General features: G+C 48.5%; 95 protein-coding genes and 1 pseudogene (1 of these 96 running past the window's edge). 72 read left to right on the forward strand and 24 right to left on the reverse strand.

Going from position 1 to position 115,343, the window contains the following annotated elements; all coding sequences use genetic code 11:
- From tnpA to V2546_RS08450, 5 genes are all read right to left on the reverse strand, one after another.
- A partial coding sequence (gene tnpA / locus V2546_RS08430) for an IS200/IS605 family transposase (protein WP_329752053.1) occupies positions 1-190 on the reverse strand: 190 nt, incomplete at its 3' end.
- A gap of 413 nt (positions 191-603) precedes the next feature.
- Positions 604-1,230, reverse strand: a complete 627-nt coding sequence (locus V2546_RS08435; RefSeq protein ID WP_215703208.1) for a hypothetical protein — start codon at positions 1,228-1,230, stop codon at positions 604-606.
- A gap of 331 nt (positions 1,231-1,561) precedes the next feature.
- Positions 1,562-2,947: a cell wall-binding protein gene (locus V2546_RS08440; RefSeq protein WP_329752054.1), complete on the reverse strand. Its 1,386-nt coding sequence runs from the start codon at positions 2,945-2,947 to the stop codon at positions 1,562-1,564.
- 237 nt (positions 2,948-3,184) lie between these two features.
- Complete coding sequence (locus V2546_RS08445) at positions 3,185-4,711, reverse strand: BCCT family transporter (RefSeq protein WP_329752055.1); 1,527 nt, start codon at positions 4,709-4,711, stop codon at positions 3,185-3,187.
- A 179-nt stretch (positions 4,712-4,890) separates the two neighbouring features.
- Positions 4,891-6,246 (reverse strand): MATE family efflux transporter, encoded by a 1,356-nt coding sequence (locus V2546_RS08450; protein WP_329752056.1) that lies wholly within the window; start codon positions 6,244-6,246, stop codon positions 4,891-4,893.
- 244 nt (positions 6,247-6,490) lie between these two features.
- Here V2546_RS08450 and V2546_RS08455 point away from each other — a divergent pair, with 244 nt between their 5' ends.
- Positions 6,491-7,381: a LysR family transcriptional regulator gene (locus tag V2546_RS08455; protein WP_118650875.1), complete on the forward strand. Its 891-nt coding sequence runs from the start codon at positions 6,491-6,493 to the stop codon at positions 7,379-7,381.
- 136 nt (positions 7,382-7,517) lie between these two features.
- Here V2546_RS08455 and gltS read toward each other — a convergent pair whose 3' ends face one another.
- From gltS to V2546_RS08470, 3 genes are all read right to left on the reverse strand, one after another.
- Positions 7,518-8,708, reverse strand: a complete 1,191-nt coding sequence (gene gltS, locus V2546_RS08460) for a sodium/glutamate symporter (protein WP_215703213.1) — start codon at positions 8,706-8,708, stop codon at positions 7,518-7,520.
- Between the two features lie 289 nt (positions 8,709-8,997).
- Positions 8,998-9,840: a response regulator gene (locus V2546_RS08465; protein ID WP_329752057.1), complete on the reverse strand. Its 843-nt coding sequence runs from the start codon at positions 9,838-9,840 to the stop codon at positions 8,998-9,000.
- Entirely contained in the window at positions 9,837-11,132 is a 1,296-nt protein-coding gene (locus tag V2546_RS08470) for an ATP-binding protein (RefSeq protein ID WP_118530418.1), read from the reverse strand. Before V2546_RS08470 ends, V2546_RS08465 begins: the two co-directional genes overlap by 4 nt.
- A gap of 331 nt (positions 11,133-11,463) precedes the next feature.
- Here V2546_RS08470 and V2546_RS08475 point away from each other — a divergent pair, with 331 nt between their 5' ends.
- From V2546_RS08475 to argH, 4 genes are all read left to right on the forward strand, one after another.
- Entirely contained in the window at positions 11,464-12,744 is a 1,281-nt protein-coding gene (locus V2546_RS08475; protein ID WP_329752058.1) for an aspartate aminotransferase type Ic, read from the forward strand.
- A gap of 411 nt (positions 12,745-13,155) precedes the next feature.
- Positions 13,156-13,611, forward strand: a complete 456-nt coding sequence (locus tag V2546_RS08480; protein ID WP_118298769.1) for a GtrA family protein — start codon at positions 13,156-13,158, stop codon at positions 13,609-13,611.
- An 85-nt stretch (positions 13,612-13,696) separates the two neighbouring features.
- Complete coding sequence (locus V2546_RS08485) at positions 13,697-16,387, forward strand: YfhO family protein (protein WP_329752059.1); 2,691 nt, start codon at positions 13,697-13,699, stop codon at positions 16,385-16,387.
- Positions 16,384-17,763, forward strand: coding sequence for an argininosuccinate lyase (argH, locus tag V2546_RS08490; protein ID WP_118298767.1), 1,380 nt, complete (start codon positions 16,384-16,386; stop codon positions 17,761-17,763). The genes V2546_RS08485 and argH overlap by 4 nt, the downstream gene beginning before the upstream one ends.
- Positions 17,764-18,474: 711 nt before the next feature.
- Here argH and V2546_RS08495 read toward each other — a convergent pair.
- Entirely contained in the window at positions 18,475-19,668 is a 1,194-nt protein-coding gene (locus V2546_RS08495) for a pyridoxal phosphate-dependent aminotransferase (RefSeq protein ID WP_329752060.1), read from the reverse strand.
- Positions 19,669-20,028: 360 nt separating this feature from the next.
- Here V2546_RS08495 and V2546_RS08500 point away from each other — a divergent pair, with 360 nt between their 5' ends.
- Together V2546_RS08500 and V2546_RS08505 are read left to right on the forward strand one after the other, a co-directional pair.
- On the forward strand, positions 20,029-20,934 hold the full coding sequence (locus tag V2546_RS08500) for a LysR family transcriptional regulator (RefSeq protein WP_329752061.1): 906 nt from the start codon (positions 20,029-20,031) through the stop codon (positions 20,932-20,934).
- A 361-nt stretch (positions 20,935-21,295) separates the two neighbouring features.
- Positions 21,296-21,397 carry a hypothetical protein gene (locus V2546_RS08505; RefSeq protein WP_243022268.1) on the forward strand — a complete coding sequence of 34 codons (102 nt, stop codon included), beginning with the start codon at positions 21,296-21,298 and terminating at the stop codon, positions 21,395-21,397.
- A gap of 32 nt (positions 21,398-21,429) precedes the next feature.
- Here V2546_RS08505 and V2546_RS08510 read toward each other — a convergent pair whose 3' ends face one another.
- On the reverse strand, positions 21,430-22,773 hold the full coding sequence (locus V2546_RS08510; protein ID WP_118530428.1) for a butyryl-CoA:acetate CoA-transferase: 1,344 nt from the start codon (positions 22,771-22,773) through the stop codon (positions 21,430-21,432).
- Positions 22,774-23,155: 382 nt separating this feature from the next.
- On the opposite strand from V2546_RS08510, the gene V2546_RS08515 reads away from it, so the two are divergent.
- The 11 genes and pseudogenes from V2546_RS08515 (at position 23,156) to V2546_RS08565 (ending at position 37,647) form a co-directional block, all read left to right on the forward strand.
- Complete coding sequence (locus V2546_RS08515) at positions 23,156-24,340, forward strand: acetyl-CoA C-acetyltransferase (RefSeq protein ID WP_329752062.1); 1,185 nt, start codon at positions 23,156-23,158, stop codon at positions 24,338-24,340.
- Positions 24,341-24,375: 35 nt separating this feature from the next.
- Positions 24,376-25,152: an enoyl-CoA hydratase-related protein gene (locus tag V2546_RS08520; RefSeq protein ID WP_118530430.1), complete on the forward strand. Its 777-nt coding sequence runs from the start codon at positions 24,376-24,378 to the stop codon at positions 25,150-25,152.
- 69 nt (positions 25,153-25,221) lie between these two features.
- A complete protein-coding gene (locus V2546_RS08525) occupies positions 25,222-26,061 on the forward strand; it encodes a 3-hydroxyacyl-CoA dehydrogenase NAD-binding domain-containing protein (RefSeq protein WP_118530432.1) in 840 nt (279 codons plus the stop codon).
- 218 nt (positions 26,062-26,279) lie between these two features.
- On the forward strand, positions 26,280-27,431 hold the full coding sequence (locus tag V2546_RS08530) for an acyl-CoA dehydrogenase (protein ID WP_117470188.1): 1,152 nt from the start codon (positions 26,280-26,282) through the stop codon (positions 27,429-27,431).
- 54 nt (positions 27,432-27,485) lie between these two features.
- Positions 27,486-28,271, forward strand: a complete 786-nt coding sequence (locus V2546_RS08535; RefSeq protein WP_117470189.1) for an electron transfer flavoprotein subunit beta/FixA family protein — start codon at positions 27,486-27,488, stop codon at positions 28,269-28,271.
- Between the two features lie 30 nt (positions 28,272-28,301).
- Complete coding sequence (locus V2546_RS08540; RefSeq protein WP_118530434.1) at positions 28,302-29,351, forward strand: electron transfer flavoprotein subunit alpha/FixB family protein; 1,050 nt, start codon at positions 28,302-28,304, stop codon at positions 29,349-29,351.
- 175 nt (positions 29,352-29,526) lie between these two features.
- A complete protein-coding gene (locus V2546_RS08545; protein WP_215703219.1) occupies positions 29,527-30,387 on the forward strand; it encodes a tyrosine-type recombinase/integrase in 861 nt (286 codons plus the stop codon).
- Positions 30,388-30,704: 317 nt separating this feature from the next.
- Positions 30,705-31,499, forward strand: coding sequence for an AP2/ERF family transcription factor (locus tag V2546_RS08550; RefSeq protein ID WP_118530438.1), 795 nt, complete (start codon positions 30,705-30,707; stop codon positions 31,497-31,499).
- A gap of 80 nt (positions 31,500-31,579) precedes the next feature.
- A complete protein-coding gene (locus V2546_RS08555; RefSeq protein ID WP_329752063.1) occupies positions 31,580-34,975 on the forward strand; it encodes a leucine-rich repeat protein in 3,396 nt (1,131 codons plus the stop codon).
- A 330-nt stretch (positions 34,976-35,305) separates the two neighbouring features.
- Positions 35,306-36,424, forward strand: a pseudogene (locus V2546_RS08560) (AAA family ATPase).
- A 305-nt stretch (positions 36,425-36,729) separates the two neighbouring features.
- Positions 36,730-37,647 carry an AEC family transporter gene (locus V2546_RS08565; RefSeq protein ID WP_215703221.1) on the forward strand — a complete coding sequence of 306 codons (918 nt, stop codon included), beginning with the start codon at positions 36,730-36,732 and terminating at the stop codon, positions 37,645-37,647.
- Between the two features lie 98 nt (positions 37,648-37,745).
- Here the strand turns inward: V2546_RS08565 and V2546_RS08570 are convergent, their stop codons facing one another.
- Positions 37,746-38,810 (reverse strand): LysR family transcriptional regulator, encoded by a 1,065-nt coding sequence (locus V2546_RS08570; RefSeq protein ID WP_215703222.1) that lies wholly within the window; start codon positions 38,808-38,810, stop codon positions 37,746-37,748.
- 441 nt (positions 38,811-39,251) lie between these two features.
- Between V2546_RS08570 and V2546_RS08575 the strand changes: the two genes are divergently transcribed.
- Entirely contained in the window at positions 39,252-40,559 is a 1,308-nt protein-coding gene (locus V2546_RS08575) for a Na+/H+ antiporter NhaC family protein (RefSeq protein ID WP_215703223.1), read from the forward strand.
- A 151-nt stretch (positions 40,560-40,710) separates the two neighbouring features.
- Here V2546_RS08575 and V2546_RS08580 read toward each other — a convergent pair whose 3' ends face one another.
- Complete coding sequence (locus V2546_RS08580; protein WP_215703224.1) at positions 40,711-41,187, reverse strand: hypothetical protein; 477 nt, start codon at positions 41,185-41,187, stop codon at positions 40,711-40,713.
- Between the two features lie 500 nt (positions 41,188-41,687).
- Entirely contained in the window at positions 41,688-42,386 is a 699-nt protein-coding gene (locus V2546_RS08585; RefSeq protein WP_329752064.1) for a GntR family transcriptional regulator, read from the reverse strand.
- Between the two features lie 459 nt (positions 42,387-42,845).
- On the opposite strand from V2546_RS08585, the gene V2546_RS08590 reads away from it, so the two are divergent.
- Together V2546_RS08590 and ggt are read left to right on the forward strand one after the other, a co-directional pair.
- On the forward strand, positions 42,846-44,216 hold the full coding sequence (locus tag V2546_RS08590) for a sodium:solute symporter family protein (RefSeq protein WP_329752065.1): 1,371 nt from the start codon (positions 42,846-42,848) through the stop codon (positions 44,214-44,216).
- 18 nt (positions 44,217-44,234) lie between these two features.
- The gene (ggt, locus tag V2546_RS08595; protein WP_329752066.1) at positions 44,235-45,959 is read left to right on the forward strand and encodes a gamma-glutamyltransferase; all 1,725 of its coding nucleotides are present in this window, start codon (positions 44,235-44,237) and stop codon (positions 45,957-45,959) included.
- 190 nt (positions 45,960-46,149) lie between these two features.
- Here the strand turns inward: ggt and V2546_RS08600 are convergent, their stop codons facing one another.
- On the reverse strand, positions 46,150-47,373 hold the full coding sequence (locus V2546_RS08600) for an argininosuccinate synthase (protein ID WP_182426766.1): 1,224 nt from the start codon (positions 47,371-47,373) through the stop codon (positions 46,150-46,152).
- A gap of 522 nt (positions 47,374-47,895) precedes the next feature.
- On the opposite strand from V2546_RS08600, the gene V2546_RS08605 reads away from it, so the two are divergent.
- The 7 genes from V2546_RS08605 (at position 47,896) to V2546_RS08635 (ending at position 56,138) form a co-directional block, all read left to right on the forward strand.
- Entirely contained in the window at positions 47,896-48,516 is a 621-nt protein-coding gene (locus V2546_RS08605) for a cyclodeaminase/cyclohydrolase family protein (protein ID WP_118530456.1), read from the forward strand.
- Positions 48,513-49,355, forward strand: a complete 843-nt coding sequence (locus V2546_RS08610) for a bifunctional 5,10-methylenetetrahydrofolate dehydrogenase/5,10-methenyltetrahydrofolate cyclohydrolase (protein ID WP_329752067.1) — start codon at positions 48,513-48,515, stop codon at positions 49,353-49,355. The genes V2546_RS08605 and V2546_RS08610 overlap by 4 nt, the downstream gene beginning before the upstream one ends.
- 463 nt (positions 49,356-49,818) lie before the next feature.
- Entirely contained in the window at positions 49,819-52,599 is a 2,781-nt protein-coding gene (locus tag V2546_RS08615) for a hemoblobin-interacting domain-containing protein (protein ID WP_329752068.1), read from the forward strand.
- A gap of 80 nt (positions 52,600-52,679) precedes the next feature.
- Complete coding sequence (locus V2546_RS08620; protein WP_142412276.1) at positions 52,680-53,108, forward strand: DMT family transporter; 429 nt, start codon at positions 52,680-52,682, stop codon at positions 53,106-53,108.
- A gap of 410 nt (positions 53,109-53,518) precedes the next feature.
- Positions 53,519-54,544: a methionine ABC transporter ATP-binding protein gene (locus tag V2546_RS08625; protein WP_215703231.1), complete on the forward strand. Its 1,026-nt coding sequence runs from the start codon at positions 53,519-53,521 to the stop codon at positions 54,542-54,544.
- 1 nt (position 54,545) lies between these two features.
- Entirely contained in the window at positions 54,546-55,226 is a 681-nt protein-coding gene (locus V2546_RS08630) for a methionine ABC transporter permease (protein WP_182426564.1), read from the forward strand.
- 21 nt (positions 55,227-55,247) lie between these two features.
- Positions 55,248-56,138 carry a MetQ/NlpA family ABC transporter substrate-binding protein gene (locus V2546_RS08635; protein ID WP_329752069.1) on the forward strand — a complete coding sequence of 297 codons (891 nt, stop codon included), beginning with the start codon at positions 55,248-55,250 and terminating at the stop codon, positions 56,136-56,138.
- Positions 56,139-56,492: 354 nt separating this feature from the next.
- Here the strand turns inward: V2546_RS08635 and V2546_RS08640 are convergent, their stop codons facing one another.
- Positions 56,493-57,845 carry an MATE family efflux transporter gene (locus V2546_RS08640; RefSeq protein ID WP_329752070.1) on the reverse strand — a complete coding sequence of 451 codons (1,353 nt, stop codon included), beginning with the start codon at positions 57,843-57,845 and terminating at the stop codon, positions 56,493-56,495.
- A gap of 441 nt (positions 57,846-58,286) precedes the next feature.
- Between V2546_RS08640 and bioB the strand changes: the two genes are divergently transcribed.
- Positions 58,287-59,264, forward strand: coding sequence for a biotin synthase BioB (gene bioB, locus V2546_RS08645; protein WP_329752071.1), 978 nt, complete (start codon positions 58,287-58,289; stop codon positions 59,262-59,264).
- A 73-nt stretch (positions 59,265-59,337) separates the two neighbouring features.
- On the opposite strand, the gene V2546_RS08650 is transcribed toward bioB, so the two are convergent.
- Together V2546_RS08650 and V2546_RS08655 are read right to left on the reverse strand one after the other, a co-directional pair.
- Positions 59,338-59,910: a GNAT family N-acetyltransferase gene (locus V2546_RS08650; RefSeq protein ID WP_329752072.1), complete on the reverse strand. Its 573-nt coding sequence runs from the start codon at positions 59,908-59,910 to the stop codon at positions 59,338-59,340.
- A 13-nt stretch (positions 59,911-59,923) separates the two neighbouring features.
- Positions 59,924-60,688 (reverse strand): sulfite exporter TauE/SafE family protein, encoded by a 765-nt coding sequence (locus V2546_RS08655; RefSeq protein WP_185911951.1) that lies wholly within the window; start codon positions 60,686-60,688, stop codon positions 59,924-59,926.
- Between the two features lie 177 nt (positions 60,689-60,865).
- Between V2546_RS08655 and V2546_RS08660 the strand changes: the two genes are divergently transcribed.
- The 15 genes from V2546_RS08660 (at position 60,866) to V2546_RS08730 (ending at position 72,910) form a co-directional block, all read left to right on the forward strand.
- Complete coding sequence (locus tag V2546_RS08660) at positions 60,866-61,657, forward strand: helix-hairpin-helix domain-containing protein (protein WP_329752073.1); 792 nt, start codon at positions 60,866-60,868, stop codon at positions 61,655-61,657.
- Between the two features lie 145 nt (positions 61,658-61,802).
- Complete coding sequence (locus tag V2546_RS08665) at positions 61,803-62,501, forward strand: response regulator transcription factor (protein WP_329752074.1); 699 nt, start codon at positions 61,803-61,805, stop codon at positions 62,499-62,501.
- Between the two features lie 149 nt (positions 62,502-62,650).
- The gene (locus V2546_RS08670) at positions 62,651-63,154 is read left to right on the forward strand and encodes a GNAT family N-acetyltransferase (RefSeq protein ID WP_329752075.1); all 504 of its coding nucleotides are present in this window, start codon (positions 62,651-62,653) and stop codon (positions 63,152-63,154) included.
- Positions 63,151-63,630, forward strand: a complete 480-nt coding sequence (rlmH, locus tag V2546_RS08675) for a 23S rRNA (pseudouridine(1915)-N(3))-methyltransferase RlmH (RefSeq protein WP_329752076.1) — start codon at positions 63,151-63,153, stop codon at positions 63,628-63,630. The genes V2546_RS08670 and rlmH overlap by 4 nt, the downstream gene beginning before the upstream one ends.
- Before the next feature lie 96 nt (positions 63,631-63,726).
- A complete protein-coding gene (locus tag V2546_RS08680) occupies positions 63,727-64,974 on the forward strand; it encodes a DUF4272 domain-containing protein (protein WP_329752077.1) in 1,248 nt (415 codons plus the stop codon).
- Positions 64,975-65,410: 436 nt separating this feature from the next.
- Entirely contained in the window at positions 65,411-66,703 is a 1,293-nt protein-coding gene (locus tag V2546_RS08685; protein WP_118298739.1) for a homoserine dehydrogenase, read from the forward strand.
- A 235-nt stretch (positions 66,704-66,938) separates the two neighbouring features.
- Positions 66,939-67,988 (forward strand): stage III sporulation protein AA, encoded by a 1,050-nt coding sequence (spoIIIAA, locus tag V2546_RS08690; protein WP_252197485.1) that lies wholly within the window; start codon positions 66,939-66,941, stop codon positions 67,986-67,988.
- Positions 67,985-68,521: a stage III sporulation protein AB gene (locus tag V2546_RS08695; protein ID WP_142412268.1), complete on the forward strand. Its 537-nt coding sequence runs from the start codon at positions 67,985-67,987 to the stop codon at positions 68,519-68,521. Before spoIIIAA ends, V2546_RS08695 begins: the two co-directional genes overlap by 4 nt.
- Before the next feature lie 12 nt (positions 68,522-68,533).
- Positions 68,534-68,728: a stage III sporulation protein AC gene (spoIIIAC, locus tag V2546_RS08700; RefSeq protein ID WP_118298737.1), complete on the forward strand. Its 195-nt coding sequence runs from the start codon at positions 68,534-68,536 to the stop codon at positions 68,726-68,728.
- A gap of 12 nt (positions 68,729-68,740) precedes the next feature.
- A complete protein-coding gene (locus V2546_RS08705) occupies positions 68,741-69,127 on the forward strand; it encodes a SpoIIIAC/SpoIIIAD family protein (RefSeq protein ID WP_329752078.1) in 387 nt (128 codons plus the stop codon).
- The gene (locus tag V2546_RS08710) at positions 69,124-70,335 is read left to right on the forward strand and encodes a stage III sporulation protein AE (RefSeq protein WP_329752079.1); all 1,212 of its coding nucleotides are present in this window, start codon (positions 69,124-69,126) and stop codon (positions 70,333-70,335) included. The genes V2546_RS08705 and V2546_RS08710 overlap by 4 nt, the downstream gene beginning before the upstream one ends.
- 112 nt (positions 70,336-70,447) lie before the next feature.
- A complete protein-coding gene (locus tag V2546_RS08715; protein WP_329752080.1) occupies positions 70,448-70,960 on the forward strand; it encodes a stage III sporulation protein AF in 513 nt (170 codons plus the stop codon).
- Positions 70,914-71,543, forward strand: a complete 630-nt coding sequence (locus V2546_RS08720) for a stage III sporulation protein AG (RefSeq protein WP_118530492.1) — start codon at positions 70,914-70,916, stop codon at positions 71,541-71,543. The genes V2546_RS08715 and V2546_RS08720 overlap by 47 nt, the downstream gene beginning before the upstream one ends.
- 161 nt (positions 71,544-71,704) lie before the next feature.
- Positions 71,705-72,433, forward strand: coding sequence for a SpoIIIAH-like family protein (locus V2546_RS08725; RefSeq protein ID WP_215703239.1), 729 nt, complete (start codon positions 71,705-71,707; stop codon positions 72,431-72,433).
- 93 nt (positions 72,434-72,526) lie between these two features.
- Positions 72,527-72,910, forward strand: coding sequence for an Asp23/Gls24 family envelope stress response protein (locus V2546_RS08730; RefSeq protein ID WP_142412262.1), 384 nt, complete (start codon positions 72,527-72,529; stop codon positions 72,908-72,910).
- Between the two features lie 63 nt (positions 72,911-72,973).
- On the opposite strand, the gene V2546_RS08735 is transcribed toward V2546_RS08730, so the two are convergent.
- On the reverse strand, positions 72,974-73,909 hold the full coding sequence (locus V2546_RS08735; RefSeq protein WP_329752081.1) for a hypothetical protein: 936 nt from the start codon (positions 73,907-73,909) through the stop codon (positions 72,974-72,976).
- 292 nt (positions 73,910-74,201) lie between these two features.
- Here V2546_RS08735 and nusB point away from each other — a divergent pair, with 292 nt between their 5' ends.
- The 10 genes from nusB (at position 74,202) to spoIVB (ending at position 84,821) form a co-directional block, all read left to right on the forward strand.
- Positions 74,202-74,657 (forward strand): transcription antitermination factor NusB, encoded by a 456-nt coding sequence (gene nusB, locus V2546_RS08740; protein WP_118599212.1) that lies wholly within the window; start codon positions 74,202-74,204, stop codon positions 74,655-74,657.
- Between the two features lie 3 nt (positions 74,658-74,660).
- Complete coding sequence (gene xseA, locus V2546_RS08745; RefSeq protein ID WP_329752082.1) at positions 74,661-75,962, forward strand: exodeoxyribonuclease VII large subunit; 1,302 nt, start codon at positions 74,661-74,663, stop codon at positions 75,960-75,962.
- Positions 75,963-75,971: 9 nt separating this feature from the next.
- Positions 75,972-76,205 (forward strand): exodeoxyribonuclease VII small subunit, encoded by a 234-nt coding sequence (gene xseB / locus V2546_RS08750; RefSeq protein ID WP_118298728.1) that lies wholly within the window; start codon positions 75,972-75,974, stop codon positions 76,203-76,205.
- Positions 76,189-77,082, forward strand: coding sequence for a polyprenyl synthetase family protein (locus V2546_RS08755; protein ID WP_118298727.1), 894 nt, complete (start codon positions 76,189-76,191; stop codon positions 77,080-77,082). The genes xseB and V2546_RS08755 overlap by 17 nt, the downstream gene beginning before the upstream one ends.
- A gap of 34 nt (positions 77,083-77,116) precedes the next feature.
- Positions 77,117-78,985: a 1-deoxy-D-xylulose-5-phosphate synthase gene (dxs, locus tag V2546_RS08760; protein ID WP_329752083.1), complete on the forward strand. Its 1,869-nt coding sequence runs from the start codon at positions 77,117-77,119 to the stop codon at positions 78,983-78,985.
- A gap of 43 nt (positions 78,986-79,028) precedes the next feature.
- The gene (locus V2546_RS08765) at positions 79,029-79,838 is read left to right on the forward strand and encodes a TlyA family RNA methyltransferase (protein ID WP_118530514.1); all 810 of its coding nucleotides are present in this window, start codon (positions 79,029-79,031) and stop codon (positions 79,836-79,838) included.
- Positions 79,839-79,848: 10 nt separating this feature from the next.
- Positions 79,849-80,697, forward strand: coding sequence for an NAD(+)/NADH kinase (locus tag V2546_RS08770; protein ID WP_329752084.1), 849 nt, complete (start codon positions 79,849-79,851; stop codon positions 80,695-80,697).
- Positions 80,698-80,804: 107 nt separating this feature from the next.
- Positions 80,805-81,257: an arginine repressor gene (gene argR, locus V2546_RS08775; RefSeq protein ID WP_021905435.1), complete on the forward strand. Its 453-nt coding sequence runs from the start codon at positions 80,805-80,807 to the stop codon at positions 81,255-81,257.
- Between the two features lie 368 nt (positions 81,258-81,625).
- Positions 81,626-83,317 carry a DNA repair protein RecN gene (gene recN, locus V2546_RS08780; protein ID WP_329752085.1) on the forward strand — a complete coding sequence of 564 codons (1,692 nt, stop codon included), beginning with the start codon at positions 81,626-81,628 and terminating at the stop codon, positions 83,315-83,317.
- A 226-nt stretch (positions 83,318-83,543) separates the two neighbouring features.
- Positions 83,544-84,821, forward strand: a complete 1,278-nt coding sequence (spoIVB, locus tag V2546_RS08785) for a SpoIVB peptidase (protein WP_329752086.1) — start codon at positions 83,544-83,546, stop codon at positions 84,819-84,821.
- 79 nt (positions 84,822-84,900) lie between these two features.
- On the opposite strand, the gene V2546_RS08790 is transcribed toward spoIVB, so the two are convergent.
- Positions 84,901-85,830, reverse strand: a complete 930-nt coding sequence (locus tag V2546_RS08790) for a hydroxymethylglutaryl-CoA lyase (RefSeq protein ID WP_329752087.1) — start codon at positions 85,828-85,830, stop codon at positions 84,901-84,903.
- Positions 85,831-85,930: 100 nt separating this feature from the next.
- On the reverse strand, positions 85,931-87,244 hold the full coding sequence (locus V2546_RS08795; RefSeq protein WP_329752088.1) for a sodium/glutamate symporter: 1,314 nt from the start codon (positions 87,242-87,244) through the stop codon (positions 85,931-85,933).
- A gap of 542 nt (positions 87,245-87,786) precedes the next feature.
- Here V2546_RS08795 and V2546_RS08800 point away from each other — a divergent pair.
- Positions 87,787-88,638 carry an isocitrate lyase/PEP mutase family protein gene (locus V2546_RS08800; protein WP_329752089.1) on the forward strand — a complete coding sequence of 284 codons (852 nt, stop codon included), beginning with the start codon at positions 87,787-87,789 and terminating at the stop codon, positions 88,636-88,638.
- A 260-nt stretch (positions 88,639-88,898) separates the two neighbouring features.
- Here the strand turns inward: V2546_RS08800 and V2546_RS08805 are convergent, their stop codons facing one another.
- The gene (locus V2546_RS08805) at positions 88,899-89,792 is read right to left on the reverse strand and encodes a LysR family transcriptional regulator (protein WP_329752090.1); all 894 of its coding nucleotides are present in this window, start codon (positions 89,790-89,792) and stop codon (positions 88,899-88,901) included.
- A gap of 363 nt (positions 89,793-90,155) precedes the next feature.
- Here V2546_RS08805 and V2546_RS08810 point away from each other — a divergent pair, with 363 nt between their 5' ends.
- The 8 genes from V2546_RS08810 to V2546_RS08845 all read left to right on the forward strand — a co-directional run bounded on the left by V2546_RS08810 (position 90,156) and on the right by V2546_RS08845 (position 99,957).
- Complete coding sequence (locus V2546_RS08810; RefSeq protein WP_329752091.1) at positions 90,156-91,595, forward strand: aldehyde dehydrogenase family protein; 1,440 nt, start codon at positions 90,156-90,158, stop codon at positions 91,593-91,595.
- 253 nt (positions 91,596-91,848) lie between these two features.
- Positions 91,849-92,661, forward strand: a complete 813-nt coding sequence (locus tag V2546_RS08815) for a MoxR family ATPase (RefSeq protein ID WP_329752092.1) — start codon at positions 91,849-91,851, stop codon at positions 92,659-92,661.
- The gene (locus V2546_RS08820) at positions 92,651-93,856 is read left to right on the forward strand and encodes a VWA containing CoxE family protein (RefSeq protein WP_329752093.1); all 1,206 of its coding nucleotides are present in this window, start codon (positions 92,651-92,653) and stop codon (positions 93,854-93,856) included. The genes V2546_RS08815 and V2546_RS08820 overlap by 11 nt, the downstream gene beginning before the upstream one ends.
- 388 nt (positions 93,857-94,244) lie before the next feature.
- Positions 94,245-95,072 carry a sugar phosphate isomerase/epimerase gene (locus V2546_RS08825; protein ID WP_329752094.1) on the forward strand — a complete coding sequence of 276 codons (828 nt, stop codon included), beginning with the start codon at positions 94,245-94,247 and terminating at the stop codon, positions 95,070-95,072.
- A gap of 118 nt (positions 95,073-95,190) precedes the next feature.
- Positions 95,191-96,048: a shikimate dehydrogenase gene (locus tag V2546_RS08830; RefSeq protein ID WP_329752095.1), complete on the forward strand. Its 858-nt coding sequence runs from the start codon at positions 95,191-95,193 to the stop codon at positions 96,046-96,048.
- Positions 96,049-96,095: 47 nt separating this feature from the next.
- The gene (locus V2546_RS08835) at positions 96,096-96,983 is read left to right on the forward strand and encodes a DMT family transporter (protein ID WP_329752096.1); all 888 of its coding nucleotides are present in this window, start codon (positions 96,096-96,098) and stop codon (positions 96,981-96,983) included.
- Between the two features lie 125 nt (positions 96,984-97,108).
- Positions 97,109-98,023, forward strand: coding sequence for a LysR family transcriptional regulator (locus V2546_RS08840; protein WP_329752097.1), 915 nt, complete (start codon positions 97,109-97,111; stop codon positions 98,021-98,023).
- Between the two features lie 98 nt (positions 98,024-98,121).
- Positions 98,122-99,957 (forward strand): thiamine pyrophosphate-binding protein, encoded by a 1,836-nt coding sequence (locus V2546_RS08845; protein WP_329752098.1) that lies wholly within the window; start codon positions 98,122-98,124, stop codon positions 99,955-99,957.
- A 377-nt stretch (positions 99,958-100,334) separates the two neighbouring features.
- Here the strand turns inward: V2546_RS08845 and aroD are convergent, their stop codons facing one another.
- Complete coding sequence (aroD, locus tag V2546_RS08850) at positions 100,335-101,090, reverse strand: type I 3-dehydroquinate dehydratase (protein ID WP_329752099.1); 756 nt, start codon at positions 101,088-101,090, stop codon at positions 100,335-100,337.
- 531 nt (positions 101,091-101,621) lie between these two features.
- On the opposite strand from aroD, the gene V2546_RS08855 reads away from it, so the two are divergent.
- The 6 genes from V2546_RS08855 (at position 101,622) to V2546_RS08880 (ending at position 109,262) form a co-directional block, all read left to right on the forward strand.
- Complete coding sequence (locus V2546_RS08855; protein ID WP_242990658.1) at positions 101,622-102,701, forward strand: TAXI family TRAP transporter solute-binding subunit; 1,080 nt, start codon at positions 101,622-101,624, stop codon at positions 102,699-102,701.
- Positions 102,682-103,173: a DUF1850 domain-containing protein gene (locus V2546_RS08860; protein ID WP_117503214.1), complete on the forward strand. Its 492-nt coding sequence runs from the start codon at positions 102,682-102,684 to the stop codon at positions 103,171-103,173. The genes V2546_RS08855 and V2546_RS08860 overlap by 20 nt, the downstream gene beginning before the upstream one ends.
- 63 nt (positions 103,174-103,236) lie before the next feature.
- Entirely contained in the window at positions 103,237-105,237 is a 2,001-nt protein-coding gene (locus tag V2546_RS08865) for a TRAP transporter permease (protein WP_117513078.1), read from the forward strand.
- Positions 105,238-105,435: 198 nt separating this feature from the next.
- Positions 105,436-107,199 (forward strand): LytS/YhcK type 5TM receptor domain-containing protein, encoded by a 1,764-nt coding sequence (locus V2546_RS08870; protein WP_117503216.1) that lies wholly within the window; start codon positions 105,436-105,438, stop codon positions 107,197-107,199.
- Between the two features lie 80 nt (positions 107,200-107,279).
- Positions 107,280-108,002 carry a LytR/AlgR family response regulator transcription factor gene (locus tag V2546_RS08875; RefSeq protein ID WP_117503217.1) on the forward strand — a complete coding sequence of 241 codons (723 nt, stop codon included), beginning with the start codon at positions 107,280-107,282 and terminating at the stop codon, positions 108,000-108,002.
- A gap of 183 nt (positions 108,003-108,185) precedes the next feature.
- Entirely contained in the window at positions 108,186-109,262 is a 1,077-nt protein-coding gene (locus V2546_RS08880; protein ID WP_329752100.1) for a DnaJ C-terminal domain-containing protein, read from the forward strand.
- A 261-nt stretch (positions 109,263-109,523) separates the two neighbouring features.
- Here V2546_RS08880 and V2546_RS08885 read toward each other — a convergent pair whose 3' ends face one another.
- Positions 109,524-110,549 (reverse strand): branched-chain amino acid aminotransferase, encoded by a 1,026-nt coding sequence (locus tag V2546_RS08885; protein ID WP_142412250.1) that lies wholly within the window; start codon positions 110,547-110,549, stop codon positions 109,524-109,526.
- A gap of 393 nt (positions 110,550-110,942) precedes the next feature.
- Between V2546_RS08885 and V2546_RS08890 the strand changes: the two genes are divergently transcribed.
- Positions 110,943-112,217 (forward strand): MFS transporter, encoded by a 1,275-nt coding sequence (locus V2546_RS08890; RefSeq protein WP_329752101.1) that lies wholly within the window; start codon positions 110,943-110,945, stop codon positions 112,215-112,217.
- On the opposite strand, the gene V2546_RS08895 is transcribed toward V2546_RS08890, so the two are convergent.
- Positions 112,153-113,070 carry a LysR family transcriptional regulator gene (locus tag V2546_RS08895; protein WP_329752102.1) on the reverse strand — a complete coding sequence of 306 codons (918 nt, stop codon included), beginning with the start codon at positions 113,068-113,070 and terminating at the stop codon, positions 112,153-112,155. The two genes, V2546_RS08890 and V2546_RS08895, sit on opposite strands and share 65 nt — an antisense overlap.
- A gap of 216 nt (positions 113,071-113,286) precedes the next feature.
- Here V2546_RS08895 and V2546_RS08900 point away from each other — a divergent pair, with 216 nt between their 5' ends.
- Positions 113,287-114,564: an L-serine ammonia-lyase, iron-sulfur-dependent, subunit alpha gene (locus V2546_RS08900; RefSeq protein WP_329752103.1), complete on the forward strand. Its 1,278-nt coding sequence runs from the start codon at positions 113,287-113,289 to the stop codon at positions 114,562-114,564.
- Between the two features lie 287 nt (positions 114,565-114,851).
- Positions 114,852-115,343 carry the 5' portion of a LysR family transcriptional regulator gene (locus V2546_RS08905; RefSeq protein ID WP_117515799.1) on the forward strand. Its footprint extends 453 nt past the window's final position, so only the first 492 of its 945 coding nucleotides appear in the window; it begins with the start codon at positions 114,852-114,854; its stop codon lies beyond the right edge, outside the window.

Raw genomic sequence — 115,343 nt, forward strand, 5'->3', positions numbered from 1 at the left:
TATGGACATGGTCCTCATCGTGATTCCACTCTTCCAGGGTGATATGATATTTGGGCGCGATATATTCAAAGATTTCTCGTGCGCGACCCGAGATCGGATCATTCAGGACCTTTTTCCGGTACTTTACAACCAGGATCAGATGATAACAGAGTAAAAATACTGAATGTGCATTATTGTCGAGTTCTCTCATATTTATCAGCCTTTCTTTCTATTTCGACTGATTTAATTATATCACAAATGAGATCATTTGTCTATTACATTTCAGAACATTTGTTCTGCTTGATCTGCAATCTATTTTTCCTTCAGGCTTATTCATTGTATGCAGGATTGATGATATAGCACGACTACAAAAATCAATATATGAGAAGTTTACAATACACAGCACAGCTATGTGCAATAATCTGATATTTACATGCCAACTATGGCACTATGCAAGAGATAGCAATTCATCTCACCACCTATAGAGGTGGGAGAATTCTTGTTGATTATTGTTAAAAAAGGCACTTATAGGAGAAACATAAAACGTAAAAATCCGGCTCAGGATCTGAACCGGATTTTTGGGAGTATGAAATTTTTATGAAGGTATCACAAATAGTGGTAGGATTATTCTCTGATGTAGGTCTTATCGTTTACAATAATAGTATCGTAGTCCACAATCGTCATATTGCGGGAATTGGAGGAGTCACGATATTTTGTATCACTGGATTTCGCAAAATTGTAGATATGGGTGTCACCGTCGTTGTCATAGTAGAAAGCTGCGATGGAATCTCCTGCACCGACCATGAGCTCGAAGTAATCTTCTCTGTTCTCGTCATTTGTCATGAAGGTTCCGACCATATCCTCGTTTGTGTAGACGGTGGAATCGTCGGAGGAAGTGCTCTGGTTGTTATCAGAAGCGTTGCCGGAGTTATTCTGGCTGTCCATATCTTTCTGGTACTTTAACTGTACAGAGTTGCCGATCATCCAGGCACCGTCCGCATTGACGGTGTAGCCATCCGGAGTTGTTGTATTTGTATAGATATATCCGTTGGAATCGAAGGCATAGCACTCGTAGATCCCGTCCTTATTTCCGTCAAGCCATTTCCACTGGGATACCGGGTAGGAACCATTGTCTTCCTGCCACCACCAGCCGGTCGTGTTCTGAACCCACTGTCCTGCAAAAGCGGTCATTCCCATGGAAGCAGCCATAGCTGCGGTAAGTGCGAGAGTCATAAATTTCTTTTTCATCATGAAACCTCCTGTATTTGATGATTTTGATCCGGTAGAACTGCGGTACCCGTGAATATTACGGACAGTTACAAAATGTGAATGTGAGTATTTTAAAGAGTGCCGGTCAGTTTTCCGTTGGTTTTTATTTCCTTTTGACATATTAAGTATATCAGGGAAATGTGATTAACATGTGAAGACTTTGCGGTGAAACGTGAGGAAAGTGTGGCAGAGGTGAGTCAAAAGAATGGTTTATTTTATGAAAATATAATCAAAAACAGGTGATGCAATTACCGGATCGTAATCGCATCACCTGTGCTTTTTTTGTTATGAAGGACTAGGAAAAATCAGAAGATCATGATTTCTTATCTGCTTCCGGTCCGTAGGTTACGATACCGGATTTATCGGTGCAGTAGTAGTTGTCATCTGCGTCTTTGATGTTTTTCTTGTTCTTCTGGATCGTACCTTTTTCATTGACGAGGTACTGGGCATCTTTGTAAGTTACAACTCCATATTTAGAATCTTCATCAGCAGTCAGACGGAGACCATTTACATAAATGTATCCATCGGAAATACCTGTTTCGCCGACGCCTCTCGGAGAACCGTTGGATCTGAAGCTGAAGGTGTAGGAAGTACCATCAAGGGAGATCGTGGTTGTTCCTGTCTTTGCAGCACCACTGGATTCGAAGTAAACAAGCTTCTGAGTGTTGGAATTCATATTCTTAATAGTATCAACAGAATCTACTTCACCGGAGTAGGAAGTATATTTACCATCTTCATAGTATAAGATCCTGAGACCGGTTACCATCTCACCTTCATTATTGAAGAGGTAGGATTTTCCGTCGATCGTCTTGCACTCTTTTCTTGTAATCTCGCCTTTGGAGTTTGCATAGTACCAATGTGTGGTGTCGCTTTCATGATCACTACTGTTTAAATCCTTCGGCGGAACTGCTTCGAACCAACCAGTATGAAGCTTCGGTTCGTCTTCGTTGCCGTAGTATTTCCAGGTGTCTTTATTGCTGTCATGTACCCAGGAATCCTGAGCGACACCTCTGTCATCGAAGGTGTATTTTACATTGCCGATGGTCTTCTCTGTGCTGACAGTCTTCTTACCGTTGGAAGCGAAGTAGAAGTGGTAAGTCGGCTCGTTATCGTCCTCGTTGTCATCGTCCTTAACGCTGATGTATACCCATGCGTTTGTAACGAGGCTTCCGTCGCCTTCTGCGTCACCGTAGTATGTAGCCGTTGCCCAGTCGGAATCATCGGAGATATTCTCACCTGCAGCTGTGATCCAGCCTGTGAGCATTCTTCCATACATATCAAACGCATACTTCTTTCCGCCGATATCAGCGATCTTTACGCTGTCACCGGTCGTGCGGAGCGCACGTCCATTGTTATCGAAGTAGTACCAGCTTGCGTCGCCGACTTTATCGTCGCCCTGCCAGCTCGGGTTCTCAAGGAAGCGCCAGCCGTTCTTTAACATCTGGCCGCCGTTTCTTAAGTAGTAGTAGTTTCCGTTGTCCTCAAGAAGAGTGTTGCGGATCATATAGCCGTCCTCACCGAGGTAATAGGATTCGCCGTTGTCGGTTCTCCATGCGCTTGTCACGTTGTTGCCGTTATTGTCCGTATAGACCCATTCACTGTTTACGGACTTCCAGGCAGCAAAAGAACTGAATGAAGCACCGAGAGCGAGAACTGCGGATGCGGAAAGTACTGCCAGGCAGAAATTTTTCTTTCTCATTTAATTTTCCTCCTCATGGAAATTGTAACAGCAGCCAGATCGTTGTTTTCACGGCTGCTGAAAATTTTTAAATTGTTTACATATTCTATTATATCAGAATTCCGATTTATGACAATGGTATTTTCCCTTCAACTTGTGGTAAATGTGTGGCAGGGGAATTACAAATTGTTTAAGAAAAAAGTACGGATCAAACTTTATGATGAAAGTGATCGATCCGTACGTTTCGTAGTTCTTATTTTATGATTTCAGGTAATCCGACGCGTCCTTTAAGAAGCTGGCGATGATCAGCAGGATCACGAACGCTACCGGAAACGCTGCAATGATGGAGACACTCTGCAGGTTTGCCATGGAGCTGTCGGAAAATACAAGTGCCATGGGCAGCAGGATCAACAGGATCGCCCAGAAGGCTTTTACTGCATTGTGCGGCTCCTCGTCACCGGTGATCTGGCGGTATGTGTAGGAGGAGGCTACAAGGGCGATGGAGTCAAAGCTGGTAGCATAGAAGGCCACCATGGCAACGATTAAAAGCACAAGGACAAACGGTGCAAGCGGCAGTGTCTGGATAATGGCGATGATCGTTGTGTAGAGATCGCTGCCGGCGGCATAGATCGCCATAACGTCAAGCTTTCCGCTTACCTGGAGTCCGAGACTGTAGTTTCCTAAAATGATAAAGCTTAAGAATGTAGCGCTGACGCTGCAGGCATATCCGCCGAGGATCGTCTGCCGCACCGTTCTTCCGCGGGAGATGGATCCGATAAAGAACGGAGATGCCACGCACCACACCATCCAGTAGGCCCAGTAGAAGATCGTCCATGTCTGCGGAAAGGAAGTGGTCCGCTGCGGATCTGTGAAGGTTGCGAGGCCGAGGAAATTCTGAGCAAGATTTCCGACAGCCGCAAAGCCTGTCTCCAGAATATACCGTGTCTCTCCGCCGAGGAACAGCACATATGCGAGCAGGGCAAAGAACAGATACATGCAGGACTTTGCAAGCAGGGAGATCCCCTTCATGCCGTGCAGCAGGGCGTATGTATAAAAGACGCAGGTGACGGCCAGGATCGCGATCGTGATCCATTTCGAGGACGGAAGATGGAACAGGGTCGTGAGGACCTGGGACATTAACGGAGTTGCCAGTGCGAAGGTCGTCGTTGTCCCCGCGAGCAGGGCGAAGAGGGCGAGGAGATCGATCAGTTTTCCCGGGAGTCCATCGACTTTGTTTCCGAGAAGTGCGCGGCATGCCTCAGAGTATTTCTGCTTATGGCATCCGCGGACATGAAGCATGAAGCCGAAGCACACGGCGAGCACCAGGTAGAACGCCCACGGGATCGGACCCCAGTGGAAGAGCGGGTAGGTGCTGGACCAGGTCTGCATAGAGCCCATCTCGGAGATATGCGGGTCGTTGGCGTAGAGGATCCACTCACAGAAGGAGTAGAACAGGATGTCAGCGGCGAGGCCGGAGGTGAACATCATGCTGGCCCACACGAAGAGCGGGTATTTCGGCTTCTCATCCGGCTTTCCGAGGCGGATATTTCCAAACCTGGAGAAAGCCAGAAACAGGGAGAGCAGGAAGACGAAGAGGCCGACTGCCAGGTAGAACAGGCCGAAGGTGTCGCCTAGGATAAAGCGGATCGTGTCGAGAACGCTCTTTGACGCGTCCGGCATCAGGATGAAGCAGACGCAGAGCGCCAGGATCGCAAGAAACGGTACGATCACAGTGATCCAGTCGATCCGATCTTTTAATGGTGTTTCGGAATTTTTGGAACTCATAATTTGAAACCTCCTATGATGTTCAAAAATTAAATATTTATCAAGATATTGAACATTATAGCACTGCAGGAGAGAGAATGCAAGGGGGAAATGATATGATTCTGCCACGGCCACTGTATTATACAACATTTTCAGTTCAGAACTTGCCTGCCTCCCTGCACGGGAACAAGGACTCAGCGTCAGTTCGGATCATGGGAGGATGGAATGTTTGAGTTTTGCCCTGCGATCCGGATAAAATTGACCGTCAGGAATGTCACACAGAGTATCCAGCCGAGACCGGAAAAGAGAGCAACCGCGGTGAGCCCCATCTTTCCGATCATGATGGCGGAACAGATCGCACGGAAAATAATGTGTAGGGTTGTTCCGCAGAAGGCGATGACCATGTAGCCCTGTCCTTTAAAGTATCCCATGTAAGCACTTCCTGTAAAGCAGAATATATAGAAAACAGAGATCAGCCTTATATAACTATTTCCGTAATAGAGAGCCAGTTCGTCTGAAGAACTCAAAAACAGCCGGAGTGCAGGATCGGAACCAAAGAACATGAAAAGGGAGATTACCACACAGACCGTCCAGTTTAACATCAGCCCCCAAAATAGACTTTTTTTCACCCGGTCATGATTTCCGGCCCCAAGATTCTGGGAGACCATGACGGAGACCGCATTTCCTCCGCTGTCACCGAAGGAATTCGCGAACCCCTCAATGCGGGTCGCTGCCGTATAGGCGGCGATTCCCGGTGTTCCGAGTGTATTGACACTGCCCTGAACGAGAATCTTTCCGATATACAGGCTGGAGGCCTGAAGCGCTGAGATGAGACCGTAGCGCAGAGTGTGGATCATAAGATCCTTATGAGCTCCAATATCTTCTCTGCGGCAGAGCAGTCCCGGATAAGTATCCCGCAGATACAGAAAACAGCAGATTGCGGAGAAAAACTGTGACAGGATCGTGGCCGCGGCAGCACCGCCGGTTCCAAGTCTCAGAATGCCGATAAAGAGAAAGTCCAGAGCAATGTTCATTGTGATGGCGGCAGCGAGAAAAGACAGGGCAACTCTGGTGTTGCCGATAGACCGCAGGATTCCGGATAAAAGGTTATAAAGACAGGTAAAAGGAAGCCCTGCGAGGATAATGAAAAGGTAGGATTCAGCGTAAGGAATGAGTTCGTCCGGGGTGTGGATCAGGTTTAAGATCGGATTCAGAAAGACGGTACACACACCGCTGATGATAAGGGCGATAATCATGCCGAGAAGAAGGGCGGTGAAGACTTCCTCGCGGTATTTTTTTCTGTCACCGCTTCCGTAGAACTGACCGAGGATTACCGTGATCCCGGCGCAGAAGCCGTCGAGAATGAAGATAAAAAGGTTCATAAGACTGCCGGATATTCCCACAGAGGCAAAGGCGTTGGTGCCGAGAAATCTGCCCACGATCAGCGAGTCGGCAGTGTTGTAAAGCTGTTGTAAAATGTTTCCAAGCAGCAGTGGAACGGCGAGGGTTAAGATCTGCTGCCGGATATTGCCGGAAAGCAAAGAGGTCTGGTTCATGGTTATGTACTCCTGAAATATAATCTTCTGATACCGGATTGTTCCGCACTGCGTACTCCAAATTCTGTGCGTTGCTCCGGCTGGTGCCAAATCTGATGGTTCAGTACCTTCACAGAAATCAGTGTATCACAGAAAATATTAATTGAAAAATGAATAATTAAAAAGTAAAATATAATTAAAATGATATATTTTGAACAGGATAAAATATTTGCAGTAAAGAAAATCGGAGAAAACGGAGATCATTATGACAAAAACAGAGTTGGAGGCATTCCTGGCAGTTCTCCAGTATGGCAGTATCTCAGCAGCGGCAGAACGGCTTTTTATCACACAGCCGGCTATGAGCCGCAGAATGAAATCGATGGAAGAGGAACTGGGATACAGCCTTTTTGAACGTGGACGCGGTCAGAGAAGTGTGGAACTTACAGAGAATGGAAAAGAATTCGTTCCGGTCGCGGAACGCCTGTTGACACTTTACAGGGAGGCGGAGGAGATACCGAGAAGAAAGAAAAGTCCGCTTCTGCGAGTCAGCACAGTGAACAGCATTGCTTTTTATCTGATGCCGGCTGTATTGAAAGAAATGATGTCCGCTCGGGACACCTGCAGCATTGAATTTAAGACGGGGCGTTCTTCTGATATTTATGGGTATGTGGAAAATGGAAATGTTGATGTGGCTCTGGTCTCGGATTTTTTAAATTCCAGAAGAATAGTTCCGTTTCCTGTGTTTAGGGAGCCGTTCGTGTTTGCCGGTGGTGAGAGCTGGAGAGAAACGGGGCGAGTGACTCCGGATATGCTGGATCCGGAAGAACAGATCCGGCTGCCGTGGAATCCGGAATATGATATCTGGCACAGCCGATGGTTTCCGCCGGATGCAAATCCGAGTCTCACAGCGGATAAGATGGAATTTCTGGAATATTTTCTGAATGGAAAAAAATGGGCGGTGATCCCGCTTCTTGTTGCAAGGCGATTCAAGAGACAAGACGTGTGGATCTGTCCGATGGAAGGCGGACCGGAGGACATGACGATCTATGGACTCACAAAAGAGAACCGGATGGATGATCAGATTCGAAGATTTTTTCAGTGTGTGAGAGAAGAACTGCAGATGATCGATGGGATAGAGTTGTTTTCAGGAAGATAAGAAGAGATCCTGGTCTCTCAGAAAAATTTATAATTAAATTTCAGACAGGAAAAAGGGCCCAGCCATCGGAACATACCCCAGGATTCCGGTGCGGGCCCTTTTTCAAGAGTTACAATTTATAATCCAAAATTGGATCTTACAGGAAGTTCATAAATGTCGTAATAATAAGTGCATTGAAGAAATCGATGAACAGACTTCCTACTAACGGCACTACGAAGTATGCGGTCGGAGCCGGACCATACTTTGCGGTGATCGCCTGCATGTTTGCCATAGCGTTCGGTGTAGCACCCATACCAAATCCACAGAAGCCGGATGTCATAACGGCTGCGTCGTAGCTCTTTCCGAGAAGGTTGAATACTACGAAGTAAGCGAAGAATGCCATGAGAACTGTCTGTGCCGCAAGCATTACGATCATCGGAAGTGCAAGCTCTGCAAGCTGCCATAACTTTAATCCCATCATTGCGAGACCAAGGAATAAGGAAAGAGAGAAGCTTCCGATCGTGCTGATCTCTTCCATCGGCATATCTTTGTGGGTTGCGTCAACAACGTTACGGATGATAGCAGCAACAACCATTGCTCCGATGTAGCTCGGGAATGTCATTAACTTGTTAAGGAATAAAGAAACGATCGTGCCGGCACCGATTGCGATTGCAAGGTATAATGCGCCGTCCAGGAATCTTCTGGAATCGATCGCGCCGGTAACTTCGTTCTTATCAACTTTAACCTCATCACTGCCGGTAGCAGTCTCTGTGGACTTTAAGTTCAGGGAATGGATACGACGGTAAGCGAGCGGTCCGCCGATCACACAGCCGGCAACAAGACCGAAGGTTGCGGATGCGATCGCAACCGCGTTAGCGCCTACGACACCGGCTTCCTCAAGAACCGGTCCGAATGCGCCTGCGGTACCATGTCCGCCGACCATCGGGATGGAACCAACCGCAAGACCAAGTCTCGGGTCGAGATGGAAAGCACCGGCAAGTACAGCGCCAAGACCATTCTGAAGAGCAACCATGATAATGGAAACTAACAGGAATAAGAGTACCTGAACGCCGCCCTTCTTTAAGAGACGGAAACATGCGGTGTAACCAACGCTACAGAAGAATACAGTCATGAAGAAGGACTGTAATGTGTTGTCGAAAGAGATTTCGAGGATCCCTGCGGATCTTAAAATCAGGTGAACAACAGCGTAAACAACGCCGCCGACAACCGGTTCAGGAATACAGTATTTTGTTAAGAATGGGATCTTGCTTACAAGGAAACGTCCAAGAAGCAGAACCAGTGCAGCAACTGCAACTGCTTGATACATGTTGAGCTCGATTTGTAACATAGTTTTTATACCTCCATACCTTTTATGTACAGAGTATAAGCATGTCCCTTCAAAAAACTTCACAAAGTTACAAAAAGTTACAAAAATTACTTAACAAAATTTGTAATTCCTTAACAATATTTTTATACACAACAAGGTAAAATATGTGAAAAATTCCAATATAAGGAATGTGAAGATGGAAAGGGAATTGTTCCGGATGTGGATTTCCGAGGAATGAAGAGACGCATCAGAAATAGAAAAAACCAGGTACGATCCGTTTTTGCGGAAGATGTACCTGGATCATGAAAAACTATCGTTCGGCTTCCAGCATCAGCCCGTCGATGAATTTTTTGATGCTGACCTTGCCGCCGGATGTGCGTTTTCCCCGGAGATAGTCCATCTCCGCTTTTACGTCCTCGAAGGAGAATAAAGTTCCGGAGTAGAGAGTGTAGGTCTCGTTCATGAAATCCTCGATCCCCATGTGGGCAATGTTGGACATTCCGGCCGCGATCGTCCTGCGGACGCGCTGCTCCATGTTTTTCGGCGAGTCGCTGACAGCCTCACACATCTGGGCAACGCTCAGGTTGGAGACTGGAATGTGGTTGTCGTGGAGATATTCGCAGATCTTTATGATATCCGGGCATCCTTTTTCGCCGGACATGCCGATGCGGTTTAAGATGTACTTTAATTTCCGGCCGTAGTTGTCGGCTTTCGGCTTGTCATCTTTGGTAGGATGTTCGATCTCGTTCATGAACATGCGGCGGATGTTTGCGAGTGTACGTTCGTTGGTGATCTGCTGTTCTACATTTTTTAAGACGGAACGGACTTCAATGAGATTGATCGGTTTGCTGATAAAGAAGTCGACTCCCGCGCTGTAGGCTTTGCTGATCAGCTCTTTGGCAGATACCTGGGAGATCATGATGCACTTGATCGAGGTGTTGACGGCGCGCAGTTCCTTTACGAATTCTACACCGTCCTTAACGGGCATGAAAAAGTCAACGAGGATGACATCCGGCTTGGCGCGCAGCACGTCTGCGAGATTTGCCGGTTCCTCGCCGCAGTCTCCGCAGATTTCCCCGAGATCCTGTGTCTCGATGATGTCCTCTAAAATATTGATGACAGACAGGTCATCCTCTACAATATAGATTTTCATAATGTTTCCTCCACAAGGGAAGTGGCCGGAATCGTGATGGTGAAGGTGGTTCCGATCCCCTGCTCCGATTCAACGTCGATGCTTCCTTTAAATTGTTCTTCCACGGTCATTTTTACGCCATAGAGGCCGACACCGCGGAAAATGTTTCCTGTTTTCTGGTCAAATTTTGTCGAGTAGCCCATCTTGAAGATGTTCGGAAGATGACGGGGGGAGATTCCCGGACCATCATCGGTGACGCGGAAAACATAATTTCCGTCGGTCAGATGTTCCTCAATGTAGATCATTCCGAATTTCCGGTCAGATTCGATCGCCTCGATGGCGTTATTCACGAGATTTTTGAGAACGGCCATCAGCTCATAGTGTTCTTCGGTCATAAAATTATCGGAACACTGGAATTCCAGCTGAATATGGACATTCTTATTTTCCAGAATATGATAAGTTGTGTCTTCAAGGATCTTTAAGATATCCTGAAAGCTCATCTGCTTTTCGTCATATTCTTCGGAAATTTCTTCCTCGATGCCCTGGATGATGCGGATATAATCCTTTTTGATCTCGTGGACATCGCGGGCGATAGCAAGAGACATATGTTTCATGTCTTCCGGCACATCCATTTCATTTAATTTCTCATACAATTTATATGCGTTTGCCATGACGGATTCGATCTCTTCAGAATTTTTCCGCATGAAGTAGATCTCATTTTTCAGTCCTGTTGTCATAAGGAAAAGACGGCGGTAACGGTTCTCGTGCTCTTCGTTTTTTAAGAGTGTCCGGTAGTGACCTTCCGCCATCAGGATCAGACCGGCAAGAAAGGTACGGAACAGTGCGATCAGGAAGAGATATCCTGCCTTGTCCGGAGTCATGGAGTGTGACATACTCTCGGAAATGCACAGTTCTACCAGGTTGGAACCGAAATCAGCAAAAAAAACGGCCGGAAACAGGCGGCTGTAGGAGACGGTATGTTTTCCCGGGACCATGGCTGCGAAAATAATGCCGTAGCAGAAATAGAAGATCGCATTCGGAAAAACACTTTTCGCTGAGACGAGGAGACTGGTCCCGCTGTGGAGCGCCGGAAACAGGCGGAAGAAGAACACGATGACTGCGGTCACAGCGCAGGTGAGCGGTGTGGAAAGACTTTTTCCAAGTGTCATCAGGAGAACGGGCAGTATGATCACGGAAGAAGAGATCCGGAAATTATTTATAAAGATATTCCAGTAAAGCTGGGACACGAGAGCAACGATCAGTCCGATCAGGATCATTCGCCGGATATCGCGCGTCCGCATATTATTTGTCATAAAGCCATTCTCCTTTTCAGAATTCGAAGCAGATGGAATCATCATCCTATATCTTATTATAATACGTTATTGTTAAAGAAAAGTCAATGAGACGGTCAGGAGTTGCTTCGCGGAGCGCGGACCGAAGCACGGAAAGAGCTGAAAACGGGGGACAGGGAGCTGCTGCAGGCGGCAATGACTAAGATTTTTATGGGGTCAGGTTCAAAAAAATAAAAAAACAGAAGCAAAACTTTATTTTATAAGTTGAAATATTGGTTTTAATGAATTATAATAAGTGCTCAGGGGAAAGATAATCTGAAATATATCGTTGAATCATGAGGAGGAAACTGACATGAAACCATATCGCGAAATGTCAAAACAGGAACTTGCGTCTTTAAAGGAGCAGCTGGAAGCGCTGTATAAGGAGTATCAGGGAAAAAATCTCAGCCTGAATATGGCGCGGGGAAAGCCATGCAAAGAGCAGCTGGACCTTTCTCTTCCTATGATGGACGTTTTAAACAGCAGCAGTGATTATATGACATCGGCCGGTGATGTGAGAAACTACGGAGTCCTGACCGGGATCCAGGAGGCGAAAGAGCTCATGGGTGCGATGATGGACTCGCCGGCCGAGAATATCGTGATGTACGGAAACGCGAGTCTGACACTGATGTTCGATACCGTGAGCCGTTCCTGGACGCACGGGGTATGCGGAAGTACGCCGTGGTGCAGACTTGACAAGGTGAAATTCCTCTGCCCGGTCCCGGGATATGACAGACATTTCGCGATCACGGAATACTTCGGGATCGAGATGATCAACATTCCGATGACAGGTGAAGGTCCGGATATGGATCTTGTTGAAAAATATGTAAATAATGACGAGAGTGTGAAGGGAATCTGGTGCGTTCCGCTCTATGCGAACCCGAGCGGTGAGTCTTACTCAGATGAGACTGTGAGAAGATTTGCAAACCTGAAACCGGCTGCGAAAGATTTCCGTATCTACTGGGACAACGCATACTGTGTTCATCATCTGCACCCGGATCACCCGGATCATGTCCTCGACATTCTTTCTGAGTGTGAAAAAGCAGGAAATCCGGACATGGTATATAAATTCGGTTCGACTTCAAAGATCAGCTTCCCAGGTTCCGGAATCTCCGCGATCGCTACTTCAAAGGCAAATATCGATGCGCTGAAGAAGCAGATGAATGTCCAGATGATCAGCCATGACAAGATCAACCAGCTCCGTCATGTCCGCTTCTTTAAAAATATCGATGGTTTAAAAGCGCAGATGGCTAAGCACGCTGAGATCCTCAGACCAAAATTTGAGGCAGTCGATGAGATCTTAAATAAGGAACTTGGCGGTCTGGAGATCGGGAAGTGGACAAAACCGAACGGCGGATATTTTGTCTCCTTCGACTCTCTTGACGGATGCGCGAAAGCGATCGTTGCGAAGTGCAAAGAGGCCGGTGTTGTGATGACCGGTGCCGGAGCGACTTACCCATACGGAAAAGATCAGCACGACTCCAATATCAGGATCGCGCCGTCCTTCCCATCCCTGGATGACCTCAGACAGGCGGCAGAGATCTTCTGCGTGTGCGTAAAACTTGTGAGTGTTGAGAAGCTGCTCGCAGAATAAAACGTCGTAACTGTTCAGCAGCCGGATACCTACAGGAACCTCCCACGGAGCTTCCATTCGGATGCATGGCAAGTTACGAGCAAAATCCATTCCAAATCGCTTTAAAAGAAGGTTACAGTACACGGGCACTCCATGCCCGCGCCCTGTAACAGGATTTTGCCGATGCTTCGCATTCCGAATCGGCAAAATTCGCAACCATAACGGTATCATACGGAATTTTCAGTTCAGAAAATTCCTACCCGTGAAAAGTAACAAAAGAAGGACTGACAGCTAGAAATTCGGCTGTCAGTCCTTTACTTTTTTGCGTTGGTATACTAAAATGAAAAAGACTATCGAATATGATAGGGAAATCCTGAAAAAATCGGAGGAACGTTTTGAAAACGATGATTCCGGAAAAGGACGGAAATATTTATGAATGAAAAAAATGAGAAGCCGGAGAGCGGACAGGAAACGGGGACAAAAAAGTCCGGTCTCGCCAGGGAAGGGATCGCTTATCTGATCTTCGGAGTCCTGACGACGGTGATCGACTACGCGATCTCGAATCTTCTATATTATATGTGGAAGATGGATCCGGTCCCGGCCCAGACGATCGCCTGGGTGGCAGCCGTATTGTTCGCATTTGTGACGAACAAATGGTGGGTGTTTGAAAGCCACACCTTAAACCCGGCGAAGGTATGGAAGGAATTTGTCTCGTTCATTTTATGCCGGATCGCGACATTTTTATTTAACCTGGCAGCGCTGTTTATCATGGTGGATCTCATGAAGATGGAGTTTTTCATCTGCAAGCTGCTGATCTCCGTGGTGGTCGTTGTTCTGAATTATGTGTTCAGCAAGATCCTGATCTTTACAGGAGATAAAAAGAAATGATCTACGATGTCTGCCCGGCGGATGTTGGGAGTATGAAAAAGCAAAAATGATTACAGGCTGATGAAGCCGGAGGAGTTTTTACTTTATGACAGAAATAAAAGAAATCGATACGATCCCGGATGAGCCAACTGCGGATCGTCCGGAAAATCGAAGGAAAAAGCGGCAGACAACGCCGTTTTTAAAGCCGAGGGATGGTCTTCTGATCGCCTTCTTTGTCCCGGTGCTCGTCATGATCTGCATTTTCGTTCAGAGGGGGATCTTTCCATTCGGGGAGAGGTGCTTTCTGAGAACAGATATGTATCACCAGTACGCCCCGTTCTTTTCGGAGTTCCAGTATAAGCTGCGGACCGGCGGAAGTCTCCTTTACAGCTGGGATGTGGGAATGGGCGTCAATTTCGCGGCGCTGTATGCCTACTACCTGGCCAGCCCGTTAAACTGGCTGATCCTGCTCTGCCCGAAGAAGTTTATCATCGAATTTATGACGATCATGATTGTTCTGAAGATCGGACTTTCGGGGCTGAGTTTTGCCTGGTATTTAAAGAAACACAGCCAGAACTGTATCCTGGGGGTTGGGTTCTTCGGGATCTTTTATGCCCTGTCCGGATACATGGCGGCGTACAGCTGGAACATCATGTGGCTGGACTGCATTCTTCTGTTCCCACTGATCGTATACGGCCTTGAGAGACTCGTGAAAGAGCAGAAAGGCATGCTTTACTGTGTGACGCTCGGACTTTCGATCCTCTCAAACTACTATATCTCGATCATGACCTGCCTGTTCCTGGTGCTTTATTTTATCGCGCTGCTGATCATGGAAAAGCCGGGGCCGGTGAGAAAATACGTGGACAGCTGCGTCCGGTTTGGAATTTACTCGCTGCTCTCAGGCGGACTGGCAGCAGGAATCCTGCTTCCGGAGATCTATGCGCTGCAGAGCACGGCGTCCGGTGATTTTGACTTCCCGAAGGCGTGGAGCTCGTATTTCCCGATCTTTGACATGATCGCCCGTCACATCGGAAATGTGGAGACGGAGATCGGTCTTGACCACTGGCCGAATATCTACTGCGGTGTCGCGGTATTCCTCTTCTTTTTGATGTATCTCGCATGTAAGAAGATCGCAGTGAAGGAGAAAGCCGTCTACTGCGGACTGCTCCTGATCTTTTTTGCGAGCTTTTCCATCAATGCGCTGAACTTTATCTGGCATGGATTCCACTATCCGAACAGCCTTCCATGCAGACAGTCCTTCATCTACATCTTCCTGATGCTGTTCATCTGCTTCCGGGCGTATATGTATCTGGATGAGACGCCGAAAAAGCATATCGCGATCGCCTTCTGGGGGAGCGCGTGCTTTGTCCTGCTGGCGGAAAAGCTGGTGACACAGGAACATTTCCACTTTATCGTCTACTATGTGGCAATCATCTTCCTGGCGGCTTATGCCGGACTGATGTATCTCTATAAGGACGGAAAGCGGACGGTGTGCGGATTCCTGGCACTGACGCTGGTCGCAGTTGAGGCTTCGATCAACATGTCGGTGACGAGTGTGACGACAACGAGCCGTGAGTCCTACACCAGCGACAATGAGGAGGTACGGATCTTAAAGGATTCCCTGCAGCCGGCATCGGATTTCTACCGGGTGGAGAAAAAGACGAGAAAGACGAAGAATGACGGGGCATGGATGAACTTTCCGTCGGTATCCCTGTTTTCCTCAACGGCGAACGCGGATCTCTCGAAGTTCTTTAAGAAGCTTGGATGTGAATCGTCCACAAATGCTTACAGCATCACTGGAAGCACGCCGCTTGTCGACAGCATTTTTTCTGTGAAATATGCACTCTGTTCCGAGGCAGTCTCCAACACGGAGCTCATGATGTATCTGAGGGAGAGCGGCGGAACATATCTCTATGAAAATCTCTACACACTGCCGCTCGGCTTTGTCCTTCCTTCAGATATCGAGGAAAACTGGCAGTATGAGATGGATAATCCTGCGGAGGTCCAGAATGATCTCTGCCTGGTTTCCGGGGCGGATGAAGTTCTGGTGGATGCCGGCGGAACGGTGAATAAAAACACCTTCACATTCACACCGGATGAGACGGGCGAATATTATGTGTTCGTCATGAACAAGAAGGTAAAGACTGTGAAGGCGGAACTGCCGACCGGACAGAAATCCTTCAGCAACGTGGACCGCGGATATCTTCTGGAGCTTGGAACTCTGGCTCCGGGCGCAGAAGTGAAGCTCACGGCGGATGAGGCCGGCGAACAGTTAAATGCGATCGTCTACCGGTTCTCAGAGGACGCGATGATCCAGGTCTATGACCGGCTGAACCAGTCCCCGATGCATCTGACGAGCTGGAAAGATACGAAACTTTCCGGAACCGTGAGTGCGGCGAAAGCGGGAATGCTTTTCACCTCGATCCCGTTTGATAAGGGATGGACCGTAAAAGTGGATGGTGAGAAGGTGGAGACGAGAAAGGCGTTCGGTGCATTCCTGGCTATCGATGTGAGCGCCGGCGATCATGTGATCGACTTCTCCTATTTCCCGGAGGGCTTAAAGACCGGCGGTCTGATCTCAGGCGGATCCATCGTGATCCTGATCCTTCTGTGGTTTTTGCGCAGGGAGATGGATCGCCGGGAAGCGAGAAAGAGAATGAAACAGATCCGGAACATGCAGCAGGAAGAGGAAGAAGATCCTGATGAAGAACCGGAATTTGAAGAGATTCCGGATCTCGATGATGAAGATCTGACAGACACTATAAATAGAAAAGAGACAACGGAGGAACAGCTATGAAACTTTGGGGCGGAAGATTTACGAAGGAAGAAAACCAGTTAGTACATAACTTTAATGAGTCCATCTCCTTCGATCAGAAATTTTACAGACAGGATATCGCGGGCAGCATCGCGCATGTGACGATGCTCGCAAAACAGGGGATCCTCACAGAAGAGGACCGTGACGCGATCATCGCAGGCTTAAAGAGCATCCGCGAGGACATCGACAACGGAACCTTAAAGATCACAACGGAGTCCGAGGATATCCACTCTTTCGTTGAGGCGAACCTGATCGAGCGGATCGGGGATGCAGGAAAGAGACTCCACACCGGCCGCAGCAGAAACGACCAGGTTGCTCTCGATATGAAGCTCTACACGCGAGACGAGATCGACGAGATGGACGGACTTTTAAAGGGACTTCTTGAGGTCCTCTTAAAGCTCATGGAGGACAATCTTCATACTTACATGCCGGGCTTTACCCACCTTCAGAAGGCACAGCCGGTAACACTGGCGCACCATGTCGGCGCATATTATGAGATGTTCCGCCGTGACAGAGGACGCCTCGCTGATATCAGAAAGCGCATGAATTACTGCCCGCTGGGATCCGGCGCTCTTGCAGGGACAACTTATCCGCTGGACCGTGAGTACACTGCAGAGCTTCTCGGCTTTGACGGACCGACCTTAAACAGCATGGATTCCGTATCCGACCGTGATTACCTGATCGAGCTCCTGGCTGCGCTCTCCACGATCGCAATGCATCTGAGCCGTTTCTCCGAGGAGATCATCATCTGGAACAGCAATGAGTACCGCTTCGTGGAGATGGATGATTCCTACAGCACCGGAAGCAGCATCATGCCGCAGAAGAAGAATCCGGATATCGCTGAGCTGATCCGCGGAAAGGCCGGGCGTGTCTACGGCGCTCTGATGTCCATGCTGACGGTCATGAAGGGAATCCCGCTGGCTTACGATAAAGACCTCCAGGAGGACAAGGAGCTGACCTTCGACGCGATCGATACCGTAAAGGGCTGCCTCTTACTCTTCACAGGAATGGTATCCACGATGACCTTCCGCAAGGATGTGATGGAGGCGAGCGCAAAGAACGGCTTCACAAACGCGACAGACGCTGCGGACTACCTTGTAAACCATGGTGTTCCGTTCCGCGATGCACATGGAATTATCGGACAGCTGGTCCTTCTCTGCATCGATGAGAACAAGGCGCTTGACGATCTGACTTTAGAGCAGTTCAAGTCGATCAGCCCGGTATTTGAGGAAGATATCTACGATGCGATCTCCATGAAGACCTGCGTGGAGAAACGTGTGACAATCGGAGCTCCGGGTGCGGATGCGATGAAGAAAGTCATTGAGGTCTATAAGAAAGAACTGAACGGAGAGAAATAAAAAAAGAAAGGCCCTGGCTGTTCCTGCAAAATGGGATCATTCAGGGTCTTTGTATACATAGAAAATATCGGCTATATCTTTATACGAACACAGCCGCCACGGACGATACCCCAATTATCGTTCCGGGCGGCTGTGTTTCTTTTATATCGCGTTGTAAAATATAATGAGAAGAAAGTTTTTGGGAGAAGTTGGTGCGGCTTCTCCGTTCATTTGATTATTATAGCATGAATCATGCGGAATGTAAAATGATTGTTGTCGAATGAAAAATAACAAATTTTACCATTAAATGTTAATAATGCATTATATTTATTCTGTTACAGCGCATGGGCGAGGCTCATATACTGTCGTGAAAAATGTGAAAATTTGTATAGCGGCAGGGAGACCGGCGCTCATAGACAAGTGAAAACATGCTTCGTGAGTGTCCTCTTGTTATCGCGGCAGTCGCCAAGGTCTCGCGTAAGCGCAGACTTTGTCCTGTTGTTCGCGTAAATGAAAAAAGCCTGCATTCACAGGCTTTTTTCAGGGATTTTTCATCACATATATTGTTTCAATCCACAGTCGGTAATTTCACGGAGACTGACTGTGCTTTGCTTCGTGTCAGTAGGAGAATCCTTGCTGTTGTTCGTTGAATATATGGGAAGAAAGCTAAGTTTGATCTGTCCTTATCACCGCCGGAGCGGGAGAGTTTTACGAATATGGAAGGTTGTCAGATCAGCCAAGTTTCTTTAAAGCTGCTTCCATACGGTTCATACCTTCGATCAGGCTTTCCATGGAGTTGGAGTAAGCGATACGGATGTTGTCCGGAGACTCGAATGCACCGCCCGGAACAACCGCGATCTTTGCCTCGGCAAGGAGGTAATCTGCCATTCCGAAGGAATCAGCGATCTTCTTTCCGTTCCACTCTTTATCATAGAAAGCAGTCATATTCGGCATTAAGTAGAAAGCGCCGTCTGCGTTGTTGCAGGTGATGCCATCCATGGAATTTAAGCGCTCTACCAGGAATTTACGGCGTTTGTCGAATTCAACTCTCATGGATTCCACGCTGTCCTGCGGTCCGCTGATCGCCTCGAGAGCTGCGTACTGGGCGATCGAGCAGGTGTTGGATGTTGTATGACCCTGAAGAGAAGTCATTCCTTTGATGAGAGCTGCATTTCCGGCTGCGTAACCAACTCTCCATCCGGTCATGGAGTAAGCTTTGGAAACACCATTGATGACAACGGTACGCTCCTTTACTTCCTCGGAGATCGAAGCAACGCAGAAGTGTTTCTTTCCTTCATAGATCAGCTTCTCGTAAACTTCATCGGAAATAATATAGAAGTCATGTTTGCAGGCAAGTTCTGCGAGCTCTGTGAGCTGTTCTTTTGTATATACAGCACCGGTCGGGTTGTTCGGTGTGTTGATCATGATCGCTTTTGTTTTCGGTGTGATGGCTTTCTTGATACCTTCCACGTTGAGGGCGAAACCGTCTTCCTCACGGTTCTGTACGAGGACCGGAGTAGCACCGGAAAGTTTTACCATCTCGATGTAGCTGACCCAGCACGGAGTCGGGATGATAACCTCGTCACCTTCTTCACAGAGGGCAAGAACTGCATTGACGAGCGGCTGTTTTGCGCCGGTTCCGATACAGATCTCGTTCGGTTTGTAAACGACATTGTTGTCTTTTAAGAATTTTGCACAGATCGCTTCTTTTAAGTCCATGATACCGGAGACAACCGTGTATTTTGTTTTCTGGGCATCGATCGCTGCCTTTGCCGCATCACAGATATTCTGCGGAGTACCGAAATCCGGTTCGCCGAGGTTGAAGGCGATCACATCGATTCCCTGTTTTCTTAATTCAGCGACCTTTCCGGTCAGTGCAAGTGTAGCGGCCGGTTTAATGTTCTGGATCCTCTTTGTAAGCATCATAATGATTTCCTCCCTGTATGTTTTGATATTCCCCTGAGATTCGAACAATTCGTTCTTGTTTATGCTTAAATGATACCATAAGTGAATATAATTGTAAAATGTTTCTTTTTTTGATATAATATTCATAAATATTAACATTTAAATGAAAAGAATGTTACTATAAATATAGAAGAAACAGAAATGGAAAATGGTAGCTGTCAAACTTTTAGTTTTCAGAATTGAACTATTTTCAAATAATATTTCTGGACAAAAATGAAATCCTGTGGTAAAAAGCAGAAGAGAGATGAGCGTTATAAAAAAACATGTGTGAAAGCAGGATCGAAATAGAAAACTGCCGGTCCCGGCAGAAAGGAGAACGTGATGACATTTCTGGAAATTGAAGCATTTTTAAAGATCGCTCAGTGCGGAAGTTTTTCCGCGGCGGCAGAAAAATTATATATCACACAGCCGGCTCTTGGACGAAGGATCCGGGCGCTGGAGGAAGAACTTGGATATTCCCTGTTTATCCGGAACAAAGGAGTTCGCCATGTGGAACTCACGAGACAGGGACGTGCCTTTGTCGGGATCGCTCATCGCTGGCAGGCTCTCTGGAACGAGACACAGGAAGAATCGCTCCTCGGAAATGAGAAGAGTTTCTATGTTGCGAGTGTAGGAAGTCTCCTGGCATTCATGCTTCCGACCGTGTTTCAGGAGTTCATGAAAGATACGCCGGAGTGCAGCCTGCATGTGACGACACTCCATTCCAGTGATGCCTATGGGTATGTGAACAATAAGACGGTGGATATCGCATTTATCACGGATCCGATGTACTCTTCCCAGGTAAAGACGGAGATCCTGTTTAAAGAAAAGCTCTGTCTGGTCGTCGGGACGGAGCTGAAACTTCCGAAGCGGATCAGCATTTCAGACCTCGATCCACGCAAGGAGATCCGGACGCAGTGGGATCAGAATTTTGACAGCTGGCACAACTACTATTTCAGCAGTGCGGCCGTCCCGAGTGTCTATCTCGATGAAATGGGCTTTTTGCAGTACTTTACGCAGAATGGTGACAACTGGGCGTTTCTACCTGTGTCGGTTGCAAAGAGCATCTTAAAAAACACCCCGGTTTCCATCCATGAACTGGATGTGGAGCTCCCGAACCGGACCCTGTACTATCTGTACCGGGCAGGGGATGAATCTCCATATCAGGAACATCTTCTCGAGATCTGCAGGCAGAAATTAGCCGGGGAGAGCGGGATCACGCTGATGGAGCCGATCCTGAATCTATGAGTGGAGAAAAAATTCAGATTTAGTGGATCGTTTAGAGAAAGAGATCATTTGCAGAAATAAAAAGCAGCAGCATTTTCTGGAGAGAATGTCAGAAAATGCTGCTGCTTTTTTGCGGACAACGAGCCAAAGTCCGCGCTAGCGCGAGACCTTGGCGACTGTCGCGATAACAAGGGGAAACTCGCGAAGCGTGTTTTCACTTGTTTACAGGAAATTCCGATGGAACTTCCCGTCAAAAAAATGGACACAAATGGTACGCAAAATACATATCTGAAAATAGTGTAGCAGGAGATTGGCTTATGATACAAAAATGTGAAGCTTTGCGATCGCATCTGCAACCTTCGGACTTGTTGCCGGATGTGCGATCGGCGGTCCGATCGCGACACGCCGGATCAAACAGTTTAATCTTCATTCAACGGAAAAAGCAGAGGGCGAGACAAAGAAAGAAGAAGGAGAGCCTTCCTAAAATGAAAGCTCTCCTGAAAAAACGGGAAAATACTATCTCTTGTTGCTTGCTCTCCAGATATGCATCTTCTCAGCCTCTGCGATCAGCTGGTCGCGGAACTGCGGATGTGCTACGGAGATGATCGCTTCAGTCTTCTGCCATGTGGAGAGACCTTTTAAGTTTACTTTACCGTACTCAGTAACGAGATAGTGGATATTCGCACGGGTATCGGTAACGATGGAGCCAGGAGCCAGAGTCGGAACGATCCTGGACTCTAAGGTGCCGTCTTTCTTCTTGAAGGTAGAAGAGCAGCAGATGAAGCTCTTTCCGCCCTTGGAAAGATAAGCGCCCAGAACGAAGTCGAGCTGTCCGCCGGCTCCGCTGATGTGCTTGATTCCTGCGGACTCAGCATTTACCTGGCCAAAGAGGTCAAGGTCAACTGCGTTGTTGATGGACATGAAGTTGTCGAGAGACGCAATCGTGCGGACATCGTTTGTGTAGTCGACCGGTGCGGACATGCACTCCGGATTCTTATTTAAGTAGTCGTATAATTTCTTTGTACCTGCGCCGAATGCATAAACCTGACGGCCTTTGTCGATATTCTTTCTCGCGCCGGTGATCTTTCCTGCGTTTGCGATATCAACGAAAGCGTCAACGTACATCTCTGTGTGCACACCGAGATCCTTTAAGTCGGATTTTGCGATCAGAGCACCGACTGCGTTCGGCATTCCGCCGATACCGAGCTGTAAGCATGCTCCGTCCGGGATCTCCTCAAGGATCAGCTTTGCAACTGCTTCATCGACATCGCTTGCAGCTGCAGCGCCGCCCATCTCAGCGATCGCCGGGTTGTCACCTTCTACGATCATGTCAACGTGGGAGATATGAACACCTTCCTCAGTACCGCCGAAGCATACCGGCATATTTTCATTTACTTCCACGATAACGACCTTGGAGGTCTCGCAGACAGCAGCCATATGGGATGCGTTCGGTCCGAAGTTGAAGAAACCGTGCTCGTCCATCGGGGAAACCTGGAAGACAGCGACATCCGGCTTGTTCTGGGATTCTCTGTAATATCTCGGAAGCTCGGAGTAACGGAGCGGAGCGTAGTAGCAGAAGCCCTGTGCGATCGCTTTTCTCTCGATCCCGCTCATATGCCAGGAGTTCCATGTCATATGTTCAGCCGGGTTCTCGATCTTGAAGATCTCCGGTACCCACATTAAGATACCGCCGCGGAAGTTTACGTCAGTTAATTCCGGAAGTCTTTTTGCGATTTCCTTATCGACTGCGATCGGAGTTGCTGTTGTCCAGCCGTAATCGACCCAGTCACCGGATTTGATAACGGAAGCTGCTTTCTCAGCGGAAACCAGCTTTTCCTGATACATCTGTTTGAAATCCATTTTAATACCCTCTCTTTGTAACCATAAAAATATTACTGCATCTCAGAACTTTGCCGGGATCATAGGATCCGGGGCCAAACTCTGACATTATTTTATCATTATCTGCCGGCAAGGTCAAGAAATCCGGTGAAAAAGGAATAGAAAGAAATGGTAAAACATGACAAAAACAGAAAGTGACGCGTCAGAGCATAAAAGTAACTTTTGTACGAAATGAAGAGTAAAGTTCCTAATTTGTTTAGAAAAAATATATAAAAAGCTTTTGATAATGATTTGACAGCAAAACGGTTTGGTGATATGATTAGTTATACATAATATACTGCCTTGCTTATGGAAAAATATATGGTGTAGAGCTTGGCAGCGGTATGATGAGGAGGAAAAGAAAATGGCAAAGAAAGTTGTACTTGCAGGTGCATGCCGTACGGCAATCGGAACAATGGGTGGCGAATTAAGCACAGTACCGGCTCCGGAGCTTGGCGCAATCGTAATCAAAGAGGCTTTAAAGAGAGCAGGAGTTGCTCCGGAAGCTGTTGACCAGGTTTACATGGGCTGCGTAATCCAGGCTGGTCAGGGACAGAACGTAGCACGTCAGGCTACATTAAAAGCTGGTCTCCCGATCGAGGTTCCGGCTGTTACGATCAATGTTGTATGCGGTTCTGGTCTTGAGGCTGTCAACATGGCTGCTGAGATGATCCTTTCCGGTGACGCTGATATCGTTGTTGCAGGTGGTATGGAGAACATGTCCATGGCTCCGTATGCAATGATGAAAGGCCGTTACGGATACCGTATGGGCAATGCTACATTAGTTGATACAATGGTTAACGATGCTCTCTGGGATGCATTCAACAACTACCACATGGGTATCACAGCTGAGAACATCTGCGATCAGTGGGGTCTTACAAGAGAAGAACTGGACAAGTTCGCTGCAGTAAGCCAGCAGAAGGCAGAGGCTGCTCAGAAGTCCGGCGCATTCAAGGACGAGATCGTTCCGGTAGAAGTTAAGAAGAAAAAAGAGACAGTTATCGTAGATACAGATGAAGGCCCGCGTCACGGAACAACGGTTGAGACTCTTGGTAAGTTAAAACCGGCATTCAAGAAAGACGGCGGCTTAGTTACAGCTGGTAACTCCTCAGGAATCAACGACGGCGCAGCTGCAGTTGTTGTTATGAGCGAAGAGAAAGCTGAAGAGCTCGGTGTTAAGCCGATGGCTACATGGGTTGCTGGTGCTCTCGGCGGCGTAGATCCGAAGATCATGGGTATCGGACCGGTTGCAGCTACAAGAAAAGTTCTTAAGAGAACAGGCATGGAGATCAAAGACTTCGATATCATCGAGGCTAACGAGGCATTCGCTGCACAGTCTGTAGCAGTAGGCAAAGAGCTTGGCTTTGACCTTAACAAGTTAAACCCGAATGGCGGCGCGATCGCTCTTGGTCACCCGGTTGGAGCTTCCGGATGCCGTATCCTTGTTACACTTCTTCATGAGATGGAGAAAGCAGATGCTAAGAAGGGTCTTGCAACTCTTTGCATCGGCGGCGGAATGGGCTGCGCTACAATCGTAGAGAGAGACTAATCTGGGACTTTGGCAAAATCTGAGGAGAACTACATATGGGTTTTGTAAAATATGAGCAGGACGGTTTTGTTGGTGTTATCACCATCAACCGTCCGGAGGCATTAAACGCTTTAAATACAGAGGTTATTCAGGATTTAGACGCTGTTCTTGACAGCATCGATCTTGGTACAACAAGAGTGCTGGTTGTGACCGGCGCGGGTGAGAAATCCTTTGTTGCCGGCGCAGATATCGCTGCAATGAGCACAATGACTGTACAGGAGGCACGTGAGTTCAGTAAAGCTGGAAACGATGTTTTCCGTAAGCTGGAGACACTTCCGATCCCGTCGATCGCAGCTGTCAACGGTTTCGCGCTTGGCGGTGGAAATGAACTTGCAATGAGCTGTGATATCCGTTACTGCTCCGAAAACGCTATGTTCGGACAGCCGGAGGTTGGTCTTGGCATCACTCCGGGATTCGGTGGAACGCAGCGTCTCGCAAGACTGATTGGAACCGGAAAAGCAAAGGAAATGGTATATGCTGCTGTCAATATCAAAGCAGACGAAGCATACCGGATCGGTCTTGTAAACGGTGTGTGCACGAAGGAAGAACTTATGCCGACAGTTATGAAACTGGCAAAGAAGATCGCCTCCAACGCACCGATCGCTGTCAGAAATTCCAAGGAGTCCCTGACAGATGGTTATCTTTCCGACCTTGACCACGCAATCTCCATCGAAGAGAAATATTTCTCCGAGTGCTTCGAGACCGAGGACCAGAAGGAAGGAATGAAGGCGTTCCTCGAAAAGAGAAAAGTGGACGGCTTCAAAAACAAATAAATGGAACTGTTCAGTCTGAACAGCGATCAGTAAGTCTACATCATATGTTTGCATAAAGGAGATAAAATCATGAAAGTTGGTATTATCGGCGCTGGAACCATGGGTTCCGGTATTGCACAGGCATTCGCACAGACAGAAGGCTATGAGGTAATGCTCTGCGACATCAATGAGACATTTGCAGCGAACGGAAAGAAGAAAATTGCCGCTGGATTCGAGAAGAGAATCGCAAAAGGCAAAATGACTCAGGAAGAGGCTGACAAGATCCTGAACAAGATCACAACAGGCGTAAAAGATATCTGTGGTGACTGCGACCTCGTTGTTGAGGCTGCAATCGAGAACATGGAGATCAAGAAGCAGACATTCAAAGAGCTCGACGCAATCTGCAAACCGAGCTGTATCTTTGCTACAAACACTTCTTCCCTTTCCATCACAGAGATCGGCGGCGCAGTTGAGAGACATGTAATCGGTATGCATTTCTTCAACCCGGCTCCGGTTATGAAGCTGGTTGAGGTTATTGCTGGTTTAAACACAAAACCGGAAGATGTTGAAGCAGTTAAGAAGATCTCCGAGGAGATCGGCAAGACTCCGGTACAGGTAGAAGAGGCTGCTGGTTTCGTTGTAAACAGAATTCTTATTCCGATGGTCAACGAAGCAGTCGGCATTTACGCTGATGGCGTTGCTTCCGTAGAGGGTATCGATACTGCCATGAAGCTTGGCGCTAACCATCCGATGGGACCGTTAGCTCTCGGTGATCTGATCGGTCTTGATGTTGTTCTTGCAATCATGAACGTTCTTGAGACAGAGACAGGCGATCCGAAGTATCGTCCGCATCCGCTTCTTAAGAAGATGGTTCGCGGCGGCCTTCTTGGAAGAAAGACCGGCAAGGGCTTCTACGATTACAGCAAATAATAATGTAAGGGTTGCCTGACGGTGATCTTATCCCGTCAGGCAATATGCCTTTTATAACAGAAGAGTAAATTTCGAATTATTTTTTTATTACGATTGTTTATTTTTTCACAATATGTTATAATGAAAAGGCATGTACTAAATTAGGTACATCGGGGGAGTGAAGCATCCACATTCCCCCATGTTATACATGATACAATTCACAAGGAGGAACTAAAAACATGGATTTTACATTAGGTAAAGAGCATGAGATGGCGAGAACACTGTTCCATGATTTCGCCGAGAAGGAAGTCAAACCCCTTGCTCAGGAGGTTGATGAGGAAGAGAGATTCCCGGTTGAAACCGTAGAGAAGATGGCTAAAAACGGTTTCCTCGGTATTCCGGTACCGAAGGAGTATGGTGGACAGGGCTGTGATCCGCTTACATACGCTATGTGCGTTGAGGAGCTTTCCAAAGTTTGCGGTACTACAGGCGTTATCGTTTCCGCACATACATCCCTTTGCATGGATCCGATTATGACATTCGGAACAGAAGAGCAGAAGCAGAAATTCCTCGTTCCGCTTGCAAAAGGCGAGAAGTTAGGCGCATTCGGTTTAACTGAGCCGGGCGCTGGTACAGACGCTCAGGGTCAGCAGACAAAAGCTGTTTTAGACGGTGACGAGTGGGTATTAAACGGTTCCAAGTGCTTCATCACTAACGGTAAGTATGCTGATACATACATCGTTATCGCTGTAACAGGCACTGTTGAGAAACGTGGCAAAATGCAGAAAGAGATTTCCGCATTTATCGTAGAGAAAGGTACACCGGGCTTCACTTTTGGTACAAAAGAGAAGAAGATGGGTATCCGCGGATCTGCAACATATGAACTTATTTTCACAGACTGCCGCATCCCGAAGGACAACCTCTTAGGTAAGAAGGGTGAGGGCTTCAAGATCGCTATGCATACTCTTGACGGCGGACGTATCGGTATCGCTGCTCAGGCTCTTGGTCTTGCAGAGGGCGCTCTTGACAGAACAGTTGCTTACGTAAAAGAGAGAAAGCAGTTCGGCCGCACAATCGGTCAGTTCCAGAACACACAGTTCCAGCTTGCTGATATGGCAACAAAGGTAAAAGCTGCTCAGATGATGGTTTACCGTGCAGCAATGGCTAAGGCTACTCAGAAGTCCTACGGCGTAGAGGCAGCAATGGCTAAACTGTATGCAGCAGAGGTTGCTATGGAAGTAACAACAAAGGCTGTACAGCTCCATGGTGGTTATGGTTACATCAGAGAGTACGACGTAGAGCGTATGATGCGTGATGCTAAGATCACCGAGATCTACGAAGGAACAAGTGAAGTTCAGAGAATGGTTATCTCCGGCGCACTGTTAAAATAATAATTTAACAGCTGGAAGATCATAACTATAAATGAAAATAAGGAGTGAAATACAGTGAAAATCGTTGTTTGTGTAAAACAGGTGCCGGATACTAAGGGCGGCGTAAAGTTCAAACCGGATGGAACACTTGACAGAGCAGCTATGCTCACAATCATGAACCCGGATGATAAAGCTGGTCTGGAGGCAGCTCTTCGCTTAAAAGATCAGTATGGTGCAGAAGTTACAGTAGTTACAATGGGTCTTCCGAAGGCTGAGGAAGTTCTTCGTGAGGCTATGGCTATGGGCGCTGATAACGGTATCCTTGTTACAGACCGTGTTCTCGGCGGTGCTGATACATGGGCTACATCCCAGACAATCGCTGGTGCTTTAAGAAACCTTGACTATGACCTCATCATCACAGGCCGTCAGGCTATCGATGGTGATACAGCTCAGGTAGGTCCGCAGATCTCTGAGCACCTTGGTCTTCCGGTAATCAGCTATGCTGAGGGCATCGAGATCGATGGCGATTCCGTAATCGTTAAGCGTCAGTTCGATGATAGATACATGATGTTAAAGGCTAAAATGCCGTGCTTAATTACAGCACTTTCTGAATTAAATGAGCCGCGTTACATGACTCCGGGCGGAATCTTCGATGCATACAAGAAAGAGATCACCGTTTGGGGCAGAAAAGATCTGAAAGATGTCCTTGATTCCAACCTTGGTCTTAAGGGATCCCCGACTCAGATCGCTAAGGCTTCCGACAAAGTAAGAAAGGGTGCAGGCGTTAAGGAGACAAACCTTGATCCGTCCGCAGCTGCAAATTACATTGTTGAGAAACTTACTGAGAAACATGTACTTTAATTCAAAAAAAGAAAAGTGTGGTGAAAAGTGATGAATTTAGCAGAATATAAGGGTGTATATGTCTTTGCACAGCAGGTAGACAATCAGATCAGCAGCATCGCTCTGGAGCTGATCGGTAAAGGTAAAGACCTGGCAAAAGATTTAGGAACAACTGTAACAGCAGTTTTAGTTGGTTCCAACGTAAAAGGTCTTGCAGACGAACTCGGTGAGTACGGTGCAGACAAAGTTATCGTTGTTGACGATCCAGAATTAAAAGATTACAGAACTGAGCCGTATACTCATGCGATCACATCTGTTATCAACGAGTTCAAGCCGGACATCTTCTTAATCGGTGCTACAGCAATCGGTCGTGACCTTGGCCCGCGTGTTTGCGCACGTATCCATACAGGTCTTACAGCAGACTGCACACAGCTCGATATCGGAGATTTCCCGCTCGTAGCTATGCCGGGTAAAGAGCAGAAACATGGTCAGCTCCTTATGACCCGTCCGGCATTCGGCGGCAACACGATCGCTACAATCGCTTGCCCGGAATTCCGTCCGCAGATGGCTACAGTACGTCCAGGCGTTATGCAGAAGCTTGACCGTGAGGCTGGCAGAAAAGCTGAAATTGTCGAATTCAACCCGGGCTTCACTCCGGACAACAAGTACGTTGAGATTCTCGAGATCGTTAAGGCAGTATCCGACGTAGCTGATATCATGGATGCAAAGATCCTTGTTTCCGGTGGCCGTGGAGTTGGCAGCGCAGAGAACTTCAAACTGCTTGATGACCTCGCTGAGGCTATTGGCGGTACAGTAAGCTGCTCTCGTGCAGTTGTAGATTCCGGCTGGAAGCCGAAAGATCTTCAGGTAGGACAGACTGGTAAGACTGTTCGTCCGCACGTATACTTCGCAATCGGTATTTCCGGTGCTATCCAGCACGTAGCTGGTATGGAAGAGTCTGACATCATCATTGCGATCAACAAAGATGAGTCCGCTCCGATCTTCGATGTAGCTGACTACGGTATCGTAGGCGACTTAAACAAGATCGTTCCGATGCTGACAGAGAAGATCAAAGAAGCAAAGGCTGCAGCAGCTAAATAATTTACGTGAATTGTAAATGTATATAAAGTAGGCAGAGTGATTCTGCCGGTAGTGTCACAACAGGTGATGATCCCCGTCCGGGTTTCCGGGCGGGGATTTTTGCATTATGGTGTCCTTGGTTTATCCTTCGTTTGTTGATTATAATGATAGAAGACTGATAAATGGAGGATTTTTTATGTTGTATATGAGTGAACTTAGAGAGTACGGGGAATATCTGAGGGACAGGGAGATGAGTGAGAATACGGTAGGAAAATATCTGCGGGATGCGGAGAATTTTCTACAGTTTTCGAACGGAAGAGAGATCAGCAGGGAGCTGATGATGGAGTATAAATCATATATTTTGAATGCATGGAAGATATCGAGTGTAAATTCCATGATCACGGCAGTGAATTCATATCTGAAATGGGCAGGACAGGCGGAATTCTCTATCCACACCTGCCGGGTACAGAAGCAGATCTTTCGGGAGAAGAGCAGGGAGCTTGGAAAGGAAGAATATTACAGGCTGTTAAATGCAGCAGTTTCGGAAAAGAGAGAGCGGCTTTCCGGAATTCTGAGGACAATCGCGGCGACAGGAATGCGGATCGGTGAACTTCGGTATCTGACGGTGGAGACACTATCGAGACAGAAAATAGAGATCTATTTTAAAGGAAAACAGAGAGTGATTCTTATGGCGAGGTCTCTTGTGATATTTCTGCGGGATTATTGCCGGAGAAACAGGATCACAAGCGGGATAATATTTGCCACAAAGAATGGAAATCCGGTAGACCGGAGAAATATCTGGGTGGAGATGAAGGAATTATGCGAACCGGCGAGAGTACTGCCGTCAAAGGTGTTTCCACACAATCTGAGACACCTGTTTGCGAGATGCTTTTATGAGAGAGAACGGGATCTCGTGAGACTGGCAGATTATCTGGGACACAGCAGTATCGAGACGACGAGACGGTATACGATGATCACAAGTGAGGAGGCGTGTGCGCGAGAGCTGGAACTGGGACTCGCAGGGAACGAATCATGGGGCGGGGCAGAAAAAAAATAAGACGGAAGAGATTAAAAAAGGAGAACAGCCGTTATGACATAATGGGTATTATGTCATGCGGTGGCGCTGAGATCTTCGGAATTTTTATCTCCATTTCTTCGTTGCCGTAATGACGCATTAACTAAATATGCCAAAAAGAGCTCGGATTCACTGAAATTTATTGTATTTCGAGACCGTTCGTGATATGATAACTTATGTACACATATGAATTTTTAATCATTTGGTATTCTGATTACACCTCAGATACTGGATGATTAAAAAAAGTAGAACTTCCAATACGACATAATACCCATTATGTCATGAATAGAGGCGAACGGATGATGCAGGATACCATGGTCGGGAAAAAGTTTGGAAATCTGGTGGTTCAGAAGCTGGCTTACCGGGGAAAAGATTCAAAGAAATACTGGGAATGCCAGTGTGGCTGTGGCAGAGTCTGTCTTGTCCAGGAATCCCATCTGAAAAACGGTCATACGAAGAGTTGTGGCTGTCTGCGAAAAAAAAGGATGACGAACCGCTGGCTGGATCTTACCGGGCAGAGGTACGGGAGACTTGTGGTCCTGCGGCTGGCGAATCAAGATGAGATTTCAGTCTATGGTACTGGCAAGGAAGGAGAACCTGGAAAAATAGCAGAAGAAAATGCTGGGGTTTTGGGCAGACTGCAGGATCTGTGGCTTTGCAGGTGTGATTGCGGAAATGTATGCGTCTGTCAGAAGGAAAATCTCAGGGACGGAAAGACAAAGAGCTGCGGCTGTTTCCGCAATGAAACCCGACAGAAAAATATGCGCAAGGCAATTCACTTTGTGGACGGAACCTGCGTGGAGCGCATCGCGTGCCGAAAGACCTGCGTCAACAACACCAGCGGTCACCGCGGTGTATATCGGAGATCCAACGGAACCTGGCGGGCCAGCATCGGATTTCAGGGAAAAGTCTACAATCTTGGGACCTTCACTGCGTTTAATGAGGCGGTGCAGGCGAGGGTGAAGGCGGAGAAAGAGTTGTATGATCCGTTTATCAGAAGCTTTCAGGCACAGAAAAAGAAGACTTCAGGCAATGAAATTCCTTCATGTGCCGTAGGAGCAGAAAAGCAGATGGAAGAAGTTCTTGCAGAATGATTCACCCAAAGGTATGTGTACAAGTAATTGATCAATGTGTGGATAGGATACAAAGGTATCAATCAGAAAGAAGGGACAGTATGAAGAAGATGAAGTTGATCAAATCAAAGAAAATGCTGACAGTGCTGCTTACCGCAACGGCGGCGATGGCAGTGACTCCGATGGCGGGGTATGCGGAGACAGTACAGACAAAGCAGATCGTAAATCAATCTTCAGAGGCAACGGTTGAAGTTTTAAGTGGAAACTGCGGACCTGTTGATGAGGAGGGTAATTTTACGGAGTCAACCAAATGGAGTCTGGAAAAGAATTCAGAAGCGGAGGAATTCTATACTCTAAGAATTAGTGGAAATGGCCGTATGGCTGATTTTACAATAAATAACACAGAAGATAACAGACCGTGGAAGGACTATTTGGACTCCATCAAAAAAGTAGAAATGGAATCTGGCATAACTTCGATTGGATCATGGGCATTCAGCAATATGATAAATTTAGAGGAAGCAAATATTCCTCTTAGTGTAGAGAGTTTGGGAGATTGTATTTTCCGTAATGACACAGCGCTTACAACAGTTACATGGCCGGAAAATTTCGAAGCCCCTGAGTTGGTTGATTCAGATTCAAATACAAACATATATAAGGGAAGATATGTGCCGACGAGCATGTTTGATGGATGTACAAGTCTTGGAGAAGGTATAGATCTGGAGAAATGGCTTCCGTCCAGCTTTGAAGGTGTTGGCTGTGCTGCATTTCGCAAAACTATGTTTTCAGTAAATTTTGATGAGTGGTCGAATCTTAAATATATTGGCGCATATGGATTTGCAGAGATACCGAATCTTGACAGTGTCACAATTAAGGACAGCTGGGAGTTTGGAATGCGTGGTGCAAACTCTAATGCATTTAATGGATCTGGTTTAAGAGAAGTAGTAGTAGAAGACAAACGAACAGAAATTCCGAATGCAATGTTTTGTAGATGTAACGCACTGGAATCTATAACATTGGGTAAATCGATTGAAAAGATCGGTACGAATGCATTTTCGGGCACATCAAGTTTGAAAAACATTGATTTAAAGAATGTAACACAGATTTCTGGGTATGCATTCTATGATTCAGGATTAAGGGAGTTAATACTGCCGAAGAAAGTGAGATTAGTGGATGGAAGAGCGTTTGGACGCTGCGCCGAGTTGGAAAAAATATATATAGATTCCGATAATGTGGCATTAAATGGTAATTCATTTACTGGGTGCAGCAGTCTTTCTTATATTGAAACGGCAGAAAACACAAGTGTTGCAATGAATAATTCGTTTAAAGAGACTGGGCAGCCAGGGGAAACAGCAGCAGTAAATCTTGAGGAGATCAACGCAAAGGGCACTATAAGCGGAAGGATTAATGAGCTGACCGGGTTAAAAAAACTGTCCATGGATGGGGATAGCGAGATCGCTAAAAATATTAATCGAATTGCAACAAACTCACTGCAGACATTGACCATCAGTGGAAATAGCTATGAATTTGATGGGTATTGCTTCGCTAAGAACAATGTGCCGGAAAATTTGATTGTAACGGCAAAAAATACAAAGGCTTCTGACAAAAAAGAGGCAGCATTCCGTTCCAATCATGGTATTAAGAATGCCAAATTTACTGGAAAAAATGTTGAGCTTCAGAGCAAGATGTTCGCAGGTTGCGCAAACCTTGATAGACTTGATTTGTCAAAAGCTGAGAATGTTACATTTGGATCCCAGTGTTTTGGAGATGATACTAATACAGGTTATACTGGTGGATCTGTAAATAAATTTAATAAAAATTGTGTAATTTACGTTGCCAATAACAGGGATGCCCAAAAAGCAAGATCTGATTCGGGAATAAGCAATGACGCAGGAATTATTCTTGTTGCAAACGGCGGAATCGTTTTGGATCAGGCAAATGGCATAGACGCTGTTGTAAAAGATGGATATTGTGCAGAGTGGTATGATAATGCTGAATTTAATGGGCATGCAGTAACAACAACGGAGTCAGGGCATACATATTATGCAAAGTGGATCAAGAGCAGTTATAAAGTAACACCGGATTCCGTTGCGTTTGGCAGTGTTGAATATAAAGAAGATGCAGAGCCTAAGACTGTGATCGCGACCAGCAGCAACGCGGAAGAGTTCTCTATCACGGCATTTTGTTCAGATGATACGATTTTTGATATTGGTGTGACAGGTAGGGAAGTTACGATTACACCTAAAACAGATAATGCAGTTGGAAAATATAGTGAAAAGGTGTACATTACCTTAAATAATGGAACGGCCTTTATCGTTCCGGTGACAATGATGATCAAGCAGGCAGAGCCGGCCTATGAAGAGATGCTTCCTACGGGACTGATTGCTGACCAGTGGCAGAAACTTTCTGAGGTAAAAGGCTTACCAAAGGAGTTTAAGTGGAAGAATCCTAAAACCATTTTAAAGGAATATGGGCTCCAGAAGTTTGAGGCAGTATACACACCGGATGATAAAAATTACCATTCTGTAGATTGCATGGTTGAAGTAGATGTCATGCCGGAAGCGCTGGTAATGAATTCCGTACCGGTAATTACTGCAGAGGACATAACCTTAACGGTAGAGGATAAGTTCGACCCGAAGGATGGAGTCACTGCCTGGGATGAGGAAGATGAGGATCTTACAGACAAAATCGAGATCACCTATAATGATGTGGATACCAAGAAAGCGGGACTTTATAAAGTAATCTATAAAGTAACGGACAGTGATGGAGCGACTGTGACGAAGACCATCACGGTTACAGTCAACCCGAAGATGGAGACATTAAATGCCATTCCGACAATCAGCGCAAAGGACGTAACCCTGACCGCAGGCGACAGCTTTGATGCAAAGAAGAATGTGGCAGCTGCGGATGCGGAAGATGGAGATCTGACAGCAAAGATCGAGGTGATTGCAAACGATGTCGACACCACAAAGGCTGGCACTTACCATGTAATGTATAAGATAACCGACAGCAAGGGAGCTTCCGCAACGAAGACGATCACTGTAACGGTAAAAGCAAAAGCTAACACTAACAGTTCCGACAGCGATGATAGTGACGAACCGGCATCCAGTACGACGAGGAAGACAAGCCTGGTATCAGCCTCCACATTGGAAGGATTCTGGAAGCGGAATGAAAAAGGCTGGTGGTTTGAGGCGAAGGACGGAAGCTATCCGAAGTCTTCCTGGAAACTGATCGGCTGGAATGGAAAACAGCAGTGGTATCACTTCGATGAGAACGGCTACATGCAGACCGGTTGGATCAAAGACAATGGAATCTGGTATTACCTGCATAATCAGGCTGACGGAAGTCAGGGACATATGTACACTGGCTGGCATCTGATCGACGGAAAGTGGTACTACTTCAGTGAAGGTATGAAGCAGCCGCAGGGCGCAATGCTTGCAAACACGACTACACCGGATGGATATGAAGTTGGTCCGGACGGGGCATGGACTGGTAAATAAAAATGCAGAATTCATTGAATGGTTTTGCTGAGATGAATTCATAAAAAGCAGATGTAGAGGACAGAACCTGGTATTCTCTGAAAAGGGGATATCTGGTTCTGTTTCTCTATATGGAGAACGCGTAGGAAAAGCTGAACGTGGTCCGGCAGCAGGTGCTGTGTTTGAAGTTAATTCATGTTATCATAACACTATAAGCTCTCGAAAAGCAAAGAGAATGTTTATGAAAGCCAATAAAAAATAGCAGAATGCAAACAGAAAGTTGATATAGGAAAATGCTAAAATTTAAGCGAAAGGCAGTATAGAAATCACGTTTAAATGTGAGGAGCGAAAATGAAGAGACTAAACATCCCGGTAGGAGTATCCAATTTTGAAGAGATTAGAAAAACTGGATCGTACTATGTCGATAAAACTGGATTAATCGAAGAACTTCTAAAGACATTTTCGACACAGGTGACTCTTGTTACCCGGCCGCGCTGATTTGGAAAAACACTTGGGATGAGTATGCTGGCGAGTTTTTTTGATGTTCGGAAGGACAGCAGTGAGCTGTTTGAGGGATTGAAGATCGCAGAAAATAATAAAATCTGCAGAGAGTGGATGAACCAGTACCCTGTGATTTTTCTGAGCTTAAAAGACGTGGATGGTCTAAGTTTTGAGTCGGCAAAAGATATGCTCAGAATGCAGATCGCGGCGCTTTACAATGAGCATTTCTATTTGAAACAGAGTGAGCGGGTAAATGAAAATGAACGGGAAATATTCGGTCAGCTTGCGAATGTAGTGTAGGGCAGACCGACGGATGCCATGCTGAAGATGAGCCTGTCCGTGTTGATGCGGATGATGGAGATGCATTATGGAAAGAAGGTCATCCTGCTGTTAGACGAGTATGATGTGTCGCTAGCGAAGGCGAGTAGTCACAAATACTATGACGAGATGCTGGAGATCATCCGGGCAATGATGAGTACGGCGCTGAAGGACAACACATCCCTGCAGTTTGCGGTGATAACCGGATGCCTTCGTGTATCGAAAGAGAGTATTTTTACCGGGACCAATAATTTTGTTTCTGATACGATCTCTGATACCCGTCTGAATGAATACTTTGGATTTACACAGAAAGAAGTGGACCAGATCCTGACAGATGCAAAGAGGGAAGATCAGCTTGCAACGGTAAAAGCCTGGTATGATGGTTACCATTTCGGTGAATTTGATATCTATTGTCCGTGGGACGTTATGAACTATGTGTCAAGGCTGCAGACGGATCCAAGCGCAAGACCGGCGGGTTACTGGAAAAATACCAGCGATAATGCGATCATCCGCTCTTTTATCGATATGAAGAGCGATACGATTACCAGGAAGATTTTTATCATGCTTTTCTGGCGGGAATCTTTACCGGAGCCGGATATATGGTGGAGTCAAATAGGGAACATGGTGAAGAGCGGAGTGATGTGGTGGTAAAAGATCTCCGGCATGGGGCGGTGTTTTGGAATCGCTTTTTATAAGAGGCGCTGTATGGTAAAAAAAAATAGAGTCCTGGAAGTTCCCCGGTTGTTGGCTGTAATAGAGACTGACGATTGGGGGACTTTTTTGAAATTCGAATGAAAAACAGATAAATAGCTGTGTACTTTACCGAATAAAACAGTTATACAAAGAAACATGACCGTGCTATGATAGATTTAAGAAACATGCAGGGGCAATGAGAAGGTTTCTATAAAGTTGCTGCAGAAATTTATTTACATCAGGAAGAGACGGGAGGCAGATACATGAATTTACTCGATCTATTCAGTCTTCAGGGAACCTTGTTTGCACTGATGATTGTCGGAGCAATCTTAAAGAAAAAGGAGATCATCGATGCCAATGGAAAGAAATGTCTGACAGATTTATGCATCAACGTGGTGATCCCATGTAATATCTTTAAGTCGTGCCTGATTGAATTCAACATGGAAATATTCCGGTCATGCGCACTGCTTTTACTGGCGGCGGTGATCATGCAGGCGGTCTGCCTGATTTTAAATAAGTTCATTTTTAACAGGTATGTGCCGCAGAGAAGGAAAGTCCTCCAGTACTGCACGATCGTTCCGATGAGTGGATTCCTCGGAAATCCGATCGCAGAGGCGATCTATAATGAGATCGGAGTTTTGTATACTTCAATTTTCCTGATCCCTATGCGGATCATCATGTGGTCTGTGGGGACAACTTATTTTGTGGCGGATGAGAAGGTGGATAAGAAGAAAGTCGCGAAGAACGTGCTGACACATCCATGTCTGGTCGCAATTTATCTGGGCTTGATCTGCATGGTGACTCAGGTGAAGCTTCCAGCTGTCATCACGGCGACAGTGAAGTATCTTGGGAATTGTAACAGCGCCCTCACGATGCTGATCGTGGGAACGATTTTGGCGGATGTAAAGATTACAACGATCTTTAATAAAGATACAGCCATGTTTTCTGTATTCCGTCTGATCATTCTCCCGGCAGCAGCACTGGTCGTTGGACTTGGACTTGGACTTGATGCCACATCACTGGGAATCAGCGTTCTGATGACCGGCATGCCTGCCGGAGCTACGGCGGCGATTTTTGCGGCAAGATATGACAGCGACGCCTTGTTTGCAACGAGATGCGTGGTTATGACGACGCTAATGTCCATGCTGACCCTGCCAGTCTGGTGTTATCTGGCAGGGTGAGAGGGCCCGGGCAGGTCGATCGTTTTCAGTTGGGAGAAGAGATAGAAATTTTTGTTCATTTGAAAAACGGCACACCGCATGCGATAGAGAACGGAAAGCTAGGTGGTTGTGCCGGTTCTGGTGAGTGCAGCGTTTGCGGCATCCATAAAGTTCCGGATCGCCTTCCACTGGTAAGGCTGTTCCAGAGAACCGAAGCGGATCTTATATTTGGCGGATCGTCCGAGATGGATGATCCGCATTTTTTTGCGCTGCTCAGGGGAGAGGGAGCTCATGGCAAGGTTCAGTGGGGAGATGCAGGCGCCTTTTCCGGCGGCGCAGAGCTCCAGAAGCATTCCCATATTGTCGGACTGGGTCTTTACGATTGGTTTGAAATTGCCCATGGTGATGAAGTGTCTTCCGAGCTGACCGGCGATGTCTGTGGCGTAGTTTAGAAGGAATGGGCAGTGTTCGAAGATCGAGAAGTCTTCCGGGCTTCTTAACATTAACGGTTCCGGCTGTGAATCTGTCAGTGCAGGGAGATCCTGGACAGAAAAGGAGACAGTGCCAGCGGTGCCATGAGTGAAATCAGAGCCGGAGCAGCAGATAGTCTTTGGAAGATGTAAAAATAGGGAATCTGCTGGGGCGGCATCGGAAATGACCTCATGAAACAGAGAATCAGCAAGCAGAAGGACGACCTCCTCCTCATAGAAATCGCTCAGAGTGATCCCTGGCAGAAAATCCGGGAACTTCGCGATGGCGAGATCGATCTTATGTTCCATCAGGTCTTTTTGTAGTCCAGTGTTCGCATTTTCGATGACCTGGATCTCCATATGCGGGTAGCGGCGCTGGTATTCCGTGATGATCGCAGGCATGATGGCGTGGCAGCGGGTAAAGGAGATGCCGATCCGCAGGATGCCCTGCTCATTTTTAGTCAGGTCGGCAAATTCGTGCTGCATTGCCCGGTATTTTTTCTGGAAGTCTGCGGCGTACTGCCAAAAGATCTCTCCGGCATAGGTGAGCTCCAGGGGAACATGGCGGACGAAGAGCTTGCAGTCCAGCTCCTGTTCCAGATTGGCGATGTGGGTGCTCAGGGTCTGCTGGGTGATGTGGAGAGCATCGGCGGCTTTTGTGAAGCTGCGCTTCTCGGCGGTCATGAGAAAGTAGTCCATGGAAAGAAAGTTCATATAAAACCTCCGGAATATAAAAAAGAAAGGTAACTGTTCAGTAGGTCTGCGCACTTGCTGCGCTGACCGTAAGAAAACCTAGGCTAAAAGGCAAAAATCCATCGGCGTAGCCGATTTGGAATGGATTTTTGCATGTAACTGTGAAGGTACTGAACAGTTACAAAGAAAGTTTAATTGTAAGTGTCGTGCAGAGTCTCGGATCAGCTGTGCTGATCATAAAGGATACGGGACAGCCAGAATGAACTGGGAAAATCGTGGAAAAGAATAAAATCTGTAACTTATATACAGCTTTTTAGCTGTATTATATATCGGAAAATACAGTTAGACAAGTGGAAAATCCAGGCGTATACTATAATCATAAAGGTGGATCAGGATATCTGAACAGGGAACAGCTGGTTGAGGGAATGGTTCACGAAAGAAAATAGGGAAGAGGTAAACATTATGAAGGTACACACCAGTGAGACGGCCGTTCTGGTTGTGTTCGCGGTGACGCTGATCGGGTGCATCCTTGCGGGAATCCCGATTCTGGCAGCGTTGGCACTTGGATATCTGATCTTTTTCGCGTACACTTTGAGCCGCGGTTATACGGTCAGAGATATTCTCGGGATGTCCTGGAAGGGAATCAAGACGGCGAAAAATATTTTAATTACGTTTTTACTCATCGGGATGCTGACGGCGCTCTGGCGGGCGGCAGGAACGATCCCGGCGATCGTCTCCTACTGCGCAGGGCTTATGAATCCGTCGGTAATGATTTTGATGGCATTCCTTTTAAACTGTCTGGTGTCCGTCCTTACAGGAACAGCATTCGGAACGGCGGCGACCATGGGCGTGATCTGCATGACCATGGCGAAGGCGATGGGGTGCAATGAGATCCTGACGGGAGGCGCGATCCTCTCCGGCGTGTTCTTCGGGGACCGGTGTTCGCCGGTATCCACCAGCGCGCTGCTGGTCTCGGAGCTGACCCACACAAATATTTTTGACAATATCCGTCTGATGGTGAGGACGGCCATCGTGCCGCTAATTTTAACCTGTGCCTTTTACGGTGTCTGCGGAATCGCATTTCCGGCGGCGGAAGCCGGAAATTTGTCGCTGACGGAGAGCTTTTCGGGCGTATTCCATCTGGGACTGATTCCAATTCTTCCGGCGGTGGTGATCATGGTATTATCACTTTTCCGGGTACAGGTGCGGATAGCGATGCTGGCAAGTATCATGACGGCACTCGGCGTGTGCCTTTTCTGGCAGCACACGGACCTGTTCCTGATCGTTGGAATTCTGGTCAACGGTTATAAATCTCCGGATCCATCAATCTCGTCCATGATCGACGGCGGCGGAATCATGTCCATGGTGCGGGTGGCACTGATCATCACGATTTCGTCCTCCTATTCGGGTATCTTTGAGGGAACCGGACTTTTAAATGGTTTAAAATCGAAGATGGGCTCGGTGAGCAGAAAAATCACCGTTTTTGGTACGATCCTTATGACGTCCATGGTGGCGGGGATGGTGGCCTGCAATCAGACACTGGCGACGATGCTGGTAGATCAGATCTGCAAGGAACTGGAGCCGGACGCTCAGAAATTTGCGATCGATATGGAAAATTCTGTGATCGTAGTCGCACCGTTAGTTCCATGGTCGATTGCCGGTGCAGTTCCTCTGGCATCCGTGTCAGCACCGCTTACATCGATTGTGGCAGCAGTCTTTTTGTATCTGCTTCCGCTATGGTATTTTGGCGTGAGACTTAGGAAGAAATGAACGAAATGAAAGAAATGAAAGAAATGAAAGAAATACCCCTCACCTTGAAGATGCACTGCATTTTCGGGGTGAGGGGATTTGATTAGCGGAAGATTCCGATGGAACCTTCTCGCTTCGTGAAAAGGCATATTTTTCTGTTGATCAGGAGCGATTATTTTGCAGCCTTCACAGATACAACAGTACCGGAGAATGCGTCAACGGCGCTGACAGTACCTGTGTAGGTTACAGTAACCTTATCGCCATCTTTGACTTCTGCGAGTCCTTCCGGCTTTTTGTCATTATCGAATGTAAATGCGTAGTCCTTTCCGTCAGAGGTGATCGTGAACATAAAGTCCTTGATGTCGCTGATCGTTCCGGTCATCGTGGATTCTTTTTCTTCATCGGCTTTTTCAGTTGTTTCTTTTGCGTCAGCTGTTTCTTTTGCGTCAGCCGTTTCTTTTACTTCAGCCGTTTCCTTTGTGCCAGCCGTTTCCTTTGCAACGGTCGTTTCTTTTACTTCAGCTGTCTCCTTTGCAGCGGCAGTTGTCTGTGCAGCTGTGGTTGCGGTGGTTGTGCTCTGGGAAGAGCATGCGGTTGCTAATGCGAGAACGCCTGCTAAAGCAGCAGTCAATAATAAGTTCTTTTTCAAAATCAAAGCTTCCTTCCTGTACTTGAAATTGTAGTTGCAAGGAAAGAGAATTTGGAAACAGATGTTTCAGATCTCTTTCTTACGTCTACTATTGAACCATAAAGTTGTGTCTAAAGTGTCAATAAAACATGAAATTTAAAGGACAAATCTGAAAGATTTTCTTCAAGCAAGAAAGAAAAACGTAAGAGGTTTAAGAAAAATGTTTCGTCAAAGATACTTTGAGTAAGATGAATGTTGGATATGAAAAATTAGAGAGGTTTGTGTGAGCCGATAGAGCTTTATTCGAAGAAAACACATTCGAAACAGAGGCACCGCAAGGAAAATTTACATAACCATGGCAAAGATATCAGATAGAAAGATTTGAAAGGATTTGTATTTGGATTTTGAAAATTGCAGTCGTTAGGGAGATTGTGTAATGGTCACGGTATCTGCACTCCACCAAGGGGAGCGGAAATACCGTGACTTTTTGAAATTCGCATAATATGGTCGGTGAATAACAGTTACCGCTCCGGCGTGGTTTTCCAGATTCTACCCAGTGTGCGAGTATAGGAATTGGAGAGATGGTGCTGCATTGCCAGAGCTGCTTTTTCAGGCTGATTTTTGAAGATTGCTTCACCGATAGCCAAATGTTCTTTATATACGAGCTTTCCATCAATGGAATTGTTGTAGACAGATTTGACTTCAAAACGCAGATAATGATCCAGGATCAGACTGGTCTGTCGGGAAAACCATCCATTATGGGAAGCATTCGCAACAAGACGATGAAACTGATGATCAATCCGGTAAAGAAGACGACTGTCAAGCGAGGAGAGATTCTGCTTTAATTCGGACAGGCAATCCATGATTGCCAGCTTTTCCTTGTCGGTACCTCGCTCGGCAGCAAGTTTTGCGTTGTGAGATTCCAGAAAAATTCGTGCCTCCAGAATATCTCCGGCATCCTGTTCTGTTACGGGGACAACTTTTACTCCCTTTCCGCGGGCGAAACTGACATAACCTTCCTTTTGAAGCTCAAGAAGAGCCTCACGGACAGGTGTTCTGCTGATACCGAGTTCGGTGCAGATCGCCTCCTGAGAATAGATCGCATCAACGCGGAAACGGTTGTAGAGAATTGCATTTTTGATCAGATCATATGCCTGATTTTTATATGTCTCAGTATGTATTTTTCGAGTCCCAAGAAGACTCTGCTGATTGTCATCCATAAAAACCTCCATTTGAATTTGGTATAGGAACGAAAATGTAATATAAATCAGTTCATTGTCGATGGTGATGTTAGTCGAAACAGGAAACCATGAAATGAAACAAAATGTTTTGGAAAAGCATTACAAAAAGTTCTGTATTTTAATCGAGACAGTAATTTTTTTCAAAAATATCGTATATTTCTTTTAGTATATAAGGAATTTGGCTGAAAATCAACCGCTTTGCCGTGAACTCTTGACAATTACCTATAAAGTTTGTATGATGAGAGCAAGAGATATGTAATGTGTAATATATTTCTGACAAGGAGGCAGAACAGTTTAACACGATCATATCAGTACGGTGTAACATAAAGAAAGCAAAATGTCTGCGTGGCAGTCAACAGATCTTCGGCAGAAAATCAGGGAGCACCAGATAAAAGTTTGAAAAGCGGAAGATCAGCAATTTTAGCAGGAGGGATATGTATGTTAGTAGCGGTATGGATCATTACATTCTGTCTTATCATCGGCATAGGTATTTATGCAGGAACCAAAATTAAGTCTGCAAACCAGTGGTCCGGCGGGGATAAAACAATGGGCGCATTATCACTGGGGTGTGTATTTGCAGCATGGCAGATCGGAGGCATGGCAGTTGTAGGAGCAGCCCAGAATGGATATAATCTGGGAATATCAGGTGCATGGTATTCGATTGCAGGTTCTTTTTATTTCATCGCGCTTGCGGTATTTGCAAAGATCATTCGCGAAAGGATGCCAGGAGAATCGGTTCCGGTCTATCTTCAGACAAAATATGATGTAAGAACGACAAGACTTTATTCATATGCGTGGATCGTGTACGGATTTTTGTATATTCCGATCCAGCTGAAGACTGTATCCAGTATCATTCAGATCGTGCTTCCTGGATTGAATCTTATGGTGGCAATGTTTATTGGTGTCACGATTGCAGTTATTTATACAAGCTTTTCCGGTATGAAAGGTGCATCTGCTGTCGGTCGTGTTGTATGTATTGGTATCTATGTTCTCTTGATATGTTTTGTATTTACAACACTTCCGAAATTTGGAGGATTCAGTGGTCTTTTAGGCGAGCTTCCTGAGAAGTATGATTCCATGGGAAATATGCCGACACAGCGTATTGTTGCATGGATCGTAGGTGGCTGCATCAGTACGGCGGTTATGCAGGCTGTTCTTCAGCCGCTTCTTTCTGCAAAGAGCCCGGAGGCAGCAAGAGTTGGCTCTATCCTTGGTTATGTAATTGCCGCTCCGATTTGTTTCTTTACTGCAATCTGTGGTATGCTTTCCAAGGCAAGTGGTGCCGATCTCGGTGATGGATCCACTGCATTCGCATATGCTATCAAAACCTTCAGCAGTCCAGTATTTGCAGGTATTATTTTTGCATTTGCAACTATGATCATTGCAGCGACAATGGCAACTATGATGTTGGCAACGGGAACCATTATTACAAACGTATATAAAACAGAAATCAATCCGGACGTCGATGATGCGAAAGTTCTGAAGCTTTCAAAAACGATTACGTTTGTATTCGCATATCTGACATTGATCCCGGCATTTCTGATTCCAAGCAAGTCCTTAACAAACCTGTTCCTGACATTACAGCACGTTGCGGCAGCACCGGTGAGCTTCTCGATCCTGGCAGGATTACTTTGGAAAAAGACAACAAAACAAGGTGCATTCTGGAGCATGCTGACAGGAATGATCACAGGTGTGGCATGGATGCTTCTGGGACTTACTGATATTGTTGAAGCAGTATATCCGGTTGTAGTTGTTACTTACGGTGTAGGAATTATTGTTTCGCTCATGACTTATAAGGAAAAAAAATAATTTAGAAAGTGTGAGAATATGGCACAGAATATGAAAAAACAGATTTATATGTGGCCATCCTACTGGGGGAAACCGGTAGCGCATGGAAGCATGGGAGCGGTCAGCTGTAATAATATATATGCAACGAGAGCAGGACTTGAAATTTTAAATAAAGGCGGAAACGCGTTTGATGCGGCAGTAGCGGTGTCACTGACGTTATCTGTGGTAGAACCCCATCATTCTGGTATTGGCGGCGGATGCTTTTCCTTACTGTACGATGCGAAAACTGGGAAAACAGAAGGAATTGACGGAAGAGGGATCGCACCGGCAAAGGCAACAGCTGATCTCTTTATAAAAGATGGTGAAGTGCAGGATGAGTGGAAAGATCTTGGTGGTCAGTCAGTGGCGCTTCCCGGACTTTTAAAGACCATGGATATCGTATTGAAGAAATATGGAACTATGACTTTAAAAGATGTGGCAGCTCCGGCAATTCGTTGTGCTCGTAATGGATTTGGAACAAGCTATACAGGTGCTCTGACGATGTATGACAATTCGGTTGAGCGTAAAATGCGCCTTTCAGAAGCATTTCGAAAACTGTATCTGAAGGAAGATGGGAGTTTCTATCGATTCGGTGAGATCCAGAAGAACCAGGAGATTGCTGATCTTCTGGAGAATATTGCGGAACAGGGAGTTGATTATTTCTATAAAGGAAAAGTTGCAAAACAGATTGTAGATCTGATTAATGATCGTGGTGGTTGTTTTGATGTTTCTGACATGGAGAGTTATGAACCAAAATTCCGCGAACCAGTGAAAACAACATATCGGGGATATGAGGTTGCCGCATTTGCACCGCCGAGCGGAGGCTGTGCACTGGTTGAAATGCTGAACATTTTGGAAAACTATGATGTTCGTTCCATGGGACATAATACAGCAGCCAGTATCCATGCATTGACAGAGTCTATGAAACTGGGATTTGCTGACAGAAGTGTAGCACTTGGTGATCCGGATTTTGTGAATGTCGATGTAGAACGTTTGACAAGCAAGAAATTTGCTCATGAGCGTTTTACATTGGCGGGAGAAAAGGCGGGAGAGTTTGCATCGGCCGATGGAATCGAAGCAAAACAGTATCCTGGAAATACATCCCATTTCGTGGTAATGGATAAAGACGGAAATGCTTTTTCGCAGACACAGACGATTCGAGACTGGTTTGGATGTGGAATTGTTGTCGATGGCCTTGGATTTGTACTGAATAACGCAATGTCCGATTTCTCGGCGGCAGTAGGAGCAATGACAAGTCAGGGACTTGCATATGGAAGTGCCAATGCGATTCAGGGTGGAAAAACGCCGCTTTCCAGTATGTCTCCGAGTATGGTATTTAAAGATGGAAAACCATTCCTTGCAATCGGGGCAGCAGGTGGACCGAGAATTATTACGGGAACTCTTCAGGGAATCGTGAATGCAATTGATTTCGACATGACTCCGGAGCAGCTGGTGAATGCTCCATATATCAATTGCCTTACGAGGGCCCAGGGACTTGAAGTGGAGTATGGAATTTCCGGAGATACAAGAAAAATACTGGAAGAGATGGGGCATAAGATTGTTCCTGTTCCGGTGGATCAGGCGATGAGTACGATGCTAAACAGCGTAATGTGCATTGATGGTGAATTCTATGCGGCAGGTACGAAACGAGTAGATGGCTGTGGCGGTGCGCTTTTACCTGGAGGCCATATTGTACTGGAGGGAGTAAGCCAGGAAGAATTATAAAAAAGATGCGAAGTAATTGACAGAACGCACAGATAGGAGCGGCATGTATCGCGCATCCATAGAAAGAAGACCGGGAGCAGGAAAAATGTTCCCGGTCTTTTTGTAGAAACTTCTGGTAAACAGATATTAACAGCCCCGGCGGGAAATCCCTGCCGGGGCTGTCTGCCTAAGTTCTTATGAGAGAACTGGATTAGTTCTGGTTCTGATTTTTCTCGATCTCTGCCTTCTTCATCGCGCGAACCTTTGTGGAAAGGCCATAGAGGTTGATGAAGCCGGAAGCGTCGTGGTGGTCGTAGAGATCGCCGGTTGTGAAGGACGCGATGCTCTCGTTGTATAAGGAGTACGGGGAGGTTGTACCCTGTTTGATGATGTTGCCCTTGTAGAGTTTCATCTTGCACTCACCGGTTACATATTCCTGTGTGGACTCAACGAATGCCTGTAATGCCTCGCGTAACGGGCTGAACCATTTTGCAGAGTAAACAGCATCAGCGAATTCGTTGTCGATGTTCTTCTTGAATTTTAAGGTCTCCTTGTCCAAGATCAGCTCCTCTAACTGTTTGTGAGCTTCGAGAAGGATGGTTCCGCCAGGAGTCTCATAGACACCACGGGACTTCATGCCGACCATACGGTTCTCAACGATATCTGTGATACCGATACCGTTCTTGCCGCCGAGCTCGTTTAACTTTGTGAGGATCTCGGAGAATTTCATCTTCTCGCCGTTTAATGCGACCGGAACACCTTTTTCGAATGTGATGGAGATCTCTGTATCTTTATCAGGAGCTTTTTCCGGTGTTACGCCGAGTACGAGCATGTGGTCGTAGTTCGGAGCCAGGGACGGATCCTCGAGCTCAAGACCTTCATGGCTGATGTGCCAGATATTGCGGTCACGGCTGTAGCTGTCATTTTTCTTGAACGGAAGCTCGATGTTGTGTTTTGCACAGTATTCCAGCTCATCTTCACGGGATTTGATATCCCAGATTCTCCACGGAGCGATGATCTTCATATCCGGAGCAAGGGCTTTGATACCGAGCTCGAAACGAACCTGGTCGTTTCCTTTACCGGTAGCACCGTGGCAGATCGCAACAGCGCCTTCTTTTTTTGCAATATCAACGAGGATCTTTGCGATCAGCGGGCGGGCCATTGCAGTACCGAGAAGGTATTTGTTCTCGTATGTCGCATTTGCCTTTACGCACGGAGCGATATAATTGTCGCAGAATTCATCAACAACGTGTTCGATATATAATTTGGAAGCGCCGCAGTATTTTGCTCTTTCTTCCAGACCGTCAAGCTCGTTTCCCTGTCCAACGTCGATGCAGACGCAGATAACGTCGTAGTTGTAAGTTTCCTTTAACCACGGGATCAGTACGGTGGTATCAAGACCGCCGGAATATGCTAAAACAACTTTCTCTTTCATAATCAAGTCCTCCGATTTATTTCAGACGTTTTATTTTCGTTGTGCTTCATAAATATACAACTGAATATACGGTATGTCAAGCATAAAATGTATTTTTATAAAGAAATTTTGCATATTATGCATATTAAGTGTATAAATGCAGGCGACAGAGAAGCAGGATGACGAGGTTTGACGATATGAAATATAAAATGTCAGGAAAAGGCGACTGTATATGGAAGAGTGTTGCAGATGGCTGATATCAGATTCAGCAGGCAGAGACCGGTCACAATGACGATTCGGAGACAGATTTATGCATAAAAGTGCCTGAATCATCCTATAGAAACGATAGGAAAAAGCGTTCCAGGATTGACAAGAATCGCAAAATCATGGATAATAATCCGAAGAACGCTGTTGGGTGCGTGCAGGAATTTTCTGAACAGAAGATTCCGTAAACGATTCCGCACAATACAGCGGTGGTCGCAGAGTTTGCCGGTTTGAAATACGGAGCAGAACTGCGGAGAGAAAATCTGGAAGGAATATGTCATGGGACAGTGGAATGAATACCTGGAAGTTCTGGCATCCAAGGCACCGACTCCGGGAGGCGGAAGCGCAGCGGCGGTTTACGGCGCTGTCGGAACAGCCCTCGGCGAGATGGTGGGAAACCTGACGACAGGGAAAAAGAAATTTGCAATATATGAGGAAGAGATCCAGAAGATCCTTGTACGATTACAGGAAGCGAGAATGGATTTCATCCGTCTCGAGAAGGCGGACGAGCAGGCGTTTGAGCCGCTTTCGGAGGTTTACCGCATGAAGGCGGAGACGGACGAGGAGAAAAAAGCAAAGGAAGGGCGGATGGAAGAGTGCCTGAAAGCTGCTGCGCAGGTTCCGATGGAAGTCATGGAGCGGGCGGTCAGCGTGATGGATGATATCGAGTTCCTGGCATTGAACGGCAGCCGGCTTGCGGTCAGCGACGCCGGAGTCGGGATCCAGGGAATCCGTTCGGCGCTTCTCGGCGCGGTCATGAGCGTGTATATCAATACGAAGATGATGAAGGACCGGGAGTATGCCGAAGCAGTGAACCAGCAGGCGGAACTTCTTATAAAGAAGGGAACGGAACAGGCAGACCGGATCTACGAGATTGTGTTAAAGGCGGTAAGAGGATGATTACATTAAAGGGAGCAGAGGTTTCTGCAAAGATCAAGGAACAGGTTCTTTCCATGAACCAGGAATTAAACGGATATGTGCCGACAGCGGCCATCGTCCGGATCGGGGAGCGCCCGGATGACCTCTCCTACGAGAGAAATGTCATGAAACGCATTGCGGCATATGGAATGGAATCGAAGTCTTTTGCATATCCAGCGGATATCAGCGAGGAAGAGTTCTTGGCGGAATTCCAGAAGATCAATGATGATGAGACGATCGACGGGATCCTGTTATTCCGTCCGCTTCCGAAGCACATCAATGAAAAGCGCGCCGAGGCGATGATCCGTCCGGAAAAGGATCTCGACGGGATCTGCGCGGTCAATACGGCAAAGGTGTTTGCCGGTGAGAAAGATGGATTTGCTCCGTGTACGGCGGAGGCGGTTATTGAGGTCCTGAAGGCATTCGACCTTCCGATCACCGGAAAACGCGCGGTGATCGTGGGACGCAGCATGGTAGTCGGACGTCCGCTGTCCATGCTGATGTTAAAGGAAAATGCGACGGTGACGATCTGCCATACGAAGACCGAGAATCTGAAGGCTGTCTGCAAGGAGGCGGATATCCTCGTTGCGGCAGCAGGAAAGGCGAAGATGCTGGATGCGTCATTCTTAAAAGAGGGAGCTGTCCTCATCGATGTCGGGATCAATGTGGATGAGAACGGAAAACTCTGCGGAGACGTCCTCTGGGATGGTCTGGAAGAAAAGGCATCCGCGGCGACACCGGTGCCGGGCGGCGTCGGTGCTGTGACGACGGCAGTGCTGGCGAAACATCTGGCGCAGGCGGCGTGCAGGAAGAGAAAATAAACGTAGGACCGACAGCACGAGGTCTCGCGCAGGCGCGGACTTTGGCTCGTTGTTCGTGTAAATAAAAAATGGAAAAAATTCTCATTTTTCCGCATAAAGCGGCATAAATAAAGGAAAGAGGACCACCGACCCAGCACATCGGCGGTCCTCTTTTCTTGACAGAATTTTGGATAAGAGGTAGGATATTACTACAAATGAGTTAGCAATAACTAACCCTATACTTGTTCAAAAAGTAAATTGCATTTTCTGCACGGCAGAATGAAACAAAAGGTGTGCTGAGGCAGATCGTATTTCATGCACGCGAATCTCACAAATTCTTTTCTGACAGATAGGATAGGCAGGGGAGAAGATCTGCGAACGAATGGATAAAGGACAGTGTGTGCGATCCGAAATGCAGTTATGAAAACATGGGTTAGCTGAAGCTAATTTCAATACCAGGGATGGTGCGGAAAGGAGAAAGGTCATGAAAAAGCAGAAAACGCTTGCAGTTCTGTTAAGTGCGGCGATGGTTGCCGGAGCGATTCCGACAGCAGCGCTTGCGGAAGTGGTGGGAAGTAATTCTGATTCCGGTGTGAAGGCAGCGGAGCTGAGTGAAGATCAGGAGATTGAGGAACAGAATGAAGATTCTGAGGATGAAACTGGTTCCGGATATGTATTGATGAATGTGCCGTATGATGAGGTATATGGGACGGACATTAAGAATGAGACAAAAGTAGATGCTGTCTCATCTGCGACAAAGAAAAAAACGAAAAAAAAGACTTTAGTAAATGGCACTTATCATTCAAAAGATGGAAGCGAGATCAAAGGAGCGATCATTCCGGTACGGGTAGAGGATTTGTCTCTTTTAGATGGATTTAAGAGGGTTTCAGCGTCCAATGCGGAAAAGGTTACTGTCGCCTCGGCAAGTGATTCTACCTATAATGATAATCTGTTTGATGAGGAAGATGACTATACATATGCTGTACTTCCGAACGGTTATAAGCCGAAGGTTTATAAGAAACTAATGGCGATTGATAAGAATGGAAAGCCGGAATTCAGTAAGTTCCAGGGTGAGGAACAGGAAGTCGATACTACTGCAACGATCGTTGCCTGCTCCGGACGGTACCAGCCTGGAAAGAAAGAAAACAAGTCATATCATGGCGACTATGAGATTACGATTCAGGATTATCAGGAGCTGATTGCGTCTTCCAGCAACGCAGTCTATGAGGTGGTTTTAGATACGGATAAGGGGGACAACTACGGGCTTCGCCTTCTTGAAAACACATTCCTTAGAAAAGGAGAGTTGGGATTCTCAACCGGTTTCACAACAAAGAGCAAAGGCTGCGATTTGAAGCCGGATCATTATAAATCGCTTATCGGAAAAACAATCACCAGCATCCGCTTCGTAACGGAAAAGGGAATTTTTGTGATCCCGACAGAACTGAAGGTCGAGAAACAGGAAATCTATGCGCTGATGAATATTCCGTATGACGAGCTTTACAAGAATGATCTGAAGCAGAATGAGATTCCGGTGGATGCGATGACATCTGCAACGTATCAGAAGACACGTACAAAATCACTGTCGAATGGATCTTACCATAAGAATTCAGACGGATCGAAGATCGACGGAGTTACATTCCCGGTTAAACTGATGGTAAATTCTGATGCGGACCTTGAGGGACTGACCCACGTAGGAGATGGCAGCAAGGAACTGACGATCACGACAACCCTTCGCGGAAAACAGCAGACAAACACATACAAAGGAAGAGACACCTTATTTGAGAACGATACCTATGCGTATTATGTTTTAAGCCCGGAGGAAAAACCGGACTTTTATAAAGAAGTTACCGTTGGAAAAGATGGAAATTTTGAGTTCTCTGAGACAAAATTCCAGGATGGAAAGTCCGCTGAAAAATCAAAAGCAACCGCAGAGATCACGACAAAGACGACACGCGGAGATTACCAGATCAATGTGAGCGGACTTGACGAGTCTGTGACAAACAGTTCGATCTATGAAGTGATTCTTGAGACAACGGACGGAACGAGCTATGGTCTCCGCCATCTCGAAAATATCTGGCGCGGAACCGAGCTTGGAATTTACACCGGATATACGAAAGAGAGCCATGGTGTTGATGCCAGCGTGGAGCCGTACAAGGGTATCATGGGTAAGACCATCGATAAGATCACGTACCTCACAAGCGCAGGCGCTTATGAGATCGACACGGACCTTTATGTACCGAAGAAGGATGGCACACAGGCTGAAGTGGCTGACGGAAAGTCCGGAAACGGATCTGTCGCTGTTACGGTGAAACTTCCGGAAGGATTTGATCCGGAGTATCAGGTCAAGGGACTGGAGACATCCTTTGCAGGCGGAGCGCTCACTTATACAGACGCAATGCCTGGAAAGTATACCCTTACAATCTCTGATAAGAATAAAAAGTGGGCCGATATCGAGGCTGATTTTGTACTCAGCAGTGATACAAATCCGGCATACTATAACAGAGATTACAGTGCACCGGCAGTCATCAAAAAAGGTTCTGCAGATGCAGCTGATTTCACGAACTACTTAAAGAACATCACAAAGGTATCGGTCAACGGTAAGGAATATGCGGCATCCGGAAAAGGCGCTGTTGTGATCGTAAAGAGTGACGGAACGATCGATCTTGCAAACAGCAGTGTATTTGATGGCAAAGAGCCGTATACAGTTGTTGTAACATCCACAGGATATCCGAATCTGACATTCGAGATCAAGCAAATGACTTACGACAGCAGTGACTCGGATAGCGGAGAATCCGGAGAACCGGCAGGATCTTCTTCAAAGAAGAAAAATACATCTGCTTCTGATGGAATGACGGCAGGAAGCTGGAGTCAGGATGCAGCGGGAAACTGGTACTTTAAGAATGCCGCAAACGGAAAGAATCTTGTATCTGCATGGGCACATATTGAGAATCCATATGCAGGAGCAGGACAGCCGAAGGATTCCTGGTTCCATTTCGATGCAAATGGTGTCATGCAGACAGGCTGGTTTAAAGACAGCGATGGAAGATGGTACTTCTTTAATCCGGTTTCTGACAGCACACTTGGAAGAATGACGACCGGATGGAACTGGATCAAAGGAAATGACGGCAAGCTTCGCTGCTATTATTTCGAGGAGACCTCCAACGGACACCGCGGAGCCATGTATTCCGGAACGACAACTCCGGATGGTTATACGGTTGATGCGGACGGTGCATGGACAGTAAACGGAATCGTTGTGACAAGATAACATTTGGCGTGTAAAAGCCGGTATAAAAACCTCCTGATCATGGAATCCTAAGGGAAACATGGTTTCAGGAGGTTTTTTATATGTGGGGAATTCTGGTGGCACTGCTTTCGGGAGCGCTTATGAGTCTGCAGGGGATTTTTAACACGGAGGTGACGAAGCAGAGCAGCATCTGGGCGGCAGCAGGATGGGTGCAGATGACGGCGCTTGTGACCTGCGTGGTCTTATATTTCGTTACCGGACGCGGGGAAATCTGGGGGATGTTTTCCATCGACCGGAAGTATATGCTGCTTGGCGGTGTCATGGGCGCATTTATCACCTGGACCGTGATCAAAAGTATGGACGGCCTGGGTCCGGCAAAGGCGACACTGCTCATCGTTGTGACCCAGATCCTGGTCTCCTATGTGGCGGAGGTATTTGGTCTCTTCGGTGTCGAGAAAGCGGCGTTTGAGTGGAGAAAACTTATCGGTGCTGTTCTGGCGATTGCGGGGATCGTGGTGTTTCGGTGGTAGCGCGACGCAAGATATCCTGAAAACGATATGAAAATTTTAAAACGATAGCGCGAGAAGTTTAAAAAAATTAAATATATGGTTTAAAAATTATAAAAACATATTGACAAAATAGGAAATGAAGGGTATGATAGCGCCATCGGATTTGAACAGGAAGTTCAGACGATGAGGAAACACAGGACTGCGGGATGACGGCGGTCGGAAAGGAGATACAGGTATGGGAAATGCTGGAAGAATTGATATGAACAATATGTGTTGTTGCTGTTGCATGTGTATTTCCGGGCGTTTTTTACGGCCAGGAGCTTTGCTGTGCGGTCATGTACCTGTATACAGAAAATAGTTTCCTGTTAATGCCAGAAAATGCGCCCGGAAGTGTAAACGCTTCCGGGTTTTTTATTTGGGAGGAAGAAACATTGATCCAGATCGAACATGTAAGCAAAACCTTTTCAGGAAAATACGGAACCGTCCACGCGCTGGACGATGTGAGTATCCATGTGGAAAAAGGTGATATCTGCGGCATCATCGGATTTTCCGGAGCCGGAAAGTCTACGCTGATCCGCCTGGTAAATGGCCTTGAAACGGCAGACAGCGGAAAAGTCACTGTCTGTGGAAAGGAGCTTTCCACACTGAAAAAGCCGGAACTCAGAACATTAAGAAGAAAGATCGGAATGGTTTTCCAGCAGTTTAATCTCCTGGAGTCCAAGACGGTATACCATAACATTGCACTTCCGCTGATCTTAGCAAAAACTCCGAAAGCGGAGATCGATAAGAAGGTCATGGAAGTATTAAAGATCGTTGAACTGGAAGATAAGAAAGATACCTATATCAGCCAGCTGTCCGGCGGACAGAAACAGCGTGTCGGGATTGCGAGAGCGCTGACGACCGACCCGGAGCTTCTCCTTTGCGACGAGGCGACAAGTGCCCTGGATCCGCAGACGACAGAGTCGATCTTAAAGCTTTTAAAGCGGATCAACCGGGAGATGGGCGTCACGATCCTTCTCATCACACACCAGATGCAGGTCGTTCAGATGATCTGCAACAAGGTAGCCGTCATGGAGAGCGGAAAGATCGTGGAATCCGGAAGTGTTCTTGAGGTATTCGGATCTCCTAAGATGCCGGTCACAAAGCGGTTTGTCCAGACGGTCATCCGTGACCAGATCCCGGACAGTATCGTGAGTCTCGTAAAGGAACAGAAAGAAAATTTCCGCATCGAACGCCTGAAATTCATCGGTTCCAGCGTGAAACGTCCGGTGATCTCCGATATCTGCAAGACGGACGGTGTCGTGGTCAATATCCTCGGCGCAGCGGTCCAGGAGCTGGAAGACAGCGTTATGTGCGTCTTTATCTTACAGCTCATCGGTGACGATGAGAGTATCCGGAAAGCGGAAGAGCAGATCGATAAAAACGGCGTCTTAAGAGAACGAATGGAGGTGGAGTAAGATGGAAGAACTCATGAAAACAAAGATCTTTAAGGTCACAGTGGAACGTCTCCTGTTAAATGGAGGACAGACTCTCTACATGGTCGGCTGGTCGCTCCTTGTTGGAACGATCATCGGTATGATCCTGGCCCTGATCCTGGTCCTCTGCAGAAAAGGCGGACTTGCGGAGAACCGGCCGTTATACTGGATCGTGAGCGCTTATATCAATGTGGTGCGAAGCATTCCGTTCGTAATTTTGCTTGTAACGATCATGCCGATCACACGCGCGATCGTCGGAACAACGATCGGAAGTACGGCGGCGCTGGTCCCGTTAGTTGTTTACATAAGTCCGTATCTTGCAAGACTGATGGAAAACAGCCTGCTTGAGATCAATCCGGGAATCCTGGAGGCGGCTGAGGCCATGGGTGCGACAACCTGGCAGGTCATCCGCTATTTCCTGGTTCCGGAAACCCTGGGTTCCATGGTGCTTGCACTTACAACAGGAACCATCGGACTTCTCGGAGCATCCGCGATGGCTGGTTATGTCGGCGGAGGCGGAGTCGGTGACCTGGCGCTGACATATGGTTATGAGAAGATGAACACCCCGCTCATGATCCTCACGGTCGTGATCCTGGTCGTTCTGGTACAGCTGTTGCAGATTCTTGGAAATACGATTTCCGGAAAGTTAAGACAACATAAATAAAAGAAGAGGAGAGAAAGAATTATGAGAAAAGTAATTGCAGGAGTACTGATGGGAGCGGCAGTTTTAAGCCTTGCCGCATGCGGAAAGACAGAGACAGCAGCTACAACAGCGGCACAGGCTGCTGAGAGCCAGGACACACAGGCAGACAGCACAGAGGCAGCAGCGGACACCACCGGCGACAAGAAAGAGATCGTCTATGGTAAGTCCCAGGGACCGTACACAGAGCTTTTTGAGGCGGCGATCGTTCCGATCCTCGAGAAAGAGGGATATACCGTAAAGGGAGTTGACTTCTCCGACCTTCAGACAGCAGATATCGGACTGAATGACGGCGACGTCGATGTCAACGTAGAGCAGCACACCGCATATATGGAAAACTTCAACGCGAACTATAATGCGGATCTCGTTGCATTAAGCCCGATCCCGACAGTACCGGCAGGCGTATATTCCGCAAAATATAAGTCTGTCGATGAGATCCCGGACGGAGCAAAGGTTGCAGTTCCGAATGACGCATCCAACACCGCAAGATGCTACCTGATGCTTCAGAAGATCGGCTGGATCAAGCTTGCTGATGATGTGGATCCGTCCGCAGTAACCCAGGATGACATCGTTGAGAACCCGCACAACATCGAGTTCACAGAGATGAAGAGCTTAACGATCCCGGCAGCAATTCAGGACTTTGACTATGTAGCGATCACCGGCAGCGTTGTATATAACGCAGGCATTGACCCGTCCACAGCACTTGCAACTGAGGATATCCAGGATCATCTTGTTCTTCAGGTTGTTGTAAAGGAAGAGAACAGGGATGCTGAGTGGGCAAAAGCGATCGTGGATGCTTATCATTCCGACGAGTTCAAGCAGTACATGGAAGAGAACAACGATGGATTATGGTGGATCCCGGACGAGTTAAAGTAAGATTTAAGTTTGGAATTGATCGAGAAAAACTGATAGGGTGAGAATGAGCCAGGGGCGCATGTGAATGTGGTTCCTGGCTCATTTTTTACGCGAACAACGAGCTAAAGTCCGCGCTTGCGCGAGACCTTGGCGACTGTCGCGATAACAAGGGGAAACTCGCGAAGCGAGTTTTCACTTGTTTACGAAAAAATATCTCCGACACGGAAAAAATCTGGTGTCAGAGATATTTTTGTTTAAGGAAAATTCTGATGGAACATCCTGATAATCAAAGAAAATTATGTGTCAATGCGCACTCGCGTAAAGCTTGAGATTGTCGCAAACGACTGCTCCAGAAACCTGGATGTGTCAGTATTTTTAGTTACCTTCTGTGGTCTGCAGCATCCGTGTGACTTTTTTCACACAATAGAAGCAGGTCGGAGCGATATAGCAGCAGGCAGCAACCCAGGCGGTCTGGTCGGCAAAGCAGATCGCGTTATAGCCGAATTGCCCGACAAAGCAGAGGCTGACGATTGTGCGGGCGAACATCTCTGTCACTCCGGAGAAAAATGCTCTTCCGGAATATCCGAGTCCCTGCGTCACCATTCTGGTGATGTTTAAGATCCCGAGTGTCCAGTAAAAGAATCCCATGCAGCGCAGATACTGGGCGGAGGCGTCGAGAACACCTGCGGCATCTTTGCTCACAAAGATCATGGAGAGCGGACGTCCGAAGAAGATCAGGATCAATCCTGCGAAGACTCCGTAGCCAATCCCGAGGGCGATTCCCTCTTTCAGACCTTTTTTGATTCGGGCTGACTGACCGGCGCCGAGGTTCTGGCTGCAGAAGACAGAAACAGCGGTTCCGATCGCATCGAACGGACACAGGGTGAACTGTTTTAACTTCACACCTGCGGTAAAGCCGGAGACATAGTCACCGCCGAGTCCGTTGTTTGCGGACTGCATGACCATGCTGCCGATCGCCGTGATGGAAAACTGGAGACCGGTCGGGAGTCCCATCTGGAGAAGCTCTGCGATCGCGTCTTTTTTGATCACACGGTTTTCTTTCGAGAGCCATAAGATCTTCATGCGCCGGATAATGACGAACAGGCAGAGAATTCCGCTGATCGCCTGGGATGCGATCGTTGCGAAGGCAGCTCCGGCACATCCCCACTTTGCGACAACGATGAAAAAGAGATCCAGAAAGATATTGAGCACCGCGGAGAATGCCAGGAAGATGAACGGTGTACGGCTGTCACCGACTGCGCGCAGGATACTCGATAAGTAATTGTAGAGCAGGGTGAACGGGATCCCGAGGAAAATGATCATCAGATAGATATATGCGTTTGCGTAGATATCGCTCTGGACAGAAAGCATGTGCAGGATCCACGGACACAGAACAGCGCAGAGCGTGGTCACGATGACTGCGATCACTGCGGTGAGGATTGCTCCGTTGAAGATAAAATCTTTCATGCGTTTGTGGTCGCCGGCGCCGAAATATTTTGCGACCGGAATGCCGAAACCGGTACAGCTTCCCATACAGAAGCCGAGGACGAGGAACTGGACGCTGGTGCTGGCCCCGACACTCGCGAGTGCCTGTGCGCCGAGTACCTGTCCGACGATCGCGGCGTCGATGATGTTGTATGTCTGCTGCAGGAGGTTGCCGACTAAGAGGGGCAGTGCGAACTGCAGCATGGACTTTAGAGGACTGCCCTTGATCATGGAAGTTGCCATGTAGAGATTACCTTCTTTCGAAAGGGGAAATTTTTTGATAAAACGAACGTGAATTATCTTATCATAGAGAGGAAAAATTGTATACAGGCATATGCGACAAAATGTAGGTGGAATTTGGGTGGGGATTTTTGCTGTTTTTTAGAGGAACCAGATTCTCGAATCAAGGCACTCCTGTTCGGCTCCTCACCGCTAGGGATTGGTGGGACGAATAGTAAACTTTAACGTGAAAATGGTTGACATCTGGCAGAATCTACCATATAATTGTAAACTATAGCGTAACAAAAGAGTTTACAATCAAACTTGGGCAGATGTGAGAGAAATGAGAAAAATCCTACAAAAAAAGTGGGAAAATCTGCTCTGGAATTACAACGAAATAATACATCTGCTGACTGTAAAAGAGGTTTGCGGCAGGCAGGATAAGATCAGGAAAAGGAGAACATTATGGACGCACTGACACTGGCACAGGAGATTATCGACGGAAGAAGAATCACAAGAGAGGATGACCTGAATTTCTTTCTGACATGCGATCTGAAGGAGCTCTGTGAGGGAGCAGACCGGATCCGCAAGGCATGTGTGGGAGATAAGGTAGACCTTTGTTCTATTATCAACGGACGGAGCGGACGATGTCCAGAGGATTGCAAGTACTGCGCACAGTCTGCTCATCATCATACAAACTGCGAAGTTTATGATTTCCTTCCGGAGGAAGAGATCGTGAAGATGTGCCGTGTCAATGAGGCGGAAGGTGTTGACCGTTTCTCTATCGTGACATCCGGAAAGGCACTGACCGGAGAAGAGTTTGAGAAAGCGATCCATGCTTATGAGACGATGAAGAAGGAATGTAAGATCGACCTCTGCGCATCCATGGGATTTGTGAGTGCGGAGCAGCTCCACAGACTTCACGAGGCTGGTGTTACAAGCTATCATCACAATATTGAGACATCCAGAAGAAATTTCCCGAACATCTGCACGACGCATACTTATGATATGAAGATCAATACTTTAAAGATGATCAAGGCGGAAGGAATGTGTGCATGTTCCGGCGGTATCATCGGAATGGGAGAGACCTGGGAGGACCGTCTCGACATGGCGGTAAGCCTTGCAGAGCTTGGAATCGATTCCATCCCGTTAAATGCACTGATGCCGATCTCGGGAACTCCGCTTGAGCATTTGGAGCGCATCTCCGAGGATGATATTCTCCGCACGGTTGCGTTCTTCCGCTACATCAACCCGGAGGCAAACATCCGTCTTGGAGCAGGCCGCGCACTTCTCACAAACGACGGCGAGACCGCATTCAAGTCCGGAGCATCCGCGACGATCACAGGAAATATGCTGACAACGGTTGCATGTGCGACGATCCGCAGTGACAAGAAGATGTTAGAGGATCTTGGAAGAAATGTGACACCGAAGTATATGAAATAATACCGGGATCAGGAGATTGGAATCATACGTTGTCTAAAAGTAGAAAGTACAGATTAGAAAAGGCTGCCCTGCATTATGTGCGGGCAGCCTTTTGAGCTATCAAGGAAAGTTCTTTTTCACAGCACCAGTAATCCACACCATGATATACACATTCACCGACCATGGAAAACTGCAGCTTTCGGTACGCGCGGAGCGCCTTTTCGTTCGTCTTTGCGACGAGATAATGGGCGGAACGAAAACCACGCCTTTTGGCTTCCTCCATAGCGCAGGTAAAAAGCCTTCCGGCAATCCCGCGGCCCTGATAATTCAGGGAAACAGCGACCCGGGCAAATTCAACGGACGGAACGAGTTCTTTCGACCAGCAGTCCAGGATATCGGTCTCCGGATCGGCGTCGAAGGAGATCACTCCGGCGAGATCATGCCCGGTCGTTGTCTTTAAACAGAACAGGGAATTCCTGGCGAGATCGAAACGGATCGTATCAGCAGACGGATAGTCATCCGTCCAGGCGCAGAATTCTCTGCCGATGTGGGACCGGTAGAGGGAAAGGATCGCGGATGCATCATCCGGGAGCGCAGGTGAAAAGAAAAATTGTTTCACAATTCCGTTTACGGAGATCAGAATCTCCTGATCCTGGATCAAATTCATGGACAATGCTCCTTTACCCTGCCATGATCTCACTCAGTGTTTTCACAAAGAAGATCACGAGGACCACCAGCATCAGCGGTTTTACGAATTTTGCACCGCCTTTATCGAAACACTTTGCACCGAGATAGTTTCCTGCGATACTGAACAGGCCGGCGGTAAGACCGAGGAGAAAAATCACCTTGCCATTCATCAGGTAGACCGCCAGCGCAGTCAGATTTGTTGTCAGGTTGATCGCTTTTGTGATCCCGTTCGCCTCCTTGAGGCCCATGTGGGCGACTCCTGTGAGGAGAAGCAGAAGGAATGTTCCTGTTCCAGGACCGTAAAAGCCGTCATAGATGCCGATGACAAAGGCGATAAATGCGCTGAAGAGGATCATTTTGCGGAGCGGGAATGCCTCTTTTTCTCCGATGAACGGTTTTCCGAACATGAGGTAGAGAGCGGTACACGGCAGGATCACAAGGATCAGGCGTTTAAAGTAGTAATCATCTAACCGAAGGGCAAGCTTTGCGCCGATAGAAGAGCCGATCAGAGCAGTGATGATACAGAGAACTGCGTTCTTCCAGGCAATGTAGCCGTTTTTTGCATATTTTGCAGTTGCGATCAGAGTTCCCATGCCGGAGCTCAGCTTATTCGTTCCAATCGCGAAGTGGACCGGAAAACCCGCGATCAGATAGGCAGGAAGCGAGATCAGACCGCCGCCTCCGGCTACCGCGTCGACAAATCCGGCGAGAAATACGAGCGGGCAGATGATCAGAAAGTGGATCAGATGTAATTCCATAGCAGTAATTCCCCTTAGAAAGTAAATATTGTAGATCTTTCGCCAAATATAGCATAAAATGTCTTGAAATGCAATGAAGGAAAATGACAGAAGAAAACCCTCTTGCTTTTGCCTTTATGATTCGGTAAAATAGAATCAGGCAGAACGATCCCCCCTGAAGATTCAGGAGGGAAACATATGAAAGATAATAAGAAGAAAATTCTGGCGGCTGCGGCTTTCCTGATCGCAGCCGGACTTGTGTTTGGCATGTCTAAAAAGGAGAACGGGATTCGGGAGCTGGATGATTCCGGGGCGGTCGTCATGAGCGGGTCAATGCAGGAACTTATGGGATCCGAAGGGAAACGCGATGCTGAGAAAAATACGAAGTTGAGCACGGATTCATCAGGCTCTGACGGAGAAAAAAATCCGCAGACTGAAAGTGAGAGCGGCGTCGGGGAATCCCGGGAAGCCGGAAATGAAACCGGGACGGGGAAAAGTCCTTCAGAAACGCAGGTGGAAGTGGATAACTCGAAGGCAGCAGGGATCTATGTGTATATCTGCGGAGAGGTTGCAAATCCCGGCGTGTATGAGCTTTCCGAGGACAGCCGGATCTACGAGGCGGTGGATGCCGCAGGCGGATTTACGGAGAATGCGGCGCGTGAGAGCATCAACCTCGCGTCGAAGGTCAGTGACGGGATGCAGATCACGATCTATAATAAGGAAGAAGCTGCATCGCTTCCGGCAGGCGGTACGTCAGCAGGTAAAAATTCCGGGCAGGATCAGATGTCGGGATCTTCTTCACTTGTCAACCTGAATACAGCGACGAAAGAGGAACTGATGACCTTAAAGGGCATCGGGGAGTCGAAGGCGGAGGATATCATCCGCTACCGCGAAAAGAGCGGGGGATTTAAGAAGATCGAAGATATCATGAAGATCTCCGGGATCAAGGAAGCTGGATTCCAGAAGATCAAAGACAGTATTACAGTATAGTATAACTGAAAAAACATCATAAAGAGAGACAGCAGATCAGAAAAACAGGTTTGCGGATCCTGCATTGGGAAAGGAAAAATGGCAGATCCGGTTACAGGGATTGATGAGAGCTGTTATCGATCACAGCATAACATGGAGGAGTAAGATGGCAAGAGTTCTGGTAGTTGATGATGAAAAACTGATCGTGAAGGGAATCCGCTTCAGTCTGGAACAGGATGGATATGAGGTGGACTGCGCCTACGACGGCGATGAGGCGATCGATAGGGCAAAAGAGCGGGAGTACGATGTGGTACTTCTGGACGTCATGCTTCCGGGACACGATGGATTTGAGGTCTGCCAGACGATCCGGGAATTTTCCGAGATGCCGATCATCATGCTGACGGCAAAGGGAGACGATATGGATAAGATCCTGGGCCTGGAGTACGGAGCGGATGATTATATCACGAAACCGTTCAATATTCTTGAGGTAAAAGCGCGGATCAAGGCGATCATCCGGAGAAATAATAAGAAGAACGGCGGCGCGAAACGCCAGGAATCGAGTGTGGTGACAGAAGGCGACTTAAAGCTCGACAGAGAGAGCCGCAGAGTCTTCATCAAGGACAAGGAGATCAACCTGACTGCGAAGGAATTCGATCTTCTGGAACTTCTTGTCACGAATCCGAACAAGGTCTACAGCCGTGAGACGCTGTTAGAGTACGTATGGGGCAATAAGGCCATGGTAAACGGAGATGTTCGCACCGTGGACGTACATGTGAGAAGACTCCGCGAAAAGATCGAACCAAGCCCGAGCGACCCCAAATACGTCCACACCAAGTGGGGCGTGGGGTACTTCTTTCGCGCATAGCGTTGTGCTTGCACAAAAGCAAAAATTATACGAGCTGGACCTATAGGGCTCCCACTACGGACTAGCCAGCAAAAAAGTGTTGTGCTTGCACGAAAATTATGCGGCCCAGCCAACAAATTTAAGTTGTATCAAAAAGGAGAAAAACATCTATGACATACACAATTCGCCCGGTCCGTCCGTCGGACCTTGCGGCAGTCACCGAGGTGGAGGCGATCTGCTTTCCTGCCGCGGAGGCAGCGACCGGAGAATCTTTTAAAGCCCGTATTGTGGCATTCCCGGAATGCTTTTTCGTTGCGGAATCAGAGGGAAAGATCATCGGCTTCATCAACGGCTGTGCCACGGATTCTAAAACGATCTGTGACGAGATGTACGAAAATTCCGCCTGCCACAAGACGGATGGAGCATACCAGTCCATCTTCGGTCTGGACGTGCTCCCGGATTACCAGCGTCAGGGGATCGCGGCAGATCTCATGAACCACATGATCGGGGATGCGAAAAATAAGGGAAGGAAAGGTCTGATCCTCACATGCAAGGACCGCCTGATCCACTATTATGCGAAATTCGGATATAAAAATATGGGCGTGTCCGAGTCTGTCCACGGCGGGGCAGTCTGGTATGACATGATCCTGGAATTCGGAGCGCAGGAATCATGAAGATCACACTGATCACGGTCGGAAAGATCAAGGAAAAATTCTTCCAGGATGCGATTGCGGAATATTGCAAACGCTTGAGCCGGTACTGCAAGCTGGAGATCATCCAGGTTGCGGATGAGAAGACGCCGGACGGTGCCAGCGAGGCAGTGGAGACGCAGATCAAAGAAAAAGAAGGCGAACGGATCCTTTCCAATATCAAGGACGGAAGTTTTGTCGTTGCTCTCGCGATCAATGGAAATATGCTGGATTCTGAGGAGCTTGCGGCAAAAATAGAAAAATGGGGTGTGTCCGGGATCAGCCAGATCGTGTTTATCATCGGCGGATCGTTAGGTCTTTCAAACCAGGTCCTGGTACGGGCCGATTACAAGCTGAGCTTTTCAAAGATGACATTCCCGCACCAGCTCATGCGGGTCATTCTTCTGGAGCAGATTTACCGGAGTTACCGGATCATTCAGGGAGAACCTTACCATAAATAGCGTGTATTTGTTACTTTTCACGGGGAGGATATTCCGAACCGAAAATTCCGCATGAGACAGCAGTGATTGCGGATTGAAACAAGGAGGCAAAAACGAGTGACAGAGGAACAGAACGCAGGGAAGATCTTTCTTTTCTGTAAGGAACCTTCACCGGAGCGGATCATGAAATGCCTGCGGGACGCATTTGACGTTCCGGGCAGTGTTCATGATGCGGACCTGAAACTTCATAACGGGGATCTGGACGTGACGATCCGGGTATATTGTGAGAGTGCGGGCGGCGAAGAACAGGAGCTTGTCCGTGGCTGGTCAGACCGGTCGCGTGGGCATTTTTCCAGAGTTGAGACTGCCGCGGTGGATGTGAAGACGAATCTTCTTTATCAGTTGGAGGGAACCGAGAGCATCGTTTCGGTGGATTATACATTTGATGGGGAGGAGTCCGAATTCCTGACAGAGGAAGAGGAGTCTGCAAAGAGAAATATGGAGCAGACGCTGTTCGGCGTTCTTTCTACTCTTCGGGCTGTCATGGCGTTCCGGGGTGAAAAGAGAGGATTTTACTGTCTGGACGCATCCGGGATGGAGAAGCTGATCCTGGATGGAAACGGAAACAGTGAGATGGAACGGTTTCTGCCCTACAAGTCGGTTGGATATGTCCCGGGAAATGATATCGAGGCAGAGCAGTTGAACAGGAGAGAGGGAAACCGCAGGGAATTTGAGGCTCATGGAGTGTATGTTCCGGTATTTTATCCACTTCTGGAAACAGAGGCGGAGGCGGACTGCCGGACACCTTATGAGATCGCGGCCCGTGCGGTAGCACTTCTTCTCGTGGCGGCATTCTCCGAAGCGATGCTTGCTGCGAAGATGGACCAGAAAGAGGCGCTTGAATTTATCGGAAAAAGGATCCGTGAGTTCGGTGCGGAGGACTTTTTCTCGCCGAAAGAATGGAAATATCTGCATGATGAGGAGCCGAAGGAATCGGAGAAGATCTCTTACTCCTGGCAGTACGAAAATCTGCATGTGATGGAGTGGGCGCTGGGGCTGATTGAGGGACCGCTTGATTTCCCGGATCGTTTCTGTGACGTGGCGGAAGCTGCGCGGATCCTGACATCGTTCCATTCAATGCGGGAGATCCTGGATGCGGCAAAACCGAGATCTCCGAAGGAGCTTCTCGATGCCTGTGACATGATCTTCTGCCTGGACTGGGCCTGCACCGATACGCGGATGCGGGATCTTCCGACGCCGGCAGGGATGGACGGCGGCGTGGTCTTTGAGCGCCATAAAGCTTTGAACTGGCTCGTGGGGGTCGGGGAAAAGGCGGACTGGGATCATGTGCCGGTGGATACATGATAAAGAGAGCGAACTGTGGGCGTGAAAAGTAACGAAGCGAGGTTACAGTACACGGGCTCTCCATGCCCGCGCACTGTAACAGGATTTTGCCGATGCTCCGCATTCCGAATCGGCAAAATCCGCGACCAAAACTGTATCATACGGAATTTTCAGTTCAGAAAATTCCTACCCGTGAAAAGTAACAAAGCGAGTGCATTGCAGGGCAGGAAACTGTGATGCGCTTTTTTTCTTGCTTTTTTTAGCACGTTGTAGTATAATTACGGCACTGCGATAAAGACAAATGTCCACGCTGCACGGTCATGAAGCGGAAGCGAAACAGAAACGCTGTCGATACCGGATCCTGTATCCGGACCGGAGAAAGATGTGGAAAGAAAACCGGAGACTTTTCTGATCGCTGGTCAGGGAAAGGAAGACCGGGATAAAGGAGAAAAATACCATGGGAGAGAAAAAGGTGATCAAAGCGGCGCTCCTCGGTGCCGGAACGGTTGGAAGCGGAGTGTATGCGCTCTCTGAGATGTTAAAGGATGAGATGTTTCAGAAAACGGGAGCTAATCTGGAGATCAAGAAGGTCCTGGTGAGGAACACAAAAAAAGAGCGCCCGGGAATCCCGAAGGAGGTCCTGACGGACAACTGGAAGGAAATCCTGGAAGATGATGAAATCCAGCTGGTCATCGAACTGATGGGCGGCGTGGAGCCGGCGAGAACTTATATCGTGGAGGCGCTTGAGACAGGAAAGCAGGTTGTCACGGCAAACAAGGATGTGCTCGCGGAGTACGGACAGGAGATCCTGACACTTGCGGAAAATAATGGATGCGATATCCAGTTTGAGGCTGCCGTTGCCGGTGCGATCCCGATCATCCGGCCGTTAAAGCAGAGTCTTGCAGGAAGTATGCTGACGGAGATCATGGGAATCGTCAACGGGACCACGAACTACATTCTGACGAAAATGTCGGAAGAGGGAATGGATTATCAGGAAGCGCTCGCGAAGGCGACGGAACTTGGCTACGCGGAGGCGGATCCGACGGCTGATGTGGAAGGTTACGATGCGGGCCGAAAGATCGCGATCATGTCCTCCCTGGCATTCAACTCCAAGGTGACATTCAAAGATGTCTACATGGAAGGGATCACAAAGATCACCTCCGATGACATCCGCTATGCAAAGGAATTCGGCTATGTGATCAAACTTCTCGGTGTCACAAAGCTGGTGAACAATGAGATCGAGGTCAAGGTTCACCCGATGCTGATCCCGGAGCAGCATCCGCTCGCGACAGTCCGCGATTCGTTCAACGCAGTGTTTGTCCATGGTGAGGCCTGCGATGACGCGATGTTCATGGGACGCGGTGCAGGAAAGATGCCGACGGCCAGCGCTGTCATGGGTGATATCATCATTGTCATGAGAAATATCGTCCATGACAACTGTGGATGGAACGGCGGCGTTGCATATAAGAATTATCCGGTAAAACCGATCGAGGAGACGAGATCGAGATATTTCCTCCGCCTTCAGGTTGCGAACAAGCCGGGCGCTCTGGCGAATATCGCGGGAGTTCTCGGAAACAACGATGTAAGCATCGCCCAGGTCGTACAGAAACGTGCGAGAGACGGAGTTGCGGAGCTCGTTGTGATCACGGATTCCGTGCTGGAGAGACATTTCAACGATGCGCTGATGATCGTGAAAGGAATGTCTGTATTGCGGGAGGTTTCCGGGATCATTCGTGTATACGGAGATTAAGAAAGAACAGGATGTTAATTGTAAAAAGGCAGATCTGCCTGGTTGGAAATACTTCTGACCGGTAGATCTGCTTTTTTTATCAGAAGACAGTAATTTTCTCCCCAAAATTGCGGACTTTTAGAGCAAAACGCAATTTCCTTCCCAAAATTGCGGACTTTCAGAACAAGATCGACCAAGTCATATTTCCGGACTTGTCTCATATGATGTATCACAGAATGGAAGGGAGGATGGCGGATTGAAGGCTGAAATGGTCCAGAGATTTCTGGAGCAGGTGATCACGGAGAAAGAACCAATACGGGAAATCAGGATACGGATTGGAAAGCCGGTGTTCGTTCTGGATTCGGAGGGGGAAAAAATCCTGAATTTTGATGAAAAAAGAGGAAATCCAGAATTACTGCGGATAGAAGATGAGAAAGAAAATTCAGGAATCGAGAATGGGAGCATGGCGGATTCCGAGCTGATCCGAGCTCTCATGGAAATCTTTGCAAGACATTCCCTCTATGCCTACGAGCGGGAGATCAGCCAGGGATTTCTCACGATCCGCGGCGGACATCGGATCGGGATCACGGGAAAAGCAGTGGTGGAGTCCGGACATGTAAAAACAGTCCGGGATATCTCATCCTTAAACATCCGCATCGCCCACGAGATAAAAGGATGCGCGAAATCCGTGCTGCCGCATCTTCTGTCAGGGGAAGAGTTTCTTGATACGCTGGTGATCTCCCCGCCGGGAGCCGGAAAGACTACCCTTTTGCGTGATCTGATCCGGGAACTTTCCAGCGGGGGATCATGGGGATCCGGGAAAAACGTGTCCGTGGTGGACGAGCGTTCGGAGATCGCAGCCTGTTTTGGCGGGGTCCCGCAGTGTGACCTCGGTCCCCGGACGGATGTGATGGACGGCTGTCCGAAAGCCGTGGGCATGCTCATGATGCTGCGCTCCATGGCACCGCAGGTACTGGCGGTCGACGAAGCGGGCGGGGAGGAGGAGATCCGGGCGATGAAATACGCGATGAAATGCGGGTGCCGGATCCTCGCCACGGTCCATGGAGCGGACATGGAGGACATCATGAAACGTCCGGCGTGGAGAGACATCGTGGGCGAAAAGATATTTTCCCGATATGTGGTCCTCACTGGGGTACCGACACCTGGAACTGTGGCGGAGATCTATGATGAATCTGTATGTCAATGCAGAGAGAAAAGCACCTGTGAAGACAGGTATGCAGCGGCAGCATTCAGTTACCGATCTCAGCTGAGGATGACCGGAAAATGGGAGAATGAAAAGATATGAAATATGTGGGACTTTTATGCATGGCGGCAGCGGTGGTGGCGGGCGGTTTTCTGATGGCGGGGGAGTGGGAAGCGCGGGTGAAGATCTTGCTGCTCTTCCGTCAGATGATGGTCTATCTGAAGAGCCGGATCCTCTACTCGAATGAGACGCTTCCGGAGGCTCTGAAGGAAGTCGGAACACGATTTGCGGACGAGAAAAGCGGGATGGAAGCGGAAGCAGGGCTTTTTTTCCTGAGAGTGGAAAAACGGATGGAGGAAGAACGCGGAAAATCATTTTCTGAGATATGGAAAGAGGAGCTGGACAGACTTCCGGAGGATCTGCCGATGAGAAACGAGGATCTTCAGGCACTCCGGTCGCTGGGGGAAAATCTCGGATATGCGGACAAAACGACCCAGGAGCGGACGATCCTTTTCTATCTGGAACAGGCGGATGACTCGCTTGCTTTCCTGAAAAAGGAGACGGAGAGCCGGACGAAGCTTTACCGGTCGCTTGGAATGGCAGCGGGACTTTTCATTCTGGTGCTCTTTGCGTAAAGGAGGGGAAACATGGGGGTAAATCTGATCTTTAAGATCGCGGCGGTGGGGATCCTGGTTTCGGTGATGTGCCAGGTTTTAAAGCACAGCGGGCGGGAGGACCAGGCATTTCTCACGAGTCTCGCGGGTCTGATTCTGGTCCTGTTCTGGATCGTACCGTATATCTATGAATTGTTTGAGACGATCAAAAACCTGTTTTCACTGTGAGGGGGAATGACTATGTCTGTGGTACAGGCGGCGCTTTTGGGGCTTACGGCGATCCTGTTTGCGGCTCAGCTGAAGCCGTTGAAGCCGGAGTACGCGGTCTATCTCGTTCTGGCGGCATCCATCGGGATCGGATTTCTGGGACTTGCAAAGCTCGGAGGCCTTCTCGAGACTTTGCGGGAGATCGGAAACGGGATCCGGATCCGGCATGTGTATTTGACAACACTTCTCCGGATGGCGGGGATCGCTTACATCGCGGAGTTCATGTCTGGGATCTGTAAGGATGCGGGATATTCGGCGGTGGGGACACAGGTGGAGATGGTGGGAAAACTCGCGATCCTGGCGGTGAGCGCACCGGTTGTTCTGTCACTCGTGGAGTCATTGAAGGTGTTTATGGAATGAAAAGATCGGGAAAACGTAGGGGATCTGCGGTACTGATCCGGTTCATGCTCATGATCATGGGGCTTTTTGCGGGGAACTTTTTTAGGACAATTCCCGCATTTGCGGCGGAGCCGGGGGATCCCGGGCAGGAAGTATGGACACAGGATGCGGGGAGTACGGCTCTTGATCTTTCAGAGATCGAGAATTATCTGGACCGGATCGGGGAACAGAAAACGGCGGGAATGACATTTGGGGAACTGATGAACATGATCCAGGCAGGGGACATGGAGAAAATCTTTTTGTATGGAAGAGACCGGATCGCCTCCGCGTTATTTTCGGAAATCAGGACAAACGCATCATTTCTCGCGGAGATCCTGATCCTGTCCCTGTGCGGGGCGGCCTGCTCCGGTTTCTTTGGGATCTTTGGCTCCGGCCAGCTGTCGGAGACGGGATTTTATGTGATCTGCATCTGTGTGCAGACCTTTCTGGCGGCTGGCTTTTTTTCCAGCATCCGAATCGCGGAGGAGACGACGGGGGAGATCCTGGGATTCATGAAAGTGCTGCTCCCGGCCTACTTTCTTGCAGTGACGATGGCGGGCGGGGCGGTGACATCCGCCTCGGTCTGCGGGTTTACGATCGGAGCCATCGGAGTGATCCAGACGGTAGTCTCCGGATTCCTTCTGCCGGTCATGAAACTTTACATGGTGATTTCCCTGGTCGGAAATCTGTTCCGGGAGGAGATGTTCTCGGTGATGACGGAGCTTCTGGGAAAGGTTGTGGGGTGGACGGTGAAGACCATGTTCGGGATCGTTGTGGGATTTCATCTGATCCAGGGGCTGGTACTTCCACAGGCGGATGCCATGAAAAACGCGGCGGTCATGCGGGCGGTCGAGGCAGTCCCCGGGGTCGGCGCAGGGGCCGGAGTGGTTTCTGATCTTCTTCTGGGATCGGCGGTCCTGATCAAGAATACAGCCGGAGCAGCGGCAGTGGCAGTCCTGCTTTTTCTGGCAGCAGTTCCGATGGTGAAGCTTACAGTCCTTATGGTGCTTTACTATCTGGCGGCAGCCGTGATGCAGCCCGTGTGCGACAAACGGCTGACGGCATGTATAACGCAGAATGCCGCCGGACATGGGATGCTGCTGAAGATCGTGGGGTACTCGCTGGCACTGTTCGTCGTGACGATCGCGGTGATCAGCTATTCGACGAACGCGGTGTATTATGCGGGATGAACAAAATGAGAATATGCAGTTTTGAAGATGCGGAGCGGGTATGGAAGTCTGAAAAATCAGACGGATGTTTTGGAAGTGGTGTGAGCAGCGGTGGAAAAGTGAGGTGAACGGCATGAAAGCAGTGGAAAACTGGGTGCGTGACATCGTATTTTACATGATCTTTGTGACGATGGTCATGAACCTTCTGCCGGATCCGAAATATGAGAAATATTTGCGGCTGTTTGCTGGCGCGGTCATGATCCTTCTGGCGTTTGGACCGGTATTACGGATCACGGGGATGGAGACGGCGATGGCGGGGATCTTTGAAAAGATTACATTTGAGAATGATGTCCGGACGCTGAAGGAAGAGCTGGGGGCGGCAGATGAGCGCCGGATCAGGGAATTTTATGGGCGATACCGGGCTGCGGCGGAGGCGGATATCCGGTCGATGGCGGAGCATGACGGGCTGGAATGTGAGAGCGTTTCGGTCGATGTGGCGGAAGCCGGGAATATCAGCTATGTGAAGCTGGTGGTCAGGGGCAGGCAGGATCAGACCGGGGTGGGGATCGCCTCGGTGAGAAGAAAGATAGGAGCGTATTATGGAATGGAAGAACAGGACATTGAGGTCGATGTTAAAAGGAAATAAGGAGAAAGTGCTCTTTTTATTCTGTTCCGGACTGCTTTTGTTTGTGATCTCGCTTCCGGACAGCGGAAAGACGGATCCCGGGTGGAATAATCGTGCGGCGGAGGTCCTGGCCGATGTGGGGGATGAGAGTGCGGCGGATCCCAGCGCCGGTTCGGAGACGGCAGCAAAGGCGGAGAGTGTTTCCTACGAGGCGGAGCTGGAGCGGCGGATCCGGGAACTTTTAAGGAGTGTGGACGGCGTCGGGGAGGCGGATGTGATGGTAGTCTTAAAATCCTCGGAGGAGAGAGTCTGGCATGTGGATAAGAGCAGCACCTCCTCGGTGACGGAGGAGAGCGGGGCGGATTCCGGGAGTTCCAGGATCATACGGGAGGAAGATCAGTCGGAGAGCACGGTGCTTGACGGGAAGAGCCAGTCGCCGGTGATGGAAAAGGAGGTGAAGCCGGAACTCTCAGGGATCATCATCAGCGCGGACGGGGGAGGAAGCGCGGTGATCCGGGCGGAGATCACGGAGGCCATGGAGGCGCTCCTCGGGCTTCCGGCAAACAAGATCAAGGTGATGAAGCGGGCGGCAGGGGAATCCTGAGAAGAAATTCTCCGGGGCGGGATCCGGCTGTGGAACTTTCGGATGTCCGGAATGAGTGTATGGTGCCGGGAAAATAGATCGGTATTCTGCCGGGACTGCATATTTTAGGCGTGGAATCATAGAATGGAAGTATGAAAGTATGGGAAAGAAGGAGTTTTGCGATGAAACGGATCTTCAGAAGGAATCAGATCATTATCACGACACTGGCAGTCATGATCGCGGCGGCGGGATACCTGAATTACTCGTCGAAGAAGGAAGTGGCGGGGGCAGAGGTGTACGAGGCGGGGATGATGGACATTTCCGATTCGGACATTCTGGCGGAGAATCAGGCGAAGAGCGGAGTGGATGATGGAAGTCTCACGGAGATCGCAAGTCTGGACGGAGACGGCGAAGAGAAGCTTCCGGATGGAAATGAGGTGGCTGCGGTGCCGGAGAGTGCGGAGGTTTCTGGATCTGAGGCTGCAGGGGAGGAGACCGCGGCAGCGGGGATCGAGAATCCGGGCGAGGCAGTGCTCACAGGCGGAACGGGGATCTCTGAGTACATAGCGGGGGTTCAGCTTGGAAGGGAGCAGATCCGGGCGAAGAACAAGGAGACGTTGATGCAGATCATCAACAGTGACCAGATCTCGGAGGAGGAGAAGCAGACGGCGATCCAGAACCTGATCGGTCTGACGGAGGTTTCGGAGAAGGAGAATGCGGCGGAGACGCTTCTCAAGGCGAAGGGCTTTGTGGACCCGGTGGTCAGCATTACGGACGGGAAGGCGGACGTTGTTGTGAACGCGGCATCGCTCACGGACCAGGAGCGGGCGCAGATCGAGGATATCGTGAAGAGAAAGACGGAGATCGGGGCGGACGGGATCGTGATCACGCTGCTGGATGCGGAGGAGTGATGGGAACATGGCAGAGGATGAGAAAAAGAGCTATGCAACAGGGGGAGAAAATGGTATAATAACAGTATCTTTGATATACAGGAGGTAATTATTGTGGCAGCGGAAACAGAGAGAAGCAGTCATAAGGTTTATGAGAAGGACAAAATCGGAGAGGTCCGGATTGCGGATGAAGTCGTGGCAATTATTGCCGGCCTGGCAGCAACTGAGGTCGAGGGCGTGGATTCCATGGCTGGAAATATCACAAATGAGCTGGTTGGAAAGCTTGGAATGAAGAATCTTTCCAAGGGCGTGAAGGTGGAAGTGACAGAGGAACATGTGAGTGTGAATATGGCGCTGAACCTGAAGTATGGATATAGTATTCCGGATGTCTGCGAGAAGGTGCAGGAGAAGGTTAAGAGTGCGATCGAGAACATGACGGGGCTTACGGTGCTTGATGTGAATATTAAGATTGCCGGGGTCAGCATGGAAGAAAAGTAAAGATTATAACTGCGTGAGGGCAGAATCCCCAGAAGACTGGGGATCCTGCCCTTTTTGGCAAACTTATTCTATTTCGATGGTGTAGTTATAGCTGTAGGTATGGACGTAAAGCATATGATCTTGATACACGAGGAGATCAGGCTGTTTTTTTAGTTTCAGGCGGGAGAGGATTTCGCCGGTGTGAAGATCAAGCTGATAGAGGTAGTCGTCCTCGGAGGTGAAGCCGTATCCGCAGAGGATGACATTGTCTTTTAAGATAAAGTTCATGGAGTTATAAGTCTGGTCAGCGCTTCGCCAGAGGAGTTTATTATCTTCCAGATCATAGGCGAACATGAAACAGGTATCCGGCTGGGCATAGCCGTTTGTCACGCTGGCTCCATAGAAGATTCCGTCCCTTAGACAGGCGTTATTTCCGTTGATGTACCATTTGTCGGTGGGATAGGTTAAGACATACAGGCAGTTTCCGGTACCGTTCTCAAAAATATAAAGTTCTTCGCCGGACCAGAGGTACTGGTAGTTGTCATCATAAAAGTTGTTCCAGTCGGTGCCGATCATGGGGAGGGATAATCCTTTACTGTCGTACCATTCGTTTGCAAAATCGATACCGTTTTCTTCTTCGGATACGATTTTTAAATCAAAAGGAGCGGTGGCATCACCGGTGGGATGTGTTTCCCTGGCTGTGGACAGGTCGATGGTAATGTATTTTGTCTCAGGAGCCGTATTTTCGGTGTCAGTATTGGCAGCAGGGCTGGTTTCTGTTTTCATATCGGTTTCAGAGCTTTCTTCTGCCACTGTTTTCGTGTCAGATTCAGAGGTGCTTTCTGCCGTTGTTTCTGTAGCATTTTTAGAACTGGATTCTGTCTCTCCTTTTAATTCGATTTCGGAAGTTTGTATCGCTGTTTCTGCGGGAGTATCTGTTGAAATCGTGTTTTTCTCAGCGCCGCATCCTGATAATAACATGCACAGGATGATGAACGGCAGGTATTTTACTTTGTTCATTGTATTATTTTCCTTTCTGAGGTAAGTTTGGAATTCTGAAGGGATCAGAAAGAGTATACCATACCACAAGGATAAAAAAAACATCTCTCACATAAGGACTTGTGAAAATATACATTTTCATGTATAATCCTAAATTAGGAGTACTCTGTTCTGCGCTCACATCTGCAGAAGCTGCAAAAGGCAGCTTTTTCAGAAGCATGGCTGCAAAAGAGCAGTTCAGAGATTGATAATCAGAGCAGCACGGACTGACGGAAAAGCCCGTCGGCCCGTTCAGATAAACGGAGGTAGAAAAGTGACCAGAAGGGAAGCCAGAGAACATTGTTTTAAGATGCTGTTCTGCCAGGATTTTTACCCGGCAGAGGAGAAGGAAGAGCAGTTAGAGAAATATTTTGAAGCGCCGAAGGAGGATGTGACCGGCGAAGACGGAAAAGATGAGATCCTTCATGATCCGTTTGAGAAAGAAGAGGACCGCGCATATCTCGAAAAACGCGTCGAGAAGATCATGGAACTGATCCCGGAGATCGATGAAAAGATCAACGAGATCGCGGAAGGCTGGAGAACAAGACGTATGGGTAAAGTTGAGCTTACGATTTTACGTCTTGCAGTGTTCGAGATGAAATATGACGAGGAGATCCCGGAGAAGGTTGCCATCAACGAAGCGGTTGAACTCGCAAAGAAATTCGGCGGAGATGAAGCCCCGGCATTTGTAAACGGTATCCTTGCAAAACTGATCCAGAAAGGCAATTAAACGATGGCAGGTGTTTACTCTGTTGCACAGGTAAATTCATACATCAAAAATATGTTTGCACAGGACTTCCTTCTTCGCCGCCTGTCGGTGAAGGGGGAAGTTTCCAACTGTAAGTATCACAGTTCCGGACATATCTATTTCACACTGAAAGACGGCGGCGGAACACTTCAGGCTGTCATGTTCGCAAGCCAGCGACGCGGCCTCAACTTCAAGTTAGCCGAGGGACAGCAGGTTGTCGTAAAAGGAACCGTGGATGTCTACGAGCGCGACGGAAAATACCAGCTCTACGCGTCAGAAATCGAACTTTCCGGGCGCGGGGACCTGTATCTGAGATTTGAAAAACTCTTAAAAGAGCTGGAAGAGATGGGAATGTTCGACCCGCAGTATAAGCGGCCGATCCCACGGTTTGCGAAGACGGTCGGGATCGTGACGGCTCCGACGGGGGCGGCGATCCGTGATATCATGAACATCGCGCACCGGAGAAATCCGTATGTCCAGCTGATCTTATACCCGGCTCTGGTTCAGGGAGACGGGGCGAAGGACAGTATCGTGAAGGGGATCCGGACGCTCGATGCGATGGGACTGGACGTCCTGATCGTCGGGCGCGGCGGCGGTTCGATCGAGGATCTGTGGGCGTTTAACGAGGAGGAGGTCGCGAGAGCGATCTTTGCGTGCAATACGCCTGTGATCTCGGCGGTCGGTCACGAGACGGATGTGACGATCGCGGACTATGCGGCGGATCTTCGGGCGCCGACACCATCGGCGGCGGCTGAGCTTGCGGTGTTTGACTATTTCCAGTTCCAGATGGATCTGAACGCGAGAAAGCAGCGTCTGATGAAGGAGATGGCGACATGTCTGGACCGGACGAAGAGCAGGCTGAGGCAGGATATGCTGACGCTTCGGTTTTATGATCCGAAGAGCCAGTTAAATGAGAAGAAAAAGCGGTTGGCAGATGCGGAGGATACATTGCTCCGGCTGATCGCGCAGAGGCAGCAGGAGGCAAGAAGAGATCTTCAGAATGCTGAGACGCTGCTTCAGAGAGAGATGAAGGACCGACTTGCCGCGGACAAGAGAAATCTTGCGGTGAAGAGTGCCAGACTCTGGGGACTTTCCCCGTTAAAGAAGATCAGCGATGGTTTTGGATTTATCACGGACGGAGACGGAAAGCGTCTGGAGACCGTGGAACAGGCAGTACCTGGAAGCCGGATCACAGTCCGTGTGAAGGACGGACGGATCGGAGCGACCGTGAACAACGTGGAAAACTATGACATCAGGACATCAGGACAGGAAAAACTGTCGCAGTGAGGAAAGACTATGGATGACGAGACAAGAAAAAAGATGAATGTAGAGGAGACGTTTGCGGCGATCGATAAGATCATCGGAAGGCTGGAAAAGGGAGACGGATCCCTGGAAGAAGCTTTTGCGGACTATGAAGAAGGTATGAAGCTCGTAAAGAGCTGCAATGAAAAGATCGAAATGATCGAGAAGAGGATCCTTGTTTTGAGCGGAGATCAGGCGGAGGGAACGAAAGATGACGGACAGTTTTAAGGAAAAGTTCAGACAGGCGGTCGCAGAGACCGAGGCAGTCGTATATTCTTATCTTCCGGAGGAGACCGGGCACCAGAAGACGATCTTTGAGGCGATGAATTATAGCGTGAAGGCGGGCGGAAAGCGTTTGAGACCGCTGCTGATGCGGGAAGTATACCGTTTATTCGGCGGGAACGGACCGGAGATCGGGCCGTTCATGGCGGCGATGGAGATGATCCACACGTCCTCACTGATCCACGATGATCTTCCGTGTATGGACAATGACGAGTACCGCCGCGGAAAGCTGACGACCTGGAAAGCGTACGGATATGATATGGCGGTCCTCGCGGGCGATGCACTGATGATCTACGCGTTTGAGGTGGCTTCAAAGGCATTCACGATGGGAGCGGACCCTGCGAAGGTCGGACGTGCGATCGGGATCCTTGCGGAGAAGACCGGGATCTACGGTATGATCGGTGGACAGACCGTCGATGTGGAGCTGACCGGAAAGGCGGTCCCGAGGGAGAAACTTGACTTTATCTACCGCTTAAAGACAGGAGCTCTTTTAGAGGCCTCCATGATGATCGGCGCAGTCCTTGCCGGTGCATCCGATGAGGAGATCCGGGAAGTCGAGACAATGGCGTCCGAGGTTGGACTTGCATTCCAGATCCAGGATGATATCCTCGATGTGACGAGCACCCAGGAAGAGCTTGGAAAGCCTGTTTTAAGCGATGAGAAGAATCAGAAGACCACATATGTGACGCTGGAAGGTCTTGAGAAGGCAAAACAGGATGTCAAAGAGATTTCCGACCGGGCAGCGGGAAGACTTGCCGGTCTGCCGGGAAAGAATGAATTTCTGTATGACATTATTGAAATGCTCGTAAACAGGAAAAACTAAGGAAGAAAAATATGTAAGGGAGTAGTCTGGAAACATGCTGCTTGATCATATAAAACAGTCTTCGGACATCAAAAAACTGAAAGAAGACCAGTATCCGGAGCTCGCGAGGGAGATCCGCCAGTTCCTGATCGAAAAGATAAGTAAGACCGGAGGTCATCTCGCCTCAAACCTTGGCGTTGTGGAGCTTACGATGGCGCTGCATCTGGCGTTCGATCTGCCGAAGGACAAGATCGTCTGGGATGTGGGACATCAGGCTTACACGCACAAGCTTTTAAGCGGAAGAAAGGCCGGATTCGACGATCTGCGCCAGTTCGGCGGGATGAGCGGGTTCCCGAAGCGAAAAGAGAGCCCGTACGATGCGTTCGACACGGGACACAGTTCCACTTCGATTTCCGCAGGGCTTGGGATCGCCCAGGCACGGGAGATCACGGGCGAAGAATATTCGGTGATCTCTGTGATCGGAGACGGCGCGCTGACCGGCGGAATGGCCTACGAGGCATTAAATAATGCTGCCCAGATCAAAAAGAACTTTATCATCGTGCTGAACGACAACGAGATGTCGATCTCTAAGAACGTCGGCGGTATGTCACGGTATCTGAGCAGTGTCCGCACGAAGGAAGGTTATGCGGAGCTGAAACTCAAGGTGGAACGGGGACTTTCCTCGATCCCGGTGATCGGAAAGCCGATGGCATATGGGCTTTACCAGTTAAAGAACGGGATCAAGCAGTTTCTCGTCCCGGGAATGCTGTTTGAGGATATGGGGATCACCTATCTGGGACCTGTTGACGGACATGATGTGAAAACGATGATCCGCGTGTTTAAGGAAGCAAAGCGGGTCCAGCATGCAGTCCTGGTCCATGTGATCACGAAAAAGGGAAAAGGTTACAAGCCGGCGGAGGAAAATCCGGCGAGATTCCACGGTGTGGAGCCGTTCGATATCAAGACCGGAAAGCCGCTTAAGAAAAAAGAATTCCCGAGTTATACCGATATCTTTTCTGAGAAGATCTGTGAACTTGCGAAGAAGAACGAGAAGCTCGTTGCGCTGACGGCGGCAATGCCGGACGGAACGGGACTCACGAAGTTTTCGAAGGAATTCCCGAAGCGGTTCTTTGACGTGGGGATCGCGGAGGCACATGAGGTGACGTCCGCGGCTGGTATGGCGTCGGCCGGGCTGAAACCGGTTGTCGCTGTGTATTCCTCGTTTTTACAGCGCGGTTATGATCAGGTGCTCCATGACGTCTGTATCCAGAACCTTCCGGTCTTATTCGCGATCGACCGGGCCGGTCTTGTGGGAAGCGACGGGGAGACCCACCAGGGAATCTTTGATATCTCGTTTCTGAGTCTTGTTCCGGGGATGAACATCATGGCGCCGAAGAATCTCTGGGAGCTTCAAGACATGCTGGAGTTCGGCGTGAAGTTCAACGCACCGCTCGCGATCCGCTATCCGAGAGGTCAGGCGTACCGCGGACTGGAGGAGTTCCGGGCGCCGATCGAGTACGGAAAGGCGGAGATGCTCTATGAGGAGTCTGACATTGCTCTTTTTGCTCTCGGAAGCATGGTGAGCACCGGAGAGCATGTCCGGGAAAAACTGAAGGCAAAAGGACATGCATGTACCCTGGTAAATGCGCGGTTTGTGAAGCCACTCGACACCGATATGATCGATCATCTGTGCAAAGATCATAAGCTCATCGTCACGATGGAGGAAAATGTGCTCCGCGGCGGCATGGGCATGTATGTCACAAAGTATATTCATGAATTTTATCCGGAGATCCGGGTGATCCAGATCGCACTTCCGGATGCATATGTGGAACACGGAAATGTGTCCGTCCTTCGGGAAATGCTGGGGATCGACAGCGATTCGGTCCTGAAGCGGATCGAGAAGGAACTGGATTCCTGGAAATAAAGACAGTCTGGGAGGCGAAGATCCCGGGAAGGAGAAAAAGCCCATGAAGGAACGTTTGGATGTTCTTCTGGTAAAGAGAAACCTGGCGGAGTCCAGGGAGAAGGCGAAGGCGGTCATCATGTCCGGCATCGTCTATGTAGATGGACAGAAAGAAGACAAGGCGGGTTCCATGTTCGATGAGACTGCGAACGTGGAGGTGCGCGGAACGACTTTAAAATATGTGAGCCGCGGAGGTCTGAAATTAGAGAAGGCGATGACGCACTTTGGTGTGACACTGGCCGGAAAGATCTGTATGGATGTCGGTGCGTCCACCGGCGGATTTACGGACTGTATGCTCCAGAACGGAGCGGTGAAGGTTTACTCCGTCGATGTTGGACATGGACAGCTCGCATGGAAACTCCGGAACGATGAGCGCGTGGTCTGCATGGAAAAGACGAATATCCGCTATGTGACTCCGGAGGAGATCCCGGACCGGATCCAGTTTGTATCCATTGATGTATCCTTTATCTCCCTGACGAAAGTTCTGGGACCTGTGAAGGCACTCATGGAGCCGGATGGTGAGGTTGTCTGCCTGATCAAGCCGCAGTTTGAGGCCGGACGTGAGAAGGTTGGAAAGAAGGGTGTTGTCCGTGAAAAATCAGTCCATCTCGAGGTCATCGAGATGGTAGCATCATTTGCCGGAAGCATCGGTTTTGAGGCGCTACATCTGGAATTTTCACCGATCAAGGGACCGGAAGGAAACATCGAGTACCTGCTTCATTTAAGAAACTGTACTGATGGCAGCACCTTCACAAACGACGCGATCGGAGCTTCCGGGATCGTCGACAAGGCACACGAGACACTGGATAAATAGGACAGAATATATGAAGAAATTCTACATCGTTGCGAATCCTGACAAAGAAAATACGAAGAACATGCAGACAGCGATCGAGGAGTATCTGACGACCCGCGGCGCAAAAGTCTCCGCCGGAAAAAGTGCTTCCGGACATGGAAATCCCTATACGGATCCTGAGGATGTTCCGGGAGATATGGAATGTGTCATCACACTCGGCGGCGACGGAACCCTGATCCAGGCGGCGCGGGATCTCGCAGGGCGTGATCTTCCGATGATCGGGATCAACCTCGGCGGTCTCGGGTATCTCACTCAGATCGGGCGGGAAGGCGATGTGAAGGAGCTTCTGGATGCGCTTTTGGAGGATTCTTACCAGATCCAGGAGCGCATGATGTTAAAGGGCTGCGTTTACCGGGACGGAAGACCTGTGAAGGATAGTATCGCGTTAAATGATATCGTCCTGACAAGGGACGGGGATCCGCGCGTTCTGAAATTAAAGCTGTACGTGGACGGACAGTTTTTAAACGAATTCAGCGCCGATGGCATGATCGTTGCGACACCTACGGGATCGACAGCCTACAATCTGTCGGCGGGCGGGCCGATCGCACAGCCGGACGGACAGCTCATGATCCTGACGCCGATCTGCCCGCACACGCTGACATCGAGAACGATCGTTTTCGGTGCCGGAAGCCGGATCCGGATCGAGATCCCGGCGACGAACCGCGGCAGCCAGGTGGCGGCGTTTGACGGTGACACGCTGGTTCGCCTGGAAAACGGGGATTATATTGAGATCACAAAGGCAGAGACCGTGACAAGAGTTGTGAAGCTTGATCACCGGTCATTCCTTGATATTTTAAAGATGAAGATGTACGACGCGTGAATTTACAGCGGAATAGCGCTGCAGGACACGCAGGGCGGTGTGCGGATCACTTCAAAAGAAGTGAACTGGACACTGATACAGGACGAGATCAGAAAGGGGCAGCAGACATGAAGGTTGACAGACACAGTAAGATCGTGGAGCTGATCGGAAAATATCAGATCGAGACGCAGGAGGAGCTTGCGGAGTATCTGAAAAAGGCCGGATATCATGTGACACAGGCGACAGTATCGAGAGATATCCGTGAACTGAAGCTCACGAAAGCTCCTGGAAAAAATGGCCGCCAGTGCTATGCAGTCATGCAGCATCAGAAAGATTTTGGCGAGAAATATATCCGTATTTTCAGGGACTGCTATGTGTCCATGGACATGGCACAGAATATTCTTGTGATCAAGACGGTTTCCGGTATGGCGATGGCAGTCGCTGAGGCACTGGATGTGATCGGTTTTCATGAGATCGTCGGCTGTGTGGCCGGAGACAATACGATCATGTGCGCGGTGCGGACCGTGGATGACACGATCATTCTGATGGATAAGCTGAAGAAGATCATTGAAGGAAAGTAACTGTTCAGTAGGTCTGCGCATTTACTGCGCTGACCGTAAGAAAACTTAGAATAGAAGGCAAAAATCCTATCGGCACAGCCGATTTGGAATGGATTTTTGCGCGTAACTGTTTACTGAACAGTTACGGAGGAAAATAGGCTTTGGACCTTTTGGTTTAAGGCAGAATATTGCAGAAATATTGAGCCCTGCGGAGCAGAAACGGGATAATTACCTGGTTTTGCTTTGCAGGGATTTTTTTAGGAAACAGAACAGAAAAAAGAGAACAACTGTTCGAAAAAGCACTGGACAATCGAACGTATGTGTGCTATACTCGTTTTACCAAATCGAACAAATGTTTTATTTTCATAGAGGGAAAGCGAGGGAACAGGATGCTTGTTGGTTTACATGTAAAAAATCTTGCTCTGATCGAGCAGGCAGATGTAGAATTTGGAAATGGCCTGAATATCCTGACCGGTGAGACCGGAGCCGGAAAGTCGATTATCATCGGCTCTGTTGCCCTGGCGCTGGGCGCAAAAGCGTCAAGGGATATGATCAGATGTGGGGAAGAGTATGCGTATATTGAGCTTATTTTTTCGGTTGATGACGAGAAAAAACGGGAAGAATTAAAGAAAATGGATGTGTATCCGGATGAAGATGGTCTTTTGATCATCTCAAAAAAGATCACCCAGACGAGAAGCATCAGCCGGATCAATGACGAGACAGTGACGACGGCGCGCTTAAAAGCCGTGACCGGAAAGCTTCTCGATATCCATGGACAGCATGAACATCAGTCTCTCCTTCATAAGCAGAAACATCTGGAGATCCTTGATGAATATTCCTGGAGAGAGACGGGAAGCTTAAAAAGAAATGTGGCAGAGAGTTACCGGAGATATCTGGAATTAAAGGGAAAGCTTGACGGATTCTCTCTGGATGAGGAAAGCCGGAAGCGGGAACTTGATTTCGTGAGATTCGAGATCGATGAGATTGAGGATTCCGCATTAAAACCGGGCGAAGAGGAAGAACTTGCGGCGAAATTCCGTAAATTTTCCCATAGTCAAAAAATTATGGAAAGCTTACAGGGAGCTTATCAGGCGGTAGATGGGGACGCGATCGGGCGTGCGTACCGTGAGATGGAAAGTGTGGCATCCTACGATGAAAGACTGTCCGGGATCGCTGCGGGGCTTTCTGACGCGGAAAGTATTTTATCGGATATCTGCAGGTCGATCTCAGACTATATGGATGAGATGGAGTTTTCAGGGGAAGATTTTAAAAAGACGGAAGAACGTCTGGATCTTGTCCGTGGAATTATGGCAAAATACGGAAACAGCGAGGAAGCTGTCTTAAAATGTCTGGAAGAGAAGAAAAAACGGCTTGAGGACTTGGAAAACTATGCGGAACTGGCGTTTGCCGCAAAAGCCGAGTTTGAGGAGCAGAAGCGGGTTCTGGGACTTCTCTGCGGACGGCTCTCGAAGGAGAGAGAAAAAGCGGCGAAGATTCTGGAGAACCGGATCACGGAGGAGCTTGAGGACCTGAACTTTCTTCATGTGGAATTTCGGGTAGATGTACACCGGACCGATCACTTTACGGCAGCCGGCTCCGACGAGGTGGAATTTTTGATCTCCACAAATCCGGGAAGTATTCCGCCAAGGCCGCTGGGGGAAGTTGCTTCCGGCGGTGAGCTTTCAAGAATTATGCTGGCGATCAAGACGGTCCTTGCGGACACGGACGATATTCCAACTCTGATCTTCGATGAGATCGATACTGGTATCAGTGGACGGACTGCCCAGAAGGTATCGGAGCGCCTGTCCTATATCGGAAAAAAGCACCAGGTACTCTGTATTACCCACCTTCCGCAGATCGCGGCAATGGCGGATACGCACTTTGAAATAAAAAAATCTGTGGAGAATGGTGTGACTGCGACGAAAATCAGAAAGCTTACAGAGAAGGATGAGGTGGATGAACTCGCAAGACTCTTAGGCGGAGCTGAGATTACGGAAAAAGTACGGGAAAATGCCGAGGAGATGAAACGTCTGGCAGAGGAGACGAAGAATCACAGAGCTGTACTTCAAACAGCGGGATGAATCGGCAGAATGAGAAAAAACTGACAGGGTGAAAATAAGAAAGCATCACATAATAGGAGAGGAGCAAAAAAGCTGCCTCTCCTTTTTTTATAACGGTTTCTGTGACGGCTGGGAATGACTGTCTGATAAAGTGGAAACGATAAAAGGGAAGCGGCAGCTTCGGAAAACTGCAGTGCAGGCGCGACAGCGGCGTTGCAGATAAAGAACGAATAAAGGAGGAGCTGCCATGATGAAAAAAGAATCGTTTCGACGGATCCTGATCCGGATATTCTGGATTTCTCTCGTCTTTACAATCGGATTTTCCTGGGTCTATATCCGGTATGCAGTGCCGGATCGGCTGAATCTGGTGGTCAATGAGGAAGAAGTCTTTCATTTCGCTCTTCCTCCCGGAGTGACCTTTGAGAGTGACAGCGAGGAGGTTGTCCTGAAAAATGCTTCAGAAATCCCGCAAGGAATGATCCGGATCGAACGCCCGGATGCAGTCTCTATGTATGGGAAAAATGAGGGAAGCTACCGGGTCGGAATGAAGTTTCTGGGACTTATCCGGATGAAAGACATTCAGGTGGAGGTGGTGGATGGATCTTATGCGATCCCCTGTGGAATGCCGGTGGGAATCTATTTAAAATCGAAGGGTGTTATGGTGATTGGGACGGGGCAGGTCACAAATGATACGGGAAATGTTGTGGAACCTGCTTACGGGATTTTAAAGTCCGGAGACTATATCCAGACGGTGGATGGAGAAGATCTGGAAGATAAAAATGATCTGGTGGACGCGGTGAGCGCGTCAGACGGAAAGACGCTGGCGCTCGGAATCCGGCGTGATGGTCGCAGGATCGAGGTCGATATGACACCGGTTCTTGCGGAAGACGGAAGCTATAAGCTTGGTGCCTGGGTCAGGGATGATACTCAGGGAATCGGAACCATGACTTATGTGGATATGAACGGAAATTTTGGTGCTCTTGGGCATGGAATCAGTGACAGTGATACCGGGGAACTGGTAGATATTGAAGGTGGGGAACTCTACGAGACCCAGATCCTCGGGATTGAAAAAGGCCAGACCGGAAAGCCGGGAGTCATGTCGGGAGTGATCTATTACGGAAAAGGAACAAAACTGGGGGAAGTGAAGGAGAATACGACAGAAGGAATCTACGGAACCGTAAACCAACATTTTCTGGATTCAATAAAAACCGATGCGATTCCCGTCGGTTTCCGACAGGATACTCACAAGGGAACTGCGTACATCCGAAGCAATGTGTCCGGGGAAGTAAAAGATTATGAGATCGAAATTCAGAAGGTGGATTACGGCAGCATTCAGAAAAATAAAGGCCTGGTTCTCCGTGTTGTAGATGAGGAACTTTTAAATTTGACAAGCGGCATTGTTCAAGGTATGAGTGGTTCACCAATTATCCAGGACGGAAAACTTATCGGGGCTGTGACCCATGTGTTTATCAACGATCCGACGAGGGGGTATGGGATCTTTGCGGAGAATATGATCTCGCATTGAGCGGGAACAATTTATGGGTATGCTGCCCCGAAAAGGGAGAACAGTCATGTGGCTATGGAAAACTGTGAGAACCGGTCCTTCAGCTGTCCGACTGGCTGGAGCGGATCAGGTCGCTGGAACGGCCGGCCCGGAGAATATAGCTGTCCATGTCGTGACCGAGAAGTGAGCGGAGATCATTGGAAAGGGCGATCACTTTTGTGATGTCGATACCGGTTTCGATTCCGGATTCCTCGCACATATGAAGGACATCTTCCGTGGAGATGTTTCCGGCAGCACCGGGAACGAAAGGACAGCCGCCAAGACCGCCGAAGGAACTGTCAAACTGGGTCATTCCGGCTTCCAGAGCAGAGAGGATATTTGCCATCGCCATACCGCGGGTATTGTGAAAGTGAAGCCACCAGGAACACTCTGGATAAGTAGAGCGCACATGGGAGCAGAGGTCGTAAACCTGATTCGGAACAGCCATTCCGGACGCGTCGGAGAGGGAAATTTCACTGATTCCTACTTTCAAGTATGCCTCGATGATCGCATCTACATCTTCAACGGGAGTTCTTCCTTCCCACGGGGAGGCAAACGGCATGGAGATGGAACCGGAGATTGCGATCCCGTTTTCCTTTGCTGCTTCCACACAGGAAGCGAACCCTGCAACGCTCTGTTCCGGCGTCATGTTCAGGTTCTTTAAGTTGTGCATACGGCTGGCAGACACATTTAATTTTACCTTTTTACATCCGCAGTCAATGGCACGGGTGATTCCGCGAAGATTCGGGATCAGGGCGCGGAGTTCCACGCCTGGAATTTCGCCGATCGCTTTGTAGATTTCATCTGTGTTTGCCATCTGCGGAACAGCTTTCGGGTGCATGAAGGAGCCGACTTCGATAACTTTAAATCCGGCATCGATGAGACCGAGGAGAAGAGCAACTTTCTGGTGGACGGTAAGCAGTGTCGCTTCGTTCTGAAGTCCGTCTCGGAGACCGACCTCGCATAAGGTGATGGAAGATGGTAATTTCATAATGGATCTCCTTTGTTTTTGATAAAATAATGATTCCGCATCCTGCTGTAAATATAAGACGCGGGATGCGGATAAAAAGAGGGCAAAATGTCACAAAAAGTTATTTTCTACGGAAAAATATCATGCCAATTATGAGCGGTACGATCATCATGGCAGCGCCGATGCCGATAGGAACAATCATGCCCATAGTTACTGCAAGCATTGGAATGATTGCAGGCATGGAACCGTAGACAGGCGCCCAGATTGAGTTTCCGACAGCTAATGTATCGGCAGCGTCAGTCTTTCCTTCTGGATCAACGCAACGAATTAGTGCAAGACCGGTAGGAACTGAACCAGTAGCTGCACCGAAAGAACCGCAGCATTTCTCAAACCAATTGGAACGATGCCACATCTTGCAGAGACTTAAAGTCCATACAGCGGTAAGAGCAACGATGACAGCACTGATGACAAGGATTGGAATAAATAATGCGGATACCATTTTTAAATCGATGGTTGCCATAGCGGATACAATGGTAATTTCAAGACCAAGACCGGAAATGGAGTTGATCGTTTTTCTGTCTACAAAGCCTCTTAATCTTGTGCGTTTAATGATATTCCATACGACCATTCCACCGAGGATGCCGTTCATTAGAGACGGAAGTGGCTTTAAAACAGGGAGGACGCTTTTAACAAGTCCCATACCTTTATTTCCCAGAAGCATACATGCAAGAACGATTGCAAGCTGGAAGGAAAGATTATCGATGCCAGAACTCGGAACCTTTGCAACACCAATCGGAGTCTGTTTGTCGGCGGGGAGTAATCCACCGAAGAAGGTCGGATTTGCTTTATAGTCATTTGTTGCCTGAGTCGCATATCCTTTGCGTACGCCCCAGTTGATCATGATCATACCGAAGATAAAGCATGCGAGAACGCCTAATGTAGACATGATCATACCGATGGAAGTATTTCCAATAATACTATATTCCTCCCATGCAGCACCTGCGCTGGCAGCTGTACCGTGACCTCCCCAGAAGGAAAATACTGCTTCTGTGCCCCATCCGAATGGAAGATCCGGCCAAATATTTTTCAGGATAGAGCCAAGACCACCGCCTATACATAACTGCATTCCGTAAACGGAAACCATGATGCAAAGATGTGTAATATAAGTGCTTGCCTTCGACTTATCCATATCGACGCCGATAACAGAGCAGGTGAGTACCAGTGTGATCATAACACCTGCCATGGAGCTAAATGATTCTGGAATCTCAATGAGACCAAGAACCTGAGGACCAAGGATCAAGGCAAGAAGTCCCCCGATGATCGAAGCTGGAATGTAATAATGTTGCAAAGGTTTAATAAATTCACGAATCACAAAACCAGCAAGCAGAAAAGAAAAAAGAACGATCAAATCATTAAAAATACTGCTAAAAGTCATAGATGAATAACTCCCTTCTTTAGTTTGAAATTACGATTACAAGACTCGCAAATAAAAAAATATAGATATTTTGTCTGCCCATATAAAAAAAACCAAAAGTAATTTAGCTAAATTATCTAAAATGAATATTAAAATGTTTTTGAATAAAAATCCAATATTTATCTTCTATAAACTCGATAGAAAATTATTATGATATTATGAGATGGAAAGCGAGCATGATAGTTATAGCAAATTTGCCTCAGTGAGAGAGGGGATTCCAATTGACAGAAGTAATCCGCGAGGATGCTCAGTGATTCTGTAATCCCCGGAAATCATGAATATTATTGATAGAAAACTTCTATAAACGCAATCGAAATCAGGTATTGGACGAAAATGTAAATCGGGTCTATACTGTAGCCAGGTTCAGATAAAGGACATCTGACAGAGAAAAAACGGAGAGAGGTCGGAAGCGTTCCCGCTCCGTAAAAAAATGGAAAATCATCAGATGCAGCAGACATGAGAATATATGGCTGCAAAATAAAAGGAAAGAAGGTATATGTTTTATGGTAAGACAGACGACAAAGCTCAGAGAGCTCCTCGCCACAAACGACTATCTTGTTGCCCCGTGTGCATATGATGCGCTGAGCGCACGTGCCATTCAGGCAGCAGGCTTTAAGATTGCAGGAACGACCGGTTATGGAATGCACGGTGCAGTCCTTGGTCAGCCGGACACAGGACTTCTTGCATTAAATGAGACTGTCAGTATTTTAAGCAAGATGGCAGATGCTGTGGATATCCCGATCCTTGCAGATGCGGAAGGTGGATATGGCAGTGCGATGAACGTGATCCGAACGATCAAAGAGTACGAAAAGACAGGAGTTGGTGGATTATTCATCGAAGATCAGAAGCAGCCGCCGAACTGCCCATTCATCAAGGCACCGGAGTTAGTCAGCACAGATGAGATGGTTGGCAAGATCCGCGCAGCCGTTGATACAAGAAAAGATAAAGATCTTGTGATCATCGCAAGAACAGACGCTCCGTTTGAGGAGGCGATTGAGCGCGCAAATGCATATATGGAAGCCGGCGCTGATATGGTCAAGATCCTTCCGAAGACAAGAGAAGAATTAGAGGCACTTCCGTCCCGTGTAAATGGTCCAATCCATCTTGGACTTTATGCAAACAAGGGAATCAATGACGGAATGACCGCTGCTGACTGCGGAAAATTAGGCTATAAGATCATCACATTCCCGATGAGCTGCCTGTTTGCAAATGTTGCAGCAACGATGACCATTCTGCAGTATATTCAGGAGAATGGAACAGATGAGGGATATACCGGTAAAGTTATGCAGTTCAATGAATATCTGAAATTTATCGGTGTTGACGAATACAAGACATTAATTTCAAAATATCTTTAATCATTTGTATATAGTTACCCCACCTTGTGAAACAGAACACGGCTTTCCTGGAAAATCAGGAGAGCCGTGTTCTGTTGTTTTTATCTCAGTCGAGAAGCCCACACTTTTTTTGATGGTTAGTAATAGCGAATTTGTCTCAGTGGTGGTTAGGTCTCCGACTGAGATAAACGTTCCGCAGGGATGCGCAGTGATTCTGATAGGAATCTGTCAGCTTCGCTGGCCAGAATCACGCGCGAAGATGAAGATTGTCGCAATCGGTTCTATATGGTAGAGACCGTAAATTTTTCTACGATGAGATTTCTCACCTTCTGCGCCGCCGGAAGCAGATTGCCGTCTTTCTTCCAGGTAAGATATACAGTGCGGACAAATTCTTTGCCGCTTTCTGCAATCGGGATCGCGGCAACACGCTCGGTCTTCATGGCGGGAATGCTGGGAAGCAGCGAGACACCGAAATTCAGGGCGACATACTGGAGTGCGGCATTGCATTCATGCACTTCGAAAACGATATTCGGGATCGCTCCCCGCTCTTTAAAAGCCTGATCGAATTGTGTGCGAAGGCTTGTCCCCTTGTCGAGAACGATCAGAGGTTCATTCATAAAATCTGTGAAAGTGACGGACGGCTGCTTCGCTAACGGATGTTCCAGAGGAACAGCGAGATATAGCGGCTGCTTCATTACCGTGATGGATTCCGCCCAGTCATTTCTGGTAGTGGTAAAGGCAAAATCCAGTTTTTCGCTTTTCAACATGGTTGAGATGTCAAAAGAGGTATCTTCGATAAACTGGAATCGGATGTTTTTGTTTTCCGGGTCATTATAGATCTCTTCGATGATCTTTGGAATCAGCGTCGAAGAGATCGAGTGGAAGTATCCGAGACGCACCATAAGCGGCGCAGTACCGCTCATACGCTTCAACTCATTTGTTCCCTCATCCATCACAAGTAATGCTTTCTGTACATATGGAAGAAACCGCTCGCCGTATTCGGTGAGATGGATCTTCCTGCTTTCTTTCTCAAAAAGTTTCACGCCGAGTTCTTTTTCCAGTTCGCCGATGGAGTAGCTTAAACTTGGCTGGGCGATATGAAGTTCCTCCGCTGCGCGGGTATAGTGGAGCACGCGGGCGAGAGTCTCGAAATATTGAAGCTGGAGAAGTGTCATGGATTCATACCTCCTGAAATTATATAAACAAGATAACGTGTAACTGCGAATGTATAGGGCAGTTACGACGAGAGTTAGCTGTAATAGCAACGGCAGCTTTCACAAAATAGCGGATTGAAAGCCAGCGGTCTGAACCTCATGGGATCTAAAACTGCCTGCTTTATTCTAACATGATTCTTCAATAGAAACAATGAGATTCATCATAGAACTTGTCTATTATCACAAGAGAATACCGGTATTGGACTTCCTTTCTGTGCACATTTATACTGATGCCATCAGATATCAAGAGAAATGCTGATGGAAAGCAGGCGTGACTGCCGGATGACAGACAGTTACAGTAAAAAAGAAAAGGAGAATCGAGTTATGGCAAAGGAAGTTACCCCGGAACAGATCGAGATGATCGAGGAGATGGTTGCCCGCGCCCATGTGGCAGCGGACGTGATCGCGACATATGATCAGGAGAGAGTTGATAAACTCTGCCAGGCGGTTGCGGCAGCCCTTTATGACATGAAGACATGGGCACAGATGGCGGACGAGGCAGTCGATGAGACAGGTCTTGGAGATAAGGTCACAAAGAGAAACAAGAGAAATAAGATCAAACTGATATTAAGAGACTGCCTGCGTTCCAAGAGCGTCGGTGCCATCGAGGAGATCCCGGAAAAAGGTATCGTGAAATACGCGAAGCCGGTGGGCGTGATCGCGTCCCTCGTTCCGACCACAAACCCGTGTCTGACTCCGGCAGGACAGATCATTTACGCGATCAAGGCGAGAGACGTTATCATCTGCTCCCCGCATCCGCGCGCAAAGGTTGTTACAAACAAGTGCATCGATATCATCCGCGAGACACTTGTTCGTGAAGGCGCACCGGCAGACATTATCCAGGGGATCAAGGAACCGTCCATCAGCCTGACTCAGGAACTGATGAAACGTGCGGACCTCATTATCGCAACCGGTGGACGTCCGATGGTAAAATCCGCATACTCCGCAGGTGTTCCGGCATATGGTTCCGGTGCAGGAAATGCAACTGTCATCATCGATGATACCTGCAATACACCGGAAAGACAGAAGGAAGCTGCCGAAAACACAAGAATCTCTAAGACTTCCGACTTTGGTTCCGGTTGCTCCTGCGACGGCAACCTCCTGATCCACGAGACCGTATATGACGGTTTCGTAAAGGCACTGGAGGCAGAGGGCGCATACCTTGCAAACGAGGAAGAGGCAGAGATGTTAAAGAAGGTCATGTGGGATGAGACAGGCCACAGACTTCCGAATACCGTTGCCATCAGCCCACAGAAGCTGGCTCTTACAGCAGGATTTGAGATCCCGGATGACAGAAAGTTCATCGCGGTAACAGGAGGCGGAATCAATGAGATCGGTAAGGAATTCTTCTTCTCCAGTGAAAAACTTACCACACTGCTTTCCCTCTTCAAGTATGAGGGCGAGTTTGAGAATGCGCTGACCATGATGCAGAAGGTATTCAATGTTGGCGGAAAGGGACATTCCTGCGGCATCTATTCCTTCAGTGATGACCACATCAACCGCCTCGGCATGGCGGCACCGGTTTCCCGTATCATGGTCCGCCAGCCGAACAACCGCGGAAACTCCGGTTCCGCATGGAACGGAATGCCTCCGACTTCCTCCATGGGCTGCGGAACCTGGGGCGGAAACATCGTATCCGAGAATATCTCCTTAAAGCACTACATGAATACCACCTGGGTATCCCGTCCGCTGGCGTATGATATGCCATCTAATGAGGAACTGTTCGGGGAGTATAATAAGGCGGATATCGACGAAGAATTCTAAGAGGATGAGTGCAGCGAAGTGTAGTGCGCTGCGCGATCCGGAAAACGATGCTTGATCAGCCACAATCAGCCATAGTTGACAGGGCAGGGCACGAAGCCATATAATTGCTTCATGTCCTGCTCGTTTTCATATCATCAGCAGTGGGATAGCAAAAAAGATTTACATAATATTAAAGATAAAGAGCCCAACTATGAAAATGAAAAGTAATCAACAGAAGAATGCGGACAGATGAAATCACACACGGAGGAATTACATGATCAACTTTCAGGGAAATGAAGAATATATCGCATCGGATGAACTGATCCGCAGCGTCAATATTGCGGCGGCCTTAAAGAAGCCGCTTTTAGTAAAAGGAGAACCGGGAACCGGAAAGACCATGCTGGCGGAGGCAATTGCAAAGAGTCTTGATATGGAACTGCTTATCTGGAATATTAAGTCCACGACAAGAGCTCAGGATGGCCTCTACGTCTACGACACCGTCCAGCGGCTCTACGACAGCCAGTTCGGGACTGCAGGTGTGGACGATATCGGAAAATACATCCGCATGGGAAAACTCGGTGAGGCGTTTCAGAGAGAAAAACAGGTGGTGCTTTTGATCGACGAGATCGATAAGGCGGATCTGGAGTTCCCGAATGACTTACTCTGGGAGCTTGATCAGATGGAATTCTATATCCCGGAGACCGGAGAGACTGTAAAGGCGAAGGAGCGCCCCATTGTTATTATCACATCAAATGCGGAGAAGGAGCTCCCGGACGCGTTCTTAAGACGCTGCATCTTCCACTATATCGCCTTCCCGGAGAAAGAGGAGATGGCGGAGATCGTGAAGGCACATTTCCCGGAGCTTGAGGAATCGCTGCTTCAGGGTGCGCTGGATGCGTTCTACCGGATCCGTAATCTTCCCGGACTCTCTAAAAAACCCGCGACATCGGAGCTTCTTGACTGGATCATGGCTCTGCGTCTTGGCGGGATCCCGGAGGAGACTTTGACGGAGAAGATTCCGTTTGCGGGAATCCTGTTAAAGAAGACGGAGGATCTCGGAACACTGGAGAAACGATATGTTTACTGATTTTCTGTACCTTCTCCGTGCTTACGGGATGAAGACGGGACTGAATGAGTGGAACAGCCTGATGGAGGCGCTGCAGATGAATTTAAATCACAGCAGTCTGACAGAGTTCTACTACATGGCGCGGACGGTTCTGGTGAAAAAGGAGACGGACTACGATAAATTTGATCAGGCATTTTCGGAATATTTTAAGAATCTTCCGGATTACGGCGGTGTCTCTGATGAACTGTTATCCTGGCTGGACACGGTGATGCCGAAGACGAACCCGGACAGAGAGCGGGCGGATTCCATGTGGGAAAATATGAGCCTTGAGGAGATCGAGGCGCTTATGCGACAGAGGATGCGGGAGCAGACGGAGGCCCACAACGGCGGAAGCAGGTGGATCGGAACAGGCGGGATCACTGCCTTCGGCCACTCCGGCTACGCGCCGAAGGGAATCCGGATCTCCGGCGAAGGACATAACAGGAAAGCATTAAAGATCGCGGCGGCGAGAGAGTACCGGGATTTCCGGGATGACAAGGTTTTGGAGATCCGCCAGTTTCAGATGGCGTTCAGAAAATTGCGGATACTGTCCGGAAAGGATGAGGGACCGAAGACGGAGCTCAATGTGGAAAAAACCATCGAAAAGACCTGCAAAAACGGCGGAAATCTGGAGATCGTCATGGAAAGACCAAGAAAGAACCAGACAAAGCTCCTCCTTCTCATTGACAGCGGTGGTTCCATGTGGCCTTACGCGGACCTTTGCAATAAGCTTTTTCAGGCGGTGAATCAGGCATCAAAGCTCAAGGACTTAAAGGTCTATTATTTCCACAACTGCATCTACGGAGAACTGTTTACAAAACCGGGCTGTATGTGGAGAGACAGGATCTCCACGGACTGGGTCATGTCCAACACGAAGAGAGAGTACAAGGTGATCCTTGTGGGAGATGCCACCATGGGACCGGCGGAGCTCTTATATCGCGGCGGAACCGTGGATTACATGCATCCAAACGATAAGCCGGGAATCCGGTGGCTGGAAGAAATCCGGAAACGGTATCCGGCCAGTGTATGGATGAATCCGCTTCATGAAAAGCTGTGGAACGGGGATTACTATACGTCCAGGACCGTAGAGATGGTAAAACAGGTGTTCCCGATGTATCCGTTGACGGTGAAAGGGCTGGAGGCGGCTGTGAGGGAATTATTAAAAGAAAGTCTGTAACCTGCGGAATGACTGTATCGCTTCTGTGCAGATCGCAGGGAAACGATGACTGTAATATTTAGAAGATAAGAAGTCACTGTGACAGCGGACTGACCGCTGTAGATACAGTGGCTTTTTTTGTGAATTGGCGTAAAATTCATAGATAATCCGGATCCATTCATGTACCTCATAGATAGATTCCCCATTTCTTTGTATCTTTTTCATAAAAACATGTATTTATTTTTGTACAATACGTATAATCCATGAATAATATCGATGATTCAATGAAAACGCGCCATTAGACGTTTGTGCAAAATACAGGTAAAATGTAGCCATAGACAGAGAGAAACATACAAAACATCAAAAGAAACACAGCAAATAGAGAACGATGAAGAGAGGGGATTCATGAATGGAACGAAAGATTTCATTAGCGTATTTGACAGTGCCGGGTATCACCCCGGTCGATGAGATCCGGATGGCGGCGGAGCTTGGATATGATTACACCAGCATCCGCACGATCCCGATGGGACAGCCGGGCGAGCCGCAGATATGTCTGGAAAAAGATCCGGAGCTGTTTAAGAAGATTCGTCAGACCTTAAAGGACTGCGATATGAAGCTTCTTGATATCGAGCTTGTCCGCGTAAGGGAAGACCTGCCGATCGATTACCGCAGAGCTTTTGAATGCGGGGCGGAGCTTGGAGCCACCGAGATCCTTTCCAGTGTCTGGACCGAGAACAAAAACTTTGCAGTTGAAGCTTACGGAAAGATCTGTGAACAGGCAGCAGAGTTCGGAATGAACGTGAACTTCGAGTTTCCGATCGTTTCCGGAGTCAAGACCTTAGAGGATGCAGCAAAGATCCAGGATCAGGTGGGAGCAAAGAACTTAAAGCTTCTGATGGACATGATCTACTGCCACTGGGATCAGGTTACACCGGAGATGATCGAGGCTTACGGAAAAGAGAGATTCGGCCTCATCCACCTCTGTGACTGCCCGAAGATCTGGAAAGCGACAGAGCTTGTAAAAGTGGTCCGTGAAGGACGCGAATACTGTGGACTCGGTGAGGCAAACCTTAAGGCGCTCTTAAAGGCACTTCCGGAAAACCCGTGCTCCATTGAACTGCCGAATAAGAAATACATTGAGCAGTACGGGGCGAAGGGACATGCGGAGAACTGCCTGAAATATGCGAGAAAGTTATTTGCAGAGCTGGATCTTCCGGACCTTTTGCAGACCGCTTGAGATAAACAGAGCAGTAAAAAGGACGAAAAAAAGTTGTGAGAGTTTCAAGATCCGCCCAGAGAGCAGGCGGAACAGAAGAAACACAATCGATATAAATATAGAAAGTGAGGAAATCGAGATGATACCTGATATCAACACAAAAATGATCACACTGATCGGGACACCTCTTGGACAGTCCTTTGCATCGAGAATGCAGAACCGTGGGTATGAAGCTGCTGGTCTCAATATGATCTACTTCTATACAGAGGCAGATAACGAGCACCTGAAGGATATCGTAAACGGCATCCGTTACATGAATTTTGCGGGATTTGCCGTTACAAAGCCAAATAAGGTAAAAGTTCTGGAGTACTTAGATGAGCTTGATCCGCTCTGTGAGAAGATGGGCTCCAGCAACACTGTCGTAAAGACACCGGAAGGAAAGCTCATTGGATATAACACCGATGGTTCCGGTTTCTACCGCTCCCTGATCGAGGAAGGGGAGGTTAAACCTGACCAGTGCGTATTCTTCTGTTTTGGCGGCGGCGGCGCGGGCCGGGCCATGTGTTCCGTTCTCGCTTATCATGGAGCGAGAAAGATCTACATCACGGATAAATTCGAGCAGTGTGCGAAGGAGCTTGTGGATGACATCAATAAAAACTTTGCACCGGTTGCGGAATTTGTACCGTACGGGGATTACTCAAAGATCGCAGCCTGTGATGTCGTGTTAAATGCCAGCGGCATCGGAATGGGAAAGACCATCGGACAGACACCGGTTCCAAAGGAATATCTTGGAAAAGGACAGCTCTGCTTTGATGCCTGCTACAATCCGGCGAGAACTCAGTTCTTAATGGATGCGGAGGAAAAGGGCTGTAAGGTCTTAAACGGTCTTGGAATGAGCCTGTATCAGGGAGCAGCGCAGATTGAACTGTGGACCGGAAAGAAAGCCCCGGTGGAGCGCATGAGGGCAGAGCTGATGGACATTCTGGCCGGAAAATAGCCGGAAACGGGGAAAAGCAGAACAGAATATAAGATGGGAGGAAACAAATGAGCCAAAATCAAAATACGGTACATAAAGAAGCGTATCTGTTGTTATTTTCCACATTCTTTATGTTTTCAACGATCCATGTAACGGGAAAAGTGATTTCCCCCTACATGCCGGCGGCTCTTGTCGTCGGGATCCGATGCCTGATCGCCCTGATCCCATTGGGCTTCATGGCGAGAAAGCATCTGAACGTGAAGGTAGAAAAAGGAGACTGGAAATGGTTCGTGATCATCGGCGGCCTGACTTACTTTGTATCGCCCTTCATGATCCAGGTGGCGATCTCACTTACCGGAGCGTCCATGGCGTCCCTTTTAAACTCGATGACACCGGTGGCGGTTACGATCCTGGCGATCATCCTTTTAGGAGAAAAGCTCACACCACCTAAACTCCTCTGTCTGGTACTTGCCATCATAGGAGCGACCATCATTACGAAAGGTGCCAACACGGAGAGCCAGTTTCTTGGAGTTGCGGCAGCCATCGCATCGGTCCTCTCATCAGCAACCTCATCGGTTCTGATGAGAAGATTAAGTTCCAAATATCCGGCGATCCTGATCACCTTCTATGGAACGGCAGTCAGCCTGATCTTCCATATTCCGATGAGCATCTATACGATCGCCACACAGCCGGTGACCGTTAATGCGATCGTTGTACTCGTTCTGATCTATCTCGGAATCGTGGGCTCCGGTCTGGCACAGTTTACCTGGACGAAGAGCTTATCACTCTTACCGGCAGTGACATGTTCCCTGTTCTACCCATTACAGCCGGTATTCACAACGATCATGGGAGCACTCTTCTTAGGGGAGCATGTCACCGTGTCGTTCCTGATTGGACTTGTTCTCATTTCGCTGGATATCGTGATCAATATTTTCGCGACATCGAAGGAAAAGTAACAGGAGATGCAGGTTGTCAATTCGGATGAAATTTAGGATAATAAAGCCAGAGGTAAATGGATGACCGGAGAAAAAAGACCGGTACAGGGAGCTGAACGGTTGAGAGAGGATCAGGAGGACATCACATGAATTTACAGTGGTTATATTATTTTGACGCCATCGCCGAATTAGAACATTATACAAGAGCTGCGGAACAGCTCCATGTGAGCCAGTCGAACTTAAGCCATGCCATCAGTGAGCTGGAGGAAGAGCTCGGAGTGGAACTGTTTGAGCGAAAAGGGCGGAACATCCGGCTCACAAAGTACGGTGAACTGTTCCGGCCGTATGTAAAACAGAGTATCACATCCCTCGAGACAGGGGTGAAGACATTAAAGGATTATATTGACCCGAATGCGGGAACCATCGTTCTTGCCGGATTCCAGTCGGTGGCTCAGTTTGCGACGGATCTGATGGTCCGGTACCAGTCTGAGACAAACCGTCTGGGAGTCCAGTTCCAGTACAGCCAGGAGGGCTGGGGGAGTATCTGCGATAAGATCTTTAACGGATCCGCGGATCTGATCCTTGCGACAAAGATCGATGATCCGAGAATTGAGGGAACCCCGATCGGGATCCACAGGCTGGCAGTTCTGGTATATGGAGGCCACAGGCTGGCTGACCTGGAATCCGTAGATTTGAGGGAGCTTGACGGAGAAAAATTTATATCCTTTGACCGAAAGGGTGAACTGATCACGAACCTGTGGAAGATCTTCAATGTTCTCCATGTAAAGCCGAATGTTGTCACAGAGACACCGAATGACCTGATCATCTACGGCCTCGTGGCAGCGGGCAGGGGAGTCGCAGTGGTGCCTTATCCTCTCGGCGGAGCACCTTACGGTACGAAGATCATCCCGATCTCCAATCAGGTTGCAGAACGAAAACTCTATCTTCAGTGGAATAAAGAACGCTATATTCCGCCTGCCGCAGAATACTTCAGAGATTATGTAGTGCGCAGCGGAGATGTATTTAACCAGTACCTGGAAAGACAGGGCATTATGACTTGATACTTAAGGGACCAGGACCGGGAAATCAGCGCAGGTCTGCCTGTAGAAGGATTTCTGAACCTGGACCCGGAAATATCCAATATTAGGAGGAAAAATCAATGAGTAAAAAACTTGTTGCGGATTTAATCGTAAATTATCTCGAAAGAAGAGATGTGAAATATGTATTCGGACTTTGTGGACATACCATCATCGGTATGCTGGATGCATTATCAAGAAGTGAGAAGCTTCACTATGTAAATACCCGTCATGAGGCCATCGCGACAACTGCAGCGGACGGATATGCACGAGTAACGCATAAGGCATCTGTAGCCCTCTGTCATTTAGGACCGGCCCTCACAAATGCCCTCACAGGTGTTGCGAACGCATCGTTAGACTCCATTCCGATGGTCCTCATCGCGGGAGACGTTCCGAGCTACTATTACGGCCGTCATCCGCATCAGGAGGTCCAGATGCATGCGGATGGAGATCAGTACCGTATCATGGAACCGGTGTGCAAGAGATGCTGGAGAGTCGATGACGTGGAAGCACTTCCGCAGATCTTTGACCGTGCGTTCCGCCTTGCTGAATCCGGTCGTCCGGGCCCGGTTCTCATCGATATCCCGATGGATATGTTCTCCAGAGAGATGGACGAGGATCTCTGGGACAGAACCTACAAAGACAGCCATGTGACCATGAAGCCGGGCATCGATCCGCAGGCGGCAAAAGCCATCGCGGGAAAACTCGTAAATGCGAAAGCGCCGGTGCTCCATGCGGGCGGCGGAATCCTCTTATCCCAGGCATCAGACGAGCTGGCTGCCCTTGCTGAGTACCTCGACATTCCGGTATCCCGTACCTTAATGGGACATGGATGCCTTTCCGACAAGCACCCGTTAATGATCGGTCAGACCGGCTTCTGGGGACTGGAATTCACCCACTCCCTCACCTTAAATGCCGACGTGATCTTAGGACTTGGCACAAGATTCGGTGAGGCGGACAGCTCCAGCTGGTATCAGGGCGTTACCTTCGATCCGGATAAGACGACCTTCCTCCAGGTGGATATCGATCCGAATGAGATCGGCAGAAACTATCCGGTAGAGATCGGTGCGGTCGGTGACTTAAAGATCGCTCTGGCCCAGATCTTAGAGGAAGTGAAGAAGATCTGTCCGGAAGGAAAGAAGAATCTGGGGCTTCGCGAGAAAATTGCTGCTGCGAAGGCGGAGTTTAAGAAATCCAACGAGGCGATCTCCAACGACAACCGCTTCCCGATGACACCGCAGAGAATCTTGAAGGACGTCAAGGAGGTATTCCCGGAGGATGCCTATATCTTTACAGACGTAGGCTGGAACAAGAACGGTGTGGCACAGCAGTTTGATATCACCGTACCGGGAACGATTCATCATACCTCCGGTCTTGCGAATATGGGCTTTGGCGCATCCGCAGTCCTTGGCGGAAAGCTTGGTGTTCCGGATAAGATCTGCCTGACACTTACAGGTGACGGCGGATTCGGCGTACAGCCTTCCTGCCTTGCGACAGCCGTTCAGGATGGAATCCCGTGTACATGGGTTGTTATGAACAACTCCGCCTTCGGAACCATCGCCGGTCTTGAGAACGCAAACTATCACCATAAATTCGGCACGGTATTCCACACACCGAACGGAGATTCCTATACACCAAGATGGTCAGCCGTTGCACAGGCTTATGGAATGGAATCCATCTGTGTGCAGTCCGCGGAAGAGTTCAAGGGAGCTCTTGAGAAAGCGCTTCAGGCAAACAAAGAGGGCAGACCGTTCCTCGTAGAGGCACCGATGGAGAACATCGTCGTTCCGACACCGGGATGCTGGAACATCAACGATATCTACAGCCCGAACGAGCTTGTAAAAGAAGGTAAGCTGGTACGGAAAGAGAACGGACGCTACGTTGCTCCGAGCCACTCCAAGTCCCACAATACGAAATAATCGGCAACTGTTGATACCCTCACAGTTACGGTTATGATAAATGTCCAGTTACGCGAAAAATGCGAGGAAGACGGGACAAAAAATTTCATCCTCATAGTTGAGTACCCACCTATAGATAAATAACCCCATTTAAAAAATCTGAGAAAAACTCCCAATCGCCGGATGTGCCATGATCCGGTGAGAGGGAGTTTTTCGTTTACGGAGCAGGGGATCAGGATCAACGTTAAAGAGCTGTCCGGATAGATCTTGAGGGAAATAAGCCAATGAGAAAAGAGTGAGAAGAGAGAGGACGTGTGAAGACATAAAAATACAACCTGCGTCCAGTGGAATAGATACAGGCTGTAAAAATCACCGGATAAGGCCGCGGACTGCTGACCTTACGCCAGAGTCTTTAAGAACGTGCTTAACAGGTTCGCCGGGATCTGCCCTGGCGCAGATGCCTTTCCTGCGGTTCCGAAGGTCACGCAGGAGCCGACGAGCTGACCGCAGATACGGCTGATGACGCCGGTGGGGCTCATGGACATGGTGATCACCGGGGTATCACTGTGCTCCTCCTTCATGGTCAACGTTGCGTCAAGCAGTGTCAGGACATCCCGCTCACACTGCGGCATCACCGCGAATTTCACGATATCAGCGCCCAGGGACTGCATCAGGCAGAGATTGCTTATGATGATGTTCTTATCCGGCGTTGCGGTAAAGTCATGGCGGGAAGCGATGACCTTCACACCGACCCGGTGGGCTGCCGCGACGATTGTTTTCATCGTCTCTTCCCCGCGGGAGAGCTCCACGTCCACGAGGTCAATAAGACCGCTGTCGATCACGGCGAGGATCGTCTTCGTGTAGGTCTCCGTATCGATCTCCATCATTCCGCCTTCCACTCTGGTACGGATCGTGAAGAGCACCGGAATATTTCCTAAAGCATTCCGGAATAAGGTCATTGCCTTGGTCCGGACTTCGGGATCTTCCATACCGGTGTAGAAGTCCGCACGCCATTCGATCAGGTCGAACGGAGTATTCCGGATCAGATTTACAGATTTTTTCAGGTCATCGAGATTTGTATCCGTAACCGGAATGCAGATCTTCGGCATTCCGTCTCCCAATTTTACATTTCTTACTTTTACAATTGCTCCCATAAGCGGTTACTCCCCTGTTTCTATATGATTGATGTAATATCCGGTCATGCGTTATATAACGCACATCTCGCAGAAAGAATGCCGGTGCTTTGTATTCCAAATCGGCAAAGCCTGCGAGGCGTGATCCGCTATGTCCATAGTATAAAGACAGGAGAGAGAAAAGTCAACACTTATGCGCGTTAAAGTTTAAAAATTTAAAGCAATATATTAACGGGAACGATCAATTCCTACTTATCAAGCGAACTCATCGATCGATCGCAAAGGTGTGCAAAGAATTGTTAAAATAATATCATATAGATTCACAGGAAAACTGTCTTATTCCTGCATTTCACACATCAATTTTTACCATTCATACACGATTTTGTGCAGTTTGCACGAACCCCATTGTATCAGGGTTATGTTTACGTTAAAATTTAGACATGAAATGTGAAATATTTATAAAGAATATGAAGCATTTGAAAAGTGGGTATGTAATGATCCGGGTGGGACCGGATCGTTACGGGTAAACAAAAAGAAGGAGAGGTAAACAGTATGAGATTAGTGAAGAGAATCACAGCAGCAGCTATGGCACTCACAATGACAGCAGCTCTTGCAGGATGCGGCAGCAGTTCCGGCAGTACATCTACAACAGCAGCTGACACAACAGCGGCAGCCGTAACTGAGAAAGCGGCGGATGGTTCCAGCGCAGAGGCGGGCAGCACATCCGTGAGCATTGACAGGGCGAAAGAGTTTGTCACAGTCGCAACCGGTCCTACGAGTGGTATCTACTACCCGATCGGCGGCGCATTTGCAACCGCATTAGGAAATGCAGGATATAAGACATCCGCACAGGCAACCGGCGCTTCGGTTGAGAACATCAACCTGATCTTAAACGGTGAGGCAGAGCTTGCAATCGCAATGCAGGACTCCGTCGTACAGGCGTATGAGGGCTTTGGTGCGTTTGAGAAGGCAGAGCCGGATCTGAGAGCCATGATGAGACTCTGGCCGAACTACGTACAGCTCGTAACCGTAGCAAGCACAGGCATCAAGAGCGTTGAGGACTTAAAGGGCAAGAGGGTCGGTATCGGTGCTCCGAACTCCGGTGTTGAGTTAAATGCGAGAATGATCTATGAAGCATACGGCATGACATATGAGGATAGTGATGTTGACTACTTATCCTACGGTGAAGCGATCGACCAGATGAAAAACGGCCAGTGCGACGCGGCATTCGTTACCTCCGGTCTTCCGAACGCAACCGTCAGCGAGCTGGCATTCAGCTACGATATGGTGATCGTTCCGATCGACGGCGAAGGCAGAGATAACCTGATCGAGAAGTATCCGTTCTTCTCCGCAAGCACGATCCCGGCCAATACATACAACAACAAAGAGGACGTGGAGAGCGTATTCGTTTACAATATCATGCTTGTAAATAAGGACGTATCCGATGACATGGTCTACGATATGCTTGACTGCATCTTCTCCGACGATGGAATCGCTACCATCAAGGCATCCCACAACACAGCAGACAAGAACATCGATGTTTCCTTCGGTGTTGACGATGTAAAGATCCCGCTTCATGACGGTGCTGCGAAGTGGTGGCAGGATCACGGTTATGAGACTCCTGAGAACTAAATTAAAAATCCTGATTCCGGTTCTTCTGGTAATCACAGCAATCTCTGCTGCCGTATTTATACGGCAGCAGAAAAAAATTCTGGTGATCGAAGAGCTTGAGACCGGAAACGTATACCGGGAGATCCCGGTAAAGACCGGTGACGAGCTTTCCTTCCAGTGGGAACATTCCTTTGAGCATATTCCGTGGTACGAGTATTACGAGATACAGAAAGACGGAAACTTCATCCTCCACACTATCGCGGTCGCGGGCTTCGGTGCCGGGATCCCGGCGGAGATGGACTGCAAATACCGCTACGAAGACGGACTCGTCTACATGGATGAGATCGAAAGCGTCTTTCCACAGTTCAACTGGATCAATTCCCAGACAGCCCTGAAGAATATCAAGGTGAATGGCGAGCTCCTGATTCAGGGCTCTGACATGCCGCATCACGTAAAAATGGTGCTGAGGATCCGGAATGGTTTCGAAAAATAAGAAAAGGAAACTGCTGAAGAAACACCGACAACAACTCTGACAACGAAGGGAAGGGAAATCTGTATGAGCGAAAAAGAGAAAAACATCGTCCCCAGTACAGCGGAAGCAGAGATGAGCGAGGAAGAAAAACAGAAACTCCTCGAGCAGTTTGATAAAGAGAGCAAGACGAGAAAGTTCGGATCCCCGGTATTAAAGAAAGCTTACCGGGTATTCGCGATCATCGTTACCTTATATCATCTGGTTTTCGCATCCGGCCTTTACATGCCGGAAACATTAAAGCATCGTTCCATCCATGTCGGCATGATCCTGATCCTTGCCTTCATGCTTTATCCGGCCACGAAAAAAGCGAGCCGCAAAGTGATCGCGTGGTATGATTATGTATTTATTGCATTGTCAGCCGCAGTTCCGATCTATATGTGCGTAGATTATGTAAACATCATCAACCGTGCCGGAAAGCCGGACATGATGGATGTCGTGATCGGTACACTCTTAACCCTGGTCGTTCTGGAGGCAACGAGACGTGTCTGCGGCATGGCTCTCCCGATCATCTCCATTATCTTTATGATCTACAGCTTAATGGGGACAAAGCAGGGACTCATCCCGATCGATGTCCCGGGCATTTTCCTCCACAGAGGATACACATGGCAGAAGTTAATGAGCCACTTCTTCTCGAACACGGAAGGTATTTACGGATCGTCAGTCAATGTTGCGTCCACCTACATCTTCCTCTTCATCGCCTTCGGTGAAGTCATGAACAAGTGTGGTATGGGTCAGTTCTTCAACGACTTCGCGAACGCCATCGCGGGCGGCACAAAGGGCGGTCCGGCAAAGGTAGCGGTCGTTGCTTCAGGTCTTCTCGGAATGATCAACGGTGCAGCCGTAGCCGTCGTTGTTACGACCGGTTCCTTCACGATCCCGCTTATGAAAAAATCCGGCTATGACGACGAGTTCGCAGGCGCCGTTGTTGCGACCGGTTCTGTCGGTGGACAGCTGATGCCGCCGGTTATGGGTGCTGCCGCATTCATCATGGCAGATACGCTCGGCATGAAATACAATGAACTTCTTTTATCCGCGATCATCCCGGCAGTCATCTACTACATGGGCATCCTGTTCCAGATCCAGATGAGGGCTGAGAAGATGGGAATGCAGGGAACCCCGAAGGATCAGCTTCCGAAGATGTCCCAGGTCATGAAGGAGTACGGTCATCTGGCACTCCCGATCATCTTCCTCGTTTACATGCTGTTCTTCTCCGGAAAGACGGTTATCATGGCTGCGTTCTATACGATCGTATTCACGATCATCGTGGCGCAGTGCAGAAAGAATACGAGAATGACCTTCCAGGATATTCTTGATGCGATGGTAGCGAGCGCGAAGTCTACCGTATCCGTAGCGATCGCCTGCGCCTGCGTTGGTATCATCGTTGGTTCCTGCTCGATTACAGGTTTCGCCCTGAACATGGCAAATACCATCATCAGCATCGGCGGAAAGAGCCTGATGTTCACACTGGTATTCACAATGATCACCTGCATGATCTTAGGTATGGGTCTTCCGAGTATCCCGTCCTATATCATTACATCTACGATCGCAGCTCCGGCTCTGGTACAGCTTGGTATCCCGGCCCTGGTTGCCCACATGTTCTGTTTCTACTTCGCAATGTTCGCAAACCTGACACCGCCGGTTGCCCTTGCAGCTTTTGCGGCAGCAGGTATCGCAGGCGGAAGTCCGATGAAGACAGGATGGGCATCCGTAAAGCTTGCGCTTGCAGGATTCATTCTTCCGTACATGTTTGTATACAATACAGACCTTCTGCTGCTTGATACTCCGCTTGCAAAAGCGATTCAGGTTGCAGTAACTGCTGCAGTTGGTGTATTCTTAATCAGTACAGCAGTCGAAGGTTTCCTGTTCACAAAGGTCAACATCGTATTGAGAATTGCCAGCCTCATTGGCGCTTATCTCCTGATCGACAGCGGTCTTGTGACAGATATCGCAGGTATCGTGATCTGCGCAGTTGTATTCGTATTCCAGAAAGCAGCTGCAAAGAAGAGTGCACCGGCGGCAGCGTAGACCTTCATAGATAACCGGTGAACACACAGGGACTGCTGCAGAAAATTTACTGCGGCGGTCCCTGTTTTTCTATATGTGTCTGTTAGAACACACCGGGTCAGGCGTCGGACAGTTGTGATCCATGCTGCGCGCAGATTGCAATAACCACTGCGGACAGATATAGAAAAACAGGGATCGTCAGAGACAGGAGGAAACAACATGCTGCTTGATGTTATTTACAGTATCTGCTTTAACATCTGCCTATTGGTAGTGCTCGCCTTCATGATGACGAAGATGGACTTTGTCCAGAGACTTCTATTAAATGAAGAGGGCGGAAGTGAGGAAGGAAGAGGAGAGAGCGTCTGGCAGAGGCTCTGGGAAAAGGTGCTTCTCGGTGTAATCTTCGGCGTCTTCTGCATCATCTCTGATTACATTGGGATTCAGGTGACAGGGGCGCTGCCGAATGCCCGGGTGATCGGTGTCCTGTCCGCCGGATTTCTGGGCGGTCCTGTCTCCGGCTTTATCACGACAGCGATTGCGGCGGCTCACCGGTATCTGATCTTCCCTGAGCGGATCTCCACGGTGGCCTGTGTGCTCTCCGCAATCATCCACGGGATCATCGGTTCCTTTATCGGCTGGAAGAAGAAGGAAAACCGCCAGTACTCGAATACATTTCTGCTTGGAGTCACGTTCATTTCCGAGATGATCCATATTGTTCTGATCCTGCTGCTCACCCGACCGTTTGATGCGGCCGTTGAGATCGTAAAGATCGTGATCGTTCCGATGGTGATCATCAATTCCGTCGGCATGGTGATCTTCTTTAATGTTTTTAAATCGATCTTCAACACGGAGGACTTGAAGGTTGCGTCCAAGGTCTCCCTCGCAATGAGAACCGCCGAGCGGTGTACCCCGTATCTTGGCTCTGTGGAGAAGGACCGGAAGACGGCGGGAAAGATCATCGACATTATTATGGAAGAGTACCACTGTCAGGGCGCGGCACTGATCGATGACATGAAATTTTTGGCAAGGAGCGGGGCATTTTCCAGTATCGTTCTCACAGAGAACAATTATCCGAGACTTTTATCTGCAACAAAGACCTTCAAGACAACGAGGATCAGCCGCGTGCCTTTACCGGAGGACGGATTTTATCCTCTTTATAAGGAGAATGTGATCATCTCTGCACCGATCCTCCTCGATGAGGGAAAGGTTCTGGCGCTTGTGATGCTGGTGAAGAAAAATGCCTATTCCTATCGGGCGGATATTGAATTTGTCACGGGACTGGCGAATCACTTCGCGATGCAGATCAAGCTCTCGGAGATGGAGAAACAGAAGGAAGAGCTGAGAAAAGCGGAGCTTCGGACCCTGCAGTCCCAGATCAATCCGCACTTCCTGTTCAATTCTTTAAATACGATCTCCTACTTCTGCCGGGAAAAGCCGGAGAAGGCGAGGGAGCTCTTGCTGGCACTGAGCTCCTATTTCCGCAGCATGCTGGAGGATACCGATTATATGGTAACTCTTGACACGGAACTTGAGCATGTAAAAGCCTATACGATGCTTGAGGAGGCGCGGTTTGAAAAACGTCTCTCGATCGAGATCAATGCGGATCCGGAGGCGCTGCGAAGCTGCGTGCCGAACCTGATCTTACAGCCCATCGTGGAGAATGCGGTCCATCACGGGGCAATGCAGAGGGAAAAAGGAGTCGGAAAGGTCATCGTAAACGTAAAACGGGAGGAACGGTCCACGAGGATCGACGTGATCGACAACGGACCGGGAATGGACTACCGGATCGTCCAGAGCCTGTACGGCGGGGAAAAAGTGGAACACACAGGAATCGGAATGATGAACGTGCAGCAGAGACTGATCTCCTTATACGGAAAGTCCTACGGACTCCAGATCGTGACAAGTGAAGAAGGGACGGACGTGCGGATGAACATTCCGGACAGCGCGGCTGGAAGCGCGCAGCAGGAGAAAACGCCAGGCTGACGATCTTCTGAAAGAACAGATGACAGCAGCCTGCTGTTTGGAACAGCGGCGTTTTTGACAGAACATGGGAGGCATGAGGTATGAGAATAGCAGTAGTTGACGATGAGCGCCCGGCAAGAAGCGAACTTAAATATCTGGTGGAACAGTGTGAGCCGGAGGCGGAGATCGCGGAGGCCGACGGAAGCGAAGAATTTCTTGCAATGCTGGAAAATGAGACCTTTGATGTGTGTTTTGTGGATATTAATCTGGGTGGAATGAACGGCACTACGCTTGCATCCATGATAAAGAGAAAGCAGCCGGACACGCTGATCATCTTTGCCACTGCGTTCCAGGAATACGCGGTAAAGGCCTTTGAGATCGGGGCGGTGGATTATCTCTTAAAACCCTTTGACTATGAGCGCGTCAAACGGGCGATGGAGCGGGTCCATGAACACATAAAGGAAAAGGCCGCCGGTCCCGGATATGAAATCGGGAAGATCATGGTGAACGTGGGCTCCAGCTTTCAGGTTGTTGACGTGGCGGATATCGTGTTCATCGAGACGGAAAAGCGTTCCTGCAAGATCCATATGAAGGACGGATCCTTCTATCTGCAGAACGAGTCATTGAACAATTATGAGACCCACCTGAAAAAGAGCCGGTTCTTCCGGATCCACAAGAGCTACCTGATCAATCTGGATTATGTGAAGGAGATGCAGGTGAGCTACAATAACGGATATTGTGTGAAGATGAAGTACTATGATGCTGAGGCATTGCCCATCGGTCGGACCCAGGTAAAGGAATTCCGGCAGATTTTTGAAAAGTAGGAATAATCAGAACAGTAAAGCAAATATTGAAAAATAAAGATCCCGCCAAAAGCCAGGACGTACAGATATTGTACAGAGGAAGGTTTCGGCGGGATCTTTAAATATCACAAAAAATTCACATACCTCCCTTGACATTGAAAATTAGATATGTTACATTACAAGTAGAACAGCGAGGTGGTGAATATGTCATCGACAAAGAGAGATTATTATGATGTGCTGGGCATCTCGAGAGATGCGGATGCTGCGGCAATTAAACGTGCATATAGAAAATTGGCAAAGAAGTATCATCCGGACTCCAATCCTGGCGATAAGACGGCGGAGCAGATGTTTAAGGATGTAAATGAGGCTTACGACGTTTTGAGTGATCCGAAGAAGAAGAAGCTTTATGACCAGTTTGGACATGCTGCTTTTGATGAGACGGCAGGTTACGGACAGGGCGCCGGAGCAGGTGCCGGTGGTTTTGGCGGATTCGGCGGCTTCGGAAACGGTGCCGGCAGAGCATACCGGTCCGGATCCTTCCGTTCCGGAGATGGAACGTATCATGAATTCCATTTTGAGGGCGGTGACGGGGATGATATCTTCGGTGATCTGTTTGGAAATATGTTTGGCGGCAAAGGAAGAGCTGGCAGCGCTGGCTTTGGCGGTTCCGGCTTCCATGGCTTTGGCGGCGGAAATGGATTTTCCGGTTCTGGATTTTCTGACCGCGGCAACGACTTAAATGCGGAGGTCCAGATAACCTTCGATGAGGCCGTTCATGGCTGCGAAAAGACCATCACGATCCAGAACCCGAACCAGCCTGGCAGCAGACCGCAGACCCTGAAGGTAAAGATCCCGGCAGGCATCGAGACCGGAAAGAGCATCCGGCTTGCAGGCAAAGGAATGCCGGGAACCGGCGGTGGTGCCGCGGGCGACCTGCTTCTCAAGATCACAGTCGGCGAAAAGGCGGGCTGGACGAGAAAAGGCATGGACGTCTACAGCGATGTGGAAGTTCCGTTCACTACGGCCGTCTTCGGCGGTGAGACTCTTGTCCACACGTTATATGGAGATGTGGTCTGCAAGATCAAAGCCGGAACCCACTCCGGCACAAAGATCCGTCTCCGCGGCAAAGGTATCGTTTCCTTAAAAGACCCGTCACTCCACGGCGACCAGTACGCCGTCGTAAGGATTCAGGTTCCAGATGACTTAAGTCCGGAGGCAAAGCAGAAGCTTAAGGAGTTTGAGGAGATCTGCAGGCGGGATGGAAGATTCCATGCGGCATAAATAAAGAAAAATTAAAGAGAGATCCGGGATTTCATCATGTGATGGTTTCCCGGATCTTTTTGATGAATATGGATAATTATTTCCCAAAAGAAGCAATGTATTCTCTCGCAGTGATCTGATCCAGATCAAAATTTTTACATATTTGTTCCAGAATAGTATTATCGCTTAAATGGAATTCTCTTCCCATGCGAATCATTGCTAAAGAAAAAAGAGCAGGACTCCCAAAATGGAATCCTGCTCTGATACAATTCACACGGTTAATTATTTGATCACATGGATCCAGCCTTCCGGTGCCTCGATGTGGCCCATCTGGATGCCTGTTAATGTGTCGTAGAGTTTCTGGATCACCGGACCCATCTTCTCCATTCCGCTCGGGAAGCAGATCTCGTTGCCGTGGTCTACGATCTTGCCGACCGGGGAGATAACAGCTGCGGTACCGCAGAGACCGCACTCAGCGAAATCTTTTACTTCTGTAAACGGAACCGGACGCTCCTCTGTCTTTAAACCGAGGTAATGCTCAGCAACGTAGAGGATGGAGCGGCGTGTGATGGACGGAAGGATAGAGTCGGACTTCGGTGTTACGACTGTGCCGTCTTTTGTAACGAAGATGAAGTTTGCTCCGCCTGTCTCCTCAACATATGTTCTTGTAGCAGCGTCGAGATACATGTTCTCATCATAGCCCTGTTTGTGAGCATCAACGATGGCATGTAAGCTCATTGCGTAGTTTAAGCCGGCCTTTACGTGGCCTGTTCCGTGAGGTGCTGCGCGGTCGAAGTCTGTGACACGGATTGTGATCGGCTTAGCGCCGCCCTTGAAGTACGGGCCGACCGGTGTACAGAACGCGCGGAACTGGTACTCGGTTGCCGGTTTCACACCGATAACCGGGTTTGTACCGAACATATACGGACGGATGTAAAGAGTTGCGCCGGAACCATACGGAGGAACGAAATCAGCGTTTGCTGCAACCAGCTTTGTGATCGCGTCAATGAAGCGCTCCTTCGGGAACTGCGGCATTTCAAGTCTTGCTGCGGAGTTCATCATACGCTCAGCGTTTAAGTCCGGGCGGAAGGTTACGATGTGACCGTCCTCCGTTGTGTATGCCTTTAAGCCCTCGAAGCAGGTCTGCGCATACTGGAATACGCATGCACACTCGTTTAAGGTGATCATATCATCAGTTGTAAGAGTCCCCTCATCCCAGGAACCATCTTTGAAGTTGGATACATATCTGTAATCAGTTTTGATGTAACCGAATCCGATATTGGACCAGTCGATCTCTTTCTTTGCCATTGGAAATTCCTCCATTCTGCCGTCAGACCGGCATTGTATTTTTTGCCGCCGGGGTCAGGCGGTAATGTCTTTTTACTGCGGTACTGTTTCGATGCAATGTACAGTTACCGTGTTTTCTATTATAAGTATTTAAGATTTATCCTGCAAGTTCTTTATGGCAAAAAGATGAAAAAAATATGGGAAAATGGGAGAAATAATGCTACAATATAACCTTAAGGAATAAAGAATATTCCGCAGATTTATTCAGCATACCCGCAGAGGCCAGACGCCTGCCATAAGAGTGAGTGACGGAGATGGAACCGGGTGGATATGTGGCCGGAAGTTTTCGGGGCGGACAGCCGGATACCGGCGATATGCGGAAAAGAAAAAAGCTGGGGAAAGGCAGAAATAACAATGGAACAAAAGAAAAACAGACTGCACTACGCCTGGTTCATCCTTGCGGGCTGCTGCATCCTGCAGGGGGCGACTCTGGGACTCATCAACAACTGTGCCGGTGTCTTTTACTCCCCGATCTGCAAAGAGCTGGGATTTGAGCTGGGAAAACTTACGATGTACCGGATGCTCTACTGCATCAGTTCTGCTTTGGCGCTGCCATTTGTGGCGACAAGCTTTCGGAAACATGATGTGCGGATCGTGATCAGCATTGCAGCTGTCATATACGGAGGCTGCGCGGCCCTCATGGGTACCTTCCATGAACTGTGGCAGTGGCATTTGACAGGCATCATTCAGGGAATTGCCTCGTCCTTCGTCTGCATGATCCCGGCGCCGATCATTCTTGGAAACTGGTTTAAGAAAAAGACCGGAACGGCGGTGGGAATCTCCGCGGCGTTCTCCGGTCTCGTCGGCATGATCGGCAGCAGCTTTCTTGGAATGGCGATCCCGGCATTCGGATGGAGGGTGAGCTATGTGGCGGTTGGAATCGTCAGTATCGCGCTGGTCCTCCCGATCTCCCTGTTCGTTCTCCGCTGCAAGCCGGAAGAGATGGGACTTCTGCCTTACGGGGCAAAGGATGTGGAGCGAAGGGCTGTATCAGACGCATCAGCGCCCGCATCCGGGGAAAACGGGATTACGTTAAAAGAATTGCTGCGTCAGCCGGAATTTTATATTGCCGTGGGTGCATACTGGACCAGTGTGTCATGCGCGTACCTGAATTCCTTCCTGACGCCCTGTGGGATCGCAGCCGGCCTTACGCTGCAGGCAGCGGCCATGATGACGAGCATCTCCCTTCTCGGAAACATGTCCAGCAAACTGATCCTCGGAAAGGTCAGTGACAGCCTTGGAATCATAAAGACCTTCGAATTTTCCATTGCGCTGGCGTTCTTTGGTCATGTGCTGCTGTTCATAGGTTCCCCGAAGACTGTGATGGCAGGTTCCCTGTTCTTCGGCGTGACATTGCCGCTTTCCTCGGTCATGATGCCGTTATTCTGCAGGATCTTCTGGAAGGGCGAGACATACAGCACGGCGTACGCTTACTCCACTATGGTGGGAACGCTTCTTGGCGCCCCGTTCAACATGTGGTTTGGAACATTCTATGACATAACAGGGGATTACAGGCTGACTATCGGGGTGAGCGCTGCGATGCTTGTTATGTTAACCTTCCTCATTATGCTTGAGGGAACTCGTCTGAAACGGATGAAGTCTGAAACGTCTCCTTCGCAAGCTCGATAAAGGCGTCCATTTCACCGGTGTGCCATTTGTCTTTGTGATAGAGGACCTGACGGTAGAGCTCCATGTGGAAATCCTTTACCGGCAGGATCGAGAGAATACCGGATTCCACTTCATGCCTTACGACAAACTCCGGGAGAAATGAGATCCCGGCGTTCTGCTTCAACATATTAATAATGAATTCTGTGTTTCCAATTTCCAGGAAAGGCTTGATCTCCTTTCCGAGAGATGCCAGATACCGGTCAAGAACGAACCGGTAGCTGGCATTTTTTTCGGTCAGGAGGAACGGGTGGCTGATGACCGAGGCAAGGTCTGTGGAATCGTTTTTTGCCAGCGTGTGGACGGAGGAAGAGACAAAGGAGATATTTTCCGGCGCTTCCAGAACTTTTATAAAACGCTTGTCGTCAATGGGCTGGTCGAGGAGATAGACCAGATCGATAGAGTTCTTGTTCATGCGGTCCAAAAGAACATCCGGGGAGTCCAGAACGATGCTCACGGAGACGTTCGGGTAAAGCTGATGGAATTTCTTTAAAAGATCCGGAAAGATGGATTCACAGATGGATTCAATGGTTCCGATGGTGAGGTCACCGGAGAGCTCTGTGGAGGCGGAAACCGCTTTTTTCGCGTCGGCGACGGTGCCAAGGATCGTCACGGCATAGCGGTAAAAGATCTCCCCGTGATGAGTCAGGACCGTCTTTTTTCCGAGGCGGTCAAAGAGATGGATGCCGAGTTCCTCCTCCAACTGTTTGATCTGGACCGTGACGGCGGCCTGGGAATAGCCTAACGCCTCGGCGGCTTTTGAAAAACTTTGCTTTTGCGCGATCTGTAGAAACGTGCGGATCTCTCGAAGTTCCATGGCGGATTCCTTTCTTCTCTATAAAAATTTATAAACGATCTGTTTAAAACGTTCAATTTTACTTTCAGTACTTCTTATGATACGCTAAGGATATAGAAATTGCAAGAAAATAGCAGGATAGAATGCGAATTTTCAGGATGTGAGACTCGGAGTCATGAATGGCGGGCGGAAAAAGTGATCCGATCGGCAGAAAAGAACGGAGAAAGGACGGATACAATGGAGAAAAGCGATATCAGATATCAGGCATATGTGAGTATTCTGGAAGAGGAGCTGAAGCCGGCGATGGGATGTACGGAGCCGATCGCCATCGCTTACTGCGCGGCAGTCGCGAGAGAAGTGCTCGGCGGACTCCCGGAGAAGGTGAAGGTAGGAGCCAGCGGCAGCATGATCAAGAACGTAAAATCCGTGATCGTCCCGAATACGGATCATTTAAAGGGAATCCCGGCGGCGGCGGCGGCAGGAATCGTTGCAGGTGATCCGAAAAAGGAACTTGAGGTCATAGCGTCTGTCACAAAAGAGCAGATCACGGCGATGAAGGAATTCCTTCAGACGATCCCGGTGGAAGTGGAACATATTGATAACGGCATCACCTTTGATATTATTGTGACACTGACACGCGGAACAGATACCAGCATGGTCCGTATCGCAAATTATCACACGAATGTGGTACATATTGAAAAGAACGGAGAAGTTCTCAAGGATATCCCGGTGAATGGTGAGGAGGAGGAAGGTCTTACGGACCGCTCACTGCTCGATATGGAGCATATCTGGGACTTTATCCACACAGTGGATGTGAATGATATCAGAGAGGTTCTGGAGCGCCAGAAAACCTACAATATGGCAATCGCCAGAGAGGGAATGCGTGGGAAGTATGGATCCAACATCGGCGCACTTCTTCTTGATATGAATGGAAATGATGTCCGTACACGGGCGAGAGCCATGGCGGCAGCCGGATCTGACGCACGAATGAACGGATGTGAGCTTCCGGTTATCATCAACTCCGGCAGTGGAAATCAAGGAATCACGGCTTCTGTTCCGGTCATCGTATACGCAACGGAGCTGGGAGTCGATGAGGATACCATGTACCGGGCGATGGCACTCTCAGATCTCACGACGATCCACCAGAAGACGCCCATCGGAAGACTATCCGCTTACTGCGGCGCAGTCAGCGCGGGCGCGGGTTCCGGAGCAGGGATCGCGTATCTCTCCGGAGCGTCCTATGATGAGGTGGTCCACACCGTGATCAATGCGGTCGCCATTATTTCCGGTATGGTCTGTGACGGCGCGAAAGCGTCCTGCGCGGCAAAGATCGCTGAGGCGGTGGACGCGGGGATCATCGGCTACTATATGGCAAAGCGTGGTCAGAACTTTGATGACGGCGACGGAATCGTGACGGCCGGGATCGAGGCGACGATCCGCAACGTGGGACGTCTCGCAAAAGAGGGAATGAAGGAGACGAATGATGAGATCATCAACATTATGATCGGGAGCTGAGGTATGTCTCCCGTGCGAATTAAGATATGAAAGTATGGTTTCGGAGTGTTGTCCAGGTGACGGCACTCCGTTTTTGCTTGTAACTATGAAGGTACTGAATAATTACGTATAAGGTTTTTTCTGCGGGAAATAACCTTAGCTTGATAAAGAATAACAAAGAAGTAGAAAGATATAGCAAAAAATGATACATTATATACAAGAAAAGCCGCAGGAATGTGCGGCTTTCAGAAACTCTTTTCAGCAGCGATGCGCGGGAAGAGAGATAGAAAAATGAGGGAGGGAAGAACATGAGCTATGATATCAATCTGAAACATCTGGAATACTTCATCAAGGTGGCGAGACTTGGTTCCATCAACAAGGCGGCCCAGATGCTCTATGTTTCCCAGTCCCATCTTGGAAAGATCATTCATGACCTGGAGGAGACCGTTGGGGCGCCGCTCTTAAACAGGAGCCGTCAGGGCGTGACGCTGACTCCCGAGGGAAATGAGTTTTTGGAGCGGTCAGTGCGGATCTTAAAGGAAATGGAAGGAATGCATCTGCGGCCATTAAAGGAGATGGAGAAGACAGAGCCCCTGGCGGTGTCCATGACAAAGTTTTCCCATGTGATGGAGAGCTTTATCACTATCGTGCGACGGTACCAGGATCAGCCGGAATTCACCCACCGCCTGTATGAGGGGCAGTTGGAGGATGTCATCGAGGATGTGGTCTCCGGTCGGGCCGACATCGGAATTTTCCATTTCGACAGTCAGAGGCATGAGGAGATCCAGATGATGGCGGCG

Origin of the sequence: Clostridium sp. CM74B_53 (genome assembly GCF_036318045.1) — a bacterium.
GTDB lineage: Bacteria > Bacillota > Clostridia > Lachnospirales > Lachnospiraceae > Pilosibacter.

Coding starts and splice junctions, on each gene's coding strand:
- V2546_RS08435 (WP_215703208.1), bottom strand. CDS start 1,230: ATGATGAAAAAGAAATTTATGACTCTCGCACTTACCGCAGCTATGGCT.
- V2546_RS08440 (WP_329752054.1), bottom strand. CDS start 2,947: ATGAGAAAGAAAAATTTCTGCCTGGCAGTACTTTCCGCATCCGCAGTT.
- V2546_RS08445 (WP_329752055.1), bottom strand. CDS start 4,711: ATGAGTTCCAAAAATTCCGAAACACCATTAAAAGATCGGATCGACTGG.
- V2546_RS08450 (WP_329752056.1), bottom strand. CDS start 6,246: ATGAACCAGACCTCTTTGCTTTCCGGCAATATCCGGCAGCAGATCTTA.
- V2546_RS08455 (WP_118650875.1), top strand. CDS start 6,491: ATGACAAAAACAGAGTTGGAGGCATTCCTGGCAGTTCTCCAGTATGGC.
- gltS (WP_215703213.1), bottom strand. CDS start 8,708: ATGTTACAAATCGAGCTCAACATGTATCAAGCAGTTGCAGTTGCTGCA.
- V2546_RS08465 (WP_329752057.1), bottom strand. CDS start 9,840: ATGAAAATCTATATTGTAGAGGATGACCTGTCTGTCATCAATATTTTA.
- V2546_RS08470 (WP_118530418.1), bottom strand. CDS start 11,132: ATGACAAATAATATGCGGACGCGCGATATCCGGCGAATGATCCTGATC.
- V2546_RS08475 (WP_329752058.1), top strand. CDS start 11,464: ATGAAACCATATCGCGAAATGTCAAAACAGGAACTTGCGTCTTTAAAG.
- V2546_RS08480 (WP_118298769.1), top strand. CDS start 13,156: ATGAATGAAAAAAATGAGAAGCCGGAGAGCGGACAGGAAACGGGGACA.
- V2546_RS08485 (WP_329752059.1), top strand. CDS start 13,697: ATGACAGAAATAAAAGAAATCGATACGATCCCGGATGAGCCAACTGCG.
- argH (WP_118298767.1), top strand. CDS start 16,384: ATGAAACTTTGGGGCGGAAGATTTACGAAGGAAGAAAACCAGTTAGTA.
- V2546_RS08495 (WP_329752060.1), bottom strand. CDS start 19,668: ATGATGCTTACAAAGAGGATCCAGAACATTAAACCGGCCGCTACACTT.
- V2546_RS08500 (WP_329752061.1), top strand. CDS start 20,029: ATGACATTTCTGGAAATTGAAGCATTTTTAAAGATCGCTCAGTGCGGA.
- V2546_RS08510 (WP_118530428.1), bottom strand. CDS start 22,773: ATGGATTTCAAACAGATGTATCAGGAAAAGCTGGTTTCCGCTGAGAAA.
- V2546_RS08515 (WP_329752062.1), top strand. CDS start 23,156: ATGGCAAAGAAAGTTGTACTTGCAGGTGCATGCCGTACGGCAATCGGA.
- V2546_RS08520 (WP_118530430.1), top strand. CDS start 24,376: ATGGGTTTTGTAAAATATGAGCAGGACGGTTTTGTTGGTGTTATCACC.
- V2546_RS08525 (WP_118530432.1), top strand. CDS start 25,222: ATGAAAGTTGGTATTATCGGCGCTGGAACCATGGGTTCCGGTATTGCA.
- V2546_RS08530 (WP_117470188.1), top strand. CDS start 26,280: ATGGATTTTACATTAGGTAAAGAGCATGAGATGGCGAGAACACTGTTC.
- V2546_RS08540 (WP_118530434.1), top strand. CDS start 28,302: ATGAATTTAGCAGAATATAAGGGTGTATATGTCTTTGCACAGCAGGTA.
- V2546_RS08545 (WP_215703219.1), top strand. CDS start 29,527: ATGTTGTATATGAGTGAACTTAGAGAGTACGGGGAATATCTGAGGGAC.
- V2546_RS08550 (WP_118530438.1), top strand. CDS start 30,705: ATGATGCAGGATACCATGGTCGGGAAAAAGTTTGGAAATCTGGTGGTT.
- V2546_RS08555 (WP_329752063.1), top strand. CDS start 31,580: ATGAAGAAGATGAAGTTGATCAAATCAAAGAAAATGCTGACAGTGCTG.
- V2546_RS08565 (WP_215703221.1), top strand. CDS start 36,730: ATGAATTTACTCGATCTATTCAGTCTTCAGGGAACCTTGTTTGCACTG.
- V2546_RS08570 (WP_215703222.1), bottom strand. CDS start 38,810: ATGAACTTTCTTTCCATGGACTACTTTCTCATGACCGCCGAGAAGCGC.
- V2546_RS08575 (WP_215703223.1), top strand. CDS start 39,252: ATGAAGGTACACACCAGTGAGACGGCCGTTCTGGTTGTGTTCGCGGTG.
- V2546_RS08585 (WP_329752064.1), bottom strand. CDS start 42,386: ATGGATGACAATCAGCAGAGTCTTCTTGGGACTCGAAAAATACATACT.
- V2546_RS08590 (WP_329752065.1), top strand. CDS start 42,846: ATGTTAGTAGCGGTATGGATCATTACATTCTGTCTTATCATCGGCATA.
- ggt (WP_329752066.1), top strand. CDS start 44,235: ATGGCACAGAATATGAAAAAACAGATTTATATGTGGCCATCCTACTGG.
- V2546_RS08600 (WP_182426766.1), bottom strand. CDS start 47,373: ATGAAAGAGAAAGTTGTTTTAGCATATTCCGGCGGTCTTGATACCACC.
- V2546_RS08605 (WP_118530456.1), top strand. CDS start 47,896: ATGGGACAGTGGAATGAATACCTGGAAGTTCTGGCATCCAAGGCACCG.
- V2546_RS08610 (WP_329752067.1), top strand. CDS start 48,513: ATGATTACATTAAAGGGAGCAGAGGTTTCTGCAAAGATCAAGGAACAG.
- V2546_RS08615 (WP_329752068.1), top strand. CDS start 49,819: ATGAAAAAGCAGAAAACGCTTGCAGTTCTGTTAAGTGCGGCGATGGTT.
- V2546_RS08620 (WP_142412276.1), top strand. CDS start 52,680: ATGTGGGGAATTCTGGTGGCACTGCTTTCGGGAGCGCTTATGAGTCTG.
- V2546_RS08630 (WP_182426564.1), top strand. CDS start 54,546: ATGGAAGAACTCATGAAAACAAAGATCTTTAAGGTCACAGTGGAACGT.
- V2546_RS08635 (WP_329752069.1), top strand. CDS start 55,248: ATGAGAAAAGTAATTGCAGGAGTACTGATGGGAGCGGCAGTTTTAAGC.
- V2546_RS08640 (WP_329752070.1), bottom strand. CDS start 57,845: ATGGCAACTTCCATGATCAAGGGCAGTCCTCTAAAGTCCATGCTGCAG.
- bioB (WP_329752071.1), top strand. CDS start 58,287: ATGGACGCACTGACACTGGCACAGGAGATTATCGACGGAAGAAGAATC.
- V2546_RS08650 (WP_329752072.1), bottom strand. CDS start 59,910: ATGAATTTGATCCAGGATCAGGAGATTCTGATCTCCGTAAACGGAATT.
- V2546_RS08655 (WP_185911951.1), bottom strand. CDS start 60,688: ATGGAATTACATCTGATCCACTTTCTGATCATCTGCCCGCTCGTATTT.
- V2546_RS08660 (WP_329752073.1), top strand. CDS start 60,866: ATGAAAGATAATAAGAAGAAAATTCTGGCGGCTGCGGCTTTCCTGATC.
- V2546_RS08665 (WP_329752074.1), top strand. CDS start 61,803: ATGGCAAGAGTTCTGGTAGTTGATGATGAAAAACTGATCGTGAAGGGA.
- V2546_RS08670 (WP_329752075.1), top strand. CDS start 62,651: ATGACATACACAATTCGCCCGGTCCGTCCGTCGGACCTTGCGGCAGTC.
- rlmH (WP_329752076.1), top strand. CDS start 63,151: ATGAAGATCACACTGATCACGGTCGGAAAGATCAAGGAAAAATTCTTC.
- V2546_RS08685 (WP_118298739.1), top strand. CDS start 65,411: ATGGGAGAGAAAAAGGTGATCAAAGCGGCGCTCCTCGGTGCCGGAACG.
- V2546_RS08695 (WP_142412268.1), top strand. CDS start 67,985: ATGAAATATGTGGGACTTTTATGCATGGCGGCAGCGGTGGTGGCGGGC.
- spoIIIAC (WP_118298737.1), top strand. CDS start 68,534: ATGGGGGTAAATCTGATCTTTAAGATCGCGGCGGTGGGGATCCTGGTT.
- V2546_RS08705 (WP_329752078.1), top strand. CDS start 68,741: ATGTCTGTGGTACAGGCGGCGCTTTTGGGGCTTACGGCGATCCTGTTT.
- V2546_RS08710 (WP_329752079.1), top strand. CDS start 69,124: ATGAAAAGATCGGGAAAACGTAGGGGATCTGCGGTACTGATCCGGTTC.
- V2546_RS08715 (WP_329752080.1), top strand. CDS start 70,448: ATGAAAGCAGTGGAAAACTGGGTGCGTGACATCGTATTTTACATGATC.
- V2546_RS08720 (WP_118530492.1), top strand. CDS start 70,914: ATGGAATGGAAGAACAGGACATTGAGGTCGATGTTAAAAGGAAATAAG.
- V2546_RS08725 (WP_215703239.1), top strand. CDS start 71,705: ATGAAACGGATCTTCAGAAGGAATCAGATCATTATCACGACACTGGCA.
- V2546_RS08735 (WP_329752081.1), bottom strand. CDS start 73,909: ATGAACAAAGTAAAATACCTGCCGTTCATCATCCTGTGCATGTTATTA.
- xseA (WP_329752082.1), top strand. CDS start 74,661: ATGGCAGGTGTTTACTCTGTTGCACAGGTAAATTCATACATCAAAAAT.
- xseB (WP_118298728.1), top strand. CDS start 75,972: ATGGATGACGAGACAAGAAAAAAGATGAATGTAGAGGAGACGTTTGCG.
- V2546_RS08755 (WP_118298727.1), top strand. CDS start 76,189: ATGACGGACAGTTTTAAGGAAAAGTTCAGACAGGCGGTCGCAGAGACC.
- dxs (WP_329752083.1), top strand. CDS start 77,117: ATGCTGCTTGATCATATAAAACAGTCTTCGGACATCAAAAAACTGAAA.
- V2546_RS08765 (WP_118530514.1), top strand. CDS start 79,029: ATGAAGGAACGTTTGGATGTTCTTCTGGTAAAGAGAAACCTGGCGGAG.
- V2546_RS08770 (WP_329752084.1), top strand. CDS start 79,849: ATGAAGAAATTCTACATCGTTGCGAATCCTGACAAAGAAAATACGAAG.
- argR (WP_021905435.1), top strand. CDS start 80,805: ATGAAGGTTGACAGACACAGTAAGATCGTGGAGCTGATCGGAAAATAT.
- recN (WP_329752085.1), top strand. CDS start 81,626: ATGCTTGTTGGTTTACATGTAAAAAATCTTGCTCTGATCGAGCAGGCA.
- spoIVB (WP_329752086.1), top strand. CDS start 83,544: ATGATGAAAAAAGAATCGTTTCGACGGATCCTGATCCGGATATTCTGG.
- V2546_RS08790 (WP_329752087.1), bottom strand. CDS start 85,830: ATGAAATTACCATCTTCCATCACCTTATGCGAGGTCGGTCTCCGAGAC.
- V2546_RS08795 (WP_329752088.1), bottom strand. CDS start 87,244: ATGACTTTTAGCAGTATTTTTAATGATTTGATCGTTCTTTTTTCTTTT.
- V2546_RS08800 (WP_329752089.1), top strand. CDS start 87,787: ATGGTAAGACAGACGACAAAGCTCAGAGAGCTCCTCGCCACAAACGAC.
- V2546_RS08805 (WP_329752090.1), bottom strand. CDS start 89,792: ATGACACTTCTCCAGCTTCAATATTTCGAGACTCTCGCCCGCGTGCTC.
- V2546_RS08810 (WP_329752091.1), top strand. CDS start 90,156: ATGGCAAAGGAAGTTACCCCGGAACAGATCGAGATGATCGAGGAGATG.
- V2546_RS08815 (WP_329752092.1), top strand. CDS start 91,849: ATGATCAACTTTCAGGGAAATGAAGAATATATCGCATCGGATGAACTG.
- V2546_RS08820 (WP_329752093.1), top strand. CDS start 92,651: ATGTTTACTGATTTTCTGTACCTTCTCCGTGCTTACGGGATGAAGACG.
- V2546_RS08825 (WP_329752094.1), top strand. CDS start 94,245: ATGGAACGAAAGATTTCATTAGCGTATTTGACAGTGCCGGGTATCACC.
- V2546_RS08830 (WP_329752095.1), top strand. CDS start 95,191: ATGATACCTGATATCAACACAAAAATGATCACACTGATCGGGACACCT.
- V2546_RS08835 (WP_329752096.1), top strand. CDS start 96,096: ATGAGCCAAAATCAAAATACGGTACATAAAGAAGCGTATCTGTTGTTA.
- V2546_RS08840 (WP_329752097.1), top strand. CDS start 97,109: ATGAATTTACAGTGGTTATATTATTTTGACGCCATCGCCGAATTAGAA.
- V2546_RS08845 (WP_329752098.1), top strand. CDS start 98,122: ATGAGTAAAAAACTTGTTGCGGATTTAATCGTAAATTATCTCGAAAGA.
- aroD (WP_329752099.1), bottom strand. CDS start 101,090: ATGGGAGCAATTGTAAAAGTAAGAAATGTAAAATTGGGAGACGGAATG.
- V2546_RS08855 (WP_242990658.1), top strand. CDS start 101,622: ATGAGATTAGTGAAGAGAATCACAGCAGCAGCTATGGCACTCACAATG.
- V2546_RS08860 (WP_117503214.1), top strand. CDS start 102,682: ATGAGACTCCTGAGAACTAAATTAAAAATCCTGATTCCGGTTCTTCTG.
- V2546_RS08865 (WP_117513078.1), top strand. CDS start 103,237: ATGAGCGAAAAAGAGAAAAACATCGTCCCCAGTACAGCGGAAGCAGAG.
- V2546_RS08870 (WP_117503216.1), top strand. CDS start 105,436: ATGCTGCTTGATGTTATTTACAGTATCTGCTTTAACATCTGCCTATTG.
- V2546_RS08875 (WP_117503217.1), top strand. CDS start 107,280: ATGAGAATAGCAGTAGTTGACGATGAGCGCCCGGCAAGAAGCGAACTT.
- V2546_RS08880 (WP_329752100.1), top strand. CDS start 108,186: ATGTCATCGACAAAGAGAGATTATTATGATGTGCTGGGCATCTCGAGA.
- V2546_RS08885 (WP_142412250.1), bottom strand. CDS start 110,549: ATGGCAAAGAAAGAGATCGACTGGTCCAATATCGGATTCGGTTACATC.
- V2546_RS08890 (WP_329752101.1), top strand. CDS start 110,943: ATGGAACAAAAGAAAAACAGACTGCACTACGCCTGGTTCATCCTTGCG.
- V2546_RS08895 (WP_329752102.1), bottom strand. CDS start 113,070: ATGGAACTTCGAGAGATCCGCACGTTTCTACAGATCGCGCAAAAGCAA.
- V2546_RS08900 (WP_329752103.1), top strand. CDS start 113,287: ATGGAGAAAAGCGATATCAGATATCAGGCATATGTGAGTATTCTGGAA.